The 114,763-nt window shown below is 66.2% G+C and carries 101 protein-coding genes (1 of these 101 cut by a window edge); 59 read left to right on the top strand and 42 right to left on the bottom strand.

What is annotated here, in order from left to right:
* From WKW82_RS30350 to WKW82_RS30270, 17 genes are all read right to left on the bottom strand, one after another.
* Positions 1-86, bottom strand: partial view of a hypothetical protein gene (locus WKW82_RS30350; RefSeq protein ID WP_340346469.1) — the start only. Its footprint begins 2,230 nt before the window's first position; only the first 86 of its 2,316 coding nucleotides appear in the window; the start codon lies at positions 84-86; its stop codon lies off the left edge, out of view.
* Between the two features lie 9 nt (positions 87-95).
* On the bottom strand, positions 96-1,019 hold the full coding sequence (locus WKW82_RS30345) for a hypothetical protein (protein ID WP_340346468.1): 924 nt from the start codon (positions 1,017-1,019) through the stop codon (positions 96-98).
* Between the two features lies 1 nt (position 1,020).
* Positions 1,021-3,639 carry a phage tail protein gene (locus tag WKW82_RS30340; RefSeq protein ID WP_340346467.1) on the bottom strand — a complete coding sequence of 873 codons (2,619 nt, stop codon included), beginning with the start codon at positions 3,637-3,639 and terminating at the stop codon, positions 1,021-1,023.
* Positions 3,640-3,645: 6 nt separating this feature from the next.
* Positions 3,646-5,934, bottom strand: coding sequence for a putative baseplate assembly protein (locus WKW82_RS30335; RefSeq protein WP_340346466.1), 2,289 nt, complete (start codon positions 5,932-5,934; stop codon positions 3,646-3,648).
* Between the two features lie 6 nt (positions 5,935-5,940).
* Entirely contained in the window at positions 5,941-6,342 is a 402-nt protein-coding gene (locus WKW82_RS30330) for a GPW/gp25 family protein (RefSeq protein ID WP_340346465.1), read from the bottom strand.
* Positions 6,335-8,026 carry a hypothetical protein gene (locus WKW82_RS30325; protein WP_340346463.1) on the bottom strand — a complete coding sequence of 564 codons (1,692 nt, stop codon included), beginning with the start codon at positions 8,024-8,026 and terminating at the stop codon, positions 6,335-6,337. Before WKW82_RS30325 ends, WKW82_RS30330 begins: the two co-directional genes overlap by 8 nt.
* A 6-nt stretch (positions 8,027-8,032) precedes the next feature.
* Positions 8,033-8,722 (bottom strand): phage baseplate assembly protein V, encoded by a 690-nt coding sequence (locus WKW82_RS30320; protein WP_340346462.1) that lies wholly within the window; start codon positions 8,720-8,722, stop codon positions 8,033-8,035.
* Between the two features lies 1 nt (position 8,723).
* Positions 8,724-9,809 carry a phage late control D family protein gene (locus tag WKW82_RS30315; RefSeq protein WP_340346461.1) on the bottom strand — a complete coding sequence of 362 codons (1,086 nt, stop codon included), beginning with the start codon at positions 9,807-9,809 and terminating at the stop codon, positions 8,724-8,726.
* Positions 9,810-9,822: 13 nt separating this feature from the next.
* Positions 9,823-9,990 (bottom strand): hypothetical protein, encoded by a 168-nt coding sequence (locus WKW82_RS30310; RefSeq protein ID WP_340346459.1) that lies wholly within the window; start codon positions 9,988-9,990, stop codon positions 9,823-9,825.
* Between the two features lie 5 nt (positions 9,991-9,995).
* Positions 9,996-11,144, bottom strand: coding sequence for a CIS tube protein (locus tag WKW82_RS30305; protein ID WP_340346458.1), 1,149 nt, complete (start codon positions 11,142-11,144; stop codon positions 9,996-9,998).
* Entirely contained in the window at positions 11,144-11,647 is a 504-nt protein-coding gene (locus WKW82_RS30300; RefSeq protein WP_340346457.1) for a phage tail protein, read from the bottom strand. The genes WKW82_RS30305 and WKW82_RS30300 overlap by 1 nt, the downstream gene beginning before the upstream one ends.
* Before the next feature lie 16 nt (positions 11,648-11,663).
* Complete coding sequence (locus WKW82_RS30295; RefSeq protein WP_340346456.1) at positions 11,664-13,244, bottom strand: phage tail protein; 1,581 nt, start codon at positions 13,242-13,244, stop codon at positions 11,664-11,666.
* A gap of 17 nt (positions 13,245-13,261) precedes the next feature.
* Positions 13,262-13,708 carry a phage tail protein gene (locus WKW82_RS30290; protein ID WP_340333260.1) on the bottom strand — a complete coding sequence of 149 codons (447 nt, stop codon included), beginning with the start codon at positions 13,706-13,708 and terminating at the stop codon, positions 13,262-13,264.
* A gap of 32 nt (positions 13,709-13,740) precedes the next feature.
* Positions 13,741-15,501 carry a phage tail sheath family protein gene (locus WKW82_RS30285; RefSeq protein ID WP_340346455.1) on the bottom strand — a complete coding sequence of 587 codons (1,761 nt, stop codon included), beginning with the start codon at positions 15,499-15,501 and terminating at the stop codon, positions 13,741-13,743.
* Between the two features lie 57 nt (positions 15,502-15,558).
* Positions 15,559-16,368, bottom strand: coding sequence for a hypothetical protein (locus WKW82_RS30280; protein ID WP_340346454.1), 810 nt, complete (start codon positions 16,366-16,368; stop codon positions 15,559-15,561).
* A gap of 166 nt (positions 16,369-16,534) precedes the next feature.
* A complete protein-coding gene (locus tag WKW82_RS30275) occupies positions 16,535-17,116 on the bottom strand; it encodes a Pvc16 family protein (protein WP_340346453.1) in 582 nt (193 codons plus the stop codon).
* A 133-nt stretch (positions 17,117-17,249) separates the two neighbouring features.
* The gene (locus WKW82_RS30270; RefSeq protein ID WP_340346452.1) at positions 17,250-17,684 is read right to left on the bottom strand and encodes a hypothetical protein; all 435 of its coding nucleotides are present in this window, start codon (positions 17,682-17,684) and stop codon (positions 17,250-17,252) included.
* A 179-nt stretch (positions 17,685-17,863) separates the two neighbouring features.
* On the opposite strand from WKW82_RS30270, the gene WKW82_RS30265 reads away from it, so the two are divergent.
* The 6 genes from WKW82_RS30265 to WKW82_RS30240 all read left to right on the top strand — a co-directional run bounded on the left by WKW82_RS30265 (position 17,864) and on the right by WKW82_RS30240 (position 23,374).
* Positions 17,864-19,303: an MFS transporter gene (locus tag WKW82_RS30265; RefSeq protein ID WP_340346450.1), complete on the top strand. Its 1,440-nt coding sequence runs from the start codon at positions 17,864-17,866 to the stop codon at positions 19,301-19,303.
* A gap of 9 nt (positions 19,304-19,312) precedes the next feature.
* On the top strand, positions 19,313-19,930 hold the full coding sequence (locus WKW82_RS30260) for a paraquat-inducible protein A (RefSeq protein WP_340346449.1): 618 nt from the start codon (positions 19,313-19,315) through the stop codon (positions 19,928-19,930).
* The gene (locus tag WKW82_RS30255) at positions 19,927-20,601 is read left to right on the top strand and encodes a paraquat-inducible protein A (RefSeq protein ID WP_340346448.1); all 675 of its coding nucleotides are present in this window, start codon (positions 19,927-19,929) and stop codon (positions 20,599-20,601) included. The genes WKW82_RS30260 and WKW82_RS30255 overlap by 4 nt, the downstream gene beginning before the upstream one ends.
* Entirely contained in the window at positions 20,598-22,250 is a 1,653-nt protein-coding gene (locus WKW82_RS30250; protein ID WP_340346447.1) for a PqiB family protein, read from the top strand. Before WKW82_RS30255 ends, WKW82_RS30250 begins: the two co-directional genes overlap by 4 nt.
* Positions 22,247-22,885, top strand: a complete 639-nt coding sequence (locus tag WKW82_RS30245; protein ID WP_340346446.1) for a PqiC family protein — start codon at positions 22,247-22,249, stop codon at positions 22,883-22,885. The genes WKW82_RS30250 and WKW82_RS30245 overlap by 4 nt, the downstream gene beginning before the upstream one ends.
* Positions 22,886-23,140: 255 nt before the next feature.
* Positions 23,141-23,374 (top strand): hypothetical protein, encoded by a 234-nt coding sequence (locus WKW82_RS30240; RefSeq protein ID WP_213955792.1) that lies wholly within the window; start codon positions 23,141-23,143, stop codon positions 23,372-23,374.
* A gap of 258 nt (positions 23,375-23,632) precedes the next feature.
* Here WKW82_RS30240 and WKW82_RS30235 read toward each other — a convergent pair whose 3' ends face one another.
* The 4 genes from WKW82_RS30235 to WKW82_RS30220 all read right to left on the bottom strand — a co-directional run bounded on the left by WKW82_RS30235 (position 23,633) and on the right by WKW82_RS30220 (position 28,148).
* Entirely contained in the window at positions 23,633-24,892 is a 1,260-nt protein-coding gene (locus WKW82_RS30235) for a glutamate carboxypeptidase (RefSeq protein WP_340346445.1), read from the bottom strand.
* 165 nt (positions 24,893-25,057) lie between these two features.
* The gene (locus WKW82_RS30230) at positions 25,058-25,708 is read right to left on the bottom strand and encodes a hypothetical protein (RefSeq protein WP_340346444.1); all 651 of its coding nucleotides are present in this window, start codon (positions 25,706-25,708) and stop codon (positions 25,058-25,060) included.
* A gap of 57 nt (positions 25,709-25,765) precedes the next feature.
* On the bottom strand, positions 25,766-26,503 hold the full coding sequence (locus WKW82_RS30225) for a sulfite exporter TauE/SafE family protein (protein ID WP_340346443.1): 738 nt from the start codon (positions 26,501-26,503) through the stop codon (positions 25,766-25,768).
* Positions 26,504-26,573: 70 nt separating this feature from the next.
* Positions 26,574-28,148: a phospholipase D family protein gene (locus WKW82_RS30220; RefSeq protein ID WP_340346442.1), complete on the bottom strand. Its 1,575-nt coding sequence runs from the start codon at positions 28,146-28,148 to the stop codon at positions 26,574-26,576.
* Between the two features lie 170 nt (positions 28,149-28,318).
* On the opposite strand from WKW82_RS30220, the gene WKW82_RS30215 reads away from it, so the two are divergent.
* The 10 genes from WKW82_RS30215 to WKW82_RS30170 all read left to right on the top strand — a co-directional run bounded on the left by WKW82_RS30215 (position 28,319) and on the right by WKW82_RS30170 (position 37,825).
* Entirely contained in the window at positions 28,319-29,944 is a 1,626-nt protein-coding gene (locus tag WKW82_RS30215) for an FAD-dependent oxidoreductase (protein ID WP_340346441.1), read from the top strand.
* A complete protein-coding gene (locus WKW82_RS30210) occupies positions 29,919-30,125 on the top strand; it encodes a DUF2783 domain-containing protein (protein ID WP_340346440.1) in 207 nt (68 codons plus the stop codon). The genes WKW82_RS30215 and WKW82_RS30210 overlap by 26 nt, the downstream gene beginning before the upstream one ends.
* Positions 30,126-30,425: 300 nt before the next feature.
* Positions 30,426-31,457 carry an ABC transporter substrate-binding protein gene (locus WKW82_RS30205; RefSeq protein WP_340346438.1) on the top strand — a complete coding sequence of 344 codons (1,032 nt, stop codon included), beginning with the start codon at positions 30,426-30,428 and terminating at the stop codon, positions 31,455-31,457.
* Position 31,458: 1 nt separating this feature from the next.
* Positions 31,459-32,241: an ABC transporter ATP-binding protein gene (locus tag WKW82_RS30200; RefSeq protein ID WP_340346436.1), complete on the top strand. Its 783-nt coding sequence runs from the start codon at positions 31,459-31,461 to the stop codon at positions 32,239-32,241.
* 8 nt (positions 32,242-32,249) lie between these two features.
* Positions 32,250-33,101 carry an ABC transporter permease gene (locus WKW82_RS30195; protein ID WP_340346434.1) on the top strand — a complete coding sequence of 284 codons (852 nt, stop codon included), beginning with the start codon at positions 32,250-32,252 and terminating at the stop codon, positions 33,099-33,101.
* A 69-nt stretch (positions 33,102-33,170) separates the two neighbouring features.
* Positions 33,171-34,550, top strand: coding sequence for an FAD-dependent oxidoreductase (locus WKW82_RS30190; RefSeq protein WP_340346432.1), 1,380 nt, complete (start codon positions 33,171-33,173; stop codon positions 34,548-34,550).
* Complete coding sequence (locus WKW82_RS30185; protein WP_340346431.1) at positions 34,547-35,710, top strand: CaiB/BaiF CoA transferase family protein; 1,164 nt, start codon at positions 34,547-34,549, stop codon at positions 35,708-35,710. Before WKW82_RS30190 ends, WKW82_RS30185 begins: the two co-directional genes overlap by 4 nt.
* The gene (locus WKW82_RS30180; RefSeq protein WP_340346430.1) at positions 35,707-36,525 is read left to right on the top strand and encodes an enoyl-CoA hydratase-related protein; all 819 of its coding nucleotides are present in this window, start codon (positions 35,707-35,709) and stop codon (positions 36,523-36,525) included. The genes WKW82_RS30185 and WKW82_RS30180 overlap by 4 nt, the downstream gene beginning before the upstream one ends.
* Before the next feature lie 22 nt (positions 36,526-36,547).
* On the top strand, positions 36,548-36,883 hold the full coding sequence (locus tag WKW82_RS30175) for a 4Fe-4S dicluster domain-containing protein (protein WP_340346429.1): 336 nt from the start codon (positions 36,548-36,550) through the stop codon (positions 36,881-36,883).
* Positions 36,884-36,910: 27 nt separating this feature from the next.
* The gene (locus WKW82_RS30170; protein ID WP_340346427.1) at positions 36,911-37,825 is read left to right on the top strand and encodes a LysR family transcriptional regulator; all 915 of its coding nucleotides are present in this window, start codon (positions 36,911-36,913) and stop codon (positions 37,823-37,825) included.
* 3 nt (positions 37,826-37,828) lie between these two features.
* Here WKW82_RS30170 and WKW82_RS30165 read toward each other — a convergent pair whose 3' ends face one another.
* The 4 genes from WKW82_RS30165 to WKW82_RS30150 all read right to left on the bottom strand — a co-directional run bounded on the left by WKW82_RS30165 (position 37,829) and on the right by WKW82_RS30150 (position 41,063).
* Complete coding sequence (locus WKW82_RS30165) at positions 37,829-38,248, bottom strand: SgcJ/EcaC family oxidoreductase (protein ID WP_340346506.1); 420 nt, start codon at positions 38,246-38,248, stop codon at positions 37,829-37,831.
* Positions 38,249-38,392: 144 nt separating this feature from the next.
* Positions 38,393-39,691, bottom strand: a complete 1,299-nt coding sequence (locus tag WKW82_RS30160) for an MATE family efflux transporter (RefSeq protein WP_340346505.1) — start codon at positions 39,689-39,691, stop codon at positions 38,393-38,395.
* A gap of 179 nt (positions 39,692-39,870) precedes the next feature.
* Entirely contained in the window at positions 39,871-40,437 is a 567-nt protein-coding gene (locus tag WKW82_RS30155; protein ID WP_340346504.1) for a DUF2239 family protein, read from the bottom strand.
* Between the two features lie 110 nt (positions 40,438-40,547).
* Positions 40,548-41,063, bottom strand: a complete 516-nt coding sequence (locus tag WKW82_RS30150; RefSeq protein WP_340346426.1) for a hypothetical protein — start codon at positions 41,061-41,063, stop codon at positions 40,548-40,550.
* Between the two features lie 123 nt (positions 41,064-41,186).
* Between WKW82_RS30150 and WKW82_RS30145 the strand changes: the two genes are divergently transcribed.
* Positions 41,187-43,544 (top strand): Tex family protein, encoded by a 2,358-nt coding sequence (locus tag WKW82_RS30145; protein ID WP_340346425.1) that lies wholly within the window; start codon positions 41,187-41,189, stop codon positions 43,542-43,544.
* Positions 43,545-43,633: 89 nt separating this feature from the next.
* Complete coding sequence (locus tag WKW82_RS30140) at positions 43,634-44,704, top strand: phospholipase (RefSeq protein WP_340346424.1); 1,071 nt, start codon at positions 43,634-43,636, stop codon at positions 44,702-44,704.
* A gap of 337 nt (positions 44,705-45,041) precedes the next feature.
* On the opposite strand, the gene WKW82_RS30135 is transcribed toward WKW82_RS30140, so the two are convergent.
* On the bottom strand, positions 45,042-46,334 hold the full coding sequence (locus WKW82_RS30135; RefSeq protein WP_340346502.1) for an MFS transporter: 1,293 nt from the start codon (positions 46,332-46,334) through the stop codon (positions 45,042-45,044).
* A gap of 235 nt (positions 46,335-46,569) precedes the next feature.
* Here WKW82_RS30135 and cyoA point away from each other — a divergent pair, with 235 nt between their 5' ends.
* The 7 genes from cyoA to WKW82_RS30100 all read left to right on the top strand — a co-directional run bounded on the left by cyoA (position 46,570) and on the right by WKW82_RS30100 (position 53,385).
* Positions 46,570-47,625: a ubiquinol oxidase subunit II gene (cyoA, locus tag WKW82_RS30130; protein WP_340346423.1), complete on the top strand. Its 1,056-nt coding sequence runs from the start codon at positions 46,570-46,572 to the stop codon at positions 47,623-47,625.
* Positions 47,626-47,644: 19 nt separating this feature from the next.
* On the top strand, positions 47,645-49,639 hold the full coding sequence (cyoB, locus tag WKW82_RS30125) for a cytochrome o ubiquinol oxidase subunit I (RefSeq protein ID WP_340346422.1): 1,995 nt from the start codon (positions 47,645-47,647) through the stop codon (positions 49,637-49,639).
* A gap of 1 nt (position 49,640) precedes the next feature.
* Positions 49,641-50,270: a cytochrome o ubiquinol oxidase subunit III gene (gene cyoC, locus WKW82_RS30120; RefSeq protein ID WP_340346421.1), complete on the top strand. Its 630-nt coding sequence runs from the start codon at positions 49,641-49,643 to the stop codon at positions 50,268-50,270.
* Positions 50,267-50,647 (top strand): cytochrome o ubiquinol oxidase subunit IV, encoded by a 381-nt coding sequence (gene cyoD, locus WKW82_RS30115; RefSeq protein ID WP_340346420.1) that lies wholly within the window; start codon positions 50,267-50,269, stop codon positions 50,645-50,647. The genes cyoC and cyoD overlap by 4 nt, the downstream gene beginning before the upstream one ends.
* Positions 50,644-51,396, top strand: coding sequence for an SURF1 family protein (locus tag WKW82_RS30110; protein WP_340346419.1), 753 nt, complete (start codon positions 50,644-50,646; stop codon positions 51,394-51,396). The genes cyoD and WKW82_RS30110 overlap by 4 nt, the downstream gene beginning before the upstream one ends.
* Positions 51,397-51,539: 143 nt before the next feature.
* The gene (locus WKW82_RS30105; protein WP_340346501.1) at positions 51,540-52,856 is read left to right on the top strand and encodes an ATP-binding protein; all 1,317 of its coding nucleotides are present in this window, start codon (positions 51,540-51,542) and stop codon (positions 52,854-52,856) included.
* On the top strand, positions 52,846-53,385 hold the full coding sequence (locus tag WKW82_RS30100; protein WP_340346417.1) for a response regulator transcription factor: 540 nt from the start codon (positions 52,846-52,848) through the stop codon (positions 53,383-53,385). The genes WKW82_RS30105 and WKW82_RS30100 overlap by 11 nt, the downstream gene beginning before the upstream one ends.
* On the opposite strand, the gene WKW82_RS30095 is transcribed toward WKW82_RS30100, so the two are convergent.
* From WKW82_RS30095 to WKW82_RS30080, 4 genes are read right to left on the bottom strand one after another with little or no spacing between them, the layout of a single operon-like run.
* The gene (locus WKW82_RS30095; RefSeq protein ID WP_340346415.1) at positions 53,378-53,791 is read right to left on the bottom strand and encodes a nitrile hydratase accessory protein; all 414 of its coding nucleotides are present in this window, start codon (positions 53,789-53,791) and stop codon (positions 53,378-53,380) included. The genes WKW82_RS30100 and WKW82_RS30095 overlap by 8 nt on opposite strands.
* Before the next feature lie 29 nt (positions 53,792-53,820).
* Positions 53,821-54,486, bottom strand: coding sequence for a nitrile hydratase subunit beta (gene nthB / locus WKW82_RS30090; RefSeq protein WP_340346414.1), 666 nt, complete (start codon positions 54,484-54,486; stop codon positions 53,821-53,823).
* Positions 54,483-55,178, bottom strand: a complete 696-nt coding sequence (nthA, locus tag WKW82_RS30085) for a nitrile hydratase subunit alpha (protein ID WP_340346413.1) — start codon at positions 55,176-55,178, stop codon at positions 54,483-54,485. Before nthA ends, nthB begins: the two co-directional genes overlap by 4 nt.
* 10 nt (positions 55,179-55,188) lie before the next feature.
* Positions 55,189-56,325 (bottom strand): iron-containing alcohol dehydrogenase, encoded by a 1,137-nt coding sequence (locus WKW82_RS30080; protein ID WP_340346412.1) that lies wholly within the window; start codon positions 56,323-56,325, stop codon positions 55,189-55,191.
* 66 nt (positions 56,326-56,391) lie between these two features.
* Between WKW82_RS30080 and WKW82_RS30075 the strand changes: the two genes are divergently transcribed.
* Positions 56,392-57,279, top strand: a complete 888-nt coding sequence (locus WKW82_RS30075) for a 2-keto-4-pentenoate hydratase (protein ID WP_422823627.1) — start codon at positions 56,392-56,394, stop codon at positions 57,277-57,279.
* The gene (locus WKW82_RS30070; protein ID WP_340346410.1) at positions 57,276-58,223 is read left to right on the top strand and encodes an alpha/beta hydrolase; all 948 of its coding nucleotides are present in this window, start codon (positions 57,276-57,278) and stop codon (positions 58,221-58,223) included. The genes WKW82_RS30075 and WKW82_RS30070 overlap by 4 nt, the downstream gene beginning before the upstream one ends.
* Here WKW82_RS30070 and WKW82_RS30065 read toward each other — a convergent pair.
* The gene (locus WKW82_RS30065) at positions 58,141-59,154 is read right to left on the bottom strand and encodes a LysR substrate-binding domain-containing protein (RefSeq protein ID WP_340346409.1); all 1,014 of its coding nucleotides are present in this window, start codon (positions 59,152-59,154) and stop codon (positions 58,141-58,143) included. The two genes, WKW82_RS30070 and WKW82_RS30065, sit on opposite strands and share 83 nt — an antisense overlap.
* Positions 59,155-59,262: 108 nt before the next feature.
* On the opposite strand from WKW82_RS30065, the gene WKW82_RS30060 reads away from it, so the two are divergent.
* The 10 genes from WKW82_RS30060 (at position 59,263) to WKW82_RS30015 (ending at position 69,924) form a co-directional block, all read left to right on the top strand.
* Positions 59,263-60,246 (top strand): Bug family tripartite tricarboxylate transporter substrate binding protein, encoded by a 984-nt coding sequence (locus WKW82_RS30060; protein ID WP_340346408.1) that lies wholly within the window; start codon positions 59,263-59,265, stop codon positions 60,244-60,246.
* A gap of 10 nt (positions 60,247-60,256) precedes the next feature.
* The gene (locus tag WKW82_RS30055; protein ID WP_340346407.1) at positions 60,257-61,234 is read left to right on the top strand and encodes a hydroxyacid dehydrogenase; all 978 of its coding nucleotides are present in this window, start codon (positions 60,257-60,259) and stop codon (positions 61,232-61,234) included.
* Positions 61,235-61,275: 41 nt separating this feature from the next.
* Positions 61,276-62,445, top strand: a complete 1,170-nt coding sequence (locus WKW82_RS30050) for a sialidase family protein (protein ID WP_340346406.1) — start codon at positions 61,276-61,278, stop codon at positions 62,443-62,445.
* Positions 62,446-62,495: 50 nt separating this feature from the next.
* A complete protein-coding gene (locus WKW82_RS30045; protein WP_340346500.1) occupies positions 62,496-63,458 on the top strand; it encodes a Bug family tripartite tricarboxylate transporter substrate binding protein in 963 nt (320 codons plus the stop codon).
* Positions 63,448-64,146, top strand: coding sequence for an SDR family NAD(P)-dependent oxidoreductase (locus tag WKW82_RS30040; protein WP_340346405.1), 699 nt, complete (start codon positions 63,448-63,450; stop codon positions 64,144-64,146). Before WKW82_RS30045 ends, WKW82_RS30040 begins: the two co-directional genes overlap by 11 nt.
* A gap of 76 nt (positions 64,147-64,222) precedes the next feature.
* Positions 64,223-65,761, top strand: coding sequence for a UxaA family hydrolase (locus WKW82_RS30035; protein WP_340346404.1), 1,539 nt, complete (start codon positions 64,223-64,225; stop codon positions 65,759-65,761).
* 80 nt (positions 65,762-65,841) lie between these two features.
* The gene (locus tag WKW82_RS30030) at positions 65,842-67,311 is read left to right on the top strand and encodes an NAD-dependent succinate-semialdehyde dehydrogenase (RefSeq protein ID WP_340346403.1); all 1,470 of its coding nucleotides are present in this window, start codon (positions 65,842-65,844) and stop codon (positions 67,309-67,311) included.
* A 14-nt stretch (positions 67,312-67,325) separates the two neighbouring features.
* Positions 67,326-68,126, top strand: coding sequence for a 4-hydroxy-2-oxoheptanedioate aldolase (gene hpaI / locus WKW82_RS30025; protein WP_340346402.1), 801 nt, complete (start codon positions 67,326-67,328; stop codon positions 68,124-68,126).
* 25 nt (positions 68,127-68,151) lie between these two features.
* Positions 68,152-69,228 (top strand): tartrate dehydrogenase, encoded by a 1,077-nt coding sequence (locus WKW82_RS30020; RefSeq protein ID WP_340346400.1) that lies wholly within the window; start codon positions 68,152-68,154, stop codon positions 69,226-69,228.
* 141 nt (positions 69,229-69,369) lie between these two features.
* Entirely contained in the window at positions 69,370-69,924 is a 555-nt protein-coding gene (locus WKW82_RS30015) for a hypothetical protein (protein WP_340346399.1), read from the top strand.
* 148 nt (positions 69,925-70,072) lie between these two features.
* Here WKW82_RS30015 and WKW82_RS30010 read toward each other — a convergent pair whose 3' ends face one another.
* Genes WKW82_RS30010 through WKW82_RS30000 form a run of 3 tightly spaced genes read right to left on the bottom strand, consistent with a single transcriptional unit; the run spans position 70,073 to position 76,432 of the window.
* Positions 70,073-71,524: an efflux transporter outer membrane subunit gene (locus tag WKW82_RS30010; RefSeq protein WP_340346397.1), complete on the bottom strand. Its 1,452-nt coding sequence runs from the start codon at positions 71,522-71,524 to the stop codon at positions 70,073-70,075.
* A complete protein-coding gene (locus WKW82_RS30005; protein WP_340346396.1) occupies positions 71,511-74,693 on the bottom strand; it encodes an efflux RND transporter permease subunit in 3,183 nt (1,060 codons plus the stop codon). Before WKW82_RS30005 ends, WKW82_RS30010 begins: the two co-directional genes overlap by 14 nt.
* Positions 74,690-76,432, bottom strand: a complete 1,743-nt coding sequence (locus WKW82_RS30000) for an efflux RND transporter periplasmic adaptor subunit (protein WP_340346394.1) — start codon at positions 76,430-76,432, stop codon at positions 74,690-74,692. Before WKW82_RS30000 ends, WKW82_RS30005 begins: the two co-directional genes overlap by 4 nt.
* Positions 76,433-76,681: 249 nt before the next feature.
* On the opposite strand from WKW82_RS30000, the gene WKW82_RS29995 reads away from it, so the two are divergent.
* Positions 76,682-76,897 (top strand): hypothetical protein, encoded by a 216-nt coding sequence (locus WKW82_RS29995; RefSeq protein WP_340346392.1) that lies wholly within the window; start codon positions 76,682-76,684, stop codon positions 76,895-76,897.
* On the opposite strand, the gene WKW82_RS29990 is transcribed toward WKW82_RS29995, so the two are convergent.
* Complete coding sequence (locus WKW82_RS29990; RefSeq protein WP_340346391.1) at positions 76,894-78,021, bottom strand: SMP-30/gluconolactonase/LRE family protein; 1,128 nt, start codon at positions 78,019-78,021, stop codon at positions 76,894-76,896. The two genes, WKW82_RS29995 and WKW82_RS29990, sit on opposite strands and share 4 nt — an antisense overlap.
* Before the next feature lie 93 nt (positions 78,022-78,114).
* On the opposite strand from WKW82_RS29990, the gene WKW82_RS29985 reads away from it, so the two are divergent.
* Positions 78,115-78,975 (top strand): YbgC/FadM family acyl-CoA thioesterase, encoded by an 861-nt coding sequence (locus tag WKW82_RS29985; protein ID WP_340346390.1) that lies wholly within the window; start codon positions 78,115-78,117, stop codon positions 78,973-78,975.
* An 819-nt stretch (positions 78,976-79,794) separates the two neighbouring features.
* Positions 79,795-88,374 carry an ESPR-type extended signal peptide-containing protein gene (locus tag WKW82_RS29980; protein ID WP_340346388.1) on the top strand — a complete coding sequence of 2,860 codons (8,580 nt, stop codon included), beginning with the start codon at positions 79,795-79,797 and terminating at the stop codon, positions 88,372-88,374.
* Between the two features lie 128 nt (positions 88,375-88,502).
* On the opposite strand, the gene ygfZ is transcribed toward WKW82_RS29980, so the two are convergent.
* Entirely contained in the window at positions 88,503-89,426 is a 924-nt protein-coding gene (gene ygfZ / locus WKW82_RS29975; protein WP_340346387.1) for a CAF17-like 4Fe-4S cluster assembly/insertion protein YgfZ, read from the bottom strand.
* 74 nt (positions 89,427-89,500) lie between these two features.
* On the opposite strand from ygfZ, the gene mltG reads away from it, so the two are divergent.
* From mltG to WKW82_RS29945, 6 genes are all read left to right on the top strand, one after another.
* The gene (gene mltG / locus WKW82_RS29970) at positions 89,501-90,499 is read left to right on the top strand and encodes an endolytic transglycosylase MltG (RefSeq protein ID WP_340346386.1); all 999 of its coding nucleotides are present in this window, start codon (positions 89,501-89,503) and stop codon (positions 90,497-90,499) included.
* Between the two features lie 88 nt (positions 90,500-90,587).
* Positions 90,588-91,223 carry a dTMP kinase gene (gene tmk, locus WKW82_RS29965; RefSeq protein ID WP_340346499.1) on the top strand — a complete coding sequence of 212 codons (636 nt, stop codon included), beginning with the start codon at positions 90,588-90,590 and terminating at the stop codon, positions 91,221-91,223.
* 28 nt (positions 91,224-91,251) lie between these two features.
* Positions 91,252-92,256: a DNA polymerase III subunit delta' gene (locus tag WKW82_RS29960; protein WP_340346385.1), complete on the top strand. Its 1,005-nt coding sequence runs from the start codon at positions 91,252-91,254 to the stop codon at positions 92,254-92,256.
* Positions 92,256-92,630: a PilZ domain-containing protein gene (locus WKW82_RS29955; protein WP_340346384.1), complete on the top strand. Its 375-nt coding sequence runs from the start codon at positions 92,256-92,258 to the stop codon at positions 92,628-92,630. The genes WKW82_RS29960 and WKW82_RS29955 overlap by 1 nt, the downstream gene beginning before the upstream one ends.
* A gap of 172 nt (positions 92,631-92,802) precedes the next feature.
* A complete protein-coding gene (locus WKW82_RS29950) occupies positions 92,803-93,609 on the top strand; it encodes a TatD family hydrolase (RefSeq protein WP_340346383.1) in 807 nt (268 codons plus the stop codon).
* Positions 93,606-94,280, top strand: a complete 675-nt coding sequence (locus tag WKW82_RS29945; RefSeq protein WP_340346381.1) for an ankyrin repeat domain-containing protein — start codon at positions 93,606-93,608, stop codon at positions 94,278-94,280. Before WKW82_RS29950 ends, WKW82_RS29945 begins: the two co-directional genes overlap by 4 nt.
* A 9-nt stretch (positions 94,281-94,289) precedes the next feature.
* On the opposite strand, the gene WKW82_RS29940 is transcribed toward WKW82_RS29945, so the two are convergent.
* The 3 genes from WKW82_RS29940 to WKW82_RS29930 form a co-directional block, all read right to left on the bottom strand.
* On the bottom strand, positions 94,290-95,447 hold the full coding sequence (locus WKW82_RS29940) for a lipocalin family protein (protein WP_340346379.1): 1,158 nt from the start codon (positions 95,445-95,447) through the stop codon (positions 94,290-94,292).
* 79 nt (positions 95,448-95,526) lie between these two features.
* A complete protein-coding gene (locus tag WKW82_RS29935) occupies positions 95,527-96,843 on the bottom strand; it encodes an MFS transporter (protein WP_340346377.1) in 1,317 nt (438 codons plus the stop codon).
* A 153-nt stretch (positions 96,844-96,996) separates the two neighbouring features.
* Positions 96,997-97,929 (bottom strand): LysR family transcriptional regulator, encoded by a 933-nt coding sequence (locus WKW82_RS29930; protein WP_340346376.1) that lies wholly within the window; start codon positions 97,927-97,929, stop codon positions 96,997-96,999.
* Positions 97,930-98,059: 130 nt separating this feature from the next.
* On the opposite strand from WKW82_RS29930, the gene WKW82_RS29925 reads away from it, so the two are divergent.
* The 10 genes from WKW82_RS29925 to WKW82_RS29880 all read left to right on the top strand — a co-directional run bounded on the left by WKW82_RS29925 (position 98,060) and on the right by WKW82_RS29880 (position 108,104).
* Positions 98,060-98,596, top strand: a complete 537-nt coding sequence (locus tag WKW82_RS29925) for a phosphonopyruvate decarboxylase (RefSeq protein WP_340346375.1) — start codon at positions 98,060-98,062, stop codon at positions 98,594-98,596.
* On the top strand, positions 98,596-99,189 hold the full coding sequence (locus tag WKW82_RS29920) for a thiamine pyrophosphate-dependent enzyme (protein ID WP_340346373.1): 594 nt from the start codon (positions 98,596-98,598) through the stop codon (positions 99,187-99,189). Before WKW82_RS29925 ends, WKW82_RS29920 begins: the two co-directional genes overlap by 1 nt.
* 4 nt (positions 99,190-99,193) lie before the next feature.
* Positions 99,194-100,672 carry an aldehyde dehydrogenase gene (locus WKW82_RS29915; RefSeq protein WP_340346372.1) on the top strand — a complete coding sequence of 493 codons (1,479 nt, stop codon included), beginning with the start codon at positions 99,194-99,196 and terminating at the stop codon, positions 100,670-100,672.
* Positions 100,673-100,701: 29 nt separating this feature from the next.
* Positions 100,702-101,688 (top strand): Bug family tripartite tricarboxylate transporter substrate binding protein, encoded by a 987-nt coding sequence (locus tag WKW82_RS29910; RefSeq protein WP_340346371.1) that lies wholly within the window; start codon positions 100,702-100,704, stop codon positions 101,686-101,688.
* Between the two features lie 100 nt (positions 101,689-101,788).
* Positions 101,789-102,442, top strand: coding sequence for an alpha/beta hydrolase (locus WKW82_RS29905; RefSeq protein ID WP_340346370.1), 654 nt, complete (start codon positions 101,789-101,791; stop codon positions 102,440-102,442).
* Positions 102,443-102,580: 138 nt separating this feature from the next.
* Positions 102,581-103,741, top strand: coding sequence for an acyl-CoA dehydrogenase family protein (locus WKW82_RS29900; protein WP_340346369.1), 1,161 nt, complete (start codon positions 102,581-102,583; stop codon positions 103,739-103,741).
* A 43-nt stretch (positions 103,742-103,784) separates the two neighbouring features.
* Complete coding sequence (locus WKW82_RS29895; protein ID WP_340346367.1) at positions 103,785-105,299, top strand: class I adenylate-forming enzyme family protein; 1,515 nt, start codon at positions 103,785-103,787, stop codon at positions 105,297-105,299.
* A gap of 27 nt (positions 105,300-105,326) precedes the next feature.
* Positions 105,327-106,217, top strand: coding sequence for an amidohydrolase family protein (locus WKW82_RS29890; RefSeq protein ID WP_340346366.1), 891 nt, complete (start codon positions 105,327-105,329; stop codon positions 106,215-106,217).
* On the top strand, positions 106,214-107,008 hold the full coding sequence (locus WKW82_RS29885) for a crotonase/enoyl-CoA hydratase family protein (RefSeq protein WP_340346365.1): 795 nt from the start codon (positions 106,214-106,216) through the stop codon (positions 107,006-107,008). Before WKW82_RS29890 ends, WKW82_RS29885 begins: the two co-directional genes overlap by 4 nt.
* A gap of 13 nt (positions 107,009-107,021) precedes the next feature.
* On the top strand, positions 107,022-108,104 hold the full coding sequence (locus WKW82_RS29880) for an NAD(P)-dependent oxidoreductase (protein ID WP_340346364.1): 1,083 nt from the start codon (positions 107,022-107,024) through the stop codon (positions 108,102-108,104).
* Between the two features lie 360 nt (positions 108,105-108,464).
* On the opposite strand, the gene WKW82_RS29875 is transcribed toward WKW82_RS29880, so the two are convergent.
* Both WKW82_RS29875 and WKW82_RS29870 read right to left on the bottom strand, forming a co-directional pair.
* Positions 108,465-109,274 (bottom strand): DNA-binding protein, encoded by an 810-nt coding sequence (locus WKW82_RS29875; protein ID WP_340346362.1) that lies wholly within the window; start codon positions 109,272-109,274, stop codon positions 108,465-108,467.
* Between the two features lie 77 nt (positions 109,275-109,351).
* On the bottom strand, positions 109,352-110,398 hold the full coding sequence (locus WKW82_RS29870; protein ID WP_340346360.1) for a DNA-binding protein: 1,047 nt from the start codon (positions 110,396-110,398) through the stop codon (positions 109,352-109,354).
* 117 nt (positions 110,399-110,515) lie between these two features.
* Between WKW82_RS29870 and WKW82_RS29865 the strand changes: the two genes are divergently transcribed.
* Positions 110,516-111,730 carry a site-specific integrase gene (locus WKW82_RS29865; protein WP_340346359.1) on the top strand — a complete coding sequence of 405 codons (1,215 nt, stop codon included), beginning with the start codon at positions 110,516-110,518 and terminating at the stop codon, positions 111,728-111,730.
* A gap of 251 nt (positions 111,731-111,981) precedes the next feature.
* Positions 111,982-112,767 carry an IclR family transcriptional regulator domain-containing protein gene (locus WKW82_RS29860; protein WP_340346498.1) on the top strand — a complete coding sequence of 262 codons (786 nt, stop codon included), beginning with the start codon at positions 111,982-111,984 and terminating at the stop codon, positions 112,765-112,767.
* 751 nt (positions 112,768-113,518) lie between these two features.
* Here WKW82_RS29860 and kce read toward each other — a convergent pair.
* On the bottom strand, positions 113,519-114,451 hold the full coding sequence (kce, locus tag WKW82_RS29855) for a 3,5-dioxohexanoate:acetyl-CoA acetone transferase (protein ID WP_340346358.1): 933 nt from the start codon (positions 114,449-114,451) through the stop codon (positions 113,519-113,521).
* A 175-nt stretch (positions 114,452-114,626) separates the two neighbouring features.
* On the opposite strand from kce, the gene WKW82_RS40685 reads away from it, so the two are divergent.
* Positions 114,627-114,763: transposase (locus WKW82_RS40685; RefSeq protein ID WP_422823631.1), on the top strand; the 137-nt coding region annotated here is incomplete at its 3' end.

The following is a 114,763-nucleotide window of genomic DNA, read 5'->3' as shown; positions in this document are numbered from 1 at the left end:
AGCACGCCGGCGCTGCGCAGGCGTTGCACGTCCGCACGGGCGACGAGTTCGCGGGCGACGCCTTGGGTGAGGTTGGGGAAAGGCATGGCGGGTCCTTAGAGGCCGATGGCGTTGGCCAGCAGGTTGACCGCCGGCAGGAAGCGGCGGCCGAAGTTGTCGACTTGGGGTGCTTCGGCGCTGCGCAACGGTGCGCCGGTGGCGACCAGCGCCTGCACCGGCATGAAGAGGCGCGCGAGGAACACGGCGCTGTGGTCGAACACGAGCGGGTGTTCGGGCAAGGGGTCGAGCGGGTCGGTGCTGCCGGAGCGGCCGGTCGCGGGATAGGCAGCGAGCACGGCATCTTGCGTCGCGGCGCGGCGGTCGGCGGGTGACTGGCCGCTGAGATCGGCGCCTTGCAGGGGCAGGCCGCTGTTGGTGTTGGAGAGGCCGGCGCGCAGCGTCATCACCACCTCGTAGGCATCGCGCAGGCGCGACACCGAGACCGCGTCGAGCGCGTCATACGGCCCAGTCGCGAAGCTGGGGGTGTAGCCATGCGCGCAGGCGATGAAGCGCAAATAGACATCGGCGACCACCGCAGCCGCAGGCAGCGGCGTGGCATCGGCCTGGCGGCGCACGCTGGCGAAGCGGGCGAGGTTGTCGTAGCTGGCCAGGCGCATCGCATCGCCGCCCTGCACGGCGGCCTGTTGCGTGAACCACGGCACGAGGCGCAGGCAGGCCGGACGCGGCACCTCGATGAGGCGGCCAAGCCGGTCGACCGCTACACCGGGGTCCACCACGATCTCTTCCGGATGGGGCGCGTCGCCGCCGATGACTTCCGGTTCGTAGTGCACGCGCAGGCCGGCCAGCGTGCCGTTGCCGGACAACTGCGCCAGGGCGCGCGCGAGGCGGCCGCGGTGGTAGGTCTGTTCGTCGCTGAAATCCTGCGCGGCCAGCATCATGCCGGTGGCATAGGAGGGGCGTTCGGGCAGCGGGCGGGCGTACAGCGGATCGGCGCTGGGATCGCGGCTTTGCACGGTCATGTCATGGCTCCTGGTTCAAGATGGGCGCGGTGCTGCCGCCGACGCGCGGGTCGAGCGCGGGCGACTGGCGCACCAGGTCGCCCATGCCGAGCACGCTGCGCTGCACGCGCACCGGTTGCGATCTGGCGGGCGGGGCGAGGTAGGTGTCGACGGCGACCAGGCTGGAGACGCCGACCAGCAGTGGCTTGGTCGCGGTCACGACGCGCACGTCGACGTGGGCCGGGGCTTCGAGTTCGGCGATGCGGCGGATCAGGCCGAGGTCTTGCGGCTCGACGTCCTGGTGCACAAAGATCGTCGCGCGGTGGGCGAGGCGGCCGTAGAAGGCGAGCACGGCATCGTTCTCTGCATCGGTGGCCTGGTCGCTGCGGAACAAGGCCATCAGTTCGGCCTGCTGCTGGTCGGCGAGGAACAGCGTGTCGCCGACGATGGAATTGCCGCTCCGGCCGAGGCCGGGGAGCAATGGATCGTCCTCGTCGACGAGGTCCACGCCGAGCAGCGTGGCCAGCAGGCGGCGCAGGCGGAAGTCCTCGATCACGACGATCTCGCCGCCACTCACGCCGCCGCCGGTTGCCACGTCGAGCGCGAAGGACAGGCCGCGTCGCGTGCCATGCCAGCGTGCAAGACGGGGGGCTTCGCGCAGCCAGGCACGGCGGCGATCGGCGGGCAGCACCGGATCGAAGGCCACGCCGACCCAGGTGGCGAGCCAGTCGAGTTGCGGCTCGGGCACCGTCGCCGGATGGGTCAGCACATGGGCGCTGGCGACGCGGTCTTCCAGCGTGGTCAGCACGCCTTCGAAGTTGGCGACCATGCGGGACAGGAAGTCCGAGGGGGTGGCCTTTGGCCGGTAGACGCCGATGTCGCGTGCGCCCAGCGGGTCGCGCACCAGGTGCCAGGTGGCCTGCTGCGCGCTGTCGAACAGGCGCCAGCGTTGCTGCGGCTGGATGGGCGTGGCGACGAGCGCGGTCGAGACTTCGGGCAGTTGCTGTTGCAGGGCCTGGAGGACCGTGGCGTCGGCGGCGCCGCCTGCGTCGAGCGAGGCCATTGCACTGGCGGGCAAGGTCGCGAGGCGCTCGCCAGCGGCCTGCGCATCGGAGCCGAACTGCGTCTCGCGCAGGAAGCGCGGCAGGTAGTGGTCGACGTAGTCGAAGCGGCCGGCCCAGGCGCGCAGTGCGCAGATCTCGGGTGTGGCGCGGCCGTCGCCGAGCAGCGTGCAGCGCACCCACAGGTAGCGGCCCACTAGGCGGCGCACGCGGCGCGTCGCGTCCTGGATCAGCACGCCGAACAGGCCGCAACGGTCGCGTTCGAGCGTCCAGGATGCGAGGCCGGGATGGCCAGGCAGCTCCGATGGCGCAGGGTCCCAGGCGGCGCGTGGCACCGGGCCGGCCATGATCGCCGGGGCGAGCGCGCCGATGTCGCGGCCGAAGCCGTGCGGTTGCCATGCGCTTGCGTCGTCCAGTGCGGGAGGCGTGGGGTCGGCGGTGGCGGCGAGCCAGGCGATGAAGCCTGTCCCGGCGGGGATCGAGGCCTCGGCCATGAGGCGATGCCAGACGGTGTCGGGTTGGCCGCTGTCGAGCCATTGGGCCGCAAGGCCGTCGGCGGTATCGATCCAGTTCGTGGCTTCGCCGCGGCGCGCGGTGTTGACCAGCGAGAGCGGCAGCAAGGGCTCGGCCTCGTCGTCGTTCAACGGGTAGCGCGGGGGCGTTTCCAGCGTGTGGGCGAAGGAGGCATCGACGGCGCCGATGGCCAGCGGATAGACCTCGCCGAGCACGATGCCGCCGTCGTCGAAGGACAGGGCATCGGTGCGGCCGGGCAGTCGCACGGCTATGGCGCCGTTGGCGAGCCAAGCCAGGCTGTAGGCGTAGCGGCCACCGGCGAGTTCCACGGCGGGTGTGAGCGCGCCACGGACGGCGTCGATGCCGCGCAGGCGTGCCGCGCCGTCGGGGCCCCAGCTCAACAGGCGCAACGACGGGCCGGGGCAGGCCGCCAGCGCGATGGGCTGTTCGTCGGCGGGCCAGGCGACTTGTTCCAGCAGGCGCAGCGTGGGCGGGAAGCAGTTCTCGGGCTCGGGGCGGAAGACCTGTGGTGCGTACTCGTCGCGTGCCGGTGTCTGCAAGGAGAGCGGACGGCCTTCGAGCCGCGCCAGCCTTCCGCTGGTGCGCTCCAGCAGCCACACGCCGCCATCCGCATGGGCCGCGAGGCGCCACGGCACGAAGCCCTCGGTCGGCACGTGTGTCGTCGCGAATCGGCCGCGCAGGTCGTGCATGAGCACGCCGTCGGGCAAGGCGACGTAGAGCACGCCGTTGGTGCCGACGCAGATGTCGGTCGGTGCAAGTTCCAGCGGCAGCGTGATCGCATCTCCGGGCAGATGGCCGGTATGCACGACCACTGACATCGCGTCGCCGTCCCATCGCGCCACAGAGCCGAAGCTGTCGACCGCGCGCGGCACCACGTCCAGTGCGGCCAGTGCCGCGGCCTCTGCAACGGCATCGACCGGCGATTCGATCTCGCGCTCGCTCGCCAGCCGCAAGGCCTTGCAGCCGCTGTCGTAGCGCGTGTGCCCATGGCTGCGCCAGTGACCGGCATTCGCCAGCAGGAAGAAGCGCAGGCCATTGGCGTCCATGGCGTTTCAGCAGAGTTCGGGCACGACGGGCACCGCGACCTGGTTGGCCTTGGCGAACGGGTTGGGCAGCGCGGCCAGCGATGTGGGCACGGCCGTGTCCCCATCGACGACGATCACGCCGAGCAACTCGGGCAACTGCCAGCGCGCGAGTTCGAGGCTGCGCGTGCCGTCCGGCTGATTGCGTGGCAGCAGCGTCCAGGCGGGGCCGCTCTCCGACACGCCCTTGCCGAACAGGTTCAGCCCCGACACCTCGCGCACGCCCGCCACGCGGGACACCTCGACCTCCAGCTCGCGCTCGCGCACATGTCGGCCCAGCGTCCACCCCTTGCCATCGGCGCCCCCGGGTGGCAGAGGCCACAGCAGCCGCTTCAACGCTTGACGCACTTCGAGCAGCACGGCATCGCGGCCGAAGCCATCGCGCAGCACGACACCGACGGCCAACCCCAGCGGGATGTATTCGCAGCCGATCACGTACAGCTCCGAAGCCAGCGGCGAGCGGGCTGCAAGGTGGCTGTGCGTGCGTTCGAGGAAGGGCCGATCGGGGCGCGGGTTACTTGCCTGCGCCGTGGTCATCGGCTGCTCGGGCAGCACCATCACGCTGACCACCCCGGGCACCTCGAAGCGCCGGTCGCGCGGCTTGAAGCGCGGCATGACCTCGACGCGGCCCATCGCAATGCCGGGCACTTCGAAGGCGAGGCGCTGGTAGTCGAGCGGCGTCACGGCCCGGTCGCGATGGCGCAGCAGCGCGGGGATGCGCGCTTCGGCCTGTGCCATGGTCTCGGCATCGACGCCGCCTTGCATGGCGAGCGGCTGCTGCACCTTGAGCGGAGACGAGCGACCACCTTCGACGCGCGTGGCGCTGATGGCCGTGAGGGACTGTGGTGGGAGGTTGCCGACCACGCCACCACCGAAGCGACCGAAGGCCAGGCGCACGCGCATCTGGCGATCCGGGATGCGTCCGCGAATGCCGTCGCCGAAGCGCAGCGTGCCTGCGGCGGCATCGAGTTCGAAGGCGGCGGCTTCGCGTGCGACGTTGGGGTTGGCATCGATCGTTGCCAAGTCCTCGACGCGGCTCCACGTGCGGTAGCCCTGTCCGGGTTCCTCGACCTCGATCACCAGCGTGTCGGCATCGACCGAGCCTTGCGGCAATGAAAAACTCTGGTCCGCCGCGCCGGTGGAACTGCCGAGCACGCTGCCGCGCAAGGTGACGCGCTGGTCCACTTCGACCGCATTCGCGCCGATCCACGACAGCGCCAGATGCTCGACCTGCCCACCAGGCCGCGGGCGCAGCCGCAGCCAGCCCACGAGGCGCCCAGCGCGATCGGCGTCGTCGATGCGCGGTGGGGTGTCGCCAACGCCGGCCGACGGATTGGCCAGCACATCGTTCGGCGGCACCCACAGGCGGTCACTGTCGGGCAAGGGCAGTCGCAGCGTGCCGGCACGGGTCAGGCCTGCGGTGGTGTTGCTGTCCGGCAGCGGATCGAGCGTGAGGTACTCGGTGCCGAAGGTGCCGGTGCCGCGTGTCGCGAGTTCCCACAGCACGGGCAGCGGGGCAGGCGTTTCGAGTTCATCGAACAGTTCCGGCGTGCTGATGGTGGGCACCACGCCGAGCGACAGCAGCGTCGGCGTGCCGGCCGCGCCGCCGAGGGCGTTGCGCACCGCCGCGTTGGTGGCCGCCTGCTCGGTGGGCCGGGCCGCGGTGGGCGCGAGCAATGCGAGCCACAGCACGCGATCGATGCTGCTCGCGAAGACGTCGAGGCCATCGGGCTCGGCTCGATCGGCATCGAACACGCGATGCGTTTCATAGGGCTCGGCCGCGCCGTTGACGCGATGGATGCGCGCCAGCCCCGCAACGACGTCGGCCATGCGGGCGCGCTCGCCATCGTCCAGCGCACGCTTGATGTACGCCTCGGCCACGATCGGCAGCACGCTGGTCTCGGCCAGTGTCTCGAAGGGCGCCGCGCCGCTCAGCGTGGCGCCGGGTTGCAGGGTCTGCACGGCCAGTTCGTTGGGTGGCTGCGCGTAGGCCAGTTGCACGATGCCGCGCGCCGGCAACGCGCCCTTCATCGGCGCACCGAGCAACTGTTGGAACACCAGCCGCTGCCGTTCGGGCACGAGGTTGGCGCGGTACAGCAGCGCATCGCCGAGCCATGCGAACAGCTCGACCATGGTGCGGCCGGGATCGCCGAGGCGCGGGTTGGTCCATTCCGGCGTGTGGGCCGGGATGCGGGCGAGCAGGTCTTCGACGAGGTCGTCGAAGCGCCGGTCGTCCAGGCGGGGTGGGGTGATGGCCATGGTGCGTTACCGGGTTTCTTGTGTCATGGTCAGCGCGAGCGTCGCGGCCTCGCCGGTGCGTTGCAGCCGGTAGGCGATCTCGACACGGATCTGTGTGGGCTCGCCAGCGACCTCGAGCACGTCGACCCGGTCGAGCACGATGCGCGGCTCCCAGCGCGTGACGGCATCGGTCACCAGCACCTGGATGCGGCGGCGCGTGGCCAGCGTGTTGGGCTCGTGCAGCAGGCGGTCGAGGCCGGCGCCGAAGTCGGGCCGCATCAGTTGCTCGCCGGGGCGGGTGGCCAGCAGCGCCTGCAAGGTGTCGCGCACGCTGCGTTCGAGCACCGGCCAGTCGAGGCGGCCGTGGGCATCGGGCAGCGCGAACAGCGGCCAGCCGATGGCGGGGCGGGTCAGGTTGAACTCAGCCATTGCCGTCGCTCCGCTTGGGGAACGGGATGCAGATCTTGATGAACAGCATCCAGCGGAAGAACAGGTCGAACAGGCTCAGGAAGATGTTCAGCGAGATGAACGCGCAGATCGTGATGATCGGGATGTTGAAGCTGCAGATCCAGCCGAGCGTGAGGTTGCCGGTCGAGCCCTTGCCGTCGAGCATGTCCTTGGGGTTGCCCGACATCAGCGTCTGCAGCGAGGGCGGCACGACGAAGGAGACATTGGGCTTGAGGCCGGCGAGGAAGCCACGGTCGGTCGGGTCGGGCATGGCGATCTGTACCGGTGGGGCGCCCGCGCCTTCGTACCAGGGGGCGATGACGAAGGGCTCGCTGGGCTCGGACCAGACGGTGCGGGCGGGGCAGCTGCCTTCGGGCTTGAGGCGGACGAAGGCATGCACGATGTACTTGGAACCCGGCTCGTCGTAGCGTCCTGGGGCGCCCTTCACGGTGGCGAAACGGGCGCGCATGGCGGAGGAGAGCGATGAGCGCAGGGCGCGCTTGTCGGCGTCGGAGAGTGCGGGCCAGGCGCGCGGCATCTCGGGCGCGGGTGCGCCGGGGTCGCGCTCGATGACCAGGCGCACGGCGGCGCGCAGGAAGCTGCCGGCATCGACGAAGCGCTGGACCTCGTTGTCTCTGCCGCGGAAGACCATCGGCAACTGGATGGCCTGCAGCCGCGCGTAGACCGCAGCGCTCGCCGGGCTGGTGCCGAAGGCATCGAACTCGCTCGCCAACTGCCGCAGCAGCGTCACGAAGCGCTTCATCGCGAGGTTGCCTGGGTTGGCGTTGAGTACGGCCCAGTCCGCGTTGCTGATGCCTTGCGGCTGGATGGCAGCACCGGGCTCGCCGAGTGCATCGACCCAGGCCGTTTGCAGCGAGCTGCCGGCGAATGGGAAGTCCATCGCCTCGCCGCGCAAAGGTTCGACGAGATGGTTTATGAAGTCGGCCGAGTCGGCGCCGAAGCCGTCGCCGAAGGTTTCGCTTTCTGGCGCGGGCATCGCGGCGAGTTCACCGCTGCTGGTCGGCACGATGCCGCAGTAGAGGGTCTTGGCCGCGGCGGCGCAGACGTCCGGTGGCGCGAGGAACAGCGGGTGCGTCTTTTCTTCGAGCCAGGCATCGGCCGGTTCGAGCGCGAGTTGAGTGAAGGCCCGGTCGAGCGCCGCGCCGAGGCGTGGTGCGGGCAGGCGCTGTTGCATGCCGGGGTCCGCGCCCTCGGCGCCAAGGCGTTCGACCCGCGCCCAGCCTTGCAGCACGCCGCGCCGCGACATCCATCCTTCGAGCCAGGAACCGTGCGGGTCGCTGCGCAATCGCCGCACGACGAAGCCGGCCGAGGCGATGCGCTTGGGGTCCAGTCGCGGCAGGCCGGGCGTGTCGCACCAGGCTTCGATCAGCGCCAGGTGGAACTGCCGCTGCACCGGCTGGAACAGCTTCAGCACGCCGGACTTGTTGCGCTGACCCGCGACGAGACTCTTCAGCGCGGCACTGCCATCGGCATCGCGCAGTTGCGCGTAGGTGCTGGCGAGGAAGTCGTCATCGCTGCGTTGCAGCAGGAAGGGCGCGCTGCCCTGGCCGGGCGCCGGTGGCGGCCGGAGGTTGCGCGGTGCGCCAACCCGCACCGGATGGTGCTGCTGCATGGGTGGCTGCTGCCGTTGAAGGACTTGTGCCATGCCGGTCTACCAGATGTTGCCCGCACCGGGCGTGTAGGCGGTGGAGATCACCGTGTTGCTGATCAGCGTGTCGCACTTGACGACGCCGCTGAAGGTCGACATGCCCGCATCGACCGTGACCATCCCGGCGCTCACGGCCACCTGCGAGGCCTGCACCGTGACCTTGGCCGACGCAGTCACCGTGATGCCAGCAGTCTCCAGCTTGATGGAATTGCCGTTGGAATCCTCCAGCGTCAGCGTGCCGGGTCCGTCCTTCAGCGTCACGCTCTGGCCGCCAGGCGTTTCAAGCTTCAAGGTTTCCTGGCCGCTTTCGTCCGTGAAGGTGATGCGGATGCCGTTCTTTGACGCGATGCACTTGGTGACGTTGCGCCCTCCGCTGTCGATCGAAGCCGGCGCGGGCGAGGCACCGTTCCAGAGCCCGCCGACGATCAATGGAAAGCGCGTGTCGCCCCCCGCGAAGACCACCAGCACTTCGTCATCCACATCCGGGATGAAGAAGGCGCCGCGCTCATTGCCCGCAAACGCCGACACCACACGCGCCCACAGCGGCGCATCGTTGTCGTCGCCGTCGAAGGCAATGAGGCGGACCTGCACGCGGTTGGCACTGTCGGGATCGTCGAGCGAGACGACGCGGGCCAGGTGCGCGGCCTGGTAGAACGCGGCGGGGCGGTCGAAGATGGAATGGTTGATGTGCATGTCAGCCAGCCAGGTACGCGCACTCGGCGCTGAATTCGGTGCGGTAGCCGTGCTGCAGATCGAACAGATGGCAGGCCTGCGTCACGTAGTAGGTGTTGTCGAAGCGCGTGTCGAGGCCGGTCAGCGTCACGTGGCTGCCGACGCGCAACTTCGGGTTGCCTTCGGTGGTGCCGTCGACTTTCACGAAGCGGCGTGCGCGCTGGTCGAAGGCAGTCTGCGCGACAACAGTCGCTTCTTCATTCGTTGCAACGCTGACCTGCGCGACGCGTTCATGGCGCGCGCCGAATGCATCCCTCAACAGTTGCGCGCCCGTCTTGCCGCTGCCCGGGCCGAGGTGCGTCCCGCTGTCGGCGGTGGACTCGGCCACGCTGCCTTGCGCCGCATCCCAGCCGCGCACGCTGACGCTGGTGGCCTGGTCGGCCAGGTCGGCCCGCACGCGGGCGCGGCCAAGCTGGCCGTGCATCTGGAGTTCGATGGCGTTGCGCTTCACGTCCGCGCGCGGAGACACCTGCAGTTCTTCGCCGGCGATCTGCAGGTCGGCGTCGAAGCGCTCCAGCAGGCGGCGCAGGAAGGCGAGGTCGCTCTCGGCCAATTGGGCCCAGGTGCCGCTGGGCGAGGTCAGGCCGGCAATCACCGGACGCAGGCCGAGGTCGCTGGCGATGGCCTTGACCACGTCGGCCGGGGTCTTGTCGGTCCAGGTGCGGCTGCGGCGGGTGAGGCGCGCGGCCTGCAATGCGTCTTCGGCGAGCGCAACGATGGTCGGTGGCTCGCCGGTCGCGTATTCGAGTTCGAGCGCGGTGATGCGGCCGCGGAAGATCTCGCAGGGGCTGGCCTCTTCGCCGAGGTAGACGATCAACGCCGCGCCCAGCGCCAGCTTCGATCCCGACGAAAAGGCCAGGCTGGCGCCGCCGTCCGGCGTGCTGGCCCAATTGGAGAAGCGCAGCTCGATGCCGCTCAAGCCGCCGTCCTGCTCGTGCATGCGCATCGACTGGACCAGTTCGGCGGCGCGCTCGTCTTCCTGCCCATCGAAGCGCAAGGTCGGCCGTGCGCGGTAGATGGCGGCCTGGCTGACGGATGTTTCGGCCATGTTGCTGGGCTCCTCAGTCGGCGAGCAGGCGGGCCTGGCGTTCGGCCATCAACGCGAGCGCGTGGCGCAGGGCTTCGAGCGGATCGGGGCCCTGCTGCGTTTGCTGCTGTGCCGGCGCGGCCTCGCCTGCCGTGGCGGGTGGCGCGATCTCCGCGGTGACGTTCTCGAAAACGATGGCCATGGTGTTCAACCCTCGAAGTTGATCGAGGCGCGCAACCCCGATGGAATGTCGACCTGCGCCACAAGGCCCGCGCCACCACCGGCTGCCGCCTGGCCGCCGACGCCAATGGATGCGCCCGCCGAGATGCCGGCCGATGCGCCGATGGAGGCGCCGGCCGTGAGGCTCAGCGCGGCGTTGCTCGTGTTGAGGGACAGCGAAGGCGCAGGCGGCATGTCGACGCGCAGGCCGGCAAAAGCGCCGTTGGAGGCCGTGCCGAGCGATAGGCTGCTGCCGCTCGATGCGCTGGCGGAGGCGGAAGCGCTGAAGCCGATGCCGGTGCTGGCACCTGCGCCTGCGCCTGCGTTTGCACCGAGGCCGAACCCCGCGCCGGCACCGGCACCCGCACTGAGCCCGAATCCCGCACCAGCGCTCGCCCCGACTCCCGCACCAGCCCCCATGCCGATCCCGAACCCGGCACTCGCCGATGCCCCTGTGGAAAACGCCGCCGCCGCATTCAACGTGACCCCAGCCCCACCCACCGCCAGCGTCCCGCCGTCCGCAAAGCGAAGGCTCGCGCTGCCGTTGGCACTCGCGATGTCCCGCGCCGCACGCGGCTGTCCAAGCTGATTGGCCACGCTCGCCGGATTCGGCGACCCAGGGCTGTTCCCGGCCGGCACCATGACCGGCGGCGCATTCGTCGGCGCCGCATCGACCGACGCAGCCGGCGCATGCTTCTGGTCCGCGAAGACCTTGTCCTGGCTCGCCAGCGTCAGGTTGATGCCGCAGCGCAGGGGCACGCCTTCGGGCGAGAAGTAGTCGAGCGTTTCCTTGTACTGCTCCACCATGCCGGTGAACTCATAGGTGCCCCAGCTGAAGGTCACCTTCGGCGGCACCTGCTTGCCCTTGGGCCCGTCCGGCTTCATGAGCCGCGCCATGCGGTCGCTGAGTTCGCGCACGTCCTGGCCGTTGTGCGTGGTGTCGAACACCAGGTCCATCGTCAGCTTGGCGCTGCTGTTGGCGACGTACTGCTTCTTGTTCGGCCCCTTGGCCTCGCCCATCGTGTTCGACACGCTGTACTGCAGCGATGCCGGGTTGAAGTGCACCGTGATGTCGTCGCCGCCATCGATCTTGAAGTGGGCGAGGGTGACCGCGCGGTCGGTGGGTTGCAGTGCCATCACGGCGCCTCCAGCTGCAGGCCTTCATGGACCAGGTGCAGCTCCTCGATGCCGATCTCCGCCGTGCGGGCGTTGAGGTCGGCGGCTTTGAACTTGACCGGCATCGCACGCGCCAGGCGCCAGGTCATCGCCGTGTTGCCGGCCGCGTCCTGCACCGCGATCGAGACGTCGAGCCGGTACGCGCTGGCACCGCCGGCCACCAGCGCGAACCACTCCCACGCATGGCGCGTGCTGGTGACGCCGCGCTTGAGGATCACCGTGGCGAAGCTCACCGGACCCACGCGCTGCGCCGCGCCGTAGTTGGCGCCGCCGGACTTGATGACCTTGGGCTCCATCGTGGCTTCCAGTCCGGAACATTCCGAGAAGGCGCCCGAGCAGAGATTGATCTCCGCCCCAGCCTGTCCCTTGCCGCCCGTCAGCACGGCCCGCTTGAACGAGACGTGGAAGCGGAACATCTGCAGCGGCTGCAGCAGGTTTTCCTGGAGGTCTTGCGCGTCGGCCATTTGGGTTCCCCTGCGGTCAGGCGACCGCCTCCCCGAGCACCGCGTCGCTGCCTTCGGCGTGCTGTGCGGCGAGCAGCGAGAAGCTCACGGTGATGCGCTCGACCGAGGCCGCGGGCAGCAGCACCACCTCGACGATCAGGCGCCCTGCATCGAGGTCGGCCTGCGTCATCGTCCTGCGGTCGCATCGCACCTCGAAAGCGTCTTCCGGTGTGTCGCCGCCGAGGCCACCGGCGCGCCAGTAGCCCATCAGCAATTGCTCGAGCGAGAGCCTCGCCTGCCGCCACAACGCCGGCCCGTTCAAGCCAAAGGCGTGTGCCTGTCCCATCGCGCGAGCCGAGCGCAATACGCTGGCCACCAGCCGCGATGCCTGCCCGCCGCGCCAGGCCGGCGCAGGCGAGCTCGTGACGTCCGACTGCAATGCCCAGCCATCCGGCCCCGGTGCGAAGACGCACACGCGCTCCGCCAGTCGGGCCCACGGATGTTCCGCCACCAGGCTGGTCGCGGGCGTGGGCTCGCCGCGGATGATCTCCAGCCGAGGCGTGCCGGCCGCGCTGCGGAAGGTGCCGCGCGTCAGGGCATTGCGCGCCAGCGTGCCGCAAAGCAGTCCATCGGGCGGCATCAGCGCTTGCGGCATGTCCTGGCTTGCCGGGCTTTCCAGCCACGGCGTGGCGATCTGCACGAAGGCGCTGCTGGCCTGCGCCGGGTCGGTGCCGGCGGCGCGCAACAGCGTGGCCTCGGTCAATGCACCGAGCGGATCTGCAACGTAGCGGCGCTGCCATCCCGCGCTGCCTTCGAACAAGGGCAGGGCGGCGACAAAGCCGCAGTCGCGCCGGTAGCGCAAGAGGAAGTCCCGCACGCGGCCGACCGCCTGGGCCCACGCCGCGGTGCCGGCGACATCGAGCCGCGGCGCCGCGATGCGACGCAAGCCGGGATCCACCACGGGACCGACATCGTTGCCGCTGCATTCGACGAACACTTCCGGCGACGTGACGATCGGCCGTTCACCGTCCGGCGCGGGCGTCGGCAATGCATGCAGCAAGGGCAGGTCCGGCAGGCACAGCAGCGCGACTTGCTCCAGGCCGATCAAGTGCTCCAGTCCCTGCCAGGCCGCCGGATTGAAGCGGTCGACGGCACGCGGCGGCAGCAATGCAGCAAGACGCGCCGCCACAAGCACCACGCGCGCATTGCGCTCGGCCTGGTCGCGTGGCTCAGCCTCCAGCACCGGCCACGGATCGCCCACCCGCACGATGATGGCTCGCCGTCCGCCCGCAATGAAGAAGCTCCGCACTGCAGCGCCCAGCACCGCCGCACAACGCTGGCTGCCGTCGAGGCTCAAGGGCCGCGCCACGCTGTCGAACAGCCGGTCGAACTCCGACCAACTCTCCACCGCCACCGGCACCTGGTCCAGCGCATCGAGCCGGTCCGCCGGCAGGGCCCACGGCCCATCGATCCAGCCCGCATCGCGCAGGTCGGCCCGTTGCGCCGCCGAGAACGCCGTGCCAGCGCGCCGATGCACGAAGCCGATGAAGCAGGCAACATCGGTGCGCTCGGCCACGACGGTGGCCGGGATCTCGGCGGGGGCGAACACCAGCGGCATGTGGGGCCTCGTCCTCGTCAGACTTCGATGGTCAGGCCTTCGGCGCTGAGCACGATCTCTTCCAGTGCCAGGTCGCCGCCGCCCTTGCCAGCCAGCGTCGGCCCGGTGTACTTCATCGGGATCACGTTGCTCAGCACCCATTGCTGCACCGGCTGCTGGGCTTCGTCGAGCAGCTTGATGGTCACGCTCTTGCGCTGCGCATCGGGGCCGGCCACGCGGGTCTGCTTGATCCAGTCGAACAGCGTCTTCGAATTGATGACGCCGCGCTTGAGCGTGACGTCGCTGACCTTGTGCACGCCGGCCACCTTGCGCACGTGGTTCTCGCGCTCGTTGCCGTTGCGGTATTCGGCGACCGTGACTTCGGTGCCGAGGCCCGACACGTCGGAGAAGCCACCGAAGACCTCCCCGCCGTCGAAGTTGACGGTGAAATTGAAAGCGCCGTAGGGCGTGTTGCGGTTTGCCATGGCTGCAAGCTCCTGTATGTCTGGGGATGGATTCAGGCGCGCGCGTCAGCCGTCTTCTGGCCGATGCGGAAGATCACGAACTCGGCCGGCTTGATGATGGCCACGCCGATCAGGCAGATGAGGCGACCGTTGTCGAGGTCGTTCTGCGTCATCGTGCCGCGGTCGCAGCGCACGAAGAAAGCCTCCTCGACGGTGCTGCCCAGCAGCGCGCCGCCGCGCCATTCGTTGTAGAGGAAGTCGCTGATGGTCTGGCGCACATTGGCCCAGAGCCGTTCGCCATTGAGCTCGAAGACCGACCACTGCGTGCCGCGATCGATCGACGCTTCCAGGTAGTTGAAGTAGCGCCGGTCGCTGACGTACTTCCACTCCGGGTCGCTCGACACCAGCCGCGCGCCCCAGACGCGATAGCCGCGGCCCGAGAGGTAGCGCAGGCAGTTGATGCCGAGCGGATTCAGCGCCTCCTGCTGCGCGAAGTTGATGTCGGTCTCGAAGCGCAACGCGCCGCGCACCACCTCGTTGGCCGGCGCCTTGTAGACGCCGCGCTCGATGTCGTTCCGTGCATAGATGCCGGTGATGAAGCCCGAAGGCGGCAAGGCAATCTCGCGCGGGATGTCGTCGCGGCCCGGACGTGCCAGCGGATTGGCGGTGATGACCCACGGGTAGTACAGCGCGGCTCTTGTGGAGTCGACGCGGCCACGTTGGTCGCGCACCTGGCCGGGCGTCTGCGCGCGCGGCGTGTCCAGCACCGCGATGCGGTAGGCGCGGCGGTGCTCGGCATGCGAGATCAGCGCGTTCTGGATCGCCTGCGCATCGGCATAGATGCTGCTGCCGGGCGCCGCAACGATCGACACATCTTCCAGGCCGATCAGTTGGGCCAAGGCATGGGCGTAACTGCCGACAGTGGTCTCGTTGCCGACCCCGGGCGCACTGCCATCGGTGCCGCCGGCGAGGAACACCTGGCGCCGGCCTTCGGTGTCGCCCGGCACGGCCGCAAGCGCTGCGATGGCCGCTTGCAATTCAAAGGCGCTGACGCCGCTGCCGACCTGCACCCACACCAAGTTCTGCAGGTCGTCGGCGCGGTTGCCGGGCGTCTGCGCCAGCACAGTGCCGATGAAGCGCGGGTGCGCCGCGCCCAGGCCGATGTCATCGAAGACCTGGCCATAGCCGTCGGCATCGGTGAACTCGACCGACAAGGTCACGAGTTGCGCACGGATGCTGTCGTCGATCGTCAGCGCTGCGGCGGCGCTGTCGGCCCAGGCCGCGGGCGTGGTCTTGGTGAACAACGTGAAGACCGGCGCGGCCTCGGTGCCGGTGGTCACGCGCACCAGGCTGCCGACCGGTGCCGTGGCCAGCGTGCGCGCCGTTGCGGGCCGCGTCGTTTCGCGGAACACCAGCCGTCCGTTGCCGGTGGCGCCGGCCGACCGTGCAAAGGCGCTGATGGCCTCATCCCCCGCACCAGCCCCGATCGCGGCGGTCGCCACACCTCCACCCGCCGCCGCGGTGCGCACCACGTACAGCCGCGAGCCGCCGTTGTCGAAGTAGGCATGCACCGCATGCGCCAGGAAGTTGAGCTGGTGCCGCGCATCGGTCACGTCGGAAAACGCCAGGTTCTCGAAGCTGCCGTAGACCCGCTCGAAGTCGGTCAGGCTGGTCAGCAACTCCGACGCCACACCCACCGGTCCGCGCCGCGCGGGGCCGACGAAGGCCGTGGTGCTGGTGCCCACGCCCTCGACGGACTTGGCACGGAAACTGGTCTCTTCGACGTAGACGCCGGGGGCAAGGTATTCAGGCATGTGTGGCTCCTTTGGACGGGGCGGTGGGTGGAGGAAGTGAGGGGATAGATGAAGGCATCACGGCACGGCGAGCACCGTGCGCAGGGACTGCGCGCGGCCCGCCGTCAGTTGGATGTCGATGGGGGTCCCGCTGACCGGCGCTGGCACGGCCGGCAGGTTGTCGGGGTCGATGATCGGCAGCCGTGCCGGCGGACGCCCGATAGCGACGAGATCTTGCGCGACACGTGTGCCGACCGTGCCGGGCCAGCGCACGCGCACCGTCGCCGGGACCTGATCGACGACGACGGCATCCTCGCCATCGCCCCAGGTGGTGACCGGGATGCCGACCACCGGCAGCACGCATTCGCCGCGCCAGTCGCTGACGCCACCTGCAAGCAACTCCGCAGCCGCGTTGACCACTTCGATGAGCGCGCCACCGAGTGCATCGCCGTTGCCCGCGCTCACGTTGACGAACAGCGTCGACCAATTGTGGCCCAGGGGCGCCGTGGCGCTGCGCATCATCGGCACGCGTTGCGGCTGGAACAGCGAGTCGGGCAGGGTGGCGTTGAACGGGTTCGGGTCGCGTGGCAGCAGCATGCGGGCATCGCGCGGCATGTAGAGGCCGGACGGGTCGGTGATGCGAACGGCGAGCGCCTGGCTGCCGATTGCCGGTGTGGCGGGTGGCGCCGTGAAGGTATCGGCATGGGCCGCCAGCGGCGCCCACGCGACCAATGCGTACAAGCCGCTGACGTTGCGCACGAAGCGGGCGTCTTGCGCCTGCAGTTGCAGCGGATGGCCGACGCGTGCGCCCGTGCTGCCATCGACGCATTCGATGGCGCCGAGCACACGCCGGACGTCGTGTTCGATGGCTTCCCAGACAGCACTCATGTCGACCTCCAAACTTGGCACTTGATGTCCTCGCTGCCCCCCGAGGGGGTGCGAGCTTGCTTGGGGCGGCCCGGCGCCAACTCCATGAGCCCCCACGCTCGGCACTGCGTGTCCTCGCTGCCCCCCGAGGGGGTGCGAGCTTGCTTGGGGCGGCCCGGCGCTACGCTCATGGCCGTCCCCCTGGCCCATACGCAAAGTCCCGCGCCACCACAGGCGCGAACGCTTGCGCATCGACATCCGGATCCAGCCGCACCACGCGCGCCACATACGCGGCTGACAGCCGGTACGACGCATCGAGCGCATCCCAGATCCGCACCTGCTCGTCGATGCCCAGTTCCTGCGGCACGATCTGGATCACGTCGTCGCGCTGCCAGCCCGCTTCAGGCGACAGCGACGATGCGTCGAGCAAGGGATGCAGGTGCAGTTGCCGCATCGCCCAGGCCAGCGGCACCTGTTCGTCCTCCGCCGTGGCCGCGAAGGCCGTCAGCAGGTAGTGCAGGTCGAGCGAAAGCGCGTTCAGATGCTGGCTCGGTTGCGGGCGCCGCGAATGCTCGCTGACCGTGACGCGATACAGCAGCAGCCCGATGTGCGTGTCGTCATCCGACAGCGAGGTGGCCTCGCGCAGGGCCATCGACTCGAAAGTGCACGCCGGCATCGGCACAGCGCCCACGCCAGGCTGCGGGTAAGCGCTGCGCAGGAGGGTGGCGATGGAGTTGCCTACCGCGTGAAGGGCCCTTGCATTTGCCACGATGACTTCATCTCCCCGATAGCGTTGATGCGACAGGGATTGAAGTTATCGGACGAGCGATGTGAGCGCATCCTCACGAGTGACTACAGCTTTTGAGGTGTTCCGATCAGCCTAGGGAGAAGTCCGGCTGCCTTCAAGGCCGGACGCCGTTATTCGCGCGGGAAAAGCTGATGGTCCGGTGCCACAGGGTGTCCACGCCAAAGAAGCTGTCGGCCCCCTTCCAATGGATCGCATAGCTGGTGGAGGCGAAGTGGTTCAGGGGCAAGGCCTGCCGTTGCTTGCGTGTGTACTTCCGTTGGAGGTTGGTGCCATCGAAGGACCACTCGCCGCCGGTCTGCATCTCCCGTATCGAGCCCTTGCCGTCGTCGGTCTTTTCGAACTCGTCGAATTCGCCACTCCCGGCCAGCGCGATGACGGTGCGGGTCCTGATGCCTCCCTCATCGGATTCACTGAGCCACGTGCCGACGAGCTGAGCGCGGGCGTTCGCGATGGCGGCGGGGCGCGAGGGATCGCAGGCTGCGAGGCAAGCCGCGAGGAAGGCGAGAAGCAAGGGCCGGAGGATGCGCATGGGTGAAGGGATTGTGGCGGGTGCCGTCCGGACGCTGATGCTTTCGACGCACTCGTGGCCCGGCGCGCGCGAAGCCAACGACGCAACCGGCCGCGCCCGTTCGCTCATCTCCACCTTGGCCCCGCGCGAACGAAGCCAGCGCCGCTGCGCTAGGCTCGTCGGCCCAGGGTCCAACATCCATGTCATCCAGATCTCCCGCAGAACCCGGCGTCCACGACGGCCTGCCTTCCCCCGCACGCGGCCGGGCCATGCTGGTCATCATCCTCGGCATCATGGTCGCGGTGCTGGACGGCACCATCGTCAACCTCGCGTTGCCCGGCATCGCCGAGCAGTTGAAGGCCACGCCCTCGCATGCGATCTGGGTGGTCAATGCCTACCAGATCGCGACGCTGGTGATGCTGTTGCCGCTGGCCACGCTTGGCGACCTGGTCGGCTATCGGCGCATCTACATCGCAGGCATCGCGCTGTTCACGGTGGCCTCGATCGGCGCCATCTTCGCCAACTCGCTGGGCACCCTGATTGCGGCGCGCGCGGCGCAGGGGCTGGGCGCGGCCGGGATCATGAGCGTCAACTCGGCCCTGGTGCGGCTGATCTATCCGTCCGACCGGCTCGGCCGCGGCATGGCCATCAACTCGATGGTGGTGGCCACCTCCGCGGTGGCGGGGCCGTCGGTCGCGGCGGCGATCCTGTCGGTGGCTTCATGGCCCTGGCTGTTCGCGCTCAACCTGCCGCTGGGCATCGTGGTGCTGCTGATGGCGCGCCGCTCGCTGCCCGCCAACAGCGCACCGCCGGCGGAAGGGGCACGTTTGTCGCTCGTCGACGTGGTGTTCAACATCCTCATGTTCTCGCTGATCTTCCTCGGCGCCGACCAGCTCGGTGTCGGCAGCGCGTCAGGGCAGGGCGTCTCGGCCATGGCCTGGGCGACGCTGCTCGCGGGCCTGGGCATCGGCTTCGTGTTCCTGCGACGGCAATGCAAGCTGGCGTTGCCTCTGTTCCCGGTCGACCTGTTGCGCATCCCGGTGTTCGCGTTGTCGATGGGCACCTCCGTCGCGGCCTTCGCGGCGCAGACGCTGGCCTATATCGCGCTGCCGTTCCTGCTGCTCGGCGCCTACGGTCGCAGCCATGTCGAGGCGGGGCTGCTGATCACCTGCTGGCCGCTGGCCATCGTGGTGATGGCGCCGGTGGCCGGGCGGCTGATCGGCCGCTATCCGGACGGCTTGCTCGGTGCTGTCGGCCTGGCGCTGATGAGCACCGGCCTGGCCTTGCTCGCCGCCTTGCCGGCCAACCCCGCCAATGCCGACATCGTGTGGCGCATGGCGCTGTGCGGGGCGGGCTTCGGGCTGTTCCAGTCGCCCAACAACCACACCATCGTGACCTCGCCGCCCGCGCATCGCAGCGGCGCGGCCAGCGGCATGCTCGGCACCGCGCGGCTCACCGGACAGACGCTGGGCGCCGTGATCCTGGCCGGCGTGTTCAGCGTCTGGGGGCCATTGGATGGCAAGGGGCCGGTCGTCGCATTGGTCCTGGCGGCCTGTTGTGCGGGAGTCGCGGCGACTTTCAGCATAATGCGCCTCAGGAGGAGGCCGTCGGATATCGCGCGCGGCGCAGTCGAACCATGATGTCGCCCCATGCGTGAAGTCCCGGACACCATAGCCTGCCCAAGCTGCGACGCCATCTTTCATCGGGCGCAGTTGAACCCACGCGACGTGGCCCATTGCCAGCGCTGCGGCACCGAACTTGAACGCCACGCCGGAACCCTGCACCGCCGCGTGCTGCCGTTGACGCTGGCCAGCCTTATCCTTTTCGCCATTGCCAGCCTGTTCCCCATCGTCTCGATCGAGACGCACGGCCTGCACAGCGAGACCACGCTCGTCGGCGCCGTGTTCGTGCTGGGCGCGGAAGGCATGGCGCCGGTGGCGCTGCTGGTGCTGGTGACGACGCTGCTGTTCCCCTTGCTGCACTTGTGCATCCTGATCTGGGTGCTGGTTCCGTTGCAGCGGGGCCGGCGCACGCTGGGCTTCGCGGGGCTGGTGCGGATCATGCAGTCCCTGCGCCCCTGGGGGATGATCGAGGTGTTCCTGCTGGGCATCCTGGTCGCGGTGATCAAGCTGTCCGGCATGGCGACTGTGGTGGTCGGGCCGGCGCTTTGGGCGTTCGTGGTGCTGACGGTGTTGCTGACCATGGTGCTGGCCTTCGACCCGCGCGGCTTGTGGGAAATGGCGTTCGATCGCCAGCCGGGCACATGAAAACGCTCGCTGAAGGCACGCCCGTCACCACCGCCGCCAGCCTGGGCCTGATGGTGTGCAGCCATTGCGGCACGGTGTGGGCCGATGCCCACGACGATGAGCACTGCGAGCGCTGCGGCACCCGCCTGCACCCGCGCAAACCCCAGAGCGTGAGTCGCACCTGGGCTTTCCTGCTCGCGGCCTGCGTGATGTATATCCCGGCCAACATGTTGCCGGTGATGATCACCACGACGCTGTTCGGCACGCAGTACGACACCATCCTGAGCGGCATCATCTACTTCTTCGTGAGCGGGGCCTACGGGCTGGCGGCCGTCATCTTCATTGCCAGCTTCCTGGTGCCGCTGTTCAAGCTGGTGGCGTTGCTCATCCTGGTGGTGGGTGCGCAGCGGCAAAGCAGCTGGCGCCGGCTGCAGCGCTCCAACCTCTATCACGTGGTCGAGTTCATCGGCCGATGGTCGATGCTCGACGTGTTCGTGGTATCGCTGATGACGGGGCTGGTGCAGATGAAGGGGCTGGCGGTGGTCAACGCCGGTGTCGGCATCGCGGCGTTTGGCGCCGTGGTGGTATTGACCATGCTAGCCTCGTTGAGTTTTGATCCGCGACTGACATGGGACGATCCTCAGGATATGTCAGACGACGTACAACCAGAAAGCGAAGCGCACGCGCAATGAGTGATTCAGAACCCTCCAAATCGCCGCCTGACATTGCCCGCCCCCAGGTGCGGCGCCGACGCGACTGGTTGCCCTCGCTGGTCTGGCTGATTCCGATCGTTGCGGCGCTGGTGGGCGTCGCGCTGGTCGCTCGCCTCGTGTTCGATCGCGGCCCGCAGATCGAGATCACCTTCAAGTCGGCCGAAGGGCTGGAGGCGGGCAAGACCGCCGTCAAGTACAAGGACGTGCAGATCGGCACCGTGCAATCGATCCGCCTGGCGCGCGACCGGTCTGCCGTGCGCGTCAAGGTGCAACTCGCCAAGGATGCCGACAGCTTCACCGCCACCGACACCCGCTACTGGGTGGTGCGGCCACGGCTGGACACCTCGGGCATCTCGGGGCTCGGCACTTTGCTGTCGGGTGCTTATATCGGCGCCGATGCGGGCACTTCGGAAGAAACCACCGGTGATTTCACCGGCCTGGAAGTGCCGCCCATCGTCACGCGCGATTCGTCGGGCCAGCAGTATTTGCTGCGCGCGGCCAATGTCGGCTCGCTCGACGTGGGATCGCCGGTTTACTTCCGGCGCATCAAGGTCGGGCAGGTGGCGGCCTACCAACTCGACAGCGATGGCGGCGGCGTCACCTTGCGGATTTTCATCAACGAGCCGTATGACAAGTTCGTGGGGGCCAACACGCGCTTCTGGCATGCCAGCGGCGTCGACGTTGCGCTGAGCGCAGGTGGCATCAATGTGCGCACGCAGTCGCTGGCGTCCATCCTGCTGGGCGGCATCGCGTTCCAATCACCCGACAACGAGATGGGCCCGCGGGCCAGCGAAAACACGGCCTACGCGCTCGCGAGCGACGAAACCGCCGCGATGAAGCCGATCGACGGCCCATCGCAAACCATGCTGATGCACTTCAACCAGTCCTTGCGCGGACTGGAGCCCGGCGCGCCGGTCGACTTCCGTGGCGTGGTGATCGGCGAGGTCAAGTCGATCGGCGTGGAATTCGACCGCTCCGAGCGCGAATTCCGCATGCCGGTGCTGGTGCAGATCTACCCCGACCGCCTGCGCCGCCGCGCCGGCAATGCCGACAGCGGCTTGCCTGAATCCAGCACCTCCCTGGCCACTCAGGAGGAGCGGCTGCGCTTCCTCATCAGCAAGGGATTGCGGGCCCAGTTGCGCAACGGCAACCTGCTGACGGGCCAGTTGTACGTGGCGCTGGACTTCTTTCCGAAGCAGCCAGGGAACAAGGTCGATGTGAACGTCAGTCCGATCGAATTGCCCACGGTGAAGGGCAGCTTCGAGGACCTGCAGTCGCAAGTGCAGGAGATCGCGACCAAGATCAACAAGATCCCCTTCGAGGAACTGGGCAAGGACATGCGCGTGTCGCTCGCTGCGCTCAACAAGACGTTGACCGGCGCCGAGAAGCTGGCCGCCTCGCTCAACAACGACGTGTCGCCGGAGATGGCTGCCGCGCTGAAGGACGTCCGCAAGACAGTCAACAGCGCCAATGCCGTCCTGCAGACGGACACGCCCCTGCAGCAGGACCTGCGCCAGACCCTGCAGGAGCTGACGCGCGCGGCTGGCTCGATGCGCGTGCTGACCGACTATCTGGAGCGCCACCCCGAGTCGCTGCTGCGCGGCAAACCGGACGACAAGAAGAAATGAAAGCCCTGACCTCCCTGATCTCCCTGGCCGCCGTTGCAGGTGCCATCACGGTGGCGCTTGGCGGCTGCGCCAGCTCGGCGTCGTCGCCGCGCTTCTACACGCTCGCCGCGCCGACGGCCGCAGCCGCGGCCGCGGTGCCGAGCGGGGCGGCACCGCTCTGGATCGAAGTCGGCCCGCTGGCCGTACCCGAGCGCCTGGCGCGCCCGCAGATGGTGGTGCGTACGGCTGGCGTCAATGCGCAGGTCGACGTGCTGGAGGACAGCCGTTGGGCGTCCTCGTTCGAGAACGAGATGCGCGACGCGTTGTCGAGCGGCATTGCCAGCCAACTCGGCGCGCTCGACGGCACGCGCGGCGGGCGGCCGGCTGCGGCGCCGGTCGTGCGCATCTCGGTGCAGGTGCGACGCTTCGACGCCGTGGACGGCAGCCGGGTGGACGCGAGCCTGGGCTGGTCGGCACGGCATGGCGAGCAATCGCGTGCGCTGGTCTGCCAGCTCAACCTGAGCGAGCCGGTCGGCGGCCCCGGCATCGACGCCGTGGCGCAAAGCGCACAGCGCCTGACGGCCAACGCTTCGGCCGCGATTGCGCGCGGCGTCACCGCATTGCAGTCGAATCCGGACGCTGCCTGTCCGGTTTGAGACATTTCGCAGGGGCCACTTGAGCGCTGGCGGGTCCGGCGGCACCCGGCACGCGGGGCCCGAGGGGGCTTCGAGGCAAGCTCCAATCGGCAGCCAAAGCCCTCCAATACTTCAAGGCATCGGTACTGTGCCCGCGTCACAATTTTGCGAGGCGGGTATCATCGGGGGTTCTCCGGTTGGGTCTCCCGCATTTGAACGCATCCCAAACCTACGCCCTCGCACTTGATGCGTCCCCCTGAACCCTGGAAACCATAGATGGCCAAAGCTGACAGCAAAACAGCCGTGATCGAAGGCGGACTCCGCTACAAATCCAAGCCCTCGGGCTCGCCTTATGCCGAAGTCTCGTCGTTCGGCGGCAGCACGATGTCCTGCTACATGTGCGGCAAGCACCGCGCCCGCGCCTCGCTGCAGATGAAGCGCCTGCTCGGCAAGTCCCAAGCTGTTTGCGCGCCTTCCTGCAAGGCGCTGGACGAAGCCATCAAGGGCTGAGAAGGTACGAAGCTTTCTACTGCGGCCACCGATCTCGGGCCTGCGCTCCTCGCCGTACTGGAGTACGGCTGCGGTGCTCAACCCGACCTCGGCGCCCTCGCTACGAAATCTTCGCACCTTCTCCCGAGCTTCTCTGTGATCCGTTGAAAAGCCGCTTTCGGGCGGCTTTTTGCATTGGGGCGTTCGGGTCCGCTTACGTGGCCGGTCGCCGGGGACCGGGCCTCACCGCGACCGTAGCCGCCCGCTCCGCTGCGAAGACTACTTCGCCAATTCCTGCAGCATCCGCGTGGCCAGGTAGATGCGCGGCACGATCGAATCCACTTCGATGTATTCGTCGCGCGCGTGGTATCCGAAGCCTGCCAGGCCGAAGCTCTCAACCACTGCGGGCTTGCCGGAGCGGCCTGCAAAGCCGGCGTCGGTGGCGCCGCCGGTCATCGGCGCGAGGGCGAGTTCGCGGTCGATTTCCTTGTAGATCTCCTGCGCCTTCTTTGCCATCGCCAGGCCCTTGTCGCCGGCCAGGAAGGCGGGGCGATTGGTTTCGATTTTCACGATGGTTTCGGTGTCGGGGATCAGCTTGCCGCTGGCGATCTTGGCCTGGACGGCCGCGTCGAGTTTCTTCTCGGCACCGGGTTGCGTGATGCGGATGTCGCCGATCGCCTGGGCCTTCTCGGTGATCTGGTTGCTCGGGCCGGTGGCCTTGGCCACGGTCCAGTTCAGCGTCACGCCGGGAATGTCCTTGGCCAGGTCCTTGGTCTGGAGCAACTGGTAAGAAAGTTCATACAGCGCGTTGCGCCCGAGTTCGGGCGCGGCACCGGCGTGCGCAGCGCGGCCCTTCACATCCATCGTCGCCGACGCGGTGCCGGCGGCGCCGAGCAGCAGGGCCTCGCCCTTGGCCACCGACTTGGCGGCGGTGGGCTCGAAGGACATCACGTAGTCCTGCTGCTCGCCCGTGGTGGCGATGAGTTCGCCCGATGCACGCGAGCCGACTTCCTCGTCGGTGTTGAAGATCACCGTCAGTGTGTCGAAGTCCTTCCAGCCCGCGTCCACGAGGATCTTCAACGACGCCAGGATGACGGCGATGCCGCCCTTGTCATCCGCGATGCCGGGGCCGTAGATGCGGTTGCCATCGATCCGGTAGCCCTGCGACTGCAAGATGCCGTCCGGGTACACCGTGTCCATGTGGGCCTGCAGCAAAATCCTGCGCTTGCCATTGCCCTTCAGGGTGCCGACGACGATCTCGGCCGGCGTGCCGATCGTGGTCTTGATGCGCTTCGTCTGGAATCCCATCGCCTTGAGGCGGCCGTCGGTGATGTCGGCCATTTTCAACAGACCTTCGGCGTTGAGGCTGCCCGATTCGACGAGCACCATTTCCTTGAGGTTCTCGATGAGGGCGGGCTGCGCCTTCTCCGCGGCGGCCAGCAGCTTGGCGTCGGGTGCGGCTTGCGCGGCGGTGGCGCCAAGGGCCAGGCTGCAGGCGAGGGCGATGGAGGATATGGGGGCGGGGATTCGGAAGGTCATGCTGGCGAAGTGCGGTTGAAAGGGTTTCGCGAGCTTAGCCTCCTGGCATCGCGCAGACGGGCAATTCGGTGACAGCATGCGTCCTGCTGCGTTCGCTTTCGCCCGCGGGCTTGATCACCCTTGCAGTGCCCTCGCGTGGTGTCGCCGTGAGCTTGAACCGCGCGTTCACGCGGTCGGGCCGTAAAGCTTCGCCAACGTCCTCTTCGCGCTTTGAATCAAGCCAGGCCGTTCAGGGTGCAACTTTGCCTTGGTCGCTCCGAGCGCGATGATCTCGTGCGCCGAAGCCGCCGAAAGCTTCGCCGCGAGTGGGTCTTGCGGCTTCAATTTCCTGAACCTGGCCTCCGACAGGACGTGCACCTCCAGATGCCGGCCAAGGACCTTCGAAAGCTTCTCGCAAGCGATCGTCATTTCCATCTTTTCGGGCATCAGCTGGCCATGCACGATCAGCAACTCGACGTTGCCGTCCTCGTCCTCTCCCAGCACGAAGGCGCGCACGACAGACTCCTTGAATCTGGAGCGCAGCATGGCCCGAATCGGTTCTGCAGCGGCGAACGACTTCAATGCGATGCTGCGCAGCTCGTTGTGGAACACGAACGAACGATCGACCTCGACAGTCTCGGGCAAGCCGGACTTCGGCTTCTTCGTCCTCAAGATGCCACTCTTGACGAGGTGCTCCAAGGTACGTGATGCGTCCGCTGCATCGAGGCTTGAGCGCTGGGCAAGGTCACTCGTCGAGAACGCCTGTCCGGGTGCCGAATAGACGACCCTCAAGAGCTTTTGCACCTCGGGCGAAAAGAGAAAATCTGCTGCACTCATTCTTGCTGGGCTTGTGACATGCGCACCATCTTATGGGGCGCTGCGGCACGGGGCCGTCTAAACCGGCTTGAGGAACAGCCCGATGGTGAGCGCGATGCCAATGCAAACGACCGCAACGCGCAGCGCCTTCTCGTTGACGCGATGAAGCGCCCAGGCACCCAGCAAGCCGCCGATGATGGCGCCCGCCCCCAAGGCGCAGGCTTGCGGCCAATGGACCTCCGGCGACGCAACAAACAGCACGACTGCCGAGGCATTCATCACGCCCGCCAGCACATTCTTGGTGGCCGCCGCAGCGCGAGTCTGCAGCCCCGCCATCGTGAGCGCCGCCATCATCAGGAAGCCAATGCCGCCGCCGAAGTAGCCTCCATAGACCGCGATCAGGAATTGCAGGACGCCAGCGGCGCCGGGCCCGATATGCGCGCCGTCTTCCACCGGTTTGCGCAGAAAACTGCCCCACGCGAAAACGATCGTGGCAAAAAGCACCAACCACGGCACCAGGCGCGCGAAGATGCTGGACGGTGTGTTGAGCAACAGCAGGCCACCCATGACGCCGCCTGCGATGCTGATGATGAACAGCGTCCTGAACGAAAGCTTTCCCGCCCCCGACACCAGGCGCCGTCCGGAAAGCCCCGATGTCACCTGCCCCGGAAAGAGTGCAACGGTCGAGGTGATGTTGGCGGCGAGCGGTGACATGCCCGAGAGGATGAGCGCGGGCAATGTGATGAATGAGCCGCCACCTGCGAGCGCGTTCTGGAGGCCTGCCCAAAGTCCGGCGAACAGAAGAAGAGCAAACATCATGAGGATGGCAGTGTCGCTGAAAGGCGGAAGTCTGGAAGTCGGGCTCGGAAGTGGCGGCAAGGAACGACTACAGCAGGCTCTCGCTGACGAACGGGAACAGCAGCAGCAACTGCAGCCTCGTACCCCAACCCACGCCGGGCTCCTTGTCGAACACCTTCTCGACGCCGTTTTCCACGCCGATCCACTGCACCTTGTCGCCCGGCTGCTTCAGTCGGAGCCGGTAGCTGCCCGTGTCGCGCACGCGGTCCGCGAGCGTCAGGACCTGTTCGGCGAGTTCGGGCGAGTAGACCAGCATGCCCAACTCGGTGTTGATGCGCGAGGAGCGCAGGTCGAGGTTCATCGAGCCGACGAAGGTGGTCTGCCGGTCGACCACGATCAGCTTGGAATGCGAGCGGCCGATGCTGGCGTGCAAGGCCGCACTGATGAGCGAGTCGTTCTTGAGCTGGCTGGAGTCGACCTCGAACAGGTCGACGCCCATCTTCAGCATGTCGACGCGATAGCGCGCGTAGGCCGCACTGGTGAATGGCTCGTCGTTGGAAGCCATCGAGTTGGTCATGACCTCGACCCGCACCTCGTGATTGAGCGCATCGCGCATCCCTTCCATGCCCAGCTTGCCGGGAATGAAGTAGGGCGAGCCCAGCACCACCTCGGCCTTGGCCTCGCCGATGGTCCGGATGACGCGGGACATCACCGTGGTTTCATCGTCGCCGCGTGCCGCCCGGCCGCTGACCTTCTCGGGGTCATCGGCGAAGGCATCGATGGCGCCGTAGAGCAGTTTCAACGGCGGGCGTTGCAGGTCGGCGCTCAATGGGAGGTAGCCGAGCAGGTCCCGGGCATCCGGCGGCGGACTCGGAAACGCGGAGACGGCGTCCGCGGTAAGTTGCTCGAAGTCGGCGCGCAGGGCTGCGGGCTCCTTGCGGCGCGGTTCCACCGAATGCAGCGGGAAGACGCGTGGGCTGTTCCAGTAGCTGTCGAAGATGCCGGCCAGGCGCGGGACGGCCTCGCCGGCGACCAGCAGGTCGAAGTCGACGAAGTTGCCGCCCTTGCTGCTGAAGAAGTATTCGTCGGCGATGTTGCGCCCGCCCGCGATGGCAAACGCGCCGTCGGCGATCAGCAGCTTGTTGTGCATGCGGTGGTTGAGGCGCGAGAAATCACCCGCCGCCAGGATCCATCGCGTCAATTGCCAGGCCCGTCCTGTCGGGAATGGATTGAACAGCCGCACTTCCACGTTCGGGTAGGCGGCAAGGGCGGCGAGCAGGCGCTCGTTGTTGTCGGTGTAGAGGTCATCCACCAGCAGGCGCACCCGCACCCCGCGCAGTGCCGCATCGCGAACGGCCCGCACCAGCGCATGGCCGCTCAGGTCGTTCTGCAGCAGGTAGTACTGGATGTCGAGGCTCGTGCGGGCCTTGCGCACCAGCGCGAGACGCGCGTCCATCGACCAGGCGCTCAGCGGCAAGGGCCTGAAGCCGGAGCTCTTGCCCGCCGGTACGCTGAGCGCCGCGATGCGGCCCAGCCCATCCTGGCTGCTGGCCGGGATCGCCGTCACGGGCGTGCGGTCGACCACCGGGGGCAGGGACGCACAACCCTGCAGCAAGGCCAGCAGGCTGGCCAAGGCTGCGAGGAACAATGGCTTCAGCGTCATGGGGCGGAAATTGTTTCAGGTTTCGACGGTCTTCGGTCCTGGCAGCTCTTGAAGGGCTTTTTGGGGCGGCGCGGGGTTTCGTTCTTCAACAGGCCGTGAACGCCTTGTCGCGGATGTCTCCTCGTTTGCATGGACAGACAAGCGCGTGCCGGCTCCCTAGAGTGCCTCGGATGCACCAGTTGCCCCGCTACCCGTTCCGCCGTCCCGCAGAACTCGACGGTGCGCCATCGCCGCGGCGCCCGGTCGTGGTGGTGGGCGGCGGCCTGACCGGGCTCACGCTGGCACTCGACCTGGTGCGGCGCGGCGTCCCGGTGGTGGTGCTGGACGACGACGACACCGTCGGCGTGCGTGGCCTGGCTTCGCGCGGCATCGTCTGGGCGCAACGAACGCTGGACATCTTCGAGCGCCTGGGTGTCGCGCCGCGGATCGTGGCAAAAGGCGTGCGCTGGAACGTGGGGCGCGTGCTGTGCGCCGACAAGCCGGTCACCTCCTTCACGCTGCAGGACCAGCCCGATCTGCGCCACAACGGATTCGCCAACCTGCAGCAGTACTACGTCGAGCAATACCTCGTCGAGGCCTTGCAGGCCGAGCCCCTGGCCGACCTGCGCTGGCGCAATGAAGTCATCGGCCTGAAGGCGCACGACACGCATGTCGACCTGCAGGTGCGCACGCCGGAGGGCGACTATGCATTGCAAGCCGATTGGGTGATCGCCTGCGACGGCGCCTTCAGCCCGTGCTGCAAGCTGCTCGGCCTGGCGCCCCAGGTGTACGACCGCACCGAGGACCACTGGATCATCATCGACGTGTCGCTGCGCGATTGCACCTGGCCCGAGGAGCGCTGGACCTGGCTCGACGCCAGCGCGAACAACGGCCGCGCGGTGTGGCGCCACAAGATGGCGGACGACACCTGGCGGCTCGACTTCCAGCTCAGCGAGGGCGAAGATCCGCGCGACGCCGCCACGCCCGAGGCCATGCGCCGCAGGGTCCGCGCACTGATCGGCGGCGACATCGCCTTCGACGTTGCCTGGTCGGGCGCGTGGGCCTATCGGCACGAATGCCTGGAGTCGATGCGCCATGGCCGCGTGCTGTTCGCGGGCGACGCGGCGCATCTGGTCGCGCCCTTCGGCGCACGCGGCGGCAACGGCGGCGTGCAGGATGCGGACAACCTCGGCTGGAAGCTCGCGCTGGTTGCGGCGCAGGGCGTGGACGCCGACTTGCTCGACAGCTATTCGCAGGAGCGGCGCGCGGCGGCGCTCGAGAACATCCGGCAGGCGCGGCGCTCGTCGCGCTTCGTCTATCCGCGCGGGCTTGAATCCGTGCAGCTCTGGCGCGACGCCATCATGGCCTTGGCGCCCTCGTTGCCATGGGCGGCGCGGTTGATCAACACGGGCAGGTTGTCGGCGCCCGCGGTGTACCGCGGCGATTCGCCCCTGGTCGACAGCGACGGCGGGGCGGCCTTGCCGGACGTGGTGCTGCACCAGGACGGCGCCAGCCTGCATCGACTGCTCGGGCCGTGGTTCACGCTGCTGTGCTTCTCGGACCGTGCGGTGGCCTGCGCTCATCCGCTGGTCAAGGCGGTGGCGGTGGACCCGCATTGCGACGCCGCCGGACGCGCGGCGCTCCAACGCCAGCTCGGCGTGCCGCCCGATGGCGGGCAGGCCTGGCTCATCCGGCCGGACCAGCACATCGCGTCACGCCACGTGCATGAACCCGCTTTCGATCTCGCCCGCGCGCTTGCACCTTGCACGCCCTCCAGCACGGAACCCTCCCATGCCCAGCACCCAGCCACAGCTTGACGACCTCCTCGAATCGCTGATCGCGCTCACGCACGGTATTCCTGCAGAGCAACAGGCCGCCTTGCTCGCGCGCCTCGTGCTGGTGCTGGCATCGAAACTGGACGATGTTTCGGTTGTCGAAGAAGCCATCGCGCAAGTGGCGCAACTGGCGGGCCAGCCGCTGGAACGCACACTTCCTTGAGTGCCCGGCGGGGGCAGCGTCCTAGGCGTTTACCCGGAATCGCGCGACTACGACCGCCCCTGGGAAGGTGGCGCAAATGTGGCATTTCTCGCGCACTTTTCCGAGTGAAAGTCCTCGAATCGGACCGTTCCGAATCAGCAAGGGTGCGCCAATTTTTAGATCGCCCGTTGCGAAAAACGGTGCTTGGCAGCAACGCCGCCGACTTCTTACATTCGCCTCACTGGTGCTCGAAGCCCTCCGTAACGAGCCCCGCCCAGTTGCCGCATTCACCCCGCTTGCACACATCGAAAGGTTTCCGCCATGGCCCACGTTTGCGACCTCCGTCGCCGCAGTCTCCTCAAGAGCTCCCTCGTTGCCGGAGGCCTTTCGGCCGGCGGTTTCCTGTCGATCGATGCCTTCGCGCAGGGCAAGGCAAAGATCAACATGCAACTCGGCTGGATCCCCGGCGTCAACCAGATCGGCGAGGTGGTGGCCAAGCGCCTTGGCTTCTACGAGCAGGAAGGCATCGAGTTCGCCATCCAGCCCGGCGGCCCGAACATCGATGGCGTGGCCATCGTGGCGTCCGGCCGCTATGAAGTGGGCCAGGTTTCCTCCAGCCCCTCCGTGATGCTGGCCGTGTCCCAGGGCCTGCCGATCAAGTGCTTCGCCGTCGGTGCACAGAAGCACCCGTTCACCTTCTTCTCGCTGGCCAAGAATCCGGTGAAGAAGCCGCAGGACCTGGTCGGCAAGAAGGTCGGCATTCCGTCGACCGCGGCCATCCTGCTGCGCGCCCTGCTGGCCAAGAACAAGATCGCTGAGAAGGACGTGACCGTGGTCACCGTCGGCTCCGACATGGCGCCGCTGCTGACGGGGCAGGTCGATGTGGTCACCGGCTGGCTCACCAGCACCACCGCGCTCAAGGCGCTCGGCCCGGGCCGTGTCGACCTGACGCTGTGGGATGCCGGCGTGCAGCTCTACGCGTTGCCGTACTACGCAACTCACGCGACGCTGGAAAAGCAACCCAAGGTCATCGAAGCTTTCCTGCGCGCCACCTCGCGCGGCTGGCATCACGTCAAGGCCAACCGCGACGAAGCCGCCGACCTGTTGATCAAGGAATATCCGAACCTCAAGCGCGAAGACGAGCGCGCCGCCATCGACGTGATGCTCGAGTACGCGCTCGGCGGCATGGCGCAGACCCAGGGCTGGGGCACGATGGACCCGGCGGTCTGGCAATCGCAGATCACGACGTATTCGGAGCTGGGCCAGTTCACCGCCAAGACGCCGAAGCTGGAAGACGTGATCTCGCTGGACGCGCTCAAGGCGACGGCGGCTGCACGGACGAAGGTGGCCTGACGTGTCCGCCGTCATGAACGCCGCACCGGCGATCTCGTGCCGCGACATCGGCATGCGCTTCTTCACCGAGCGCCGCGATGTCACCGCCATCAAGAGCCTGGACCTGGACGTGGCACAGGGCGAGTTCCTGACGCTGCTCGGCCCGTCGGGCTGCGGCAAGTCCACGTTCCTGCGCGTCGTCGCCGACCTGCTGGAACCGAGCCGCGGCAAGATCGAAGTGCTCTCCGGCACGCCGCAAGCCGCCCGCGAAAAGCGCGACATCGGCTTCGTGTTCCAGGATGCCGCCTTGCTGCCCTGGCGCACGGCGTTGCAGAACGTCGAGCTGCCGTTGCAGGTGGGCAAGGGCGCGAGCCGCAAGGGCCGCCGCTCGCCGAAGGAACTGCTCGAACTCGTCGGCCTCAAGGACCGCGCCAACGCCTGGCCGCACGAGATGTCTGGCGGTCAACGCCAGCGCGTCTCCATCGCCCGTGCCTTGGCCAGCGATCCCAAGATCCTGCTGATGGACGAGCCCTTCGGCGCCCTCGACGAGATCACGCGCGACCGGCTCAACGAGGAAATCCGCAAGGTCTGGAAAGAGACAGGCGTGACCATCCTCTTCGTGACGCACAGCATCCACGAGGCCGCCTTCCTCGGCCAGCGCGTGCTGATGCTGGCCGCCAACCCGGGCCGCGTGCGCGAGATCGTGCCCGTCAACCTGCCCGAAGACCGCACGCTCGACATCCGCGAGACGCCGGAATTCGTCCAGCTCACGGCGCACCTGCGTCGCGTGCTGGAAACCTGCTGAGGCCAACCATGACAACCAGTTCCCTCGATACGCCGGTGGCCGTCCTGAACCAGACGCCCGTCGACGCCGAATACCTCAAGTGGGCCGCGGCACGTCGCCGCCGCATGTGGCGCCGCCGCATCCTGCCGGCGCTCGGCATCGGCGGCCTGCTCGCCCTGTGGTGGGCCGTGATCACGATCTTCGAGGTCAAGCCCTTCATCGCGCCATCGCCCTGGGCGGTGGTCGAGACGCTCTATGCCAAGCGCGCGGTGCTGCTCGACAACCTGATCCCCACGGCGCTCGAAGCGGCCGGCGGCTTCCTGCTGGGCAACCTGGCGGCGATCATCATCGCGACCATCTTTGTCCACAACAAGACGCTGCAGGACATCTTCTTCCCGGTCGTGCTGATGTTCAACGCGATCCCGCTGGTGGCCAAGGCTCCCGTGCTGGTGCTGATCATGGGCAACGGCATGGAGCCGAAGATCACGATCGCCGCGCTGGTGTGCTTCTTCCCGACGCTCGTGAACATGGTGCGCGGCCTCGAATCGGTGAATCCGCAGGCGATGGAGCTGATGCGCGTGCTGTCGGCCAGCAAGATGGAAATCTTCTTCCGCCTTCGCCTGCTGAACGCATTGCCGTACCTGTTCTCTGCCTTGCGCATCGCGGCTTCGATGAGCGTGATCGGCGCGGTGGTCGGTGAATGGGTGGGTGCCACGGTCGGCATCGGCGCCATGATCCTGCAAGCCACCTTCAACTTCGATTCGCCGCTGCTCTACGCCGCGATCGTGATGAGTGCGACCTTGTCCGGACTGTTCTTCCTTCTCGTCACCGTGGCCGAGCGACTGATCATTCGCTGGCATCCCGAAGACGCATCGCACTGAACGTGCACAACAGGGCGGCAGCTCAACCAAAACGCGCCGCCCACCTCGACATATCAACTGGAGATTTCTATGAGCCGTATTGGTGATTGGATGCAAGAGCCTGCCCACGACATTCGCGTGGCAGCCGAATCGGACGTGGTCGTTGTCGGTGGCGGCCCCGCTGGCCAGGCCGCGGCACTGGCTGCAGCGCGCAACGGCGCAAGCGTCACGCTGCTGGAGCGCTACAACCACCTGGGTGGCCTCGCATCGGGTGGCATGGTGCTGGTGCTCGACGACATGTGGGACAACCATCAGCAGGAAATTTCCGTGCGCGGCATCTGCATGGAGATGATCGAGCGCATGGCCTCACGCGGCCTGGCCGAGTACCCCAAGCAGCACGAATGGGGCTCGCTGCCGGAGTCCGTGCGCCGCTGGAAGCGCTGGGGTACCTTCGATTTCCACAGCAAGGAAAAGCCGCATCCCATCTGCTTTGCCGCCGCTTTCGATCCGGACGCGTTCAAGCGCGCCTCGCTGGAGATGGTCAATCAGGCCGGCATCAACCTGCGTCTGCACTCGTGGTTCTCGCGCACGCTGGTGGAAGACGGCAAGGTCAAGGGCGTGGTCTGCGAATCCAAGAGTGGCCGTGAAGCCATCCTGGGCAAGGTGGTGATCGATGCCACGGGTGACCTCGACGTGGCCGCATCGGCCGGCGCACCGCACATCAGCGGCGCCTACATCGTGACGACCGTGTTCCGCCTCGGCGGCGTGGATACAGACGAAGCCGAACGCTTCGAGTACGAAGAGCCCGCTGCCTTCCAGGCCATCGACCGCGAGGTCAAGCACATCCTCGGCGGCGCCTGGGACAGTTGGTGGCTCAAGACGCCGCTGCCTGGCGTCGTGTGGTGCAACTGCCCCCACATGGCCGGCCTCGACGGCCTCAAGGTGGCCGACCTGACCCGCGCCGAAGTGCAGGGCCGCAACACCATCCACAAGGTGATCGAGTTCATCCGCAGCAAGCTGCCGGGCTTCAAGAACTGCTTCCTGGTCGACCTGGCGCCACAGACCGGCATCCGCCAGACGCGCCTGCTGGAAGGCGAATACGTCATGTCGAAGGAAGACGTGGCGCAGCGCGTGCGCTTCGAGGACAGCGTGGCCCGTGGTCGCGACTACTACTATCCGTACCGCACGCTGGTGCCGCGCAGCGTCGACAACCTGCTGGTGGCAGGCCGCCACTATTCGTCGACCTCGGCGGCACAGAAGATCTCGCGCGAGATCCCGCCCTGCATGGCCATGGGCGAAGCCGCCGGCGTGGCCGCGGCGCAATCGCTGGACGCGGGCGTGCTGGTGCGCAACGTCGATGTCGCCAAGCTGCAGCGCACGCTGCGTGCGCAAGGCGCGGACCCCGGCGACCAGGTCGGCCCCAACGCCGACGTTCCTGAAATCGCCCGTTCGTTCGCGGAGGTTGCATGACTTCACAAACGCTGCCGCTCGAAGGCATCCGCGTCATCGACTTCACGCAGGTGATGATGGGCCCGGTCTGCACCCAGATGCTGGCCGACCACGGCGCCGACGTGATCAAGGTCGAGCGCAAGGGCGCGGGCGACCTGAGCCGCTCGACCTTCGCGCCGGTCGCCGGACATGACAACCCGATCTTCTGCAGCCTCAACCGCAACAAGCGCAGCGTGGAGATCGACCTGCGCGACCCGGCGCAAGTGGATCTGGTCAAGGCGCTGATCGCCGATGCCGACGTGGTCACCAACAACTTCCGCGCCGGTGTGATGGAACGCCTGGGCCTGGGCTACGAGGATTGCAAGCGCCTCAACCCGCGCATCATCTATGCGGTCGGCACCGGCTTTGGCGAGACCGGCCCCTACGCCCACAAGGGCGGCCAGGACGTGCTGGCGCAGGCGCTCACCGGCGTGATGGCGCGCCGTGCGGACGATTCGATTCCGGTCTCCATCTACCCGACCGCGTTGGCCGACTACACGGCGGGCATGCACATGGTGCAGGGCATCCTGTTCGCGCTGCTGCAGCGCGAGCGCACGGGCGAAGGGCAGAAGATTTCGGTCTCGCTCTTCAACTCCATGCTGGCCATGCAGATGCAGGAGGCCGCGATGATCATGATGGAGGACTCGGAGGTCAACTGGGCCGCCATGCCGCTGTCGGGCACCTTCGAGACGAAGAACGGCCCGCTGGTGCTGGTCGGTGCTTTCAAGCAGCATCCGCTGCGCGACATCTGCACCGCGCTGGAGATCGACGACCTGTCGCTGGATCCGCGCTTTGCCAACCTGCAGGCGCAGTTCCAGCACAAGGCCGAACTGCATGCGATCTTCCGCGAGCGCTTTGCCAGCAACACGCGTGAACACTGGCTGGCTCGCCTGGAAGAACAGGACCTGCTGTCGGCGCCGGTGCGCGACATGCGCGAGGCGCTGGTCGACCCGCAGACGCTGCACAACAAGATGATCCTGGAAGACACCGAACTGTCGGACCGTCCGCTGAAGTTCATCGCCAGCCCGATCCAGATGTCCGGCGCGAGCACCGGCATCCGGCGCGAACCGCCGCGCCTCGGGCAGCACACGGAAGAAGTTCTCGCCGAAGCGCGCGCGCTGGTTGAAGGGGTAGCGCAATGAGTGCGGTGCATGCCATCCCGACAGAGCGGCTTGCCTCGACCAGCGTTCGCTACGAAGTCGCGAACAACGTCGCGACCGTCACCATCGACCGCCCCGACGTGCTCAACGCCGTCGACCTCCCGACCGAGGCCGAGCTGATCCGCATCTGGGAAGACATCGAGAAGCGCAACGACATCCGTGTCGTGGTGCTGACCGGCACGGGCGAGCGTTCCTTCTGTGCCGGCGCTGACCTGAAGAACACCTCCAATCTCAAGGGCGTCGAGTACTGGGCCGCATCGCGTCCGGGCGGCTTCGGCGGCATCGCGCTGCGCGAGACGCTCAACGTGCCGGTGATCGCCAAGGTCAACGGCTTTGCGCTGGGTGGTGGCTTCGAGATGGTGCTGGGCTGCGACCTGGTGATCGCCTGCGAGGAAGCTAGCTTCGGCCTGCCCGAGCCGCTCGTCGGCCGGCTGCCGCTGGACGGCGGGATGCTGCTGCTGCAACGCCAGATTCCCTATCGCCAGGCGATGGGCATGATGCTGACCGGCCAGCGCATCAAGGCCGCGCGTGCCTTGGAGATGGGCCTGATCAACGAGGTCGTCCCGCGTGCCGAACTCGACGCAGCCGTCGACCGCTGGGTGCAACAGTTGCTCGCCTGCGCACCGCTGTCGCTCAAGGCGATCAAGCAGGTGGTGCGCCAGACGGCCCAGCTCTCGCCCACGCAGGCCCACGGCATGCGCCTGCCCGCGCTGGTCGATGCCTTGCAGTCCGAAGACTCGAACGAAGGCGTGCTCGCGTTCCAGCAGAAGCGCAAGCCGGTCTGGAAGGGCCGCTGAGCCTTCACAAGAAGTCCACGCCATGGCACACGTCATCACCACGGCCTGCATCGACTGCAAGGACGGCGCCTGCGTGCCCGTCTGCCCGGTCGATTGCATCTACGAAGGCGCGCGCACTCTGTACATTCACCCCGATGAATGCATTGACTGCGGTATTTGCGTATCGGCCTGCCCGGTGCAGGCCATCTATGAAGAGTTTCGGGTACCGCCCGAACTGGCCCACTTCACGGCGATCAACCGCGAGTTCTTCGACAAGGATGTCAGCGGGTTGGGTTCGCCGGGTGGGGCCGAAGGCCGCCGCATCGCCTGCGACCACGCCGCCATTGCGCGCGAAATTCCCATCGCCCGGGCTGCCTGAGGGCGCAGGTTCGGGGAAGGCGGCCTGATGCACGCCAGCGTCCTCAAGTACTTCATCGAAGTGGCGAGTTGCGGCTCGGTGCGCAAGGCGTCGGAGCGGCTTTTCGTGGCCGCCAGCGCGGTCAACCGGCAGATCCACAAGCTGGAAGATGAACTCGGCGTCGAACTCTTCGACCGCCTGCCGACCGGCCTGCGCCTCAACCCCGCTGGCGAGCGCCTGCTCAAGCATGCGCAGGAAACGCTGCACCAGTTCCAGGTCATGCGCACCGAGCTCGATGCGCTCAAGGGCGAGCGCACCGGGCACGTCAAGGTCGCGGCGATGGACTCCTTCTTCGAGGAGTTGCTGCCGTCGGCCGTCGAGGAGTTCCTGCAGATCTTCCCGGCCGTCACGTACACCATCACCTCGATCCAGCCGATGGAGGTGGCGCAACTGGTGATGACCGGGCAGGCCGACGTGGGTCTGGCTTTCGTGGGCCGGGTGCCCGGTGGCGTCAAGGTCATGAGCAAGGCCAGGCTGCCGATCGGCATCGTGCTGCCGCCTGGCCATCCGCTGGCCGATCACGCGAGCGTGAGCCTCAAGGACTGCGCCCACTATCCCTTCCTGCGCTCCAGTTCGCACCCCGTCATCAGCGCGGCGCTGTCACCCGAGTTCGCCGCCTTCTGGGACGACATGGAGCCGGCCGCCACCTGCAACTCCACGCCGCTGCTCAAGCGGCTGATCATGGGTGGCAAGGGCATTTCCTGCTTCTCGAAGATCGCCTTCATCGAGGAACTGAAGCGCGGTGAACTGCTGTGGCGGCCCTTCGAATTGCCGGCGCTCAACGAGTTGCAGGTCGGCATCCTCGTGCCGACGCAACGCGTGCTGCCGCACGTCACGCAGAACTTCGTCGGACGCATGGCGCGGCGGCTGATGCAGCTCGAGGCCACAGCCGCTGCACTGTGACGTTCAGTCTTTCTCCGGCATCGTGGACGAGTGGTGGCTCGTGATGAGCCACTGCTTGCCCGTCCATCGGTACGTGAACGTGTAGCGCGCCTTCACCTGCGACCCGTCGCCGAACTTGAAGGTATACAGGCCGGCGTCGATCGCGCTGTTGCAATCGATCTCGATCCTGCGGCTGTCGATGGTGCCCACCGGCTTGCGCGGGAGGAAGTGCTCGAAGTAATCGAGCTTCTCCTCCGCGTTCAGGCGCGGCTTGTTGGAGACCGTGGGCAACAGGATCGACTTCGGGGCATAGTTCGCCACGACCTTCTTGGGGTCGCCGGTCTGCAAGGATGCATTCCAGCGGTCGAACAGTGCGGCTATCTGCTTGTCGGAGGTCGCATGGCAGACCTCGGATTTCGCATGGGCCAGGGAAGCTGCCGCCATCGAAAGAGCGGCAACGGACGCGAAGCGCAAGAATTGCATGACGCCTCCTACCCGTTGGGGGTGTGGGGCCGCGATCCTAGGCGGCTTTGGTGGAATTGTCCAAGAAATGATTCCGCTGACGAGAATTCGTCAGGAGCCTTGTGCTCACAGCAGCCGCTTGAACGTCTTCTTCCGCCACACCAGGCGGTAGTAGGCCGTCTGCAACACCAGCATCGCCACGAACGCCGCCGGGTACGCGACCCAGATCCCGTTCAAGCCGATCCGGTGGCTCATGAACACCGCCACCGGCACCTCCACCAGCGCGATGCAGAAGATCGCGATGCCGGTCGGCACCAGCACCGATCCGCTGGCCCGCATGATCCCCGACAGCACCGAGGCCATGCCGAAGATGATGCTGCCCCACAGCATGATGTGCAGCAGGGTCTGGGCCAGTTCGATCACCGGCTCGCTGGTGATGAACAGCGCCATCAGGTGGCGCGAGAACAGGTAGCCGATCACCACCAGCGAACCCGTCAGCACCAGGTTCATCAGCAAGCCGGTGCGCGCGATGGCGCCAAGCTTGTCGGAACGTCCCGCGCCGATCGCCTGCGCGCCGAGGATCGAGGAGGTGATCGCGATCGAGATGGCCGGGAACTGGACGTACGCCACCACCTGGTTGACCGCGCCGTAGGCCGCCGTGGCGCTGGAGCCATAGGCGTTGACGAGCGACAACAGGGCGACTTCGGCCAGCGAGATCACGATCATCTGCACGCCGGTCGGCACGCCGACTTTCAGCACCGTCTTGAGCACCTTCGGATTGATGCGCATGTGCCGGGCGAATTCGGCGTCGGGCGCCAGCGGACTCTTCTTGGAGCGGAGGCGAAACGCCAGCCAGATCGTCGACACCACGAAGGAAACCACCGTGGCCGCCGCACCGCTGGCCACGCCGAGCTTCGGCAGCCCGCCCCAGCCGAGGATCAGCGCGGGCGTCAGCACCAGGCCGATGCAGGTCGACACCAGCAGCGTGAACAGCGGCGTCACCGTGTCGCCGACGCCGCGCAGCATCGCCGTCGACAGCAGGAACACGAACAACCCCGGCATCGCGATCAACATGATGCGGGCATAGCGGGTCGCCTCGGGCAGGATGTCCGCCGGCGTGCCGAGTGCCTCCAGCAGGTGCGTGGTGAACGCGCCGCCGAACACCGCGATGAGCAGCCCGAAGGCGATGCCCACCGACAAGGTGGTGCCTGCCACCGTCTTGACCTTGTCCGTGTCCCGCGCGCCCCAGGCCTGGCCGATCAGCACCGACGCGCCCGCGCCCAGGCCGATGGTGAAGGCGATGAAGAAGAACATCACCGGGAAGAAGCTCGACACCGCGGCCATCGCCCCAACGCCGATCAACTGCCCCACGTAGATGTTATTGAGCGTGCCCGACAGCGACTGCAGGATGTTGCTGAGCAGCATCGGCGCGAGGAAGGCCGCGAAGATTTTCCAGAGCGGCTTGCCCTCGACATAGCCGCGTCCACGCGGCGTCGCGGCGGGCGGCGACACGGGCGCCGGCACCGGATCGACCACGGCGGCGGGTGGCGCCGCGATCTCGCCGGCGATGCGCACATCGTCGGGCTCCAGTTCATCGCGCCGGTTCATGCGGCAACCCAGGCGTTGGCAGAAAGTTGCGCGAGATGGGCCTTGACGTCGACGGGCCAGCCGGCGACGAGCGCCTCGAAGCGCGCCTGTTCTCCGGCAAACAGGGCGCGGCTGGCCTCCTCGAAATCAGGCAAGTGCCCGGCGATGGCGCTCATGAAGCGGTAGGTGGCTTCGCGCGAGGCGCGTACCGCGTCGCGGCCGACGTGAATCCGGCGCGCGTCTTCCACCAGCTTGCGCAGCGCGACCGAGGCGCCGCCCGGCTGGCGGTTGAGCCAGTCCCAGTGGCGGGGTAGCAGCGTGACCTCGCGTGCCACGACGCCCAGCTTCGGACGGCCGACGGTGCGGGGCGCTGGCTCCGGTGAGGCGCTTGGCTGGCCGGCGTCCGGCCGAAGGTCGAGATCGATCGACTCGCCGGTGGAGTCGTCGAAGACGAACACCGGTTCGCTGTCAGCGCGGCGTCGCAACTGCGCGATGACTTCGGTGCGTGGTCCTGTCGCGATGCGTTGGAATCCGGCGAAAACGGTCAGCGAGTCAGAGGCGGGTCCTGTTTCGGAATACGTCATTTTGTTTTTATCCGGGTGAAATCGAGATTCTATATTACCCGGATGAAATGGACGAGCGCTCTTACTGCCGCCCAGCTTCGAGTCCAGCGGCAGCCGGCGCGCCAGCGAATTCAATCCGTCCCGTGCCGCAGTGCGTGCCACCAGCGCCGCATGTCGCGCTTGAATGCGTGCACGGCACGCCACGTGGCACTGCCGCGGACCTGCAACAGCACGCGGTCCTTCCACGCCTTCCAGCGCGGATACCACTTTGCGAACTGCGGCAGTTGCATCAGCGCCGGCAGCGTGAGCTGGAACAGGCGCGCGACGATGGCCGTGCCCGCGATCTTGGCGCCGATCAGCAGGACGACGCCGGTCTTGAAGTGCCCCAGCCCGAAGAAATAGAGCGCCATCAGCTTCACGGGAAACAGCGTGACCATCGGCACGAGCAGCACCACCAGGGCACCCCACGGCGGCAAAGCGCTGACCTTGTGTTCCAGCCGCGCCCAGAGCGGCAGCCGGCCCAAGCGAGCGGCCAGCGCGGCCAACGGCGCCCAACCCCATTCCTCGAACAGCAACACCGGCACCAGCAGGGCCGTGACGATGGCGCGCAATACGCTTCGTCGCGCTGGGCGGGGAGGGGTGTTCATCGAGGGCAGCATAGCCCTGTAAGCCGACGGATTTACCTCCCTCGTTGCGCGAGCCCGTGTGGCAAACTTCTGCGCTTTATCCGCGCTGCCCCCTGCGGCGCCCGCCGGAGACTCGGTTCAGACATGCAGAAAATCATTCGCCAGCTTGCGGCAGAAATCAAAGTCGGCGAGCACCAGGTCAAGGCCGCCATCGACCTGCTCGACGGCGGCGCCACGGTTCCCTTCATCGCCCGCTACCGCAAGGAGGCCACCGACGGTCTGGACGACATACAACTGCGCGAACTCGAAGCGCGCCTCAGCTACCTGCGCGAACTGGAAGATCGACGTGCTGCCGTGCTCAAGAGCATCGAGGACCAGGGAAAGCTCACGCCCGAACTGCGCGCGGCCATCGAATTCGCGCCGACCAAGCAGGAGCTGGAAGACCTCTACCTGCCCTACAAGCCCAAGCGCCGGACCAAGGGCCAGATGGCGCGCGAGGCCGGCATCGAACCGCTGGCCGACAAGCTCTTCGCCAATCCCACGCTCAACCCGCAGGAGGAGGCCGTGGCTTTCGTCAAGCCGGCCGCAGACGGGCTCGACTTTTCCACGGTGCAACTGGTGCTGGACGGCGTGCGCGACATCCTCGCCGAGCGCTGGGCCGAAGACGCGGTGCTGGTGCAGTCGCTGCGCCAATGGCTGTGGAGCGAAGGCCTCTTCAAGTCGTCGTTGATGGCGGGCAAGGACGAGAACAACGCCGACGTTTCCAAGTTCCGCGACTACTTCGACTACGACGAACCCATCGGCCGCGTGCCCTCGCACCGCGCGCTGGCCGTGTTCCGCGGCCGCACGCTGGAGATCCTCGATGCCAAGCTGGTGTTACCGGTCGAGCCCGAACCGGGCAAGCCGTCGATCGCCGAAGGCAAGATCGCGCTGCACCTGGGCTGGAGCCATGCGAGCCGCGCGTCCGATGACCTGATCCGCAAGGCCGTGGCCTGGACTTGGCGCGTGAAGCTGTCCCTCTCGACCGAGCGCGACCTGTTCACCCGCCTGCGCGAAGAAGCCGAGAAGGTCGCGATCAAGGTCTTTGCCGACAACCTGCGCGACTTGCTCCTGGCAGCGCCGGCGGGCCCGCGCGTCGTGCTCGGTCTGGACCCCGGCATCCGCACCGGCGTGAAGGTTGCGGTGGTCGACGCCACCGGCAAGCTGGTCGAAACGTCCACCGTGTTCCCCCACGAGCCGCGCAAGGACTGGGAAGGTTCGCTGCACACGCTCGGCAAGTTGTGCGCGAAGCACGGTGTGAACCTGATCGCCATCGGCAACGGCACCGCCAGCCGCGAGACCGACAAGCTCGCCGCCGACCTCATCAAGCTGCTTGGCAAGATGGCCGCGCAAGCCGGCGCGCCGGCCATGACCATCGACAAGGTGGTCGTCAGTGAAGCCGGCGCCTCCGTCTACTCTGCGAGCGAATTCGCATCGCAGGAAATGCCCGATGTCGACGTGAGCCTGCGCGGCGCTGCGAGCATCGCGCGCCGCCTGCAGGACCCATTGGCCGAACTCGTGAAGATCGACCCCAAGAGCATCGGCGTCGGCCAGTACCAGCATGACGTGAACCAGAGCGAGCTCACGCGCACGCTGCATGCGGTGGTGGAAGACTGCGTGAACTCCGTGGGTGTGGACCTCAATACGGCCAGCGTGCCGCTGCTGAGCCGCGTATCGGGCCTGTCAGCCAGCGTAGCGAAGTCTGTCGTTCGATGGCGCGAAGCGAATGGCGCCTTTGTCACGCGCAAGCAATTGCTCGAAGTCACGGGTTTCGGCCCCAAGGCCTTCGAGCAGAGCGCCGGCTTCCTGCGCGTGCGCGGCGGCAGCAACCCGCTCGACATCACCGGCGTGCACCCGGAAACCTATCCGCTGGTCGAGCAGATCATGGTCAAGACCGGCAAGCCGATCACCGAGCTGATGGGCCGCGCCGAGATGCTCAAGACGTTGAAGCCCGAGCTCTTCGCCAACGAGAAGTTCGGTGTCATCACGGTCAAGGACATCCTCGGCGAACTGGAGAAGCCCGGCCGCGACCCGCGCCCCGACTTCAAGGTCGCGCGCTTCAACGACGGCGTGGAAGACATCAAGGACCTGGTCGAAGGCATGGTCCTCGAAGGCACGGTCAGCAACGTCGCGCAGTTCGGCGCCTTCATCGACCTGGGCGTGCACCAGGACGGCCTGGTCCATGTGAGCCAGCTCTCGCACAAGTTCGTCAACGATGCGCGCGAGGTCGTGAAGACCGGCGACATCGTCAGGGTCAAGGTGATGGAGGTGGACGTGGCGCGCAAGCGCATCGGCTTGTCGATGAAGCTCGACGCTGCACCGCCGCGCCGCGACGGTCCGCGGGACAACCGCTTCGAAGGCGCCAGCCGCGGCCAGCAGCAGGGTCCACGCCGCGACAGCACGCCGCAGCCATCCAGCCAGATGGCCAACGCCTTCGCCAAGCTGCAGGGACTGCGCAAGTAGGTGGCTCACGCAGGTGACTTGATGCGCGTGACGGCGGCACGCGTTGGTGCGTGTGCTGCAGGCGCACGGATATTGCTTGAACGCCCTGCATGAAAGCGCTGCGAATTCATGCCGGCCCACTCGCACGCGAGCACATTGCCCGGCACGGGTTGCTTCCGCAACACGTGCGCACCATCCCCGGCGCGGCTGGCGGGCCAAAAGGCCTGATCCTCGGGCCGCTGGACCGCTTCACGTTCGGCGAATGGTTGCCGCGGTCGAACCAGCCCGTCGATCTGGTGGGGGCCTCCATCGGAGCGTGGCGCCTGGCGAATGCGTGCCTCGACGACGTGACCACCGCCCTGGAACAGTTCGAGCACGGCTACATCCACCAGCACTTCGACGTACCGGAGGGACAGAAGCGCCTGACGGCGCAGCAGGTGAGCCGTCAATTCGGCAATGACTTGCGCGGGTTCTTCGCGGGTCGCGTGGCCGAGGTCACGCACCATTCGCGGTTCAGGCTGCACGTCATCACGTCGCGAGGACGCCATATCCTGGGTCGCGAAGGGCCTGCGCGAACGCCGGTGGGATACCTCGGTGCCTTCGTCACCAACAGCGTGCATCGCCGCAGCCTCGGCGCATGGCTGGAGCGTGTGGTGTTCTCGAGTCCCGGCGCGGCGTTGCCTTTTGCCACCCGCGATTTCCGCACACGCCAGGTGGCGCTGGACGAAGCCAATTTCGCGCCGGCGCTGCAGGCTTCATGCTCCATCCCCTTCATGCTCGAAGCCGTACACGACATCCCCGGTGCGCCGCCCGGCGCTTACTGGGACGGTGGTATCACTGACTATCACCTGCATCTGAACTACAGCAACGACGATGGCCTCGTGCTGTATCCGCATTTCCAGAAGGCCGTGGTGCCCGGCTGGCTCGACAAGGGCCTGAAGTGGCGGCACAAATCGACACACTTTCTCGACCGCATGGTGTTGCTCGCGCCCGACACGGATTGGGTCAAGACGTTGCCGAACGGCAAGTTGCCCGACCGCAATGACTTCCTGCGCTATGGCAACGATATGCAGGGCAGGGTGGCGGCCTGGCGCAAGGCGGCGGCCGAGGCGCACCGGCTTGCGGACGAATGGCAGGAGTGGCTGGCGCGGCCCGACCTGGGCCAGGTCGGCGCGCTGTAGTCACTTGAAGCAACCGCGCACAGAGGGCTTTGCAGTCAAGCGCAGAACAAGACAGAGCAGCGCGAGAACTGCCTGTTCGTGGGCACCCGCGGAACCGGATTGCCGGGCCGCCGGGTGCGTCGCCTTGAGGGGGGAAGCGTCGCAGGCGCTTCGGGGTTGGGCCAACCTTCCCGCGGAACCGGGTGGTTTTCCGGGCCGCTGGGTGCGCCGGCTTGACGGGCTGAGGGCAGCGGCTCCAAGCCCTGCCTGCGCAGGCTGTAGGCTTGGACGGCTCGCAAGAGCAGCCGCCGCTGGCGGCCGCCCCCGGCGCCGCAGGCGCATTCGGGGGTGGGTCTATTCAATCCTTGTTGAGTGAGCGATTGATACGCAGCGCCAACAGCGTGCACACCACGCCGGAGAGCAGGTAGCCGCTCAAGGCGACCAGGCCGAAGTGGGAGGACAGGCCGATGGCCACCAGCGGCGCAAATGCCGCACCAATCAGCCATGCGAGATCGGACGTGAGCGCGGCGCCGGTATAGCGGTATTTGGCCTCGAGGTTGCCGGTTGCCGCGCCCGCGGACTGGCCGTAGGACAGGCCCAGTAGCGCAAATCCGACCAGGATGAAAATGTTCTGGTGAATGACTTGCCCGCCGAGCATCAGCGGCGAAAGCGCCGCGAAGACGCCGATCAACGCGGCCATGATGCCCAGCGTGCTGCGGCGGCCAATCCGGTCGGCAATCCAGCCGGAAGCCATCACACCGAACAACGCCAGTACGCCACCGAAGATCTGCACTATCAGGATGTCATCGATGGCCTGGGCCGAATGCACGATGAGCCAGGACAGCGGAAACACCGTCACAAGATGGAACAGGGCATAGCTGGCGAGCGCAGCAAAAGCGCCGATCACGACACTGCCGCCACTGGTGTCCAGCAATTCACTGACCTTCTCGACGGGGTGCAATTGATACTTGTCGAGCAACTGTTCGTACTCTTCGGTCACCACGATCCGCAGACGCGCGAAGAGTGCCACCACGTTGATCGTGAATGCGACGTAGAACGGATAGCGCCAACCCCAATCCATGAAATCCGCCGGCGTCAATTCGGTGTAGAGGTAGAGGAACAGGCCTGCAGCGATGATGAAGCCAATAGGCGCACCGAGCTGCGGAATCATGGCGTACCAGCCGTGGCGCTTCGGAGGAGCATGGAGAGCGAGCAGCGACGGCAGGCCATCCCACGAGCCGCCCAGACCGAAGCCTTGGAAGCAACGCAAGACCGACAGCAACACAATCGCCCAAGGCCCGATGCTTTCATAGCCCGGCAGGAAGGCAATGCCCGCTGTGGCAAATCCAAGCATGAAGAGCGCCGACGTCAGCTTGACGCCGCGGCCCCACCGGCGTTCTATGTTGAAGAAGACGATGGTGCCGATGGGCCGCGCAATGAATGCGAGGGCGAACACCACGAACGAATACAAGGTGCCTTCCAGCGGTTCCTCGAACGGGAAGAACACTCCCGGGAACACCAGCACCGAGGCGATGCCGTAGACAAAATAGTCAAAATACTCCGAGGCTCGCCCGACAATCACGCCGACGGCGATCTCGCTGGGAGCAACGCCGGAATGTCCGGAATTGAGCTTGCTGACGTCGCGCTCCATGCCACGGGGCGACAAGTCATTTTGTTGTTGGCTGATGCTGGACATCGTGCTCGCTTGTGATTAGGGTGTGGTCACACAAATACGGAGGGTCGCATTGCTTGATAAATCTTGCCATAGGACAAAACGTCCAATGCATCTTGCGCCAGACATAGGACAAAACGTCCAATGCCCTTCGCCCTCCGTTGGACTTAGATTCTGCTCGTTCCCGCCCACGCTTACCACCCTCCCGCACGGCATGTCTTCACTCAAGTACCTTCGTGGTCTCTTTCTGCTCCCGGCAGCCGCCTTGCTGGCGGGTTGCGACTGGGTGACGATGAGCCCCTCTGGCGACATCGCACTGCAGCAGCGAGATCTCATCATCGTTTCGACCTTGCTGATGCTCGTGATCATCATTCCGGTGATCGTGCTGACGCTGGTCTTCGCATACCGCTATCGCGCGTCCAACGAGGAAGCCGATTACCGGCCCGACTGGGATCATTCCTCCCAGCTTGAACTGCTGATCTGGGCGGCGCCGCTGCTGATCATCATTGCCCTGGGCGCCGTCACCTGGATCAGCACCCACACGCTCGATCCCTACCGCGAACTCAAGCGCCTGGACAAGAAGCGCGGGATCGCACCCAGTGTGGCGCCGCTGGTTGTCGAGGTGGTTGCGCTCGACTGGAAGTGGCTGTTCATCTATCCGGAGCAGGGCATCGCACTGGTCAATGAAGTGGCGGCGCCAGTCGACCGGCCCATCCAGTTCAAGATCACGGCTTCCGGCGTCATGAATTCGTTCTTCATTCCCGCACTGGCCGGCCAGATCTACGCCATGCCGGGCATGCAGACCCAACTCCATGCCGTCATCAACAAGCCCGGCGAGTTCGAAGGCTTCTCCGCCAACTTCAGCGGGCATGGCTTCTCGCACATGAAGTTCAAGTTCCATGGCCTGGCTGCGGATGGTTTCGATGCCTGGGTGCAGAAGGCCAAGGACGGCGGGGGCACCCTCGACAGGGCGGGCTACCTTGAACTCGAAAAGCCCAGCGAGGCAGTGCCGGTGAAGCGTTATGCCACCGTGGCGCCCGACCTCTATGGCGCCATCCTCAATCGCTGCGTCGAAGCCGGCAAGATGTGCATCAAGGACATGATGGCCATCGACAACAGCGGCGGACTCGGCAAGCCGAGTGCCTATAACGTGACCTCGGTGCCGGCCTCGCCTGACGGCAAGCCGGCTCGCACCTTCGTCGCCGCCATGTGCAGCATCAACGATCCGACAGATCCCCTCGTGTCGAACGCATCTCCCCGCACCAACTGATCAGGCGTCCGCAATCCCTATGGATCTCACCAAGCTCATCTTCGGCCGCCTGACGCTCGAAGCCATCCCCTACCACGAACCCATCCTGATCGCGACCTTTGCGGCCGTCGTGCTGGGCGGCGTAGCCCTCCTGGGCGCAGTGACCTACTTCAAGCTCTGGGGCTACCTGTGGCGCGAGTGGTTCACGAGCATCGATCACAAGAAGATCGGGGTGATGTACATCATCCTTGGCATCATCATGCTGCTGCGTGGCTTTGCCGACGCCATCATGATGCGAGTGCAGCAAGCTATCGCCTTCAACGGCAATGAGGGCTACCTGCCGCCTCACCACTACGACCAGATCTTCACGGCGCACGGCGTGATCATGATCTTCTTCGTGGCCATGCCGCTCGTCACGGGCCTCATGAACTTCGTGGTGCCGCTGCAGATCGGCGCACGCGACGTGGCCTTTCCGTTCCTCAACAACTTCAGCTTCTGGATGACCGTCACGGGTGCCGTGCTGGTGATGGCGTCGCTGTTCGTCGGCGAGTTCGCGCGCACGGGTTGGCTGGCTTACCCGCCGCTGTCCGGCCTGATGCACAGCCCGGACGTGGGGGTCGACTACTACATATGGTCATTGCAGCTGGCGGGGATAGGAACGCTCCTATCAGGCGTCAACCTGGTCGTGACCATCCTGAAGATGCGCGCGCCTGGCATGGGCCTCATGAAGATGCCGGTCTTCACCTGGACCGCGCTGTGTACCAACGTGCTGATCGTCGCTGCCTTCCCGGTGCTCACCGCCGTGCTTGCGTTGCTGTCGCTCGACCGCTACCTGGACTTCAACTTCTTCACGAACGACCTTGGCGGCAATGCCATGATGTACGTGAACCTGATCTGGATCTGGGGCCACCCGGAGGTGTACATCCTGGTGCTGCCGGTGTTCGGCGTGTTCTCCGAAGTCGTGTCGACCTTCTCTGGCAAGCGGCTGTTCGGCTACTCGTCGATGGTCTACGCCACGGTCGTGATCACGATCCTGTCGTACCTCGTGTGGCTGCACCACTTCTTCACGATGGGCTCGGGCGCCAGCGTGAATTCGTTCTTCGGCATCACGACGATGATCATCTCGATCCCGACCGGGGCGAAGATCTTCAACTGGTTGTTCACCATGTACCGCGGCCGCATCCGCTACGAAGTGCCGATGCTGTGGACGATCGGCTTCATGGTCACCTTCGTGATCGGGGGCATGACGGGCGTGCTGCTGGCGGTGCCGCCGGCTGACTTCGTGCTGCACAACAGCCTGTTCCTGATCGCCCACTTCCACAACGTGATCATCGGCGGCGTGCTGTTCGGCTTGATGGCGGGCATCACCTTCTGGTTCCCGAAGGCCTTCGGCTTCAAGCTCGATCCGTTCTGGGGCAAGTGCTCGTTCTGGTTCTGGCTCATCGGCTTCTACTTCGCGTTCATGCCGCTGTACGCGCTGGGCCTGATGGGTGTGACGCGGCGCCTGAGCAAGTTCGATGATCCGTCCCTGCAGATCTGGTTCCAGATCGCGGCCTTCGGCGCCTTCCTGATTGCCATCGGCATCGCCTGCTTCCTCATCCAGCTCGTCGTGAGCTTCATGCGGCGCGAACAGCTCAAAGACACGACGGGCGACCCGTGGGACGGCCGGACCCTCGAATGGTCGACCTCGTCGCCGCCGCCTGCCTACAACTTCGCCTTCACGCCCGTGATCCACGACAACGACGCGTGGTACGACATGAAGAAGCGCGGCTATACGCGGCCACTTGAGGGCTTCATTCCGATCCACATGCCGAAGAACACCGGCGCCGGCATCATCCTGGCCGGGCTCAGTATCGTGTTCGGGTTTGCAATGATCTGGCACATGTGGCTGATCGCGGGCGTGTCGTTCTTCGCGCTATTCGTCGCCGTCATCGTCCATACGTTCAACTACAAGCGCGACTATCACGTCGGCGTCGAAGAGGTCGCCCGGACCGAAGCCGCCCGCACCCGCATGCTTGCCGCCAGCAATATCTGACATGACCGCTTCTTCTACAGCCAACTTGACGGCGTCCGGTGACGTGAGCTTCTACCTCAAGGAAGAGCATCACGTCGAGAACGGGACGATGCTGGGGTTCTGGATCTACCTGATGAGCGACTGTCTCATCTTCGCGGTCCTTTTCGCGACGTACGGGGTGCTGGGTCGCAGCTATGCGGCGGGTCCGACGGGCGCTGACCTGTTCGAGCTGCCGCTGGTGGCGCTCAACACCTCGATGCTGCTGTTCTCGTCGATCACGTATGGCTTCGCGATCCTCGAGATGCAGAAGAACAAGGTCGCTTCGATGCAGCGCTGGTTGTTCGTCACCGGACTCTTCGGCCTGGCCTTCCTCGGCATTGAAATGTACGAGTTTGCCCACCTGATCCACGAGGGCGCCGGACCACAACGCAGTGCATTCCTGTCGTCGTTCTTCGCGCTGGTCGGCACGCACGGGCTCCATGTCACCTGCGGCATCATCTGGCTCGGGGTGCTGATGGTGCAGGTCGGCAAGCACGGCCTCATCGAGGCGAACAAGCGCCGCCTGCTGTGCCTGTCGATGTTCTGGCACTTTCTGGACGTGGTCTGGATTGGGGTCTTCACTTTTGTTTACTTGATGGGATCACTGCCATGAGCGCTCCAGATCACGCCCACGACGACCATGGACACGGCGGTGGTGCGCCGCACAGTACGCTGAGCGGCTATCTGAAGGGATTTTTCCTGTCGGTCATCCTCACGGCGATTCCTTTCTGGCTCGTCATGGGCAAGGTCTTCGACAAGCAGAGCACCACGATCCTGGTGATCCTGGCCTTCGGCATCGTGCAGATCTTCGTGCACATGATCTATTTCCTGCACATGAATACGAAGGTCGAGGGTGGCTGGTCGATGACCGCGCTGGCCTTCACATTGATCCTTGTCGTCATCACGTTGTCCGGATCGATCTGGGTGATGTTCCACCTGAATCACAACATGATGCCGATGTCAGCGCATGAAATGAAGAACATGCCTTGAGGGGCGTTGCGCGGGTGGCTGCGGCCACCGTTGCAGTCCTTCTTTTTGCTGGATTCGTGGGGCTTGGAACCTGGCAGGTCGAGCGCAGGGCTTGGAAGCTCGATCTCATCGAACGGGTTGAACAGCGGGTGCATGCATCTGCAGTGGCGGCGCCGGAGCCTGCGAACTGGCCTGAAGTCAATGCCGTACGCGACGAATACCGGCACGTCAGCGTGACCGGCACCTTCCTGCATGACAAGGAGTCCCTGGTCCAGGCGGTGACCACGTTGGGCAGCGGCTTCTGGGTGCTGACGCCGTTACGCCAGGTGCGCGATGGAAGCGTGGTGCTCGTCAACCGCGGTTTCGTGCCGCCCGAGGCGCGAGAGCGCACGGCGCGAACCGCGTCGGAGCCCCTGGGCGTGACGACCGTCACCGGTTTGCTCCGCGTGACCGAACCGAAGGGCGGCTTCCTGCGCAGCAATGATGCAGCGACCAGCCGTTGGTATTCGCGCGACGTGCAGGCTATTGCCGCCGCAAAAGGGCTGGCCAAGGTTGCGCCGTATTTCATCGATGCGGACGCGATCCCGTCCGCGGGCGAGCATGCATGGCCCGCAGGCGGACTTACCGTCATCTCTTTCCAGAACAACCACCTCGTCTATGCACTGACCTGGTACGCATTGGCACTCATGGTGGTCGGTGCTGCGTGGATCTTCCGGCGACAAGGCCCCCAGGACCGGGCAGAGCCCGGCCCGACCTCGGTAGGGGATTGAGTCAAGGGCCCCAGGGCCTGTCCCTGCCCAGCCCGCCCCCAGCGGGGGATTGGGTCGAGACGGCAAAGCCACATCGACCCAAGAAAAGCCGCATCAACCCAGGTCCAGACGGGAGGGCGGCAAAGCGGCGGCAAGATAGGGGGATGGGAAACCCGTCCATCACCATCGACGCCGCGCGCGTCGACAACGTCACCGGCCACAAGAACATGCTGCAGTTGATCCAGCTTCGCTGGATCGCCGTGGCAGGGCAGTTCTTCACGATCGGGGTGGTGCACTTCGGCTTCGATATCCCGCTGCCCATCGAGACAATGCTGGCCGTGCTGGCGGCCCTGGCCGTGTTCAACATCGCGAGCATGGTGCGTTGGCGCAGTCCGAAGGAGGTGACGAACCGCCGCCTGTTTGTCGCCTTGCTGGTCGACGTGGCCACGCTGACGGCGCAGCTCTACCTGAGTGGCGGCGCTTCCAACCCGTTCATCTTCCTGTACCTGTTGCAAGTCAACCTGGGTGCGGTGCTGCTGACTCCCCGGGCGACTTGGACCCTTGTCGGGATCTCCATTGCCTGCTTTGGCGGATTGGCCCTCTATGGGCGCCCGTTGCCACTGCCGCTCGACCAGGCGGGCGGGCTGTCGAGCCCGTATGTGCAAGGCATGCTGATTTGCTTTGCCCTCGACGTGGCGTTGCTGGTGATCTTCATCACCCGCATTGGCGGCAACCTGCGCGAGCGGGATGCGCGCCTGGCGAGTTTGCGACAGCGTGCGGCCGAAGAAGAACATGTGGTGCGCATGGGATTGCTGGCCTCCGGCGCGGCACATGAACTCGGAACGCCATTGGCCACGCTCGCCGTGATCCTTGGTGACTGGCGTCGCATGAGTCCGTTCATGGCCGATCGCGAGCTGCTCCAGGAACTCGTCGAGATGCAGGCCCAGGTGCAACGCTGCAAGACCATTGTGAGCGGCATCCTGCTTTCCGCGGGTGAAGCGCGTGGCGAGTCTTCGGTCAAGACCACCGTGTGTACGTTTCTCGACGAGTTGGTCGGGGAATGGCGCAGCACTCGCCCGGTGCGCTGGTTCACCTATGACAACCGCTTTCACGAAGACCTGCCCATGGTGTCGGATTCGGCTGTGAAACAGATGGTCTGCAATGTCCTGGACAATGCACTGGAGGCGTCACCGAATTGGTGCAGCCTCGAAGCCATGCGCAAGGGCGGCTCGCTCGTGATCACGGTGACGGATACGGGTCCCGGATTCGCGCCCGAAATGCTGGGGCAATTCGGCAAGCCCTACCAATCCAGCAAGGGGCGGCCAGGCGGAGGTCTGGGCTTGTTCTTGTCGGTGAACGTGGCCCGCACGATTGGCGGCACCGTCTCCGCACACAATCGCACAGTCGGTGGGGCGGTGGTTACGATCTCCTTGCCGCTTGCTGCATTTACGCTCGAGGAAAAGAAAACATATGGACGCTGATGAACGCCTTTTGCTCATTGTGGAGGACGATGCGGCATTCGCGCGGACGCTGGGTCGTTCGTTCGAGCGCCGGGGGTATCAGGTGGTTCTTGCTGCCAGTCTCGAAGAAGTGCTGGTGTTGCTGCGCACTTGCACCCCCCGTTATGGGGTGATCGACCTCAAGCTGGATGGCCAGGCGTCCGGACTTGCCTGCGTTCAGGCGCTTCATGCGCGCAACCCGGCCACGCTGATCGTGGTGTTGACAGGATTCGCGAGCATCGCGACGGCTGTCGAGGCCGTCAAACTCGGCGCCTGCCACTACTTGGCCAAGCCGTCCAATACCGACGACATCGAGGCGGCATTCGGCCGCTCCACGGGTGACGTGGAGGTGGCGCTGACCAATCGTTCGTCTTCGATCAAGACGCTCGAGTGGGAGCGCATCCACGAGACGCTCGCGGACACTGGCTTCAACATATCGGAGACTGCGCGTCGCCTGGGCATGCACCGGCGCACGCTGGCCCGCAAGCTGGGCAAGCAGCAGGTCAAATAGGCGTGTCCACGCTCGGGACTTCGGTCGCCGTTGGAGCAGGCATCGCCTGGAAATCCTCTTGCCGCAACTCGATGGGCTTCCCGTGCGAAGTGCGTTCGGCTGCGCGGTCCCATGCGAGGCGATAGCGCTCGAGTTCCTCGGCGGTGCCAGCACCCTTGAGGGCGACCAGGCACTCGAGTGCGGTGAGCCAATGGTGGTAGTAGGTGTCACCCAGGTCGGCTTCGCCGGCTTCGCGCGCGCCACGGATCTGTGTGGAGAGTGCCGCGGTCCATTCGCGCCAGGTGAACAATCCTTGCGCATGCAGGGACACGACCATGGCGAAGGCCTGCGCCTCCCAGGGTTCCCGGAAAACGGGTTCGCCGTCCTGCATGGGCAAGTGATCGAGGGATTGGGGCAAGGTGATCATTGCGCTCTCCATGGTCACGGGGTGTGCTCCTACGGTGCTGAGTGCTCCAGGTAGCATTCCCAGGCATCGATGGAAACGCGCAGGCCGGGCGCGGAATTCGCACCCCAGAGTTCGCGCCCGTCGAAAACGACCGTGTAGAGCCACTGTGGCTGCTCGCCGAGTCCCTGCGCGTTGGCATCGGCGAAGACATGGGCGCCGTGCAGGTGCTCGACGATGCCGGTCTTGCCGCGGGCATAGGCCGGTAGCCTTGTGTGGTGTTCGACATGGCGGACCTGCGTGCGGACACGGTCGCCTGCGCGGAAGCGCGGCTGCGAATCAATCTGGCGCAAGGTCGGCGAACCCTTGGCCAGCGCGGCCGCAACCTCCGCGGCGCGCAGCACGCGCTTCGTCTCGCGGGGCGGATAGAGCATGCGGCCGGCTTCGATTTCGTCCGGCAGCACCTGCAGGCGATCGGCCATCAGGCGCTCCAGCGCGGCGAGCCAGATCTCGTAGTAGGACATGCGGGCATAGGCCGGGAGCGTTTCACGAACGCTGCGGCTCTGGTCGATGTTCCAGGAACCGGTGCCACCCATCGCCAGCGTCAGTGCCAGCACGCGTGGTTCCCAGGCGCTGTGGAAGACTTCGCCTTCGGGTTCCTGCACGATGCGCCCCGGCACGTCCTGGCCGCCGAGGTCCGCGTGACTGGTGTAGGTCATCGCTGCTCCGGCGTGCGCGCAAGCCCGGTGCCGATCATCGAATCGCGCGTGACCAAGTCCGCGAGCCGGTCCTCGCTCCAGCCCTCGGTGCCGGCGGGACGTTGCGGAACCACGAGGTAGCGCACCTCCGCGGTCGAATCCCAGACGCGGATGGCGGTCGTGTCGGGGAGCGAGACGCCGAACTCGGCGAGCACGCCGCGCGGGTCCTTCACGGCGCGTGAGCGGTAGACCGCGCTCTTGTACCAGGTTGGCGGCAAGCCAAGCACCGGCCAGGGGTAGCAGCTGCAGAGCGTGCAGACCACCATGTTGTGCTGGTCGTCGGTGTTCTCGACGGCGATCATGTGTTCGCCCTGGCGGCCGGTGAAATCGAGCGAGGCGATGGCCGCGCTGGCATCGCGCATCAACCACTCGCGGTAGGTCGGATCGACCCAGGCCCTGGCCACCACCCGCGCGCCGTTGCGCGGGCCGATCTTGCTCTGGTAGGTGTCGATGAGGACATCGAGGGCGGCGGGGTCGATGTAGCCCTTTTGCGAGAGCACGCTCTGCAGCGCGCGAACCCGGAGGTCCATGGCGCCGAGTTCGCTGTGATCGCCGTCGTGGCCGTGATCGTGGCCGTGGCGCTCGTGCTCGTGCTCGTGATCGTGATCGTGATCGTGGTCGTGATGCGGCTCGTGATGCGGATCGTGGGCCATGCGTCCCTCCTTACATCGACGCTTGCAGCATCACCCGATAGTCGTCCCGCGTTGCCAGCCTTGGGTTGGTCTTGTGGCAGTGGTCGGCCATGGCGCCGTCGATGATCTTCTCGAACAGATCGCTCGTCACGCCGGCCTCCGCCAACCCGGCTGGCAGGCCGAGGCGGGCGTTCATGTCGCGGATGGCGTCGCCGAGATCGCCGGCGGAGTCGAGATGCATGGCCTGCGCCATGCGCTGCAGGCGCCGGTCCTTCTGCACGGACTCGGCGCCGCTGTTGAAGTGGATCACCGCGGGCAGGAAGAGGGCGTTGAGGGTGCCGTGGTGCAGCCGCGGGTCGACCCCGCCCAGGCTGTGGCTCAGGCTGTGCACGCAGCCCAAGCCTTTCTGGAAGGCCATCGCACCCTGCATCGAGGCGCTCATCAGGTTGAGCCTCGCCTCGCGGTCGCTGCCGTCCCTGGTGGCGCGTTCGATGTGGCCCCAGGCGCGCTCCAGGCCGTCGAGCGCGATGCCGTCGGCCGGCGGGTTGAAGGCGGCCGACATGAAGGTTTCCATGCAGTGCGCGATCGCGTCCATGCCGGTGGCCGCCGTCAGTCGCGGCGGCAGGCCGAGCGTGAGTTCCGGGTCGCAGATGGCGGCCTTCGGCATCAGGAACCAGCTGTGGAAGCCGAGCTTGCGGTGGTTGTCCACGATGATGATGGCGCCGCGGGCCACCTCGCTGCCGGTGCCACTGGTGGTGGGCACGGCGATCAGCGGGGCCACGCGATCGGTGATCTTCGGCGAGCCGCCTTCGATGGTCGCGTAGGTGGTGAGCGGCCCTTCGTGCGTGGCGAGGATGGCCACGCCCTTGGCGCAATCGATGGCCGAGCCGCCACCGACGGCGATGAGGCCGTCGCAGCGATGGCCGCGATAGACCTCGACGGCGGCGCGCACCGCTGCTTCCGTCGGATTGGACGGCGTCTGGTCGAACACGGCCACTTCCAGGTCGCCCAGTGCATCGAGCGCCTTCTGCAGGACGCCTGCGGCGCGCACGCCTGCATCCGTGACGATCATGGGCCGGTTGATGCCGATGCGCGCGCATTCCGCCGACAGCAGTTGGACGGCGCCGAACTCGAACTGGACTTGGGTGAGGTACTGGATGAGGGCCATGTGGGGTGGAGGTCAGTGGCGCAACGGTAGGATGCGAACCGCCAATCTAACAAAGCGCAGACCTTCGTGAACATGAAACATACCCTTGCCGCCGCCGTGGCTGTCGTTGTGCTCGGCATGGCCCTGGCGTCGGGAGCGCAGGCCGAATGCATGAGCGATGCCGACGTGGCCGCGATGGCTGCTGCCATGGCCGCGAGGATGCCGGCCGCGAATCCGCCGCAGGACTTCAGCGAGGCCGACGCCAGTTGCACGCGCGCCAAGCTCAACAAGCTGCTGCTCGCCCGATACGGCACGCCCATCGGCTACAAGGCCGGGCTGACCAATTCCAACATCCAGAAGCGCTTCGGCTACGACAAGCCGGTGTGGGGCGTGCTCTACCAGGGCATGGTGCTGGACACCGGGGCGACGGTGGACGCGGCCTTCGGGGCCCGCCCGCTCTACGAAGCCGACCTGCTGGTGCGCGTGCGCAGCGAGGCCATCAATCGCGCGAAGACGCCGGCGGACGTGATGGCGGCGATCGACCAGATCGTGCCTTTCATCGAACTCGCCGACCTCGCCGTGCAGTCGACCACCGCCTTGAACGGCCCCGGCGTCACGGCCATCAATGCGGGCGCGCGACTCGGCGTGAAAGGGCTCGCCGTCCTCGTCCCGCAAGCCGACTTCGCGCAGGCCTACCTGCTGGAAGCCCTGCGCGACATGACGGTGCGCATCACCGACAGCGGCACCGGCGCAGAACTGGCGCGCGGCAAGGGCAGCGACATCCTGGGCCAGCCGCTCGACGCGGTGGTCTGGCTCGCCGATGCGCTGGCCAAGGAAGGCCTGGCGATGCGGCCCGGCGACCTGATCAGCCTGGGCTCGTTCTCCCCGTTGTTGACGCCGAAGGCGGGGCAGTCGGTGCAGGTGAGCTATGACGGCTTGCCTGGGGCGCAGTCGGTGTCGGTGAGTTTCAAATGAGGGGGCGCAAGGCGGCGCTGACGCCGAAGATGGCCGGCGTGGTCGAGCGCATGGCGCGCGCGGGTCATCCGCCGCTCAACGCCATGACGCCTGACGAGGCCAAGGCGGCCTATGAAAAGGGTGCCGGCGTCCTGGAGGTGCCGAAGCCGCCACTCGCGCGGATCGAGGATTTCGCAGTGCCGGCACGGGACGGCCATCCCATCCCGGCGCGGTTGTATGCGCCGTCCGCCGAGGTGCTGCCGGTGCTGGTCTACTTCCACGGCGGCGGCTTCACCGTCGGCAACATCCGCACGCACGACACGCTGTGCCGCGTGCTCAGCCGCGACGCCGGATGTGCCGTGGTCTCGGTCGACTACCGCCTCGCGCCCGAAAACAAGTTCCCGACCGCGTCGAACGATGCCTGGGACGCCGTGCAGCACATCGCGAAGGAGGGCGGGGCGCTAGGCCTGGACGCCACCCGCCTCGCGCTCGGTGGCGACAGCGCCGGCGGCGCACTCACGGCCGCCTGCGCGATCATGGCGCGCGACGTCGGCCTGCCGGTCGCCTTGCAGCTGATGTTCTACCCCGGCGTCGCCGCGCACCAGGACACCGATTCGCACCGGCTGTACGCGGACGGGCCCTTGCTGACCAAGGCGCTGATCGACTACTTCTTCGCAGGCTACGTGCGGAGCCCCGCGGATCGCGAGGACTGGCGCTTCGCACCGCTGTTGGCCGATGACGTCGAAGGCGTGGCGCCAGCCTGGATCGGGCTGGCCGAATGCGATCCGGTCGTCGACGAAGGCATCGCCTATGCCGACAAGCTGCGCGCCGCCGGCGTGCCGGTGGACCTCGAGATCTACCGCGGTGTGATCCACGAATTCGTCAAGATGGGTCGCGCGATTCCGGAAGCGCTGACTGCGCAAGCCGATGCCGCGCGGGCTTTGCGCGCGGCGTTGACTCCGTAGGCATCGCGGCTGCCGTTGCGCGCAGGCAGGCCATCAGTTGCTCCGTTGCGGGCGTCCGGCTTCTTCCGCGCAGCGTGATCATCCCGACCGGCGGCAGCTCGATCGGGACATCCAGCTTCAGGATCTTCAGCAGGCCCTCGCTTTCAAAGTGCCGTGCCACACCGCGTGCCAGGAAGCCCACCGCGGGACGCTCGCGTACGAAGGTCAGCGTGACCATGAACGACGCGGTCTCCACGATGTCGACCGGCGGCGCGAGGCCGTGCTTGTAGAACATCTGCTCCAGCTTGATCCGTGACGAGGCCCAGGGCGGCGGGACGACCCAGGGCAGCGCGGCCAGCTTGGCCCAGTCGAGTTTCGGGTCGCGTACGAACGCGTGGTCGGGGCGCATGACGATGCACATCGGTTCGGCATAGAGCGCCTCGGTGTCGAGGTCGGGGGACGCATAGCCAGGCTCCAGCCGGCCCACGAACAGATCGAGTTCGCCGACCCGCAGTCGCGGCAGCAGCCGGGTGAGATCGCCTTCTTCCACCATCACCGTGGTCTGGCTGGAACGCTGCTTCAGCATCGCGACGGCGCGCACCAGCAACGAGGGCGTGGCCACCACCATCGCGCCCACGCTGACGCGCCCGGAGGCGCCACCGGCGACGGCATCGATCTCGTCGCGCGTGCGGCCATAGTCGGCCAGCACCGAGCGGGCAAAGCGGACCACGGCCACCCCGTAGGCGGTGGGTTCCGTCCCGCGGGTGGACCGGACGAACAGGCTGAGGTCGAACATCCGCTCGATCTCGGCCAGCGTCTTGGAGACCGCCGGCTGGCTGACGGAAAGGAATTCGGCAGCGCGCCCGAGATGGCGGAACTCGTCCAGCGCCACCAGCAACTGCAGGTGTCGCAGCTTGAGGTTGGACCGTAGCACCCGATCGATATCGGCCATTGAAGCTCCATAACCAGAACGGAATGAAGAGAGTCGCTTATTTCATTGGATTGTAATGAAGCGCCGGCCAACAATCAGCGCTCCACGAATCGAAGAACGAGAGACAAGATGCGAAACACTCGCCGCCAGTTCATGCTGCACAGCCTCGCTGCCGCAACCCTTCCCCTTGCCTCGACGCGCGCGTTTGCCACGGGCTACCCGGATCGGCCCGTTACCTTCATCTGCCCCTGGCCCGCCGGTGGCACGGCCGACGTGACGATGCGCGCGCTGTGCGCAGCCGCGGCCAAGGAACTCGGGCAATCGGTGGTGGTGGACAACAAGGCGGGCGCCTCCGGGATGATCGGCCTCAAGGCGCTCGCAGCAGCCAAGGCGGACGGCTACACGATCGGCCAGATTCCGATTTCGGTGACGCGTTTCTCTCAACTGGGCACGGTCCAGCTCGATCCGCTCAAGGACCTGAGCTACATCGCGCGTGTGTCCGGCCAGACCTTCGGCATTGCGGTGCGCGCCGAGGCGCCGTGGAAGACGCTCAAGGAGCTGGTTGCCGATGCCAAGGCGAATCCCGACAAGATCACCTACGGCACGGCCGGCCTGGGTGGCGCCACGCACGTGGGCATGGAAGAGTTCGCCATCGCCGCGGGCGTGAAGTTCAACGCCATTCCGTACAAGGGTGGCTCGGAGGCATTGCAGGGCTTGATGGGCGGCCACGTCGATGTGCTGGCCGATTCGAGCTCCTGGGCACCGCAGGTGAAGGCCGGCAAACTGCGCCTGCTGGCGACCTGGGGCGAACAACGCACCACCGAATTCAAGGACGTGCCGACGCTGAAGGAATCCGGCTACAACGTGGTGGTCGATGCGCCCAACGGCATCGGCGCCCCGAAGGGCGTTCCGGCCGACGTGATGACCAAGTTGCGCGCGGCCTTCAAGGTCGCAGCGGCCAGCCCCGAGTTCACCGCGGCCTGCGCCAGGATCGACGCGCCGCTGATGTACCTGGATGCGCCGGAGTACGAGAAGTACGTGACAGCCTCCGTCGCCAAGGACAAGGTGCTGATCGAGCGGCTCAAGCTCAAGGAACTGTTGACCAAGAACTGATCGGACTGCCATGCCCCAGCACACTGTCCTCGTCACGGCCCAGCACCTCATGCAGGAAGCGCAGCAGATCCTGCGCGACGCGGGCGCCAGCCTCGAATTCATGGCCGAGCCCATCGACGAGGCCAGCCTGGCCAGCCGGCTTTCCAAGGGGGACGTGGACGCGGTCATCCTGCGCGGCTCCAAGCCCTTTACCGCGGGCGTCCTTGCGATGGCGCAAGGCCTGAAGATCATCGCGAAGAACGGTGCGGGCGTCGACAGCGTCGATCTTGCAGAGGCGGCGCGTCGCGGCATCACGGTCGCCGTGGCGCCGGGCGGCAATGCCGATGCGGTCGCCGAGCATGCCATCGCGCTGATGCTGGCCCTCGTGCGGGACCTGCATCGCCTGGACCGCAAGCTGAAGGCCGGTGGCTGGGAAGGCACCTCGTGGCTGGGGCGAGACTTTCGTGGATCGGTGGTCGGGATCGTCGGCTACGGCAGCATCGGCCGCAGCACGGCACGGCTTGCATCGGCACTCGGCGCGCAGGTCGTGGTGATGAGCGGCACACGACGCGAGGCCGATGGCTTCGAGATCGAATCCGATCTGCACAAGCTGCTGCCGCGCATCGACATCCTGAGCCTGCACTGCCCGTTGACGGCGCAGACGCGCGGTCTCATCGGGCAGCGCGAACTGGCGCTCATGAAGCCCGGCGCACTCGTCGTGAACACGGCGCGCGGCCCGGTCGTCGATGAAGCGGCATTGGTCGAGGCATTGCGCAGCGGACACCTGGGCGGCGCGGGCCTCGACACCTTCGAGGTGGAGCCCCTCGGCGCGGACAACCCGCTGCTCACGCTCGACAACGTCATCCTCACGCCACACGTCGCAGGCGTCACCCGCCAGGCGGCGTTGCGTGTGGCGACCATGACCGCGCAGAACGTCGTGAACGCGCTCGCCGGGCAGGCCTTGCCTCCGGGCCATGTGGTGGCCGGACCGGCGCAGCGCGCGGCCTGACCACCTCGCCGCACCCCTTCAACAGAACACGGAGACAAAGAATGTCCAACGCCGAGCTGCGCACCCATCCCGAAGATTCCGCCCGCGAGGTCGCGGACCTGCCGTCCGCCTGCGTGCAGGCCCATGCGGCGAACCTGATGGTCTTGCACGACGGAACGCTGGCCTGCGTCTGGTTCGGCGGCTCGATGGAAGGGCGCTCCGACATCTCGGTCTACATGGCCCGACTGGATGCCGAGGCGGGCGAATGGTCGCAGCCGACGCAGCTCTCGAATGACGTCGAGCGTTCGGAGCAGAACCCGATCCTGTTTCCCGTGCCGGGCGGTCCGCTGTGGCTGTTGCACACGGCGCAGCTTTCCGGCAACCAGGACACGGCTGTCGTGCGTCGCCGCATTTCGCACGACAACGGCAAGAGCTGGGGCGCGACCGAGACGCTGGCGGATGCACCCGCGGGCACCTTCGTGCGCCAGCCCATCCATGTGCACACGGACGGCACCTGGCTGCTGCCGATCTTCGATTGCCGCGTCGTGCCCGGCCAGAAATGGGACGGCAGCCTCGACGAAAGCGCCGTCTTGCGCTCGACCGACCAGGGTGCCACATGGCAGCGCATACCGGTGCCGGACAGCGTGGGCTGCGTGCACATGAGCATCGTGCCGGCCGCGGGCAACAGCCTGCTGGGCTTCTTCCGCAGCCGCTGGGCCGACAACATCTACATGACCCGCAGCGAGGACGGCGGCCTCAGCTGGCGCAAGCCCGTGCCGACCGCGCTGCCCAACAACAACTCGTCGATCCAGGCGCTGCGCCTGGCCGACGGGCGGCTCGCGATGATCCTGAACGCCAGCAGCGCAGCGGATGCGACCGAGCGGCGCGATTCGCTCTACGACGAACTCGAAGACCAGGCGACTTCTGCCGACGGAGCCGCCGTGGTGGAAGCGCCGCCGAAGACGATGCGCCGCGCTTTCTGGGGCGCACCGCGCGCACCGATGACGCTCGCGCTGTCGGACGACGACGGGCAGACCTGGCCGTGGCAGCGCAACCTGGAAACTGGCGACGGCTGGTGCATGAGCAATGACTCCGCCCGCGGCCTCAACCGCGAGTACTCCTATCCCTCCCTGCGCCAGACCGCCGACGGCGCCCTGCATGTGGCCTACACCGTGTTCCGCAAGCACATCCGCCATGCGCGGGTGATGCCGGACTGGATCACGCAGGCCTGAGCAACAGCGACGTCGACCCCTCCATACCCACAAAGAGACACAACACCATGATCAAGCGAGCCAGCCTTCTCCGTGCGACCGTCGCCGCGGCCCTGTACGCCACATTGGGTGGCGCGTGGGCCGATGCCTATCCGTCCAGGACGGTGACGATCATCATCCCGTTCCCGCCGGGCGGCACGCTCGACGTGGTCGGCCGACAACTGGCGCAGAAGCTCGCCGAGCAAACGGGCCAGTCCTTCATCATCGACAACAAGCCAGGCGGCGTCGGCACCATCGGCGCCATGGCGGTCAAGCAGGCCCAGGCCGACGGCTACACGCTGCTGTTCGCGCCCTCGACGCATGCGACGACGCCGATGACCATGAAGGCGCCGTACGACGTGATCAAGGACTTCTCCCCGATCGCGCTGGTGGCCAAGGCGCCGCTGGGCGTCTCGGTCAACAACGACGTTCCGGCGAAGGACATCAAGGGCCTGATCACGTATGCCAAGGCCAACCCCGGCAAGCTCAGCTTCGCCATCGGCTCGACCGGTTCCGCTGGCCATCTTTCGACGGAGTTGCTGAAGCGGTCGGGCAATGCCGACCTCATGATCGTGCCGTACAAGGGCTCGGCGCCTGCCTACCAGGACCTGATCGGCGGCCAGATCAACGGCTTCATCGACCCGATCCTCGGATCTACCTCCTACGTGAAATCCGGCCGCCTGCGCCTGCTGGCCGTCACGTCGAAGGCGCGCCTGCCCAGCATGCCGGATGTGCCGACGGTTGCCGAGACCATTCCGGGCTACGAGTTCTACAGCTGGTATGGGCTCTGGGGTCCGGCCAAGCTGCCGGCGGAGGTGGTGGCCAAGCTGAATGCCGAGGTGAACAAGGCGCTCTCGACCGACATGCGCGAGAAGCTGGTCAGCCAGGGGCTGGAAGTCAACGGCGGCTCCGTCGCGGACTTCGTCAAGTTCGAGCAGGAGGACATGGCGAAGGCACAGAAGATCATCAACGAAGGGAAGATCCGTGCCGACTGATGCGCCGCGTGCCGTCGTCACGGGTAGCAGCTCCGGCATCGGCCGGGCCGTGGCGCAGCGCCTCTTGGCCGATGGCTGGCAGGTCACTGGCGTGCAGCGCGGCGCGCCGGACATCGATCATCCGGCGTTCACCGCCTTGGCTTGCGACCTGAGTGAGGGAGGCGAGGTCGATGCCTTGGTCGCCAGGCTGGGCACGCCGCAGGCGGTGGTGCATGCGTCGGGTGTGTTGCGTCCCGGCGCGCTTGGCGCCATGGACGCCGACGACGGCGCGTTGATGTGGCGCCTGCACGTGGATGCCGCGTCGCGGCTCGCCAACGCCTTGCTGCCGCGGATGGCCTCGGCCGGCGCTGGTCGCATGGTGCTGATCGGCAGTCGCGTCTCCGGCGGCATGCCCGGCCGCAGCCAGTACGCAGCCAGCAAGGCGGCACTGATCGCGCTGGCCCGCAGTTGGGGCTCCGAGGTCGCGGCCCAGGGCGTGACGGTCAATGTGGTGTCGCCGGCCGCGACCGACACGGCCATGCTCGCGGACCCGGCCCGTGCGTCCACCCAACCCAAGCTGCCACCGCTCGGCCGCCTGATCCGACCTGAAGAGGTGGCGGCGCTCGTCGCATTCCTCCTGTCCGATGACGCTGCGCCGATCACCGGGCAGGACATTCAGGTCTGCGGCGGCTCCTCGCTGCCAAGATGATTTCGACAACCATGTCCGCCTCGCTTTCCAACCATGCGCCAGCGCCTCGAAACCCGCGTCGCTCAAGGACCCCAGCATGACCACCGACAAACAGACCATCTCCCCCCTGATCTCGCTGCACGCCAACGACAACGTGCTGGTCGCCCGCGCGCCGATCGCGCTGGGCCAGGAACTGCCCGAGTTCGGCCTGCGCATGCGCGCCCAGGTGCCAGCGGGCCACAAGATTGCGGCGCGGCGCATCGCCGCGGGCGAACCCGTGCGCAAGTACGACACGGTGATCGGCGCGGCGATGCGCGACATCGAGGCCGGCGAACACGTGCACACGCACAACCTGGAACTGATCGACTTCGACCGCGACCCCGGCTTCTGCGAGGACGTGCGGCCGGTGGACTACGTGCCGGAGGCCGAGCGCGCCACCTTCATGGGCATCGTGCGCCCGGATGGGCGGGTCGCCACGCGCAACTTCATCGGGCTCATCTCCTCGGTGAACTGCTCGGCGACGGCCATTCATCACATCGCTGCGCACTTCACGCCGGAGCGCCTGGCGCCGTATCCGAACATCGACGGCGTGGTCGCTTTCGCGCAGACCAGCGGCTGCGGCATGTCTTCTCCCAGCGAGCATTTCGACGTGCTGCGAAGGACCATCGCCGGCTATGCGCGCCATCCCAACCTGGGCGGCGTGCTGATCGTCGGGTTGGGCTGCGAGCGCAACCAGGTGGCGGACCTCGTTGCCTCGCAAGGCCTGACGCTGGGCAGCCACGTCAAGACCTTCGTGATGCAGGACACCGGCGGCACGCGCGCCACGATCGCCGCGGGCATTGCTGCGATCGAGGCGATGCTGCCGTCGGCCAATGACGTCAAGCGCCAGCCGGTCAGCGCGGCGCATCTGAAGATCGGCCTGGAATGCGGCGGGTCGGATGGCTTTTCCGGCATCACCGCCAATCCGGCACTCGGTGCGGCGATGGACATCCTGGTGCGGCACGGCGGCACGGCCATCCTGTCGGAGACGCCGGAAATCCATGGCGTCGAATACATGCTCACGCGGCGTGCCATCAGTGCCGAGGTCGGCCAGAAGTTGCTGGACCGCCTGGCCTGGTGGGAGGAGTACACGCGCGGCCACAACGGGCAGTTCAACGGTGTGGTCGGCCCGGGCAACCAGGCGGGCGGGCTGGCCAACATCTTCGAGAAGTCGCTGGGCTCGGCCATGAAGGGCGGCACGACGCCCTTGCAGGCGGTCTACGAATACGCCGAGCCGATCGACAAGGCTGGCTTCGTGTTCATGGATTCGCCGGGCTACGACCCGGTGGCGGCCACCGGCCAGATCGCCAGCGGCGCCAACCTGATCTGCTTCACCACCGGCCGCGGTTCGATGTTCGGCAGCAAGCCCGCGCCGACGATCAAGCTGGCCAGCAACACGCCGATGTTCACGCGCCTGGAAGAGGACATGGACATCAACTGCGGCGCGGTGCTCGATGGCGAGGTGGATGTGCAGCAGATGGGCCAGCGCATCTTCGAGCGCATCCTCGACGCGGCTTCGGGGAAGAAGACGAAGAGCGAGGAGCTGGGGTTGGGCAACCACGAGTTCGTGCCGTGGCACATGGGCATCGTGAGTTGATGTTGCTTTCCACCGCCCCGGATGCGTCGGAGGACGCAGGCCACCACCAGCCCCTCAACAGACCCACAAGAAGAAACTCCATGCCACTGACCCTTCAACGAACCGAGCTGTTGCGCAGCCAGAACTACATCGCCGGCGAATGGCGCGCAGCCTCCGGCAGCACGTTCGACGTGACCGATCCGGCCACCGGCGCGGTGATCATCCACGTGCCGGACTCCGGCGCCACGGAGGCATGCGACGCAGCCGATGCCGCGCATGAAGCCTTCGCCTCCTGGCGGAAGGTCCCGGCGAAGCAGCGCGCCCAGATCATCAAGCGCTGGAACGACCTCGTCATGGCGCACCAGGACGACCTGGGCACGTTGGTGTCGATGGAGCAGGGCAAGCCGCTGGCCGAAGGCAAGGGTGAGATCGCCTACGCGGCCAGCTACATCGAATGGTTCGCCGAGGAAGCGACCCGCATGAACGGCGAGATCATTCCCGCACCCGTCGCTGGCCGTCGCATGTTCGCGATCAAGGAGCCGGTCGGCGTCATCGCGGCCATCACCCCCTGGAACTTCCCGGCCGCGATGATCGCCCGCAAGATCGCGCCCGCCCTGGCCGCGGGCTGCACCGTGGTCTGCAAGCCGGCCGAGGACACGCCGCTGACCTCGCTGGCCCTCGTGCGCCTGGCAGAGGAAGCCGGCGTACCGCCGGGCGTACTCAACATCGTCACGGCCTCCCGCGACAAGACGCCCGAAGTGGTCGATGCCTGGCTGGACGACCCGCGCGTGCGCAAGATCACCTTCACCGGCTCGACGCCGGTGGGCAAGCACCTGGCGCGGCGCTCGGCCGATACGCTGAAAAAGCTGTCGCTCGAGCTCGGCGGCAACGCGCCCTTCATCGTCTTCGAGGATGCGGATCTGGATGCGGCTGTCGAGGGCCTGATGGCGGCCAAGTTCCGCAATGGCGGCCAGACCTGCGTCTGCCCCAACCGCGTGTTCGTGCAAGCCAAGGTGCATGACGCGTTCGCCGAGAAGCTGGCTTCACGTGTCAAGTCGCTGAAGGTCGGGCCGGCCACCGATGCGTCATCGCAGATCGGGCCGATGATCAACGCGCGGGCGGTCGAGAAAATCGAGCGTCATGTGGAGGACGCTGTCGCGCGCGGCGCCAGGGTGCTGGTCGGAGGAGGGCGGTTGCCTGAAGTCGGCCCCCGGTACTTCGCGCCCACCGTGCTGGTCTGCGCCGACAGCACCATGGCCTGCGCCAGCGAGGAGACCTTCGGTCCCGTGGCGGCGCTGACGCGCTTCGACACCGAGGCCGAGGTCATCGCCGCGGCCAACGACACGCCCTTCGGCCTGGCCGCCTACTTCTATTCCAACGACATTCGCCGCGTCTGGCGCGTCGCGGACGCGTTGGAGTCCGGTATCGTCGGCATCAATGAAGGTGCCATCGCGGCAGAGGCCGCACCCTTCGGCGGCGTCAAGGAATCCGGCTACGGCCGCGAAGGCTCCACGCACGGCCTGGACGACTTCCTGCACACCAAGTACGTGTGCCAGGGCCAACTCGATTGATCGGAACGCGCAACATGAACAACCCTTTCAAGCACGCGCTGTCCGACAAGCAAGCGCTCGTCGGCCTCTGGCTCTCGCTGGCAGACCCCTACGCGGCGGAGGCCTGCGCCACCGCTGGCTTTCAATGGCTGCTGATCGACGGCGAACACGCGCCCAACGATGTGCGCAGCACGCTGGCCCAACTGCAAGCTGTCGCCGCCTACCCGGCCCAGCCCGTGGTTCGCGCGGTGACGGGTGACACGGCGCTGATCAAGCAACTGCTCGACATCGGCGTGCAGAACCTGCTCGTTCCGATGGTCGACACGCCAGAGCAAGCACGCGCGCTCGTGGCCGCCACGCGCTATCCGCCGGACGGCATTCGCGGTGTCGGTGCCGCCGTGGCGCGTGCTTCGCGCTGGGGCGCGCGGCGCGACTACCTGGGCGCCGCCAATGACGAGATCTGCCTGCTGGTCCAGGCCGAGACCCGGACCGCGATGGCCAACCTGGAAGCGATCTGCGCGGTCGACGGCGTGGACGGCGTGTTCATCGGCCCGGCCGACCTGGCCGCGTCGATGGGCCACCGCGGCGCGCCCGGCCATCCGGAGGTACAGGCCGCCATCGACAACGCCATCCGCACGATTGTCGCCAGCGGAAAGGCCGCCGGCACGCTCACGGCCGACGCGAAGCTGGCACGCCACTACCTGGACCTGGGCGCCACCTTCGTCGCGGTGGGCATCGACATCACCTTGATGGTTCAGGGCGCGCGCCGCCTGGCCAACGACTTCGGCCTCGGCACCGAAAGCGCGATGAGCGCGGCCGGCGCGGCAGCCTACTGAAAACACTTCACAACGGAACAAGACCATGGCCACCACGAACAAGAAGACACTGAAGATCGCCAGCATCCCCGGCGACGGCATCGGCAAGGAAGTCATGCCCGAGGGGCACCGCGTGCTCGAGAAGGCGGCAAGCCGCTTCGGCTTCGACCTGCAGTTCACCGACATCGAATGGGCCAGCTGCGACTACTACCAGAAGCACGGCGACATGATGCCGGCCGACTGGAAGGCGCAGTTGCAGAGCCAGGACGCGATCTACTTCGGCGCCGTCGGCTGGCCGGACACCGTGCCGGACCACGTCTCGCTGTGGGGCTCGCTGCTCAAGTTCCGCCGCGAGTTCGACCAGTACATCAACCTGCGCCCCGCGCGCCTGTTCGAAGGCGTGCCGTGTCCGCTGGCCGGGCGCAAGGCGGGCGACATCGACTTCTACATCGTGCGCGAGAACACCGAGGGCGAGTACACCAACCTCGGCGGCGTCATGTACCCGGGGACCGAGCGCGAGATCGTGATCCAGGAATCGGTGTTCAGCCGATTCGGCACCGACCGCGTGCTCAAGTACGCCTTCGAACTGGCGAAGTCGCGCGAGCGCAAGCACCTGACCGTGGCGACCAAGAGCAACGGCATCGCGATCAGCATGCCGTGGTGGGACAGCCGCGCCGACGCCGTTGGGCAGGACTATCCGCAGGTCAAGATCGACAAGCAGCACATCGACATCCTCACCGCGCGCTTCGTGCTGCAGCCGCAGCGCTTCGACGTGGTGGTGGCGAGCAACCTGTTCGGGGACATCCTGTCCGACTTGGGCCCAGCGTGCACCGGCACCATCGGCCTGGCGCCCTCGGCCAACCTCAACCCGGAACGCAAATTCCCGTCGCTGTTCGAGCCGGTGCATGGCTCGGCACCGGACATCTACGGCAAAGGCATTGCCAACCCCATCGCGATGATCTGGTCGGGTGCGTTGATGCTCGATTTCCTCGGCCAGAAAGAAGCGCACGATGCGATCCTGAATGCCATCGAGCAGGTGCTCAAGGACGGTCCGCGCACCGGCGACCTGGGCGGCAAGGCGACGACGGTGGAGCTGGGCAAGGCGATTGCCGGACTGATCTAGTGCGATGAAGGAGGGCATGCGACCGGCGGCATCGGGGCCGCGAAGCGCGCGCTGAAGGAAGACCGGCCAAAGGTAGTAATCAATCGTGAGGTTGGACCTGTCCACAGCCTGTGCTACATCGGGTCTTCGAATGGAGGGGCCATGTCTTCTGCTGCGAATTCCCTGTTCTTTGACCAAGTCCATTGGCGAGTCATCGCCTCCGGCTTCGATACCGAGCGCTGGTTCAACGATGGCCAGGCGGTGGGCACGGGCGGCATTGCGAACCCGCAACCCACGCGCGTGCCTGCCGGGCATTACTACTACCGCTTTGCGAGCAGCAGCGCCTCGCGCGCGTCACGCTTCGGCGGCGGCTGGTGGGTCGACTTCGAGAACTTCAACCTGGTCAGGCGATTCGCGGCTGCCAACGGTTACTCGCTGCGCGATGCGGCTCGATTGATGCTCGCATTGCCCTATGCGTGGACGCGCGTAGATCAACTGGTCCGAGCCCTTTTGTGCGAGCCCTTGCGCGCTTACACCGGGCCGGGGAAGGCAGCGCAGGGCTCGTCGGCTGGGGGCGATCGCGGCACGCGTTGGATTCCCACCCAGCATGTCCGAGTTCGGCAGCTCTACATTCCCGGTCTCTTCGTTGACGATGGCCGCGATCCGTTGTTCGAGAGGGTCTTCGTGCAGCCGATGGAAGTCACGCCATTGGGATGAGCGTCCGCGATCACACACCGCGCCTGCTGTGCGCCACATACACGACTTTGCAATCCAGCGCAGAACAAGGCGGAGCGCCGCAGACAGTGCTGTCGCGCGGCAAGGCGATCCAAGGCAAGGTAGTGATGCGCTGGATTGCGAAGTCGTATCACTTCTCCGGCGCCGATTGCGACAGAACACGACCATCCGGCTGGGGCGCGCCACGCTCCGCCAGGCCGACCCAGCCGCCGCCCAGCGCCTTGTAGAGCGCCACGTTCTGCAGCAGCACATCCGCTTCTGATTGCGCGAGCTGGATGCGTGCCGCAAAGAGGTTGCGCTCGGCGTCCGTCACTTCCAGGTAGCTGGTGTAGCCGCCCTCGTAGCGCCTCCATGCGAGGCGCAGGTAGCGGTCGAGTGAACTCACCGCGAGCTTCTGTGCATCGAGCGCTTGCCGGCTGCTGCTGATGCCGGTGAGCGCGTTCTCGGTTTCGCCGAAGGCGGATTGCACGGCCTTTCGGTACTGCGCCAGCGACTCGCGCTGGGCCGCCTCGGCGCTGCGCACCTGGCCTGCGATGGCGCCGGCGGTGAAGATCGGCACACTCAGGTCCGCGCCATAGCTCCAGACGCGCGCCGCGCCGCCCCACAGGTCCGACAGCGTGCGGCTCGACTGCCCGAACGCGCCGGTGAGCGAGATGGTCGGGAAGTACGCGGCCTTCGCGGCACCGATGCGCGCATTGGCCGCGACCAGCGCCTGCTCGGCCTGCAGGATGTCAGGGCGGCGGTCAAGCAGATCGGAGGGCAGGCCGGCGGGCACTGGCGGTGCTGTCAGTGCAGCAATGGTGCCGCGCGAGATCGGCCCCGGGTTGCGCCCGAGCAGCGCGGACAGCGCGTTCTCCTGGATCGCGATGTTCTGCTCCAGCACCGGGATGTTGCGCAATGCCGTCGCGTACTCCGAGCGCGCCTGGCTCACCTCGACCTCGGACACCACGCCGCCCTTGAAGCGCTTCTCGAACAGGTTCAGCGCGTCCAGGCGAATGCGCAGCGTCTCGCGCGTCACCTCCAGTTCACGGTCGAGGTCGAGCAGGTGCACGTAGCCGGTGACCGTGGCGGCCACGAAGGACAGCACCGCCCCGCGCCGGAAAGCCTCGCTGGCCTGCAGGTCCGCGGTGGCGGCCTCCGTGAGCCGACGGGTGCGGCCGAACAGGTCGATCTCCCAGCTGGCCAGCAAGGTCGCCTGCAAGCTGTTGTACGGATTGATCTGGGGCGCGCCCGTGATCGTGCGCTCGCTTGCGCGGTTGCGGCTGCCGGCTGCGTCAGCGGCCAGTTGCGGAAACAGTGCGGCGCGCGTCGTGCCGAGCGCGCCGTAGTACTGGTCGACGCGCGCAGCCGCCGAGACAAGGTCGTTGTTGTTGCGCAGGCCTTCCGTGACCAGCGCATCGAGTTGCGCGTCTCCGAATTGCTGCCACCAGGCCGTGTCGGCGGCGGTCGGGCTGCTGGCTTGCAATGCAGCACCACGGAACTGCGCCGGCACGTCGAGGGCAGGGCGCTTGTAGTCCGGCCCGAGCATGCAGCCCGCGAGCAGTAGCGCAAGCAGCGGCGCAGCGTGTTCAATGCGGCGCATCGGACACCGCCTCGTCATCGGGTGCAGCGTCGGAAGCCGGCTGCTTCTTCTTGCCGAACCGCGCACTCATCGTCTCGAAAGCCCAGAAGAACATCGGGATGAAGAAGATCGCAATTACCGTCGCGCCCAGCATCCCGCCGATCACCCCGGTGCCGAGCGACTGCCGGCTCGCGGCAGAAGCGCCGCTCGCGATCGCCAGCGGAATGCACCCGAGGATGAAAGCCAGCGAGGTCATGATGATCGGCCGCAGACGCAGCCGTGCGGCGCTCAACGCAGCGTCATACGGTGACATGCCCTTGTGGCGCTGCTCGATCGCGAACTCGAAGATCAGGATCGCGTTCTTCGCGGCCAGCGCGATCAGCACCGTCAGCCCGATCTGGAAGTACACATCGTTCTGGATGCCCCGCATCCAGATCGCGGCAATGGCGCCGAACAGCGCGAAGGGCACCGCGAGCAGCACGCCGATCGGCAGCGTCCATTTCTCGTACTGCGCCGCCAGGATCAGGAACACCATCACCAGCGCAAAGCCGAACACCAGCCCTGCGGTCGAGCCCGCCTTGCGCTCCTCATAGGACTGCCCCGACCATGCATAGGTGAAGCCGGCCGGCAGCACCTCGCGCGCCAGCGCCTCCATCACATCGAGCGCCTGCCCGGAGCTGTAGCCCACCGCCGCATCGCCCGTGATCTTGGCGGCAGTGAAGTTGTTGAAGCGCGTGACGATGTCCGCGCCCGCCACGTAGCGGGTAGTGGCCAGCGCATTCAACGGCACCATCTGCCCGCTGCGGTTGCGCACGTACATGTTCTGCAGGTCGTCTGGTGTGACGCGGTAGCTTGGCTCCGCTTGCAGGATCACCTGGAACAGCCGGCTGTTCTTCGGAAACTGGCTCACGTAGAGCGAGCCGAACAGCGTCTGCAGCGTCTGGTACACCGCTTCGACCGGCACGCCCAGGCTCTCCGACTTGTCACGGTCCACGTCGACCATGAGTTGCCGCGAGCGTGTGTTGATGGTCGAGTTCACACCGCGCAATTCAGGTCGCGTGCGCGCCTTGGCGATGAACTCGCGCGTCACCTCCTCCACGCGCTGCAGCGAGGCGTCGCCTTCGCTCTGTATCCAGAACTCGAAGCCACCCGTGGTGCCCAGCCCCGGGATCGACGGCGGGTTCACCGGTACCAGGATCGCGTCCTGGTAGTTCGCGAACTCCCGGCCCGCATCGTGGATCAGCGCATCGGCCTTGTCGCCCGGCGCCTGCCGCTCCGCGAAGCCCTTGAGCGACACGAAGAGCACGCCCGCATTCGACTTGAGCTGCGAGTCGATCAGGCTGAAGCCCGGCACGCTGGCCACCGACTTCACGCCCGGCTGCTTGCTGAACCAGGCCTGGGCGCGATCGCTCGCGGCCTCGGTGCGATCGAGGCTGGCAGCGTCCGGCATGATCACCGCGGTGAAGATGTATCCCTGGTCTTCTACCGGCAGGAAGGAGGAGGGCACGCGCTTGAACAGGCCCATCATGACCGCGATGATTGCCACGATCAGGATCACCGCCAGCGCGAAGCGCTTGATGGCCAGTTGGACGGACCGCTCATAGCCGCCGGTCAGGCGTTCGAACTGCCGGTTGAACCAGCCGAAGAAGCCCTTCTTCTCGTGCGCACCCTCCTTGTGCGGCTTCAGCAGGATGGCCGCCAGCGCCGGCGAGAGCGTCAGCGCCACCAGTCCCGACAGCACCACCGACACCGCGATCGTGATCGCGAACTGCTTGTAGAGCTGCCCGGTAATGCCCGAGAGAAAGGCCACCGGGATGAACACCGCGCACAGCACCAGCACGATCGCGACCACCGGCCCGCTCACCTCGTCCATCGCCTGCTTGGCCGCGTCGGACGGCGACAGATGGAACTCGGCCATGTTGCGCTCGACGTTCTCCACCACCACGATGGCATCGTCCACCACGATGCCGATGGCCAGCACCATGCCGAACAGCGTCAGCATGTTGATCGAGAAGCCCATCGCGGTCATGCCGATGAAGGCGCCGAGGATGGACACCGGCACCGCCAGGATCGGCACCAGCGTCGCACGAAAGCTCTGCAGGAAGAGGAACACCACCAGCACCACCAGGATCACGGCTTCGACGAAGGTGTGGACCACTTCCTTGATCGACTCCTGCACGAACTCGGTGGTGTCCAGCGCAACGTCGTAGTCCAGTCCCTGCGGGAAGGTCTTCTTCATTTCCGCAAGCAGCTTGCGCACATCCTTCGCGACTTGCAGCGCGTTGGCGCCGGGCTGCTGGTAGATGGCGATCAGCGTTGCGGTCTTGCCGTTGTACTTGGAGCGGATCGAATAGTCCTTGGCGCCCAGTTCGGCCCGGCCGATGTCCTTCACCCGCACGATCGCACCCGTGCCCTGGTTGGAGGCGCGCAGGATGATGTTCTCGAACTCCTCGGGCTCGGTCATGCGGCCGGAGGTGGCGACCGGAAAGGTCTGCTGCACCGGCGTGGCGGTGGGTGACGCGCCGAGCCGGCCGGCGGCGTACTGCTGGTTCTGCGCGGCGACGGCCTGCTGCACATCGGTGGCCGTGAGGCCGAGCGAGGCCATGCGGTCGGGCTTGAGCCACAGGCGCATCGCGTAATCGGGCGAGCCGAAGATCGAGCTCTGGTTGGCGCCCGGCACGCGCTTGATCGCGTCCAGCACGTTGATGTTCGCGTAGTTCGCGATGTAGGTCGGATCGTTGCTGTTGTCGGGCGAATAGATCGCCACGATCATCATGAAGGCCTGCGACTTCTTCGCCACCGACACGCCCTGGCTGCTCACCGCGGAGGGCAGCGTCGGCAGCGCGAGGTTCACCCGGTTCTGCACGTCCACCTGCGCGAGCGACGGATCCGTGCCGATCTCGAAGTACACCGACAGCGTCATGTTCCCCGTCGAGCTCGACGTAGAGTTCATGTACATCATGCGATCGGCGCCGTTGACCTGCTGCTCGATCGGTGCGGCGATGTTCTGCGACACCACCTCCGAACTGGCGCCCGGATAGCTGGCGGAGACGGAGATCTGCGGTGGCGTGATGTCCGGGAACTGCGCGATCGGCAGGTTCACCATCGCCACCGCCCCGGCCAGCACCAGGACGATCGAGATGACGGACGCGAAGATGGGGCGGTCGATGAAGAAGTGCGAGAACTTCATCGTGCCCCCACCACCACCACGTCGACCCGACGCGCGTGTGCGGGCGACTTGCCACCCACGATGTCGGTCGGCTTCTCCATCGCGATGCGCTCGCGGGGTATACCGGCAGCGATGAGCGCGTCGCGCACGGCCTGCGCGCGCTCCTTGGCCAACTTGGCGTTGGCCTTGGCATTGCCGCTCGCATCGACGAAGCCGTGCACGGCGACGCGTGCGCCGGGCTGCGCCTTCAGCGAGGCGGCGACGGCTTGCAGGCGGGCGCGTCCGGTGGCGTCGATCGCGCTGCGGCCCTGGTCGAAGAAGACGGCGTCGGCGTCGGACGCGGCGGCCTGCGTGCCGGTGCCAGGCGATGCGGCCGGGGAGGGCGGACTGGCCGATGCGCCCGAGGTTGTGCCGCTGCCGCTTGCGCCCGAAGTTGCGCCGCTGCCGCTTGCGCCGGAGGCCGCCCCGCTCCCGGTTGCGCCCGAAGCCGGCCCACTCGCGCCAGCGCTTGAGGTCCCACTTGCGCCTGTGCCACCGCCGGAGGCCCCACCTCCGCTCGCGCCAGCACCTTTCGCCGTTGGCGTCGGCACCGATGGCGGCTGCAACGCAGCAACAGGCAGCGGCGGTGCCGCGACCTCCTTCGTCTTCACCGGCGCGCCGGGCGCCAGCCGCATGAAGCCGTCGACCACCACCTGCGCGCCGTCCTTCAGCCCGCTGCTCACCAGCCACTGGTCACCCAGCCAGTCGCCGGCCTCCACAGGCTGCGGCACTGCCTTGCCCTCGGGGCTCACGACCCAGACAAAGGCGCCGCGCGGCCCCTGCTGCACGGCCCGCTGCGGCACGACGATCGCATTGGGCCGCTTGAATCCGTACACCCTGACGCGCACGAACTGCCCCGGTCGCAGGTCACCTTCAGGATTGGGAATCTCCGCACGCAGCAGGAAGGTGCCGGTCTCCTGGCTGAATGCCGCATCCGCAAAGGTGATCCGGCCACGTGCCGGGAAAGTCGATCCGTCGGCCAGCAGCAGTTCGACTGTGTAGTCGTCGTTCGGCGCCTTGGTCAGCAGGCCCTTGGCAATCTCGTCCTTCCTGCGCAGCGACTCGTTCTCCGACAGACTGAAGTTGACGCGCATCGGGTCGAGCTTCGCGACGTAGGTGAGCACGCTGTTCTGCCCGCTGACGTAGGCGCCGTTCTGCACCTTCGCAAAAGACGAGAGGCCGGCCACGGGCGAGGTGATCGTCGCGTAGCTGAGATTGAGCGTCGCGTTGGTGACTTTCGCACCGGCCGCTTCCACCGCCGCGGTCGCGGCCTGCTCGTTGCCGGTGGCATCGTCCAGGTCCTTCACGGCCAGCGCGTTGTCGGCCACCAGCGGCTTCACGCGCTGGAGGTTGGCGCGCGCCGTGCTGAGCCGCGCCTTCTGCTGCGCGAGCTCGGCGCGTGCGGCCTGGAGGTCGGCGTCGAAGGGCTTCGGGTCGATCAGGAACATCACCTGCCCGGGCTTGACGAAGGCGCCTTCGTTGTACAGGCGCTTTTCCAGGAAGCCGTTGACCCGTGCGCGGATCTCCACCTGCTGCGAGCTCTCGGTCTGGCCGACGAAGTCGAAGGTCACGGGCACCAGCTGCGTCTTGACCACCTGCACCGCGACTTCGGCGACCGGGACGGGCGGCTTCTCGGGCTCCTTGCCGGAACACGCCGTCAACAAGGCGATCACAAGCAGCGCCGGGAAGGCGCCTGGAAATGTCTTGACGTGCAGGTCCATCCGCTCCTCCTCCACGGAAGATCCGGTGCCGCCTGCTGGCGCCGGGAGGACCGTGTGGCTCTTGCTGGGCCGCAAATGGTCGCTACTGGGGGAGCGATTGGCAACTGACCTTTGGGGCAACGACTGCCGCAGCAGCGTGACGAAGGAGCGGATCGCAGCGGCATTGAGCGCGCCCGCAGCACTTCCGACTGCGTTGCGCGGACTTCGCTGGCCATGGACAAGAGAACTGTATGCGCATACAGTGTCGACATGGATTCCCTTCCCTCCACCGTCTGGATCGCGGCCTGCGCCCATCGCCTTCAGCGGCACTGGCGCACGGTGGACCCTGATGTGCTCGAGGAGACCGCCGCAGAGTTGTGGCGCGACGAGCGGCTGCGCTCGATGGGGCCGACCGAGGCCGCGTCAGACTGGTTGAAGCCGCTGGAGGGCGAGCCCGCGGGGCAATGGGCCAAGCGGGGTCGCTAAGGCGCCGGCATGCGCTTCAACCACCCCAGCCCCTTCGCGTGCAGGCTCTGCACATAGAGCCGTTCCGCCGTCTCGGTGATGCTCGTCGCCTCGGGATAGGCGCCCGTCGGATCCTGCATGTTCGCCACCACCTTGCCGTCCTCCGTGAACGCCATGACATGCCCGTAGGCCTTGGGCACCGGCCACATCGCGCGCGGCAGGCGCAGCGACAGGCTGCGCAGGAAGGGCTTGTCGGCCATCCTGTCGACGGCGGGGTTGCGCGGCTTGACCAGGCCCGCCCAGATCTTTCCGTCGAGGCCACGCATGAGGTTGTCCGGGTAGCCGGGCAGGTTGTCGAACAGCACGCTGGCCTGCGCGACGGGGCCGGCCCGCAGGTCGAGGTCGCGCGCCTGCACGTCGATCTTCCAGATGCGGTACTTGCCCGTCTCCGCCACGAACAGGCTCTTCTCGTCCGTGCTCAACGCCACGCCATTGGCAAAGGACAGGCCGCGCGCGACGATGCGCGTCGCCTTCGTGGCCGGGTCGTAGACGAGGATGCGGCCGGTCGACGACTGCTCGATGATGTCCAGCACGCTGGCCTCGAAGGTGCCGCCCCAGTCCGCCGGTGCGAAGCGCGTCGAGGCATCGCTGAAGTACATCCTGCCGCCCGAGCCGGCGCCGCGCGCCACCGCCACGGCATCCGCATAGCGGATCGGGTCGCCGCCGACCTTGTCGGCCAGCACGCTGACCTGCTTCGCCGGGCTCACCGACAGCAGGCCCTTGACCGCATCCGCCGCGATCAGATTGCCGGCCGCGTCGAAGTCGAAGCCCAGCACCCGGCCGCCGGTGTTGACGAACACCTGCTGCGCGGCGCCGTCGGGGCGCATGCGCAGGATGTTGCCGCTGGCCACCGTGGTGTAGAGCATGCCGTCGGGCCCGATGGCGATGTGCTCCGGCCCTTCCTCGCGGCCGAGGTCGATCATGTTGAGGCTGGCCAGACGGTCGTTCACCGCGAAGGCACCCGTGTAGCCGGGTTCGGCGGGCGCCACCCAGGCCACCGGCGCCACCGGCACCGGCCACAACGCCAGATAGACGGCGAGCACCGCCATCAGCAACGTGAGCGCGACGAACACTTTCTTCAACATGCGCAATGTCTCCTATGTGGTGCCGGCGATTGTGGCGGCGATGGAGAATCGGCCCGCCCGAGACAACCCCCACAACAGCCCCAGGAGACCTTGATGCCCCGCCGTAGCGATTTCCGTTTCTTTCACCGCCTGCGCGTGCGCTGGGCCGAAGTCGACATGCAGAAGATCGTCTTCAACGCGCACTACCTGATGTACTTCGACACCGCCATCGCCGACTACTGGCGCGCGCTGGCCTTGCCCTACGAGGAATCGATGGTCGCGATGGGTGGCGACCTCTACGTGCGCAAGGCGACGATCGAGTTCAACGCCTCGGCACGGGTCGATGACGTGATCGACGTGGGCATGCGCTGCGCGCGCATCGGCAACTCGTCGATCCACTTCGAAGGCGCGCTGTTCCGTGGCGACGCCTTGCTCGTGACCTGCGAGCTGGTCTACGTCTTTGCCGACCCGGCCACACAGACCTCCAGGCAAGTGCCCCAGGTGCTGCGTGCCTTGCTCACGGACTACGAGGCGCGCGAACCGGTCTTCGAGGTCGTCGCCGGTTCCTGGGACGAGCTCGGGGAGGGCGCCGGCGCGCTGCGGCGCGAGGTCTTCATCGAGGAGCAGAAGGTCCCGGTCGACATGGAATGGGACGAGCACGATGCCGTCGCCGTGCACGGGGTGGCACGCAACCGCCTGGGCCGGGTCATCGCCACGGGGCGCCTCCTCAGCGAAGCGCCTGGCATCGCGCGCGTCGGCCGCATGGCGGTGCATCGCGCGATGCGCGGCGGCGGCCATGGCGCCTCTGTGCTCAAGCTGCTCGAGGACGCCGCCCGCGCGCGCGGCGACTGCGAGGTCCGGCTCCATGCGCAGCAAAGCGCCGAGGCCTTCTACGCGCGGCTGGGCTATGTGCCGAGTGGCGAGCCCTTCGAGGAAGCCGGCATCGGCCACATCGAGATGCGCCGGATGCTCTGACGGCCGAATCGCCCGTGGCCCTGCCCGGAAGTTTCCGGGCGGTGCGCAGACGCGTCCTGCATCGCCCAGCCCGGGTGACTGCTCCAATACATCCATCTGCTGTCACGCATCAAAACAAATGTGAAGACAAGAAGAAGCGCCCCTTGAGGGCGAGGGTTGGGAGGAATCTGATCCCCGGCGACGCAAGTCTCCGGGGATTTTTTTGCCTTCGCTCGCCATGCCATCGTTGCGCAAATTGTCAATTGCCGTCGGGTCCTTGATTCATGTAATTTCAAATCGCTGCCTGAAAAGAAGTTTAGGAAATATCCCGCACGACGCGCGGAATTTTCCAGTATGAATACCCCGACCAGGATGGTCCAATACATTTCATCAGCTGTCACCTCAAGCAAATATAAAAAGTAACGAGAGGCGCCCCGTGAGGGCGATATGGAGAGGGACCTTTCCCCGGAAGCGAGAGTTTCCGGGGATCTTTTTTTTCACCTGCCGCCACGGTGCAATGCCGGGCGAATCCATATCTCAGAATTCGCGTGAAGTATCACGTCGAATTATCTGAAAAATAAAAACTTCCCTCTGAAAACGAGAGGGCGCAGCAGAAATGTCAGCGCCCGTGTGCGAAGTTTCCCAAGCCCGGCTCGGACGCGACCTGCATACGGGAAAACCCGTAAAAGGTCCAATACATACATGCAAATAAACATTGCCAGCCACCTGAAAGGCCAGCGATTTTTATTTCGAAATCGCTGAAGAAATTCAGCCGGCACGTCACTTGGTCGGAATGACTGCCCCGAAAAAATCATCCGGCATTTTTGGAGTTAGCCAATCATGAACAAGTCATTCAAGAGCATCTGGAACGAGTCGCTGGGCACGTTCGTCGCCGCATCGGAAATCAGCACCGCCAAGGGCAAGTCCTGCCAGTCCGACAGCCGTTCTGGCGGCGGGCGCAATTACGTCGTCAGGCTCACATCCACCGTCGCCGCGTGCTTGACGCTGATGGGGGTGAGCATCCCGGCAGCGGCAAACACCTATACGGGAACAGGTGGTGCTTGCACGGCTGGCGCTTCGGTAGGTCCTGACGGCGTCGTGAGCTACGGCGCACCCGGAAACCCGGTGGACGGCAGTGGCACCTGGTCGAACGTGTTGGGTTGCGGCGCCACGGGCAACGGCCAATCCGCCGCGACGGCCCTTGGCGGCTTCGCCACGGTGACCGCCAAAGCCGGCACCGCACTCGGGTTCGCCGCGACGGCCGGGCAGTACGCCCTGGCCGCAGGCCTGCAGGCCAAGGCGGCTGGCACCTCCAGCGTGGCACTTGGCTACAACAGCACCGCGTCCAAAGACACTGCGACCGCGATCGGCGGAACCTCGAACACGGCGAGTGGCGCGGGCGTTCTGGCCTCCGGTGTCGGCGCCGTGGCGATCGGCGCCGACGCGACCAAGGGTGCACAGGCAACGGGTGATGAGAGCGTGGCCATCGGCGCCCAATCCGTCGCCAGCAACTACAGCGCCACAGCCATTGGCTTCAAGGCTTCGGCAGCCAATGGCTACACCACGGCGGTCGGTTTCCAGAGCCAGGCGACCGGCGACCAGTCATCGGCCTTCGGTCTCAATGCAAAGTCCGGCGGCGATTTTTCCGTCGCAGTCGGCAACGATGCCAGGTCAACGGGTTACGCGTCTTCCGCCTTCGGCTCCACTGCAACGGCTGCGGGCGCCAGCTCGACCGCCATCGGCCGCGATGCAAAGTCTGCCGGCGCTTCCTCGAGCGCATTGGGGCAGAACAGTTCTGCAGCCGGCGACAACGCGGTCGCGGTGGGTGTCAACTCTTCAGCATCGGTCGGCTCGGCGGCTGCCGTCGGCGCGGGCGCAAACGCATCGGGCACCTCGTCCGTGGCCTTCGGTGTGAGCGCCGCGGCTTCCAGCACGGCCGCAGTGGCTGTCGGCTCCAATGCAGCGGCTTCACAAGCCTACGCGGTCGCCATCGGCCAGGGCGCCAAGGCCCAGTCCGCCAACAGCGTGGCCCTCGGCTACAGCAGCACCACGTCGGCCAGCGCGCCGACCGGCACCGGCTACCTGACGAACTCGGCCGCACCGGGCAGCGAAGTGTCGGTGGGCAACAGCAGCATGCTGCGCCGCATCACCAACGTCGCCGATGGCGCGGCACAGCAGGACGCTGTGACCGTGGCGCAGCTGAGCACCAGCATCTCCAACATCAATGCGCAAGGCATCAAGTACTTCCACGCCAACAGCACGGGTGCGGACTCTGTTGCGACCGGGGCTGACGCGGTCGCGATCGGAAGCAATGCCACCGCCAGCGGGGGCGCTTCGTTCGCGCTCGGCCCGGGATCCCAGGCGCTGGGCCAGAATTCCGCCGCCATCGGCTACAACTCGCAAGCCAAGGCCGGTTCGGCGCTCGCCATCGGCGCAGGTGCTGTCTCCGCCGGGTCGAGCATTGCCATCGGCGTCCAGGCGCAGGCGGCACTCAACTCCACGGCCATCGGCCCCATCGCCAATGCGACAGGGCAGTTCGCCACCGTCATCGGCTACAACGCCAACGGGCGCTACGACAACAGCGTCGCCATCGGCCGCGACAGCGACACCGGCACGGTTGCGCCGACCACCACCGGCTACCTGACCAACCAGGCCGCACCCGGCAGCGAAGTCTCGTTCGGTCGGACCGGCGCCACCCGCCGCCTCACCAACATCGCCGACGGTGCCGCTGCGACGGACGCCGTAACGGTGGCCCAGTTGAGCACCAGCAACAGCAGCCTGTCGACCGGCGTCAGCACAGCGATGAGCAACGTCGCGTCTCTCTGGACCAATGTCAACGCCCTGAACGTCGAAACCGACAAGCTCGGCCAGACGACGGCTGCAGCACTGGGTGGCGGCTCGGCCTACGACCCCGTGACTGGCGCCATCTCGGCACCCGCCTACACGACCTACAACGGCAATGGCACGACGTCCACGGCCAACGACGTGGGCACGGCCATCAACAACATCAACAGCAAGGGCATCAAGTACTTCCACGCGAACAGCACGGGCGCCGACAGCAGCGCTACAGGCGTGGATACGATTGCAATCGGTACGAACGCATCGGCGACCGCGGCAAATGGGATGGCCATTGGCACGAGTGCGGTGTCAAATGGCGGCGGCTCCATTTCAATCGGCAAATCTACCCAGACAAACTATTCCGGCGTCGCGCTCGGGAATCAGGCCCGCGCGGTTGCCACCGTCGGCTCGGGTGTCGCCATTGGCGCACTGGCCAATGCTTCTGGCCCAGGCTCGCAGATTGCCATCGGCAACGTGGCGACAGCGACCGGCAACAACGCAGTGGCGATCGGCGGCAATCCGACTTCGACCGCGACCACGGCGACGGGCGACTTTTCCGTGGCCCTCGGGGCCAGTTCCATTGCGTCCGGCGCGAGTGCCGTCGCAATTGGTGGCAATGCAACAGGGGCCGCCAAGGCGACCAACACCAACGCCGTGGCCATTGGCGCTCAAGCGCTGAGCGGCGGCGCCAATGCGGTGTCCGTGGGCGTCAACGCACGCGCCAGCCAAGCCAACGGCATGGCAATCGGCACGAACGCCGTCGCCACCAACGCCAATGACGTGGCATTGGGCACCGATTCCGTGACGGGCGCGGTGCATACCGGCAACACGACGCTGATGGGCGCTACCGCGGCTGGCATCGCCAGTGCCACCGCCGGCGTCGTGAGTGTCGGCAAGGCCGGTGCGGAACGCCAGATCCAGAACGTCGCGGCCGGTGTCATCTCGAGCACCAGCACGGACGCAGTGAACGGCTCGCAACTCGCCGGCGTCACCACGGCCTTCGATTCGCTGTCGACCTCGACCGCGACCGGCTTCGCCGATGCAGACAACAAGATCAACTCGCTCTCGACCTCCACGTCGACGGGCCTGGCCACGACCAACAGCAGCCTCAGCTCGTTGTCGACCACCACGGCATCCAGCATCGGCTCGCTGTCCAGCTCGACCTCGAGCGGCCTGGCCAACGTCGCCAACAGCGTCAGCTCGCTCTCGACCTCCACATCGACCGCGTTCAACAGCTTCCAGGGCTCGATGTCCACCGGCATCAGCGACCTGAAGACGACGACCGACACGCTCGGCCAGACGGCGGCTACCGGCCTCGGCGGCGGCGCGACCTACAACACGGCGACGGGCAACATCAGCTCTCCGTCCTACTCGGTCTACAACGCCGACGGCTCGACCGGTTCGGTCAACAACGTCGGCGATGCGCTCGCCAGCATCAACGCCAACGGCATCAAGTACTTCCACGCCAGCTCGACCGGCGACGACAGCAAGACGACGGGTCGTGACGCCATCGCCATCGGTGGCGAAGCAACGGCCGGCAAGCTGGCCGTTGCCATGGGCTACCAGGCACAGGCTGAAGACGGCAACGTCGCCATCGGCAGCTTCTCGAAGACGAACGGCTACGGCACGCCGACGGCCGGCGCCAAGGTCGGCGACACGACCTTCGGCAACTTCGCAGGCAGCACGCCGTCTGGCGTCGTCAGCGTGGGTGACGTGGGCACGGAACGCCAGATCCAGAACGTGGCCGCCGGCCGCGTCTCGGCCGACAGCACGGATGCCGTCAACGGCAGCCAGTTGCACAGCGTGGCCACGCAGGTCGATGTGACCAACAAGAACCTGAACTCGCTCTCGACCTCGACGGCCGATGGCCTCAGCTCGCTCTCCACGTCCACCGCCAACGGCATCAACTCGCTGTCGACCTCGACGTCCGCAGGCTTCGCCAATACCGACAGCAAGATCAACTCGCTGTCGACGTCCACCTCGGCGGGCCTGGCCAGCGCCGACAGCAAGATCAACTCGCTGTCGACCTCCACGTCGACCGGCCTGGCCGATGTCGCCGGCAGCGTGGCTTCGCTCTCGTCGTCGACCTCGACCGGCTTCGCCAACGCCGACAGCAAGCTCAACTCGCTGTCGACCTCCACCTCGGCCGGCCTGACGACCGTCACCAACAGCGTCAACTCCCTCTCGACCTCCACGTCGAGCGGCTTCGCGACGGCCGACAGCAAGCTGAACTCGCTGTCCACCACGACCGCCTCGGGCATCAACAGCCTGTCGACCTCGACGGCCGCCGACATCGCATCGCTGTCGACCTCGACCTCGTCCAGCCTGGCCAACGCCGGCGCCGGCACGACCTCGCTCTCGACGAGCATCGCCAACCAGAACGCCAAGACCGACTCGCTGGGCAACGCCGCAGCCGCCAACCTCGGTGGCGGCTCGACCTATGACGCCGCCACGGGCAAGATCAGCGCCCCGGCCTACACCACGTACAACGCCGACGGCACGACCGGCTCGGTCAACAACGTCGGTGACGCTTTCGCTGCGATCAACAAGAACGGCATCAAGTATTTCCACGCCAACTCGACCGGCGCCGACAGCGTCGCCTCCGGCGCGGAAAGCGTCGCCATCGGCCCGAACGCCGTGGCCTCGCATGACCGCTCGGTCGCCATCGGCTCGGCCTCCAAGACCCAAGGCGCGGTGAACGCACCGACGGCCACGGTCGGCACGACCAGCTTCGGCTCCTTTGCCGGCGCCGTGCCCACGGGCAGCTTCAGCGTGGGCGATGCCGGTGTCGAACGCCAGGTGCAGAACGTGGCAGCAGGCCGCATCACGGCCGCCAGCACGGACGCCGTGAACGGCAGCCAGCTCTACCAGGTGGCCAAGGTCGTCGACCAGAACCGCGTGGGCCTCGATTCGCTCTCGACCTCCACGTCGACGGGTCTCGCCACGACCAACAGCAACCTCAACTCGCTGTCGACCTCCACGGCTTCGCAGATCGGCAGCCTGTCGACCTCGACCTCCACGGGTCTTGGCAACGCCAACAGCCGCATCGACTCGCTGTCGACCTCGACCGCGTCCGACATCGCCTCGCTGTCGACCTCCACGTCGACCAGCTTCGACAACTTCAGCTCAGGCCTGTCCACCGGCGTGAGCGCACTGCAAACGTCTGCCGACAAGCAAGGCGACACGACCGCGGCCGCACTCGGCGGTGGCGCCAGCTACAACGCCGCGACGGGTGAGATCAACGCACCGTCCTACAAGACGTACAACGCCGACGGCTCGACCAGCACGGTGAACAACGTCGGCGACGCGCTCGACAACATCAGCACCAAGGGCACGAAGTACTTCCATGCCAACTCGACGGCAGCTGACAGCGTCGTCACCGGCGCGGACAGCGTGGCCATCGGCCCGAACGCCGTGGCATCGCATGACAAGTCGGTCGCGATCGGTCAGGGCGCGAAGACCTCGGCAGCTGTGGGCGTGAGCGGCTTCTCCACGAACGGCACGGACTTCGGTTCCTTCGCCGGCGGCGCGCCGGTGGGCAGCTTCAGCGTCGGCGATGCCGGTGCCGAGCGCCAGATCCACAACGTCGCGGCAGGCCGCCTGTCGGATGCGAGCACGGACGCCGTCAACGGCAGCCAGCTGTACCAGGTTTCCAGGGTGACTGCCCAGAACCGTTCGGACATCTCGTCGCTGTCGACCTCCACGTCGGCCGGCCTGAACACGGCTTTCAGCGGCCTGAGCTCGCTCTCGACCGCCACGGCTTCCAGCATCGGCAGCCTGTCGTCCTCGACCTCGGTCGGCCTGGGCAACCTGGCGTCGGACCTGTCCTCGCTGTCGACCTCGACCTCGAGCGGCTTCGCCAACATGGGTGCGGGCCTCTCGACCGGCATCAGCAGCCTGCAAGTGGCGACCGACAAGCAAGGCCAGTCGACTGCAGCGGCCCTCGGTGGCGGCGCGACCTACGACGCAGCCACGGGCCAGGTCAGCGCACCGTCGTACACGACGTACAACGCCGACGGCTCGACCGGCACGGCCAGCAACGTCGGTGACGCGCTGAACAGCATCAACACCAAGGGCACGAAGTACTTCCACGCCAACTCCAACGGCGCAGACAGCAAGGCCCTCGGTGCCGAAAGCGTCGCCATCGGCCCGAACGCCGTCGCCGCGGATGCCAGCTCGGTCGCGATCGGCTCCGGCGCGCAGACGAAGGAAGCCAAGGCCGTGAACAGCGCCACGGTGGGCGCGCAGACCTTCGGCGGCTTCGCCGGTGCGACGCCCGCAGGCAGCTTCAGCGTCGGCAAGAAGGACGCGGAACGCCAGATCCAGAACGTGGCGGCAGGTCAAATCGCAGAAGACAGCACGGACGCCGTCAACGGCAGCCAGCTCTATCAAGTGGCGGCCAACCTGGACAAGGCCAGCGGCGACTTCGGTTCGCTGTCGACCTCGATGCAGACCAGCCTCGACGCCGTCAACGCCAGCGTCGGTTCGCTGTCGACCTCCACGTCGACCAGCTTCGGCAACGTCGCCAACAGCATCAATTCGCTGTCGACGTCCACCGCTTCGAGCATCGGCTCGCTGTCGACTTCCACGGCCAACGGCCTGAGCTCGCTGTCGACCTCGACGACGGCCAGCATCGGTTCGCTGTCGACCTCGACCTCGAGCAGCATCAGCGACCTGCAAGCCAAGGGCACCAACCTGGGTGACTCGGCAGCGGCCGGCCTGGGCGGCGGCGCCAAGTTCGACCCGGCCACGGGCAAGATCAGCGCTCCGTCGTACACGGTCTACAACGCCGACGGCTCGACCAGCCAGGCCGACAACGTGGGCGATGCACTCGACAGCATCAACACCAAGGGCACGAAGTATTTCCATGCCAACTCGACCGGCGCGGACAGCAGGGCCATCGGTGTGGACAGCGTGGCCATCGGCCCGAACGCGGTTGCCGGCTTCAACAATTCGGTCGCCATCGGCGCCGGTTCCCAGTCTGGCAAGGTCACGGTGGTCAACAACGTGACGGTGGGCAGCACCACGTACAACAACTTCGCCGGCAGTGCGCCGGTGGGCAGCTTCAGCGTGGGTGCCAAGGACGCGGAACGCCAGGTGCAGAACGTCGCCGCCGGCCAGATCGACGCCAGCAGCACCGACGCGATCAACGGCAGCCAGCTCTTCCAGGTGGCCAGCAACCTCGACAAGACGGGCACCGATCTCGGCTCGCTGAGCTCTGACGTGGGCAACCTGACGAACACGGTGAGCTCGCTGTCGAGTTCCACCTCGACCGGCCTGAGCAACCTGGGCAATGGCCTGGCATCGCTCTCGACCTCGACCTCGAGCAGCATCAGCGGCCTGGCCACCGACGTGGGCAGCCTGTCCACCGGCCTCGGCAACCTGACGGGCCGTGTCGACAACGTGACCAACCGCGTCGACGGCCTGGAAGGCGGCCTCAGTTCGCTGTCGACCAGCCTCAATGGCATGGGCAATGCGTCCGCTGCGGGTGTGTCGTCGCTGTCGACCACTGTCTCGGACATCAAGGACGCCGCGTCCAAGGTGACGAACAACCTGACATCCGTCGGCTCCGGCGCGGCGGCTGGCCTCGGTGGCGGCTCGACCTACGACGCTTCCAGCGGCAAGTGGTCGGCACCGAGCTACACCGTGCGCAATGCGGACGGCTCGACCTCGAACGTCAACAACGTGGGCGATGCACTCAACAGCATCAACCAGAACGGCACGAAGTACTTCCACACGAACTCGACGCTGGACGATTCGTCGGCCACCGGCGCCCACGCAGTGGCGATCGGCCCGCAGGCCGTGGCCAGCGGCACCAGCGCCGTGGCAATGGGCCAGGGCGCGCAAGCCACCGGCACCAACGCCATTGCCATCGGCAACGGCGCGGTGTCCAGCGGCGGCTCGCAAGCCATGGGTGCCAATGCCCGTGCCGGCAACAACGGCGTGGCCATCGGCGAGCAGACGGACGCTGGCGGCAGTGCGGCGGTGTCGCGAGGCACGGCCATCGGCTTCGGCGCGGTGGTGCAGGTCAATGGCGGCGTGGCGATCGGCGCGGGTTCGGCCGCAACGCGTAACGCTGGCGTCGCTGGCTTTGTGAGCGAGAGCGCGACCGACAAGCAGAAGGCTGCGGTGGCTGCCACGACCAGCACGCAAGGTGCCGTCGCGGTTGGCGGCGACGGCCAGACGCGCCAGATCACCGGCGTGGCCGCCGGCTCGGAAGACAGCGACGCCGCCAACGTGGCGCAGCTGAAGTCCGTGAGCGGCGAAGTGGGTCAGGTCGCCGGCCAGGTCAACGCGCTCCAATCGCAAGTCGGCCAGATCCAGGGCCAGGTGGCCGATCTGCAGAAGGGTGCCTACTCCGGCGTGGCCATGGGCTTCGCGATGTCCGGCACCTACATGCCGACCATGGAAGCCGGCGACAAGGCCGTCGGCGTGGGCGTGGGCAACTACAAGGGCTACTCGGCCATCGCCGTCAACTTCAAGGAGATGGCCAAGGACGGCAAGATGTCCTGGGGCGTGGGCCTGGCGACGACCGGCAAGGATGTGGGCGTCAACGCCGGCATCGGCTGGAAGTGGAAGTGATCCTCGGCTGACCTTCGGGTCTGGCGAATGAAAAGCGGCTCCTGCGTTTGCGCGCAGGAGCCGCTTTTTCGTCGGCGATCAGGAATCCCGGATCGGCCCGGTTGCGCCGCAGGCGCATCGGGGGTGGATCAAATATCCGCGAGCAGGGGATAGGGCAGGGGATCGACGGTCAGCGCCACGCCTTCGGGTCCACCGGCTCGCAGACCGCCGGCTTCCATCGCCGCAATCTGCATCGAGATGATGGCCGACCATTCGCCCGATGGCGACGCGGCCGACTGCACGACGGTGCCGGCCGGCTGTTCCGCATCGTTGGCCGCGAACACTTCCTCGCCCGCGGTGACGGGCGCGTCGGCGCGTACCACATAGGCCCGGCGCTTCAGCGTCCCGCGGAACTGGCTGCGCGCCACGATTTCCTGGCCGGGGTAGCAGCCCTTCTTGAAGTTCACGCCACCCACCGATTCGTAATTCAGCATTTGCGGCACGAAGGCGTCGAGCACTGGCGTGGTCAGCGTCGCGATGCCGCTGCGCACCTCGCTCCATTGCCAGAGGTTGGCATCCATTTCGGTGCCGGTCGGCGCGGGGCTGGCGACGGGTGCGATCCACAAAGCGCGGGGAATGCCATCGGCCGGATAGAGCGAAACCACGCTGGCTTCGCCGACCAAGCTGCGCAGGCCCGGCGCGGCAGATGCGTCGATACCGTTGCTCGCCAGCGCGGTGCCGGCCACGCCGTACAGCGCGAAATCCGCGCTGGCATCGCTGAGCTTCGCCTTGGCGCGCAGCACGTACATCTGCAGTCGCTTGAGCGTGGCCGCCAGGATGTCGCGGCTGCACACCAGCAGGATCGAATCGGGCTGCGGCCGGATGCCGATGAAGCTCGCGATCATGCGGCCCTTGGCGGTACACAGCGCGGCCAGGCGGGCTTGCGTGCCGTCGAGCAGGGAGAAATCCTGGGTGAGTTGACCGTGAAGGAAGGAAGCGGCGTCTGGGCCTTCGGCGCGGATCACGCCGAGGTGGGGGAGGGCAGCGATGCCATTGAGCACAACGGGGTTCATCGCTGAATTATCATGGCCGGCCCGCATCCGTTCACTCCGCAGGGCCAAGCGCTTTCCACTCCCCGAACCTGCTCGTGCGACGTTTCTTCCTGAAAGTTTTCTTGCTGGCTGCCCTCGCGGCGCTCGCTGTCGGCGCCTGGGGACTGTGGTGGGTGCAACAGCCTTTGAAGCTTTCCGCGCCCTCGCTGGACCTGTCCATCGAACCCGGCACCACGCCGCGCGGCATAGCCCAGGCCGTGGCCGACGCCGGCGTCGACGTGCAACCAAAGCTCCTCTACGGGTGGTTCCGCCTATCGGGCCAGTCCCGGCAGTTGCGCGCCGGCAGCTATGAACTGGAGCCGGGCGTGACACCGAAGATCCTGCTGAATGTGCTCGTGCGCGGCGAGGAAGCCACGCGCAGCGTCGTACTGGTCGAGGGCTGGAATTTCCGACAGGTGCGCGTGGCGCTGGCCAAGGCCGACCAGTTGAAGCCGGAAACCGCCGCGCTGAGCGATGAGGCCCTGATGGAAAAGCTCGGCCGCCCGGGCCAGCACCCGGAAGGCCGCTTCTTCCCGGACACCTACACCTACTCCAAGAACTCCACCGACACCGCCCTCCTGCAGCGCGCGATGCGCGCCATGGACCGCAAGCTCGCCGCCGCGTGGGCCGCACGTGCGTCCGACCTGCCGCTGAAGTCGGCCGACGAGGCGCTGATCCTGGCCAGCATTGTCGAAAAGGAGACAGGCAAGGCCAATGAGCGGGCGCAGATCGCCTCGGTCTTCATCAACCGCCTGCGCGCCGGCATGCCGCTGCAGACCGACCCCACCGTCATCTACGGCCTGGGCACGCGCTTCGACGGCAACCTCCGCAAGAAGGACCTCCAGACCGACACCCCTTGGAACACCTACACCCGCAACGGCCTGCCGCCCACCCCCATCGCCATGCCCGGCAAGGGCGCCTTGCTCGCCGCCGTGCAGCCGGCGCAGGGCAAGTCGCTGTACTTCGTCTCGCGCGGCGACGGCACCAGCCAGTTCAGCAATTCGCTCGATGAGCACAACAACGCGGTGAACCGCTATCAACGGAATCGACAATGAGCGACACGAAGTGCCGGGCGTCGGGGCAAGCAACGAGCGCCGCGCCGGGGGGCATCGAGGACACGAAGTGCCCAGCGTGGGGGCCGCAATGACCACGGGCCTGTTTCTCTCGCTCGAAGGCATCGACGGCGCCGGCAAGTCGAGCCACATCGACGCGCTCGAAGCGCTGTTCCGCGGCCAGGGCCGCGCCGTCACCCGCACCCGGGAACCTGGCGGCACGCCACTCGGCGAAACGCTGCGCACGCTGGTGCTGAACGAACCAATGGACCCGCTGACCGAGTCGCTGCTCGTCTTTGCGGCCCGGCGCGAGCATGTCTTGCAGGTCATCGTCCCTGCCCTGAAGCGCGGCGACGTGGTGTTGTGCGACCGCTTCACCGACGCGACCTTCGCCTACCAGGGTGCGGGCCGGGGCTTCGACCTGGGTGTGCTCGGCATGCTGGAACGCTGGGTCCAGGCCGATCCGGCGCATGCCGATGTGCTGCTGCAACCCGGCCTCACGCTCTGGTTCGACCTCCCGCCGGAGATCGCTGCCGAGCGCCTGGCCGGCGCGCGGCTGCCCGACAAGTTCGAGGCCCAACCCGTCGAGTTCTTCCGGCGCGTCGCCCAAGGCTATGCCGACCGGGCCGCAGCGGCGCCACGCTTCGCGCGCATCGATGCCGACCGCCCGCGCGAGCAGGTGTGGCAGCAGATCGAATCGACGCTACAGGCGCGGGGGGTGGCGTGACCGTGGTGCAGATCCTGGAGGTGCGCCCATGAGCAATCTATTGCCCTGGCTGCATGCGCCGCTGACCGAACTGCTGCGCCAGCGCGGCCATGCCTGGCTGCTGCAAGGCCCATCCGGTCTCGGCCAGTACGAACTCGCCTTGGCCCTGGCGAGCACCTGGCTGTGCGAGCAGCCCACGGCGCAGGGCGCCTGCGGCCATTGCGGCAGCTGCCATGCCATCGATGTCCGCACCCATGCCGACTTGTGCGTGCTGATGCCCGAGGTCGCGATGATGGACCTCAACTGGCCGCTCGACGAGAAGTCGCAGGCCGACATCGACGACAAGAAGCGCAAGCCCAGCAAGGAAATCCGCGTCGAATCCATGCGCGACGCGGTCGGTTTCGCGCAGCGCACCAGCGCGCGTGGCCGAGGCAAGGTGGTGCTGGTCTATCCGGCCGAGCGCATGAACGCGATCTCGGCCAATGCGCTGCTCAAGACGCTGGAAGAGCCGGTCGGTGACGTGCGCTTCGTGCTGGCCAGCGAAGCGGCCTGGCAATTGCTCCCCACCATCCGCAGCCGCTGCATCGGCTACACCTTGCCGTGGCCTGCAGAAGAGCAGGCGCAAGCCTGGCTGGTGGCGCAAGGTGTTCCCGCGGCCGACGCCGGCGCGTTGCTGCGCGCGGCGGGCGGCAGGCCCAGCGACGCCCTGCGCCAGGCGCGCAACGGCGGCTCGCCCAAAGCCTGGTCGTCGTTGCCCAAGGCCATGGCCAAGGGTGAGGTCGCCGCGTTATCCGGCCATGCGCCCAGCCAGGCGATCGACGCGCTGCAAAAGCTCTGCCACGACCTGATGGCCGTGGGGCAGGGCGCCGCGCCACGCTTCTTCTATGCGGCGGACCTGCCGAAGCCGCCATCCAGCCGTGCATTGGCGCGCTGGTCGAAGTCGCTCGCCGCCGCAGCCCGCACCGCCGAGCATCCCTTCAACCCCGGCCTCATGCTGGAGGCGCTTGTGAGCGAAGCGCGAAGCACCCTACACTCGGCCCCACCTCGCCCATGATGAACACCACCACCGCCACCCCAGCCGCCAATTCCCCACGGCCCAGCGTGATCCAGTTGGCCATCAAGGAAAAGGGTGCGCTGTACGCGGCCTACATCCCCTTGTTCGCAGAAGGCGGCATCTTCATTCCCACCGCGCGCGAGTACCGGCTCGGCGACGACGTCTACGTGCTGCTGACGCTGCCCGATGATCCGCAGCGCTATCCGGTCGCAGGCAAGGTGGCGTGGATCACGCCGGTGCGTGCCGCAGGCAATCGCGCTCCGGGCGTCGGCATCCGCTTTCCGTCGGACGAAAAGTCCCGCCAGCTCAAGGCTCGCATCGAGGAGGCGCTGGGCGGCACGATGGGCTCGGACCGGCCCACGCAAACGATCTAATACTCGCCCCAGGTCGCCGCGTTGCGGATCTCCCCTGGACCCGAGGCGATACCAGCGGCCCGGCGAAGCCGGTCCCGCGCTATCTCCCGCACAGACAAGTTGGCCTGGATGCCGCTTCGCCGATGGAAAGCCCGCCACCAAGACCGCGACGACGGGTTGGCGACAATAGGGCATGTTCACCGACTCCCATTGCCATCTCACGTTTCCCGAGTTGATCGACGACATGCCGCGGATTCGCGCCGCCATGGAGGCGGCGCAGGTCGACCGGGCGCTGTGCATTTGCACCAAGCTTGAAGAGTTCGACGCCGTGCACTCGCTGGCAGCGCGCTACGACAACTTCTGGGCCAGCGTCGGCGTGCACCCCGATGAAGAGGACATCCAGGAGCCCAGCTTCGACGACCTGGTGCGTCTTGCCGCGCTGCCCAAGGTGGTGGCCATCGGCGAAACCGGCCTCGACTACTACCAGATGGCGGAACGCAAGGGCGGCCGCAGCGTGGCCGACATGGAATGGCAACGTGACCGGTTTCGGGTCCACATCCGCGCGGCGCAGCAGACACGCAAGCCGCTGATCATCCACACCCGCAATGCCTCGGCCGACACCCTGTCCATCCTGCGGGAAGAAGGCGAGACCGGGGCCGGCAACGCCGCCGGCGGCGTGTTCCATTGCTTCACCGAGACGGCGGAAGTGGCGCGCGCCGCGCTCGACCTCGGTTTCTACATCTCGTTCTCCGGCATCCTCACCTTCAAGAAGGCCCAGGACCTGCGTGACGTGGCGGCCTTCGTGCCGATGGACCGAATGCTCATCGAGACCGACAGCCCCTACCTGGCGCCGGTGCCGTACCGCGGCAAGACCAACAATCCGTCCTACGTGCCCTATGTGGCGCAGCAGATTGCCCAAGTGCGACAGCTGTCCGTCGAGGCCGTGGCAGAGGCCACGAGCCGCAATTTCGAAACACTTTTCAGCGCGATCAAGTCATGAAGTATTCGATTAAAAAACTCCCCTATCTATTTGTTTTTGCGCTAATTTCTTGCGCAAGCGTTGCAGGTTCCTACGACGATTTCTTCCGCGCCGTACGCAGCGACAACGCCAGCGGCGTGCGCAGCCTGATCGAACGCGGTTTCGACCCGAACACACGTGACGACAAGCAACAGACCGGCCTGCTGATCGCCTTGCGCGAGCCCTCGCCCCGTGTCGTGCAGGTTCTGGTCGACTCCCCCAAGACCGACGTCGACGCCGTCAACGGCAGTGACGAAAGCCCTCTGATGATGGCCAGCCTCAAGGGCCAGCAAGAGGTCGTCGCCAAGCTGCTCGCGCGCGACGCCGCCGTCAACAAGACGGGCTGGACGCCGCTGCACTATGCGGCCACCAGCGGCCAGATCTCGATCATGAAGCTGCTGCTCGACAAGTTCGCCTTCATCGACGCGCAGTCACCCAACGGCACCACGCCGCTGATGATGGCCGCGATGTACGGATCGAGCGATGCGGTGAAGCTGCTGCTCGACGAGGGCGCCGACACGGCGATGAAGAACGAGCAGGGCATGACGGCTGTCGATTTCGCCAAGCGCGCGAATCGGGAGAGTGACGCAGCGATGATTGCCGCCGCCGGGCAGAAGAAGCCGCAGGCGCTGCCGAAAGAGGGCAAGTGGTAGAGGCGGGCCCTACTTGCGACCCAGGCGCTCGTAGCCGCTGAGTTCCATGAACCCCTGTCCCTCCGTGCTGCCCGTCACTTTCACCGGGCCTTCCCAGTAGACGTTCGCGGTCGTCTGCTGCGCCTCGAACTCGCTGTCGTCGACGAAAGGCTTGATGCTGTACGTGCCGGAAGGCAGCTTGACGTTCCATTCGACGACGTAGCTGATCTTCGTATCCGGACTCGTCCACTTGCGGCCGGGCGTGAGTTCGATCTCGCTGGCCTTGAGCGGAACGGCCCCCTTGGCGGTCGAGACGGTGCCGGAGGTCAGCACCTTGCGGCCGTCCGAGTCGAAGAGGTCGTAGAGCATCACATCGGAGCCGTCGGCCAGGTGCAGGGCGAACCAGTTCCAGCCGAAGCTCAAGACATCGAAGTCGCCCCATTGGTGGTCGAACCAGACGTCGCCACTCACCGGGATCTGGCGTCCGGCGACCTGGAGCTCGCCTTGCGCGGCCATGCGGGGGCGCGAATAGTAGTAGCTGATGCCGCTCTTGCCGAAGTCGAGCAGTCCAGGCGTGGCCGAACCGGCCGCCCTGTGCGCGACCACGGGGCCCGCATCGTTCAAGTTGAGCGCCAGCGAGACGCCTTCGAATTCAGCCCGCACGACGTGCGCATTGCCATTGGCAGCGACCTGCCATCCGTCTTGCCGGAAATCGAATCCGCTGGTGGTGCTCTTGGCCGGCAGTCCACCTGTGCGGCTTTGGCCCGAGAAGCGCCGGCCGTTCTGCAGGTCGGTCAGCGCCACATGCATGACGGTGTGCTTGACCAACCCGTTGGCGACGAAGACGGCCACGTGGAATGCATAGCGATTGCCCGTCTTCGCGTCGAGGATGCCGCTGTAGTACCACCATTCCATGCCCGACCCATGCGGCGCATCATCGGCCGGGAGATTCAGCGGGGGCAGGGCGGCGGTGCGTTCAACCGGTTTGCCAGCTGCGTCGGCCGGTCCACCGGATGCCGCCGTGGGCGCTGCTTCCTGATCAGATTCACGTGCGAAGTACAAGCCGGCAACCAACACCGCGATGACCGCCAACAGCGGTCCTGCGTAGGCGCGCCATCCCTTGCGACGCGAAGAGCCGCGTCCGCGATAGCGCCCGTAATAGCTCTTGCCCTTGTCGTCGGATTTCATCGGTGGCACCCGCGGTGAAAAATCGAAGACCCGAGCCTAGCATTGGCGCGCACTGCCGAAGACGGGCGCCGCCGCAGGTCTACTTGATGCCGTAGCGTGGCGCCACACGCAGTGCCACGAGGCTGACGAGCACGCCGAACACCATGTAGAACGCAGGCGAAATCTTGCTGCCCGTGGCGGTGATGAGCCATGCGCTGATGAACGGCGCAAAGCCGCCGAAGATGGCCACGCCAAGGCTGTAGCTCACGGACAGGCCAGTGCCGCGCATGCCCGCAGGAAACAACTCCGCCATCGTGGCCGCCATCGGCCCCCAGTAGGCCGTCGCCACCAGCCCGATGGCGGTCAGCGCGATCATCAGCGTCGTCACCGACGGGTACGAGACCAGCATGTAGAACAGCGGCACGATCATCACCAGCATGATGAGCGCCGCAGTCCGCATGATGGCCAGGCGCCCGATGCGATCGGACAACGCCCCGTAGAACGGCACCAGCGTCAGCTGCAGCACGCCGAGCCAGATCGTGCCCACGAAGGACATCGAGGGCGGCAGGCCCAGCTGCTTGACCGCGAAGGTCGGCATGAACAGCCCCGTGTACGAGATGATCGTGGCCAGGATGATGAGCCCCATCGACGTGAGCGTGCGGCCGCGCTGGTCGAGCAGGGCGGTGCGCACCGGCGGGGCCTTGGCGGCGGCGCTCTTGTCGAACTCGTCGCCTTCCTCCAGGTGCCGGCGGATGTAGAGGCCGACCGGGCCGAGCAACAGGCCGAAGAAGAACGGGATCCGCCAACCCCAGTCGAGCAGTTGCTCCGGCGTCAGCAAGGTGTTGAGCCCCATGCCGAAGGCGGCGCCGAGGAAGGTCGTGATGCCCTGGCTCGCGAACTGCCAGCTGGCATAGAAGCCGCGCCGGTTCGGATCCTGCTCGGCCAGCAAGGCCGTGGCGCTGCCGAACTCGCCGCCGGCCGCAAAGCCCTGCAGCAGCCGCGCGACGATGATGAGCACTGGCGCCCAGATCCCGATGCTTGCAAAGGTCGGCGACACCGCGATCAACAGCGTGCCACCCAGCATCAACCCCATCGACAGCGTCAGCGCCGCCTTGCGGCCCGCCGAGTCGGCATACGCGCCGAGGACGATCGAGCCCACCGGACGCATGAAGAAGGTCACGCCGAAGGTGCCGAGCGCGATCAACAACGATACGTTTTCGTTGTCCGAGGGGAAAAACAGCTTCGAAATGGTCACGGCCAGGAAGCCGTAGATGACGATCTCGAACCATTCCAGCGCGTTGCCGATGGAGATGGCCGTGATGACCTTGAAGGTGCTGGGCCGCGTGGCGGCGGACTTGGTGGAAGTGGTGTTGTTGACCACGGTCCGCGATGCGGCCGCGCCGTTCGGCGTGCTCATTGGATGTGTCCCCCCGTTGTTTCTTGTCGTGCGAACAGAAAGTTTCGCACGGCTGGCAGGACGCATGAATACGGAAGTGCGTAGCCGAGCCATCGTGGCGGCGCATGAAGCAAGACCGTCGCAGCGGAGTCGGCCGATGCTCCGGCGGCACGTTCAGGCGCCCAACCAGCGCCCCTCGAACCACTCACCACGCCGGGTGGCCTCCTGCACGCAGCCCACGAGCAAGTCCGCGACGCGTCGCACATGCTGGCCGACGACCCGGTTGGCCGGAAGCGCGAGGACGATCGTGCGCGTGATCCGTGGGTCGCTCAAGGGCGCGGCCGAACCTGTCTTGCGGGCCATGTCTTCGGCAACCGAAATCGCGGGAAGGATCGTCAGCCCGTGCCCACCGATCGCCAGGCTGCGCTGCACGCTCATCGCATTGGTCTCGGCGGCAATCGTCAACTCGACGCGAGAGACGGCGCAGGCGTGATCGACCAGCGTGCGGATGCCGTGCGACGTGCTGGGGAGGATCATGGGCTTGCCGGCCAGGCTTGCGAGCGTCACGGGTTGGTTCTTGCGCAACTTGGCCGATGTCGGTCCCAGCACCCACAGCGCCTCCTCGATGAGTGGCGTCACCTGGATGCTGGATGACCGCTCCGCACCGTAGAGCAGCGCGACATCCACCTCGCCCGACTCCAGCCACTGCGCCAGCGTGCCTGCGTAGCCCGTCACGATCCTGATGCGGATGCCGGGGTGGGCCTCGGCCACCGTTTTCAGGAGCGGGCTCGACAACAGGTCGCAGGTGCTGGGGAGCAGCCCCAAGGTCACGAGGCCGCTGATGCCGGTCGAGGACCCGCTGATCTCGGCCCTCGCGCGATCGAGTTCGAGCATCGCGCGCCTCGCGTAACCGACCAGCGCCTTGCCTGCCTCGGTGAGCACCATGCCATGGCGTTCCCGTTCAAACAGCTCCGTGCCGACATCCTCCTCCAGCAGACGAAGCTGCCTCGATACCGCGGGTTGGACGAGGTTGAGCAGCTCCGCGGCGCGGGTGACGTTGCCCGTGTCGCAGACGGTCAGGAAGGCGCGCAATTGCTTGAAGTCCATGGCTGGCTCCGTGCGATTTCAATCGTTGATGGTGGCATCACTTCTTTCTATTGGATGCGATGTGCCATCAGATTCTATGATTTCTTCACGCCGACTTCACTACCTAACCGTCACCAACAACGGAGCATCGATGAGCGAAACAGCCACCACAGCGCCCGCCTGGCAGCAGGACATCTTCAAGGTTCTCAAGGAAGGGGACGTGCGCCAGATCGCGTACGTGCCCGACGCGGGACATTCCCACGTGATCCGCTCCGCCATCGCGGACCCGGACATCCAGGACATCGTCCTGACGACGGAGGAGGAGGGCGTCGCGGTGGTCAGCGGGGCCTGGCTCGGCGGCCAGCGCGCTGTGCTGCTGATGCAGAGCAGTGGCGTCGGCAACTGCGTGAACATGTTCTCGCTGCTGTCGAGCGCCAACTTCCCGTTCTTCACCCTGGTGACGATGCGCGGCGAGTACGCGGACTTCAACCCGTGGCAAGGACCCATGGGCCGGGCGACCCAGGGAGCGCTCGAGCTGATGGGCATCACGGTCCTTCGCGCGTCGGATCCGGCGCAAGTCGAGGAGATCGTGAGGGCAGGCTTCGACGCCGCCTTCGAAGCCGGCGACCGCGTTGCCGTGCTGCTCGGACAGAACCTGATCGGACGCAAGAAGTGGGAGCGCAAGTGATGAGCCAGAACCCTGCCAAGGCGGCCAACCGCCGCCAGTTCGTTTCCGCGCTGCTGAAGGCGCTTCCGGATGCGCTCGTCGTGACCGGCCTCGGTTCTGCGTCCTACGACGTCTTTGCCGCCGGGGATCGCGACAACAACTACTACCTCTGGGGTGCGATGGGCGGTTCGACCTCGCTCGCCCTCGGCCTCGCCCTGGCGCAGCCGGACAAGTCCGTGCTGGTGATCACCGGCGATGGCGAACAGCTCATGGGTATCGGCAGCCTCGCGACGATTGCGGCCAAGCAGCCGCGCAACTTGACGATCGTCGTGCTCGACAACGGGCACTTCGGCGAGACCGGGATGCAGCGCAGCCACACGAGCCTCGGGACCGACCTGGTGGCCGTGGCCAAGGGCTTCGGGATTGCCGATGCCTACTCGGTAGACAGCGAAGAACACTGTGGCGAGATCGCCAGCCGTGCGGCCGAGCGTCTCGGGCCTACCTTCGTGCAGGTGCGAATCGACGCGGACGAGCCGCCCCGTGCACTGCCGCCGCGCGACGGGGTCTACGTCAAGAACCGGTTCCGTGATGCGCTGGGCTTGAAGCCTTTCTGATTCCATGAAGCGCTATCAACTTCGCATCGATGGCCAGTCCGTCGACCCCGCGGGCGCGGCCTGGCTCGAGAGCCAGAACCCGTACACCGGCGAGTCCTGGGCAGAGATCCCGCGTTCGGACGAACGCGACGTGGATCGCGCCGTGCAGGCCGCGCATCGTGCGCTGACTCAAGGCCCATGGGCCGAGATGTCGGCCAGCCAGCGCGGCATGCTGCTGCACCGGCTGGGTGACCTCATCGCCCGCGATGCCGCCAAGCTCGCGGCCACCGAAGTCCGCGACAACGGCAAGCTGCTCGCCGAGATGCTGGGCCAGCTCAACTACATCCCGCAGTGGTACTACTACTTCGGCGGATTGGCCGACAAGATCCAGGGCACGACGCTGCCGCTGGACAAGAAGGGCTACTTCGCGTTCACGCGCAATGAGCCATTGGGTGTGGTCGCGGCCATCACTCCGTGGAACTCGCCGCTGATGCTGGCCAGTTGGAAGATCGCTCCGGCGCTTGCCGCCGGATGCACTGTCGTCGTCAAGCCGTCGGAGTTCACATCGGCTTCCACGCTGGAGTTTGCGGAGTTGTTCGACGAGGCCGGCTTTCCGCCAGGCGTGTTCAACGTCGTCACAGGCTTTGGCGGGGAAGTGGGCACGCCGTTGGTGGAGCACCCGCTGGTGCGCAAGATCAGCTTCACCGGTTCCGACAGTACCGGTCGTGTCATCAACGAGAAGGCGGCGCGGAACTTCAAGCACACCGCGATGGAACTGGGCGGCAAGTCGCCCAACATCGTGTTCGCCGATGCGGACATCGACCAGGCCGTGTTCGGCGCGATCTCGGGCATCTTCGCGGCCACGGGCCAGACCTGCATCGCCGGCTCGCGGCTGCTGGTGCAGGACAGCATCTACGACACCGTCGTCGAGAAGCTCCTCGACGTGGCCAGGACGGCCCGCATGGGCGATCCGATGGATGCGGCCACGCAGGTGGGCCCGGTCACGACGCCGCCGCAATTCAGCAAGGTGCTCGAGTACATCGCCGTGGCGCGCGAGGAGGGCGCCACGCTGTTGCTGGGCGGCGAGCGTGGCGATGCGCCCGAGTGCGGCAATGGCTGGTTCGTGCAGCCCACGATCTTCGGCGACGTGCGCAATGACATGCGCATCGCCCAGGAAGAGGTCTTTGGCCCGGTGCTGTCGATCATCCGATTTAAGGACGAGGACGAGGCCGTTGCGATCGCGAACGACGTGCGGTTTGGCCTGGCGGCTGCGGTGTGGACCAGCGACATCGGCCGCGCGCTGCGCATGACCGAGCGTCTGCAGGCGGGCACCGTGTGGATCAACACCTATCGCGCGGTGAGCTTCATGGCGCCCTTCGGTGGCTACAAGGACTCGGGGCTCGGCCGCGAGAACGGCATCGATGCGATCCGCGAATACCTGCAGACCAAATGCGTATGGATCAACAGCGGCGCGGTTGCGGGCAATCCGTTCGTGATGCGCTGACCCAGTCAAAACAATCAATGGAGACAAGCATGAACATTTCGGATATTTCCAGGCGCGACTTGATGAAGTTGGGCGCGGCCGCAACGATGGGCGCGCCGCTGGCATCCTTCGCACAAGCGCCGAAGGGGCCCATTACCTTGGTCGTGCCCTTTGCCGCTGGCGGCGCCACAGACGTGGTTTCCCGCCTGGTCGCCCAGAAGCTCACGGAGCGCATCGGGCGCAGCGTCATTGTGGAGAACGTCGCCGGAGGCGGCGGCGCGATCGGTGCGGCCAAGGTGGCGAAGGCGACGGCCGACGGCAGCGTGCTGTTGATGGGCACGGTCGCGACGCACGCCATCAATCCGCTGTCGACACCACCGGCGCCCTACGATGCCCAGCGCGACTTCACACCCATCTCGCTCGTGGCGACGGTGCCCAACGTGCTGCTGGTCAGCAAGAACTTCAAGGCAAAGGACGTGCGCGAGCTCATTGCCATGCTGAAGGCGGAACCTGGCAAGTTCAGCTATGGGTCTTCAGGGGTCGGTACGCCGCCGCACCTGTCGGGGGAGTTGTTCAAGTCGATGGCGGGCGTCGACATCGGCCACGTTCCGTACAAGGGCGGTGGGCCGGCCATGACCGACTTGGTCGGCGGCCATATTCCGATCCTGTTCGATGTGTTGACCGGTGCGGCATCGCACATTCGAGCCGGATCGGTGCGCGCGCTGGCGGTGACGACCAGCAAGCGCTCGCCGTCATTCCCGGACATTCCGACGATCGCCGAGGCAGGTGTTCCTGGCTATGAAACGTACACCTGGAACGCGGTCTTCGGCCCTGCGAAGTTGCCGGCGGCATTCGTCGAATCGACGAGCCGAGAACTGCAGGCGGTGGTGGCGCAACCGGACGTTCAGGCCAAGCTGAAGGAACTGAGTGCAACGCCAGTCGGCTCGACACCGGAAGTGCTTGCCGCGCTGGTCAAGTCCGAGCTCGACAAGTGGGGCGCGGTCATCAAGTCCATCGGTGGTCTCAAGCGGGATTGAACGCCATGTCGGGCTCCAGCGTCGGACGAGCGAAAGAGGAGCGATGCCCTGCGGGCCAAGCAATGTGTCCGGAACCGCTCATGCATTTCAGGGCCTCGTCATGACGCGAACCCAATTGGAGACCGGCACCACGCTGCTCGACGGCCCTGCCGGATCGATGGAGGTGATCGTCGACGCGCCCGTCCACCCTCCGCGCGGCATTGCAGTGGTGGCACATCCGCAGCCGTTGCTCGGCGGAAGCGCCACGCACAAGATTCCTCATCTCCTCGCCCGGGCGATGAAAGACGATGGCTGGCTTGTCGCGCGACCCAACTTTCGCGGGGTTGGCGCCAGCCAGGGCACGCATGACGGCGGGGTCGGAGAGACGGACGACGTGGTGGCGTTGATTGCGCGGTTGCGCTCCATGCATCCCGGAATGCCGCTTGCACTTGTCGGGTTCTCCTTCGGTGCCTTCGTGCAGTCACGGGTGGCGCGCAGGCTGGCAGATCTCGGCGAGCCTGCGCGCCACGTTGTCCTCGCCGGCCTGCCAACTGGCGAGGTCGAGGGCCAGCGATGCTACGAACCGGAGGGCGGGCTGTCCGGCGTGCTGATCATCCACGGCGAGAACGACAACCGCGTCCCCCTGGGCGCCTTGCTGGACTGGGCGCGGCCGCTGAGCCAGCCAATCATGGTGGTTCCCGGGGCCGACCACTTCTTCACAGGGCGACTGCCGGTCTTGCGCTCGCTCGTGCTGTCCCATCTGGCCCGTACTTGAAATCCCGAAGCGAATCACAGGCCCATGGGTCATGCCAAGTACTGATGGTGAAATCACTAATTTCTATTTTACGTAGATAGCAATCATTTTCTATGATTCCTCATGGCCAGTCAGCCAAACAACACAGGAGACATTCACATGGCGCTTTGGAGAGAGTTCGAGGACGCATCAGCGGTCCATTCGTTTAGAGAATTTGCTCGCACGCACGTCCAGCCGGTGGCGGCGGAGATCGACCGCGATGACCTCTATCCGACCGACGTCGTGCAACGCGCGGCGGAAAATGGGTTCAACGCGCTCATCGTGCCCGAGCAGTACGGTGGTGCCGGCTGTTCGTTTCGCCGGGTCGTTTCGTTCTTCGAGGAGGTCGGAGCGGCCAGCGCGTCGGTGGGCATCTCGCTGAACTCCAACTTCCAGGCTCAGAACGTGATCCTTCGCGTCGGCGCTGAAAGCCTGCGCCAGCGCTACCTGCCCCAATTCGCGCAAGGCCTGAAGGCGTCCTACGCGCTGACCGAACGCAATCACGGCAGCGACATCCGAACGCTCGACACGCGCGCGGTGCGCGACGCGGAGAGTTGGGAGTTGAACGGGCAGAAGTCCTTCATCACGTCCGGCACGGGTGCTGACCTGTTCATCATCCTGGCGCAAACGGACGAGGGCCTCGGCGTGTTCGCGGTCCCGCGCGACACGCCGGGCGTCAGCACCTTCGCCAGCGACCGCAGCGAGACCTTCGGCCTGCGCAACGGGCCGCACGTGGAACTGCTGCTGCAAGGCGCCCGGATCCCGCACGACCACCTGATCGGAGAGGTGGGCCAAGGCCTGAAGGTGGTGGTGCGCAACCTGAACTATTCGCGCACGCTGAACGCCGCCATGTCGATCGGCCTGGCGCGCATGGCCTTCGAGGAGTCGCTCGCCTACGTGCGCCAGCGCAAGGCCTTCGACCAGTTCGTCTATGACTTCCAGGGCATCCAGTGGTACTTCGCCGAATCGCTGGCCCAGATCGATGCCGCGCGCCTGCTGCTGTACGAGGCAGCGGACGCGATCGACGAACAGCGCGACGTGGAGCGCCATTCGAGCGAAGCCAAGCTGATGTGCTGCACCGTGGCCAACAACGTGACTGCCAAGGCGATCCAGGTCTGCGGCGCCTACGGGACGATGGTCAATTCACCCTTCAATCGCTACTGGCGCGATGCCAAGACCTTCGAGATCGGCGGCGGTTCCATGGAGGTGCTCAAGAACACGGTCGGGCGCTATCTGGGGCGCCTGAACCTCGATCAGTTGGCGGCCTCGCCGGTGGCCTGAACACGGCTTTTTCCCATCCTTCATTCACCTCTTCGGTACCCCCATGTTCAGCAATCAAAATCTTGCACAACTCATCACCAGCGCGGCCAAGCGCTCCCCGCAGGCGCTCTATGGCACGGACCAGACGTCCAGGCCCTTGATCGAAGCCCTGGAACTGGCGCGCGGCCTGGCCCGGCAGCTGGCCGCCTCCGGTCTGCGCCGGGGTTCCACCGTGGCATTCATCGGCGCCACCAGCGAGCACTACCTGATCCTGTGGATGGCCGCTCAACTCATGGGCGTGCGCACCGCGCTCATCAATCCGCACTATCCGCAGGAACTGCTGCGCGACATGCTGGCGGACCTGAAGCCCGACGCAGCGGCGTACTTCGACGACAGCTTCGCCGCGCCTTCCAGCCCGACGTGGGGGCAACTGGATGCACGCCGCGCCTGGGATGGCAAGGTGACGCTGACGCTCGCTGAAGGCGCCATCGCATCGGGCGCGGCCGATGCGGGCGACGCGGCCGAGTGGGGCACGCAGTGCGCAGGCGGCGACATCGCCAGCTGGATGCACACCTCCGGCACCTCGGGGCGTCCCAAGTTCTGCGCGCAGAGCCACACCTACTTCATCCGGCTCGGCCGCTTCATCGCCGACTCGATGGGCTACACATGGCGCGACGTGGTCTACGCGCCCATGCCCATGTTCCACATCAACCCGCTGGGCTATGGCGTGGTGGCGGGCCTGACCGCGGGGGCCAGCACGCTGGGCACAAGCCGCTTCTCCGCGGCGGATTTCTGGGCCACTGTGAAGCGCATCCGGGCATCGGCCGTCGTGCTGCACGGCACGCCGCTGAAGATGCTGCTGAGGGACACCACCACGCAGGACAGCGACGGCCACCATCTGCGTTCCGTGTTCTTCGCATCGGAGGAGTTCCTGACGAAGTTCAATGTACCGATGGGTATCACGTTGTACGGCTCGACGGAAGCGGGCGGCTTGTGCCACCTGTGGCAACTGCGCCCGGGCGACGCGGAGCCGGCGGAGGAGGGGCCGACGCAGTACGCCGGGCGTGTGCGCTTCGACATGGACGCCAAGCTGTCCGACGAGGGCGAGATCCTGGTGCGGGAGCTTTCCAGGGACACCATGTTCTCAGGCTACCTTCGTGATGGTGCGATCGACCCATCGCTGGACGGGGAGGGCTGGTTCCATACCGGCGACCGGGGCCGCACCGACCGGTACGGCAACCTGGTCTTCATCGAGCGCCTGAGCGAGGCGATCCGTGTCAACGGCGAGTACGTGCCCATCGACTACGTGGAGCGCAAGCTGGAGACCGAGGCGGGCCTGTCCGAGTTCGCGCTGTGGAGCAAGCCGGATGCGGTCAGCGGCCAGCGCCCGGTGCTCTTCGTGACCGATCCCAACCTGGACGTGGCGCGCACCACGGCGGTTATCAAGTCCCTGCCCGGAATCATGCGGCCCGTCGAGATCTTGCGGATCGAAACCCTGCCGCGAGACACCGGCGTCAACAAGGTGCAGCGCCGCCGCCTGATGGACCAGGCCGTGCTGTGGCGCCACGCGCTGGCTTGATCGCAGGCTGTTCACAACGGACGAATCATGAAGATCGAATCAAGCTGTCTCACCCCGCCGAAGACGTTTCGCCCGGCAACGTACGAGGTTCCGCAATACGCGTCCGACACGCATGCGCACGTCGTTGCGGCAAACGAATCAGCGTATCCGCTGGTTGTGAACCGAAGCTACACGCCGGTGCCCACGCCCGAAACCGACTACCTGGCGATGCTCGATGCCACCGGGATGGATCGCGGCGTGCTGGTGCAGATCAGCGTCTACGGCACGGACAACCGCTACATGCTCGAAGTGCTGCGCCGCCATCCGGACCGCTTGCGCGGCGTCGGCGTTGTCTCGCCCGACGTGTCGGAGCGCGAGCTGACCGCGATGCATGAGGCAGGCGTGCGCGGGCTGCGCCTGAACGTGTTGTACGGCGGCGGGGTAGGGCTGGACGCAGCGCAAACCCTGGCCGCGAAGATCGCGGACATGGGCTGGCACTTGCAACTGTTGCTCGACGCCCGGCAGCTTCCCGAGCTGATGCCGCGCCTGCAGATGCTGACAGTGCCGATCGTCGTCGACCACATGGGCCACATGCCCGTGGCGCTCGGTACGCAGCATCCGGGTTTTCAGGCGCTTCGGCATCTTCTGCGCGAGCACGGCTGGTGGACCAAGCTCTCCGGCGCGTACAGGATCAGCGAGCTGCCGGCACCGTATGACGATGTGACGCCCTGGGCGCAGGCGCTCGTCGACGCGGCGCCAGACCGGGTCGTGTGGGGCAGCGATTGGCCGCACGTTGCGGTTGCGCAGATGCCCGATGCAGGCGGACTGCGCAACCTGCTCGCCACCTGGGTGCCCGACGCGGCGCAGCGGCATCGAATCCTCGTCGACAACCCAGCGCGGCTGTACGGCTTTCCGAAGATCGAAGGGAACGCATCGTGAGCACATTCCTGAAGTACGAACAGCGTGGTCATGTGGTCGCGCTGACCATGTCGCAGCCCGAGCAGCGCAACCCGCTCACGGGCAACACGGCGATCGAGGAATTCCTTGCAGCGATCGACAAGATCAGCAGCGACCGCAGCGTGCGCGCGGTGATCCTGACGGGCGAAGGCCCGGCCTTCAGCGCCGGCGGCGACATCCGCAAGATGAAGGAGCAGTCATCCGGCGATGTGGACGGCATGCGCATTCGCGAAGACTACCGCCAGGGCATCCAGCGCCTGCCGCTCGCCTTGTTCAACCTGGAGGTTCCGGTGATTGCCGCCGTCAATGGCCCCGCCATCGGCGCGGGGCTCGACCTGGCCTGCATGTGCGATATGCGCATCGCGTCGGAGAAGGCGCGCTTCGCGGAGAGCTTCGTGAAGATGGGCATCGTGCCGGGAGACGGCGGTGCCTGGCTGCTGCCGCGCGTGATCGGCTTGTCGCGCGCAGCGGAGCTGTCGTTCACCGGTCGCATGATCGATGCAGGCACTGCGCTGCAATGGAACCTGGTGTCCCAAGTCGTACCGCACGATGAACTGCTCGCGGCGGCCAACCGACTCGCGGACGAGATCGCCGCCAATCCGCCCCAGGTCACGCGCATGACCAAGAGGCTGATCCGCGAGGGCATGCACATGAGCCTGGCTTCGCTGCTGGAACTGTCGGCCGCGCACCAGGCGCTGGCGCATCAGACGGCGGACCACCGTGAAGCGGTGTCGGCTTTCCTGGACAAACGCACGCCGCAGTTCGGCGGCTGATGGACGACGCCTCATGACCACCGTACAACACGCAAGCATTCGCCAGGACATGGCCACGCGCCCCTTCGAGGTCGTGCGATTCGGCTTCTGGATGGACCCCGAGTTCGACCGCATCCTGTCCGCCGAATCTTCCATCGCGTTGCAGACCTGTGCCATGGACAGCCCGGATGATGTGCTCGAGACAGCGCTGGCCAGCGCGCAAGTCCTGCAGACCAATTCCGCGAGGGATGAACTGCCGCCGCAGTTGTTCGCCAACGCCGCGTTGCTGGAGCGCTGCCCCAACTTGCTGGCTGTGTCCGCCAATGGTTCGGGCTGCGACACCATCGACATCGACGCTTGCACCCAGGCGGGAGTGATGGTGCTGAACCAGGCCGGCGGCAACGCCGATTCGGTAGCGGAAATGTCCTTGGGGCTGATGCTGTCGGTGCTGCGCCGCATCGCCGAATCGGATCGACTGCTGCGCAGCGGCGAACGCGGATTCACTCGCGAGGACCTGATGGGCCGAGAACTGCGAGGCCGGACGCTGGGCCTGGTGGGCATGAGCGCCATCGGCAGCCGTACCGCCGCGCTGGGCCGCGCCTTCGGCATGCGCGTGCTGGGCAGCGACCCAGGACTGGACCCTCAGGAGATGGCACGGCGCGGCGCCGAGGCGGTGAGCTTCGACGAGTTGCTGCGGCAGTCCGACATCGTCTCGCTGCACTGTCCCCGCAATGCCCACACGATGGGCCTGATGAACGCGGCGCGCTTTGCCAGCATGAAGCCAGGTGCCATCTTCATCAGCACCGCGCGCAGCGGCATTCACGACGAGGTCGCGCTGGCCCAGGCACTGGCCAGCGGCCACTTGGCGGGCGCAGGGCTGGACGTGTGGGAGCAGGAGCCTCCGCCCCCGACGCATCCGTTGCTGACCTTGCCCAACGTGGTGGCCACGTACCACACCGCCGGCGTGACGCAGGAGGCGCGGCGCAACAATGCCGCGCTTGCCGCCACGCAGATCAAGCAACTGCTGACGACCGGCCAGCGACCCGAGCGGCTGGTCAACCCCGCGGTGTGGCCACGTGCGAGCGAGCGCCTTGCAGCATTGGGCTTGCAGGCCTGAAAGCCGATCTCGTTGCTGGCAAAGGACTTCAGGGGGATGCTGCGCATGGCTTGGTCTGGACCACCCATTCCGGGAGCGTCCAGTGTAGAAGAATACAATGTATATTATGTTAAATATGAGACGTGCAACTCTGCGCGAGGCCTCGGCATAGATTGGATCGGTGGCGTCCGCGAATTCAGAATCCAGCAGCCGTGCAATCTCCTGGAGTAGGCTGACAGAACTCTCAGTACTAATCTCCCCTTTGTGACAGCAAACTTCAAAAGTCGCTGATTCTGAGCAGGCTATCAGCAACTTTTGAAGTTCGCGCACTCTGTCGTAGGCACATATTGAACATTCGTTGTCGCTTTTCGCATTCTTCCGCTACTTGTCGGTCTTTGGAAAGTACAAAGCGCGTATGAGTGGGTGCTGTTCGCCCACATGATAAAGCCTAGCCGGCTCGTTTGCCGACGATGCGCTGTCAACTATTTTCTCATCCGCCGTAGATGGATTTTGCAACTGCGCTTCAAGTGAGACACATTTCAACTGGAGCTCTCTATTTTGTTTTAACAGGTCCTTGATTAAATTTTGCGCATCCAATAGCAGCTGCTCACGATGCGCGATTATTAATTGATTTCCAATTTCTGTCATACGCGCCTCATCGTCTCTGCAATCGGCAAGTTTTTCACGAAGTCGAAGCCCTTTGAATTTTTTGATGATCTGTTTCCAGGTATCTGACGCGCTGTTTTTAATGGTGTACGCATTTTCGTACATTTGCATCCAGCTTTTTCGTTCGGCTTGCAGGCCTTGAATGATGACCTTAATTTGATCCCAGTTCTCTCGTTCACTGCGAAGTGTTCTGGCAATCTGTTCCGTCTCTTTAAGATCCGAGAGTAGCGCGCGGGAGGTCTCTCTTAGTTCTAAATTAATCGAGACGATGTGCTTTAAGCGATGTTCGAAGGTCACGCGCTCACGCTCTGACGCAAGGTCATAGGCCGCCTGCTTGAAAAGTTCTCGGGATCTTTGGATCCACTCTTGTATTAATAACTCCACCTGCTCTGGAGTGCCACCACCCAAAAATTTCCTAATCCCCCGTGCCGTAGGTAGGAATCCTGCATCAATCATTGAAAATGCTGCAGCAAAGACCTGTTCTCGGAGCATTTCTTGCTGTTCTTCTTTTTTCTTGTCATCCATGCTGCTGATCTCCTTATTCGTGGGGCGGGTTCGCACCAATCCAGAATATCCGTCGCAGAATTCCTGGCGCGGCCACTTCACTCTCCAACTGCGGAGCGACGAGAACTGCGGGTTTTGCGCACCCCGACGTGGGCAGCGGCAAGCAGAACTCGCGTACCTTCGTGAGATGCCTTTTCGGCGCTCAACTGCTGCTGGAAGTCATCCAGGCGCTGTTGAAGTGCCGAGCTTCGCGACTGGGCTTGCGCTGCGCCCGCTGCATAGGTGGCTAGTTGTACACGAAGCTCGCGCTCGATTTCTTGTGCTGCCTGCTGTGTTTCGAGCAGCAAGCCGCGTCCGACCTCCAGCGACTGGGCTGCGGTCTCTTCGCTCTGCCTCCGACGTCGTTGTTCCCTTGAAAGCTCTGCTTCCATTTGTTTGACGGATTGGCGCGCTCGGTCGACCTCGGCAAGCGCGCGGTGTTCTTGTGCAGCGTGTCGCTCTTGGAGTTCGCGCAGGTCCCTATCGCGTGCGGCCATCGCCGCCTCGCGCTCTTGCCGCAAGACGTCCTTGCTCGCATGGGCCTGCTCGAGTGCAGCGTTCAACCGGGCGATCTCCTGCGCTGAAGATTCCCGCAGCCGCGCATTCTCTGCCGCCTGTTCGGCGAGCTGGCGCTCGAGCGTCTCACGAGCCGCTTGCGAGGACGCGAGCGCCGCATCCAAACTCGCGCGAGCTCGCTCAAAAGCAGCCTCACGTTGAATCAGCTCGGCTTGGCCACGCGCCATCACGTTGCCCTCCTCCTCCAGATGCGCTCGTGCACGTTCCATTTCTTGCCGCTGTACCTCCTCGGCTTCACGACGCGCAGTCTCCCAGAGCAGCCTCGTGGCATTGCGCACGCTCACCGGGACGCCATCCGCATCATTGCCTGCGGACAGATTGGAATCCGAATCGAGTCCACCAGCCAACCTTGCGCCCAGCGATCCAAACCATCGTTCCAACATCGGGCTCACGGTATTGGGAGAGCCACGCCCGATCTTCTGCCGTACACGTTCGATGGTCGGACGGAGCCCCTCGGCCAATAGCGCGTCAGCGGCCCCGAACACGTCCTCTTCCTGAATACCACGTCGAAACTGTTGAATCTCAGCCATTTTGGACCCTTGAACTTTCTGGCGATGACCGCCCTATTCCCTGGAATATTTACCCTCGATAAGATGTGTTTATCGTGACTTATTTATGTGTGATATAGCAAATCATATGTCATATGTATGAATATTTCTAGCGATCCGTCCAACCCGCACCCGCTCGTGAACGCCGCTGAATGGCACCCGGCACTCGAGCCAACCCGGCTTACGCAAACCGCCGAGGCGGCGGCGCGGGCGCTCCTGCGCCAGGGTGAATCGGCCAACACGCGGGCCTCCTATGCCTCGGCCATGCGCTACTGGTGCGCTTGGTTCGCCGCGCGCTACGGCCAAGCACTTCAATTGCCGGTGCCGGTACCCGTCGTGATCCAGTTCATCGTCGACCACGCGGCTCGCAAAGCCGACTCCATCGAGGCGGATTCAGCAAGTGACGCAGACAACGGGGCCGCAGCCGCCGATGCGAAGTCGGCGGCAAAGACAGCGGCGCAGTCCAAATCAACGGCAAATCCGAAAACTGGCCTGGTGAATGAACTGCCGACGGAGATTGATCAGGCGTTGGTGGACAACGGGTACAAGGGAAAGCTGGGGGTGCCGGCGCTCAGTACGCTGGTGCATCGGATCGCGGTGCTTTCGAAAGCACATCAGCTGGCCAAGGAAAGCAATCCCTGCGGCGACGCGCTCGTGCGCGAGCTCCTCGGTCGCACACGGCGCGCGTACGCCCAGCGAGGCGCGCGTCCGCACAAGCAGCGCGCGCTCACGAAAGATCCGTTGCAGCTCGTGCTGGCCACCTGCGACGATACGCTGCGTGTCAAGCGCGACCGCGCCCTGCTCCTGTTTGCCTGGGCCTCCGGCGGGCGGCGTCGCTCCGAGGTAGCCGGGGCGACGCTGGAGAACCTGCGGCGCGTGGATGCGACGTCCTATGTCTACACGCTCACCCACTCCAAGACGAATCAGTCCGGGCAGGACCGTCCCGAGGACATCAAGCCCCTGGTCGGCACCGCTGCGCAGGCGATGCAAGTGTGGATCGCGGCGAGCGGCATCAAGGAAGGCCCCCTCTTCCGTCGCATCCGCAAGGGAGGCCATCTGGGCGAGCCGCTGGCGCCCGCGGCCGTGCGCGACATCGTGAAGGAGCGCTGTGCACTGGCAGGGGTTGAAGGAGAGTTTTCTGCGCACTCGCTCAGGGCAGGCTTCGTGACGGAAGCGGGCAAGCAGGCGATGTCGCTGCCCGAGACCATGGCCATGACCGGGCACCACAGCGTGGCCACCGTGATGGGGTACTTTAGAGCCGAGAGTTCGCTCAACAGCAAAGCGAGCCGCATGTTCGATGAGGATCAACCGTAAATTCGCGTGGCCCGCGACTGCGCAATTCAGGGCGCCCGGTATTCGATCAACAGCAAGGCGAACCGCATGCTCGATGAACGATGACCACGCCTTCGCTGCGCCGCACCCCTGAACCGGTTTCGCCGGGCCTTGAACGAGAGTTGGGAATCGGTGACGATCCGTCCCCAGCGTTCGCGCGATCATTGAATGACATCGGACGGTGCCGCCCAATTCTCGGCATCTACTCGCAGAGCTCTTGGGAGACATCCACGATGGCAAAAGAGAAAGAAGAGGCCGCGGCAAGCCTCGAAAAGTGCGATTGGATCGCCGGGCTGGAGCGCGGCATCAGCATCATCGAATCATTCGACGATGCCCACCCTCGCCTGACCGCCAGCCAAGCCGGGCAGCGCGCGGGTATGACCCGCACCGCCGCGCGGCGCTACCTGCTGACGCTGCAATATATGGGCTACGTGGCGAGCGACGGCAAGCTGTTCTGGCTGACCCCGCGCGTGTTGCGGCTGGGCCAGTCCTACGTTGAATCGGCGCGACTGCCACGCATCGCGCAGCCGTTTCTGCAGCGTGCGTCGGCGGGCACACAAGAGGTCGTCTACCTCAGCGTGATGGATGGCGACGACGTGGTCTGCATCGCCCGCAACGGTCCCAACCGCAGCATGAGCATCGGCTACGTTCTCGGCTCGCGCGTGCCGGCGCAGGTGACGGCATCGGGCACGCTGATGCTGGCCCTTCTCAGCGATGCCGAACTCGACCGCTGGATGGCCACGCATGAGCTTGCTGTGTTCACCTCGCACACGATTGCCAGCAAGGACCGCTTGCGTCTGGAACTGATGCGCATCCGGGCGCAGTGTTTTTCGTTGTCGGAGCAGCAGCTTGATCTGCACTCGCGCGGCATCGCGGTGCCGCTGCGCGATCGAAGGGGGGATCTGGTCGGCGCGCTCAACATCACGATGCCAATGGGGCAGGAGAGCGGTGAGGCTGCGGTGAAGCGGGTGCTTCCTGTGCTATGCGAGACGGCGCAGGCGATGCGGAATCTGATCTAGTTGGATCCGGCTCAACGAGCGGGCGCAAAGGGCAGAACAGGAGCCCACGGCCTGATCAGCAAAGCACGAGTGGGGTTCCCCCCACTGCCGTCAAGGTAGGGCGGCGAGCCGCCTCCCTCAAACACGCGTTCCCGGTCCTGAGCGGGCTTAACGTCTCGCTCGACAGCAACTCTAGTCTCTGTCTCCAGTTCGGCGAAACCACGGAGCCTGGCCGCACCGGTCAGAACTTGTAGGTTGCCTTGAGCGCGGCCGTGTTGCCGAACCAGCTCCGCCTTGAACTCATCGGCGCTTGCCATTGCTGCGAACGCGCAGGACGCCACGCGGCAGTTGGCTGATTCCATGCTGCGCTCCGGTGGCGTTCGACTCGCTGGAGATGCCTGGGGCCAGCCTTCCAATCCCTCGGTCGTCTTGCAGCACGGCGGCGGTCAGACACGCCATGCATGGAAGCGCACTGGCGAGGTGCTCGGCGAGGCGGGCTACGCTCGCCCCGCCGTTCTTGTGGGCGCCTCCATGGGTGGCGGTACAAGTCTGGTCGCCGCAGGAGGTGATTTGCAGCGGCTATGCTCAACAACATGAGTTCTCTCAGTCGACAGCGACAGCCAATTCGGCTCGGGATGATCTCAAAGCGCCGTGTATCGTGAGCCGTGGCCAACGGCAAGATCGCGGCTCAAGACCGGATCCGCGAGTTCGCTGGCCAGCAAGAAGCAACGGGGGCGGAGGTATTTGGACAAGGCCTTGTACCGCGCACGGGTCAGAAGCCCACGGCACTGAAACCCTTCAACTGCAGAATCTCGCGTGCCTTGTCCGGTGTGGCGACCTCCAGACCCAGCCCTTCAAGGATTGCACGTACTTGACGCACCTGCTCTGCGTTCGACTTCGCCAGACGGCCCTTGCCAATCCAAAGGCTGTCTTCCAGTCCCACGCGAACGTTGCCGCCCATCGACGCGGCCAGCGCTGCCACCTTCATCTGGCTGGCGCCCGCCCCCAGAACTGACCAGCGATAGTTGTTGCCAAACAGTCGGTCGGCCGTGCGCTTCATGTGCATTACGTCGTCAGGGTGCGTGCCAATGCCACCGAGGATTCCAAACACTGTCTGGACGAAGAATGGCGCTTTCACCAAGCCACGCTCGACAAAGTGCGCCAGGTTGTACAGATGCGAGGTGTCATAACACTCGAACTCGTAGCGCGTGTCGTTCACCGAGAGTTCGGTGAGCACGGTCTCCAGGTCGCCATAGGTATTGCGAAAGATCAGGTCCTTGCTGCCCTCAAGGTATGGACGTTCCCAATCATGCTTGAAGTCCTTGAAGCGCTTGAGCATGGGAAACAGACCAAAGTTCATGGTGCCCATGTTCATCGACGCGACTTCGGGCTTCAGCACGCTTGCAGGCAACATGCGTTCCTGCACGGTCATGTACGGCGAGCCGCCGGTGGTTAGGTTGACGACAGCCCTGCTGCGCGCCTTGATCTGCTCGAGGAATGGCGTGAAGGCCTCAGGACGTTGGTCAGGCTTGCCGGTGACGGGGTCACGGGCATGCAAATGAATGATCGCTGCGCCGGCTTCACAAGCCGCGATGGACGCCTCGGCGATCTCGTCTGCTGTGATGGGCAGGTGCGGAGACATCGACGGCGTGTGGATCGCGCCAGTTACGGCGCAACTGATGATGACTTTCTCTTGCTTGAACATGGACTCCGCCGGATTTTGGATGGAAGGCGGTCTTCAATCAGGGCGCGCGAGCCGGTCGACGCCTGCGAGCAAGGGCACAAGTTCGACCGGCACGATTAACGGCAAGTCGAGCAGCCGGTAAGACAGCGCCTTGCCATGGCTTGTGCTGGTCTAATTTCCCCGGACACCTCGATAGGTGGCAACCACCTGGAAGAGGAAGAAGACCAAGAAGCTACGACGAACATTCAACGCGGAGTTCAAGCTGCAAGTAGTGCAGATGATCCGCCAGCAAGGGCTGAGCATCGGCGATGTCTGCCGCGACATGGAGCTTGG

Origin of the sequence: Variovorax rhizosphaerae, assembly GCF_037889975.1 — a bacterium.
GTDB lineage: Bacteria > Pseudomonadota > Gammaproteobacteria > Burkholderiales > Burkholderiaceae_C > Variovorax > Variovorax rhizosphaerae.
This window is presented reverse-complemented; position numbering and strand designations above follow the sequence as displayed.

Excerpts from the sequence above, each read along its gene's own strand:
- WKW82_RS30345 (WP_340346468.1), bottom strand. The coding sequence starts at position 1,019 with ATGACCGTGCAAAGCCGCGATCCCAGCGCCGATCCGCTGTACGCCCGC.
- WKW82_RS30340 (WP_340346467.1), bottom strand. The coding sequence starts at position 3,639 with ATGGACGCCAATGGCCTGCGCTTCTTCCTGCTGGCGAATGCCGGTCAC.
- WKW82_RS30335 (WP_340346466.1), bottom strand. The coding sequence starts at position 5,934 with ATGGCCATCACCCCACCCCGCCTGGACGACCGGCGCTTCGACGACCTC.
- WKW82_RS30330 (WP_340346465.1), bottom strand. The coding sequence starts at position 6,342 with ATGGCTGAGTTCAACCTGACCCGCCCCGCCATCGGCTGGCCGCTGTTC.
- WKW82_RS30325 (WP_340346463.1), bottom strand. The coding sequence starts at position 8,026 with ATGGCACAAGTCCTTCAACGGCAGCAGCCACCCATGCAGCAGCACCAT.
- WKW82_RS30320 (WP_340346462.1), bottom strand. The coding sequence starts at position 8,722 with ATGCACATCAACCATTCCATCTTCGACCGCCCCGCCGCGTTCTACCAG.
- WKW82_RS30315 (WP_340346461.1), bottom strand. The coding sequence starts at position 9,809 with ATGGCCGAAACATCCGTCAGCCAGGCCGCCATCTACCGCGCACGGCCG.
- WKW82_RS30310 (WP_340346459.1), bottom strand. The coding sequence starts at position 9,990 with ATGGCCATCGTTTTCGAGAACGTCACCGCGGAGATCGCGCCACCCGCC.
- WKW82_RS30305 (WP_340346458.1), bottom strand. The coding sequence starts at position 11,144 with ATGGCACTGCAACCCACCGACCGCGCGGTCACCCTCGCCCACTTCAAG.
- WKW82_RS30300 (WP_340346457.1), bottom strand. The coding sequence starts at position 11,647 with ATGGCCGACGCGCAAGACCTCCAGGAAAACCTGCTGCAGCCGCTGCAG.
- WKW82_RS30295 (WP_340346456.1), bottom strand. The coding sequence starts at position 13,244 with ATGCCGCTGGTGTTCGCCCCCGCCGAGATCCCGGCCACCGTCGTGGCC.
- WKW82_RS30290 (WP_340333260.1), bottom strand. The coding sequence starts at position 13,708 with ATGGCAAACCGCAACACGCCCTACGGCGCTTTCAATTTCACCGTCAAC.
- WKW82_RS30285 (WP_340346455.1), bottom strand. The coding sequence starts at position 15,501 with ATGCCTGAATACCTTGCCCCCGGCGTCTACGTCGAAGAGACCAGTTTC.
- WKW82_RS30280 (WP_340346454.1), bottom strand. The coding sequence starts at position 16,368 with ATGAGTGCTGTCTGGGAAGCCATCGAACACGACGTCCGGCGTGTGCTC.
- WKW82_RS30270 (WP_340346452.1), bottom strand. The coding sequence starts at position 17,684 with ATGCGCATCCTCCGGCCCTTGCTTCTCGCCTTCCTCGCGGCTTGCCTC.
- WKW82_RS30265 (WP_340346450.1), top strand. The coding sequence starts at position 17,864 with ATGTCATCCAGATCTCCCGCAGAACCCGGCGTCCACGACGGCCTGCCT.
- WKW82_RS30260 (WP_340346449.1), top strand. The coding sequence starts at position 19,313 with ATGCGTGAAGTCCCGGACACCATAGCCTGCCCAAGCTGCGACGCCATC.
- WKW82_RS30255 (WP_340346448.1), top strand. The coding sequence starts at position 19,927 with ATGAAAACGCTCGCTGAAGGCACGCCCGTCACCACCGCCGCCAGCCTG.
- WKW82_RS30250 (WP_340346447.1), top strand. The coding sequence starts at position 20,598 with ATGAGTGATTCAGAACCCTCCAAATCGCCGCCTGACATTGCCCGCCCC.
- WKW82_RS30245 (WP_340346446.1), top strand. The coding sequence starts at position 22,247 with ATGAAAGCCCTGACCTCCCTGATCTCCCTGGCCGCCGTTGCAGGTGCC.
- WKW82_RS30240 (WP_213955792.1), top strand. The coding sequence starts at position 23,141 with ATGGCCAAAGCTGACAGCAAAACAGCCGTGATCGAAGGCGGACTCCGC.
- WKW82_RS30235 (WP_340346445.1), bottom strand. The coding sequence starts at position 24,892 with ATGACCTTCCGAATCCCCGCCCCCATATCCTCCATCGCCCTCGCCTGC.
- WKW82_RS30230 (WP_340346444.1), bottom strand. The coding sequence starts at position 25,708 with ATGAGTGCAGCAGATTTTCTCTTTTCGCCCGAGGTGCAAAAGCTCTTG.
- WKW82_RS30225 (WP_340346443.1), bottom strand. The coding sequence starts at position 26,503 with ATGTTTGCTCTTCTTCTGTTCGCCGGACTTTGGGCAGGCCTCCAGAAC.
- WKW82_RS30220 (WP_340346442.1), bottom strand. The coding sequence starts at position 28,148 with ATGACGCTGAAGCCATTGTTCCTCGCAGCCTTGGCCAGCCTGCTGGCC.
- WKW82_RS30215 (WP_340346441.1), top strand. The coding sequence starts at position 28,319 with ATGCACCAGTTGCCCCGCTACCCGTTCCGCCGTCCCGCAGAACTCGAC.
- WKW82_RS30210 (WP_340346440.1), top strand. The coding sequence starts at position 29,919 with ATGCCCAGCACCCAGCCACAGCTTGACGACCTCCTCGAATCGCTGATC.
- WKW82_RS30205 (WP_340346438.1), top strand. The coding sequence starts at position 30,426 with ATGGCCCACGTTTGCGACCTCCGTCGCCGCAGTCTCCTCAAGAGCTCC.
- WKW82_RS30195 (WP_340346434.1), top strand. The coding sequence starts at position 32,250 with ATGACAACCAGTTCCCTCGATACGCCGGTGGCCGTCCTGAACCAGACG.
- WKW82_RS30190 (WP_340346432.1), top strand. The coding sequence starts at position 33,171 with ATGAGCCGTATTGGTGATTGGATGCAAGAGCCTGCCCACGACATTCGC.
- WKW82_RS30185 (WP_340346431.1), top strand. The coding sequence starts at position 34,547 with ATGACTTCACAAACGCTGCCGCTCGAAGGCATCCGCGTCATCGACTTC.
- WKW82_RS30180 (WP_340346430.1), top strand. The coding sequence starts at position 35,707 with ATGAGTGCGGTGCATGCCATCCCGACAGAGCGGCTTGCCTCGACCAGC.
- WKW82_RS30175 (WP_340346429.1), top strand. The coding sequence starts at position 36,548 with ATGGCACACGTCATCACCACGGCCTGCATCGACTGCAAGGACGGCGCC.
- WKW82_RS30170 (WP_340346427.1), top strand. The coding sequence starts at position 36,911 with ATGCACGCCAGCGTCCTCAAGTACTTCATCGAAGTGGCGAGTTGCGGC.
- WKW82_RS30165 (WP_340346506.1), bottom strand. The coding sequence starts at position 38,248 with ATGGCGGCAGCTTCCCTGGCCCATGCGAAATCCGAGGTCTGCCATGCG.
- WKW82_RS30160 (WP_340346505.1), bottom strand. The coding sequence starts at position 39,691 with ATGCTGCTCAGCAACATCCTGCAGTCGCTGTCGGGCACGCTCAATAAC.
- WKW82_RS30155 (WP_340346504.1), bottom strand. The coding sequence starts at position 40,437 with ATGACGTATTCCGAAACAGGACCCGCCTCTGACTCGCTGACCGTTTTC.
- WKW82_RS30150 (WP_340346426.1), bottom strand. The coding sequence starts at position 41,063 with ATGAACACCCCTCCCCGCCCAGCGCGACGAAGCGTATTGCGCGCCATC.
- WKW82_RS30145 (WP_340346425.1), top strand. The coding sequence starts at position 41,187 with ATGCAGAAAATCATTCGCCAGCTTGCGGCAGAAATCAAAGTCGGCGAG.
- WKW82_RS30140 (WP_340346424.1), top strand. The coding sequence starts at position 43,634 with ATGAAAGCGCTGCGAATTCATGCCGGCCCACTCGCACGCGAGCACATT.
- WKW82_RS30135 (WP_340346502.1), bottom strand. The coding sequence starts at position 46,334 with ATGGAGCGCGACGTCAGCAAGCTCAATTCCGGACATTCCGGCGTTGCT.
- cyoA (WP_340346423.1), top strand. The coding sequence starts at position 46,570 with ATGTCTTCACTCAAGTACCTTCGTGGTCTCTTTCTGCTCCCGGCAGCC.
- cyoB (WP_340346422.1), top strand. The coding sequence starts at position 47,645 with ATGGATCTCACCAAGCTCATCTTCGGCCGCCTGACGCTCGAAGCCATC.
- cyoC (WP_340346421.1), top strand. The coding sequence starts at position 49,641 with ATGACCGCTTCTTCTACAGCCAACTTGACGGCGTCCGGTGACGTGAGC.
- cyoD (WP_340346420.1), top strand. The coding sequence starts at position 50,267 with ATGAGCGCTCCAGATCACGCCCACGACGACCATGGACACGGCGGTGGT.
- WKW82_RS30105 (WP_340346501.1), top strand. The coding sequence starts at position 51,540 with ATGGGAAACCCGTCCATCACCATCGACGCCGCGCGCGTCGACAACGTC.
- WKW82_RS30100 (WP_340346417.1), top strand. The coding sequence starts at position 52,846 with ATGGACGCTGATGAACGCCTTTTGCTCATTGTGGAGGACGATGCGGCA.
- WKW82_RS30095 (WP_340346415.1), bottom strand. The coding sequence starts at position 53,791 with ATGATCACCTTGCCCCAATCCCTCGATCACTTGCCCATGCAGGACGGC.
- nthB (WP_340346414.1), bottom strand. The coding sequence starts at position 54,486 with ATGACCTACACCAGTCACGCGGACCTCGGCGGCCAGGACGTGCCGGGG.
- nthA (WP_340346413.1), bottom strand. The coding sequence starts at position 55,178 with ATGGCCCACGATCCGCATCACGAGCCGCATCACGACCACGATCACGAT.
- WKW82_RS30080 (WP_340346412.1), bottom strand. The coding sequence starts at position 56,325 with ATGGCCCTCATCCAGTACCTCACCCAAGTCCAGTTCGAGTTCGGCGCC.
- WKW82_RS30070 (WP_340346410.1), top strand. The coding sequence starts at position 57,276 with ATGAGGGGGCGCAAGGCGGCGCTGACGCCGAAGATGGCCGGCGTGGTC.
- WKW82_RS30065 (WP_340346409.1), bottom strand. The coding sequence starts at position 59,154 with ATGGCCGATATCGATCGGGTGCTACGGTCCAACCTCAAGCTGCGACAC.
- WKW82_RS30060 (WP_340346408.1), top strand. The coding sequence starts at position 59,263 with ATGCGAAACACTCGCCGCCAGTTCATGCTGCACAGCCTCGCTGCCGCA.
- WKW82_RS30055 (WP_340346407.1), top strand. The coding sequence starts at position 60,257 with ATGCCCCAGCACACTGTCCTCGTCACGGCCCAGCACCTCATGCAGGAA.
- WKW82_RS30050 (WP_340346406.1), top strand. The coding sequence starts at position 61,276 with ATGTCCAACGCCGAGCTGCGCACCCATCCCGAAGATTCCGCCCGCGAG.
- WKW82_RS30035 (WP_340346404.1), top strand. The coding sequence starts at position 64,223 with ATGACCACCGACAAACAGACCATCTCCCCCCTGATCTCGCTGCACGCC.
- WKW82_RS30030 (WP_340346403.1), top strand. The coding sequence starts at position 65,842 with ATGCCACTGACCCTTCAACGAACCGAGCTGTTGCGCAGCCAGAACTAC.
- hpaI (WP_340346402.1), top strand. The coding sequence starts at position 67,326 with ATGAACAACCCTTTCAAGCACGCGCTGTCCGACAAGCAAGCGCTCGTC.
- WKW82_RS30020 (WP_340346400.1), top strand. The coding sequence starts at position 68,152 with ATGGCCACCACGAACAAGAAGACACTGAAGATCGCCAGCATCCCCGGC.
- WKW82_RS30015 (WP_340346399.1), top strand. The coding sequence starts at position 69,370 with ATGTCTTCTGCTGCGAATTCCCTGTTCTTTGACCAAGTCCATTGGCGA.
- WKW82_RS30010 (WP_340346397.1), bottom strand. The coding sequence starts at position 71,524 with ATGCGCCGCATTGAACACGCTGCGCCGCTGCTTGCGCTACTGCTCGCG.
- WKW82_RS30005 (WP_340346396.1), bottom strand. The coding sequence starts at position 74,693 with ATGAAGTTCTCGCACTTCTTCATCGACCGCCCCATCTTCGCGTCCGTC.
- WKW82_RS30000 (WP_340346394.1), bottom strand. The coding sequence starts at position 76,432 with ATGGACCTGCACGTCAAGACATTTCCAGGCGCCTTCCCGGCGCTGCTT.
- WKW82_RS29995 (WP_340346392.1), top strand. The coding sequence starts at position 76,682 with ATGGATTCCCTTCCCTCCACCGTCTGGATCGCGGCCTGCGCCCATCGC.
- WKW82_RS29990 (WP_340346391.1), bottom strand. The coding sequence starts at position 78,021 with ATGTTGAAGAAAGTGTTCGTCGCGCTCACGTTGCTGATGGCGGTGCTC.
- WKW82_RS29985 (WP_340346390.1), top strand. The coding sequence starts at position 78,115 with ATGCCCCGCCGTAGCGATTTCCGTTTCTTTCACCGCCTGCGCGTGCGC.
- WKW82_RS29980 (WP_340346388.1), top strand. The coding sequence starts at position 79,795 with ATGAACAAGTCATTCAAGAGCATCTGGAACGAGTCGCTGGGCACGTTC.
- ygfZ (WP_340346387.1), bottom strand. The coding sequence starts at position 89,426 with ATGAACCCCGTTGTGCTCAATGGCATCGCTGCCCTCCCCCACCTCGGC.
- tmk (WP_340346499.1), top strand. The coding sequence starts at position 90,588 with ATGACCACGGGCCTGTTTCTCTCGCTCGAAGGCATCGACGGCGCCGGC.
- WKW82_RS29960 (WP_340346385.1), top strand. The coding sequence starts at position 91,252 with ATGAGCAATCTATTGCCCTGGCTGCATGCGCCGCTGACCGAACTGCTG.
- WKW82_RS29955 (WP_340346384.1), top strand. The coding sequence starts at position 92,256 with ATGAACACCACCACCGCCACCCCAGCCGCCAATTCCCCACGGCCCAGC.
- WKW82_RS29950 (WP_340346383.1), top strand. The coding sequence starts at position 92,803 with ATGTTCACCGACTCCCATTGCCATCTCACGTTTCCCGAGTTGATCGAC.
- WKW82_RS29945 (WP_340346381.1), top strand. The coding sequence starts at position 93,606 with ATGAAGTATTCGATTAAAAAACTCCCCTATCTATTTGTTTTTGCGCTA.
- WKW82_RS29940 (WP_340346379.1), bottom strand. The coding sequence starts at position 95,447 with ATGAAATCCGACGACAAGGGCAAGAGCTATTACGGGCGCTATCGCGGA.
- WKW82_RS29935 (WP_340346377.1), bottom strand. The coding sequence starts at position 96,843 with ATGAGCACGCCGAACGGCGCGGCCGCATCGCGGACCGTGGTCAACAAC.
- WKW82_RS29930 (WP_340346376.1), bottom strand. The coding sequence starts at position 97,929 with ATGGACTTCAAGCAATTGCGCGCCTTCCTGACCGTCTGCGACACGGGC.
- WKW82_RS29925 (WP_340346375.1), top strand. The coding sequence starts at position 98,060 with ATGAGCGAAACAGCCACCACAGCGCCCGCCTGGCAGCAGGACATCTTC.
- WKW82_RS29920 (WP_340346373.1), top strand. The coding sequence starts at position 98,596 with ATGAGCCAGAACCCTGCCAAGGCGGCCAACCGCCGCCAGTTCGTTTCC.
- WKW82_RS29915 (WP_340346372.1), top strand. The coding sequence starts at position 99,194 with ATGAAGCGCTATCAACTTCGCATCGATGGCCAGTCCGTCGACCCCGCG.
- WKW82_RS29910 (WP_340346371.1), top strand. The coding sequence starts at position 100,702 with ATGAACATTTCGGATATTTCCAGGCGCGACTTGATGAAGTTGGGCGCG.
- WKW82_RS29905 (WP_340346370.1), top strand. The coding sequence starts at position 101,789 with ATGACGCGAACCCAATTGGAGACCGGCACCACGCTGCTCGACGGCCCT.
- WKW82_RS29900 (WP_340346369.1), top strand. The coding sequence starts at position 102,581 with ATGGCGCTTTGGAGAGAGTTCGAGGACGCATCAGCGGTCCATTCGTTT.
- WKW82_RS29895 (WP_340346367.1), top strand. The coding sequence starts at position 103,785 with ATGTTCAGCAATCAAAATCTTGCACAACTCATCACCAGCGCGGCCAAG.
- WKW82_RS29890 (WP_340346366.1), top strand. The coding sequence starts at position 105,327 with ATGAAGATCGAATCAAGCTGTCTCACCCCGCCGAAGACGTTTCGCCCG.
- WKW82_RS29880 (WP_340346364.1), top strand. The coding sequence starts at position 107,022 with ATGACCACCGTACAACACGCAAGCATTCGCCAGGACATGGCCACGCGC.
- WKW82_RS29875 (WP_340346362.1), bottom strand. The coding sequence starts at position 109,274 with ATGGATGACAAGAAAAAAGAAGAACAGCAAGAAATGCTCCGAGAACAG.
- WKW82_RS29870 (WP_340346360.1), bottom strand. The coding sequence starts at position 110,398 with ATGGCTGAGATTCAACAGTTTCGACGTGGTATTCAGGAAGAGGACGTG.
- WKW82_RS29865 (WP_340346359.1), top strand. The coding sequence starts at position 110,516 with ATGAATATTTCTAGCGATCCGTCCAACCCGCACCCGCTCGTGAACGCC.
- WKW82_RS29860 (WP_340346498.1), top strand. The coding sequence starts at position 111,982 with ATGGCAAAAGAGAAAGAAGAGGCCGCGGCAAGCCTCGAAAAGTGCGAT.
- kce (WP_340346358.1), bottom strand. The coding sequence starts at position 114,451 with ATGTTCAAGCAAGAGAAAGTCATCATCAGTTGCGCCGTAACTGGCGCG.